Origin of the sequence: Desulforamulus aquiferis, from assembly GCF_030577015.1 — a bacterium.
In the GTDB taxonomy this organism is placed as follows: Bacteria; Bacillota; Desulfotomaculia; order Desulfotomaculales; family Desulfotomaculaceae; genus Desulfotomaculum; species Desulfotomaculum aquiferis.
The window spans coordinates 1-115343 of sequence record NZ_JARPTC010000019.1; the positions used below are offsets into that span (position 1 = coordinate 1).

The following is a 115343-nucleotide window of genomic DNA, read 5'->3' on the forward strand; positions in this document are numbered from 1 at the left end:
CGCCCTACCCCTGCCAGGTCTGCACCGGCATAGCTGCACCAGTTGCACAGAAACGCTACAATTTTAGGTTCTTGTTCGCCCATTTTCTTCCCTCCTACCTCGAAATTGGAAGTCCGAAGTTCGTTATTCGAGGTTCGATTATTTTAGCTTTTCTTACGGGTCTTTTAAGTCTTTTGGTTATTTATGGTTAAGGAGTCCGGGCGGTGCTGGGCAACGCCCGGCTCTTGGTTCATAAATTTCGAACTATGAAATTGCCTGTACCATGGACATGATTTGTTCGTTGCTGCAGCCCTTGACGTTGATGGCTCCGCAGCGGCAGGAGGAGGCGCAGGCCCCGCAGCCTTTGCATAGGGCCGGGTTTACTTCTGCTGCTGTGTTGCCCCTCTGGTCTGTTACCAGGGTGGCTGCCTTGGATGGGCATACTTCTACGCATACGCCGCAGGCTGCGCACTTGCGCTGGATTACGTAGGCTGCCTTGCCGTCGGTCTGGATGTTGGCCTTGCCCAGGGCGGTGGCTGCACGTCCTGCTGCTGCTTTCCCCTGGGCGATGTTTTCTTCCAGGTTCTTTGGTCCGTGGGCCAGGCCGCACATGAATACGCCGTCTGTTCCAAAGTCTACGGGACGCAGTTTTAGGTGGGCTTCCAGGAAGAAGCCTTCTGCGTTAACCGGCACTTTGAATAGTTTGGACAGGCCGGTGTTGTCGTTTGGCACGATGGCTGTGGCCAGTCCGATGACGTCGGCATATATTTCTACCGGTCGGTTCAGCACGTGGTCGGTAAAGGTCACTTTGGTGCCAAAGGCGGTTTCTTCTACCTCAGGCTTCTGGTCGGTGCTGTAGCGGACAAAGATTATTCCCTTCCGCCGGGCTTCGGTGTACAGGTCTTCGAAGTAGCCGTAGGTTCTGATGTCTCGGTACAGGATGAATATGTTGGCGCTGGGCTTGGCTTCTTTTATTTTTAGCGCCAGCTTCACGGCCTTGGTACAGCATATTCTGCTGCAGTAGGGGCGCTCGTTGTCTCTGCTTCCCACGCATTGGATGAATACGTAGTTGTTGGAGTTTTTAAGCTGTCCCTCTGCCAGCATGCCTTCTATTTCCAGCAGGCTGCGTACTCTGGTGTTGTGTCCGTAGAGGTATTCTTCCGGCTTGTATTCTGCAGCACCGGTGGCGATGATGGCCACGCCGTGCTTTAGTTCTTCTCCGTTACTGAGCTTGGTTTCGTAGTTGCCCATGAAGCCGTGTACGTCGGCTATTTCTACTCCGGTGTATACTTTGATCTTGTCATGGGTTGTTACTTTGTTAATTAGTTCGCCAAGATATGCTTGAATGTCTTCTCCACCCATGCCGTGGTGGATTCTCTTGGCTATGCCGCCAAGTTCCGCTGCCTTTTCTACCAGGTATACCTGGTAGCCCTGGTCTCCCAGGTTTAGGGCTGCGTTCATGCCTGCTACTCCGCCGCCGATTACCAGTGCATCGTGGTTCATGGGCAGGGTTACTGGTTGTACAGGCTCTAGAAGCGCTGCTTTTTTAACGGCCATTTTTACCAGGTCTTTGGCTTTTTCGGTGGCTGCTGCCGGTTCGTTCTGGTGTACCCAGGAGCAGTGGTCTCGGATGTTGGCCATTTCGAATAGGTGTGGGTTTAGTCCTGCTTCTTTTAGGGTCTCCTGGAACATGGGCTCGTGGGTTCTTGGGCTGCAGGAGGCCACTATGATGCGGTTTAGTCCGTTTTCTTCGATGGCTTCTTTTATCTGGGCACTGGCATCCTGGGAGCAGGCGTATAGTTTGTCGGTGGCGTATACTACTCCCGGTAGTGTCTTGGCGTATTCGGCTACTCCCGGCACGTCTACTACGCTGCCGATGTTGATGCCGCAGTGGCAGACGAATACTCCGGTCCTTACTATTTCTCCCGCTAGGTCTTTTTCTGCAGGGTATTCTTTGGTCTGGGTCAGGGTGCCTTTGGCCTCTGCCAGTTGTTTTTGTACTTCTCCTGCTGCCGCACTGGCCTGCATTACTGTTTCTGGTATGTCTCGGGGGCCGCTGAAGGCTCCGGCTACGTATACGCCGGGCTTGTTGCTGGCCACGCCGCTCAGTTTTTGTACGTCGGCAAAGTTGTACTGGTTCAGTTCTACTCCTAGTCCCTTGGCCAGCTCTACTGCTGCTTTGTTGGGCTCGAGTCCCACTGATAGTACTACCATGTCGTATTCTTCTGTTATTATGCTGCCGTCTTCTAGGGCGTAGCGGATGCTGACGTTGTCGTTTTCTCCTGGGTCTAGGCCGTAGACACGGCTGCGTACGAAGTTTACTCCATACTGGGCCTTGGACCGCTCGTAGTATTTTTCAAAGTCTTTGCCGTAGGTCCTCATGTCCATGTAGAAGATGCTGGCATTTAGGTCATAGGGTGCGTGTTCTTTGGCGATTACTGATTGTTTGATTGCGTACATACAGCATACTGACGAGCAGTAGCCGTGGTTGATTCGGCAGTTCCGGGAGCCTACGCACTGGATCCAGGCAACCTTCTTGGGCTCCTGGTGGTCGCTTGGTCTTATCAGGTGTCCCCCAAAGGGGCCTGAGGCGCTTAAAATACGCTCAAATTCCAGGGAGGTTACTACGTTTTTCAGCTCCCCGTATTTGTATAGCTCCAGTTGGGCAGGGTCAAATATTTCAAAGCCTGGTACCAGTAGTACGGAGCCCACTTCAATTTGGATCTCTTCGTCCTCCATGTGGTGGTTGATTGCCCCTGCTTGGCAGGCCTTTAGGCATTTGCCGCAGAGTTTTTCGTTGGCCAGGTTCTTAAATTTTAGGCATTTGTTGTTGTCTATGGCGTAGGCGTTGGGGAAGGCCTGGGCGTATAGCTTGTAGATGGCTTTCCTTTTCCCCAAGCCCTGGTTGAATTCGTCGTCCACTTTTACTGGACAGGCATCTGCGCAGCTGCCGCAGCCTGTACATTTGTCCGGGTCTACGAAGCGTGCTTTGCTCCGGATGGTCACTTTGAAGTTTCCTGGCTCTCCTTCTAAGCTTATTACTTCTGAGTTGGTCATGGTTTTTACGTTTAGGTGTCTCCCGCAGTCTACCAGCTTGGGAGACAGTATGCACATTGAGCAGTCGTTGGTTGGGAAGGTTTTGTCCAGCATGGGCATGGTTCCGCCTATGGCCGGCTCCTTTTCTACCATATACACATAGTAGCCGGACTCGGCCAGGTCTAATGACGCCTGTATCCCGGCTATCCCGGAGCCTACCACCAGTACGGCTCCTACCTTGTTAGGATTTATTGTCATCTCAGCATCACACCGTCCTCCTAGTCTCGCTTTCCAGATGAAACTTCATAGCCACCCAGAAGCAATAACCCCTTAAAGGGGTAATTTCCTTAATTTTTAATCAATTTTGGTTGATAAACCAGCACCTGTTCATTTTAATCCAAGGGAAAGAAGCCGTTGACTACTTCACCTCCATGAAATATTTAGTGTGGTTTTGTAAGTAAAATTAATAGAGTCCTTGTACATATAATAACAAGGTTGCACAAAACAACCTATAGTTAACTAATTAAATAAAAAATAACTTGCATTGTGGACTTATCCTGACAAAACTAGATTGCCGAAATATATTTTGATATCCCCCATTAATAATTCATAATCGGACAATGTCGCCTCTAAGACAGTGCCAGCGTAACGAAGATACTATTTATGGTGTAAATCCGAGGCTAGGGTCCTTAGTAATATAACCAAGAAGCAAAGTTTGATGTAAGAATTAAAAGTTGAAACTCCAGTAATTACGCCCTCTTTATCCTTATGGCTAGTATAAAGCTTCTTCCAACTAGTGTCAATTCTTTTAGACTATTTTGAATTAGAGGCTTGTATTTTTTCGCTGTGACTATTTGTCTTAATTGATGGAATTTTAAATCTGTTTAATTAAGTATTAATTAAATTTTAAGTTCTAATTATTTTTTGATAATTGTACGTCCCGGTTTAAGCCCTATAGGGCTTAAACCGGGTGACTTATCTAACCTTTTTCTCCCATCCCCATCTTCCGATGGTTTTTGGTGGTCAAATTATTGGGCGGTGTTTTAAAAGGGTTGTTACTTATTTCCCTGTGGCTTGGAGCCATTTCTTTAGATACGGTTTCATCTTCCGTGGTTCCTTTAACTAATTCCCCATGTTTAGTTGCCATTTGTTCATGGGGAACACCCTCTTGCAATGTATGTTTCTTATTATGAAGCGTCACGGGAACACCTCCAAAATTATTTTTATTAGTTTTCCCGGACAGAAAATATTTATGGGACGAAAATATATTATTATTTTACACGCCCATAAGTAAAACCCGGTATTTTTAGCCAATACCGGGCGTGTTCTTAAAACAATCCCTTAGTACGTCCATATTCATCTATATCTACATGATGGGCCGCAGGCCTAGAGCCCAAGCCTGGCATTGTCCTCATGGCCCCTGCCAGGGGATATAAGAATCCAGCACCAACGGAAGCTCGTATATCCCTAATAGGGAAGATATAATTTCCCGGCCGCCCCTTCATACCGGGGTCATGGCTAATGGAAAGGTGAGTCTTCGCCATACAAATAGGGAGTCTACCAAGTCCCAGTTCCTCAAATTGCTTAATTTTTCGTTCGGCCAAGGGTTCATAAATTACACCATCTGCATTATATACCTTCTTAGCCAAGGTTTCTATTTTCTCTTTTATGCCAATATTGTCAGGGTATAAAAGCTGAAAATCACTTGGCTTTTCGCAGGCAGCAACAACCGCCTCTGCCAGTTCAACCGCCCCTTCCCCACCGTCGGCCCAAACTGTGATGGGATAAGCCCCCAATGCACCGGCTTCCATGGCCTTTTCACGTACTAAAGCAACCTCTGGGTCCGTATCAGGGGTAAATCTATTAATGGACACAACTACAGGTACACCATAATAGCTTGCTACCTTAATATGATGCACCAGGTTGGCACATCCCCTTTCCAGGGCAGGTAGATTTTCCTTGGTAAGCTCTTCCGGCAGTGGTCTGCCTGCCACCACGTTGCCTAATCCCCCATGCATCTTGAGGGCTCTTATGGTACAAGTAATCACGACACAGCTTGGGCGCAAACCAGACTGCCGGCATTTGATGTCCATGAATTTCTCCATACCCAAATCAGAGCCAAAGCCTGATTCTGTTACTACATAGTCTGCCAATCTAAGGGCTATCTTGTCCCCCAGTACGGAACTTTGTCCGTGGGCTATATTGGCAAAGGGTCCAGCATGCATGATGCAGGCTTGTCCCTCCAATGTCTGCACCAAGTTAGGCTTTATTGCCTCCTTCATAATTACAGTCATGGCTCCCGCTGCCTTAAGATCCTCAGCTGTAACAGGCTTGCCATCATAGGTGTAAGCTACCACTATTTTGCCCAATCTCAAGCGAAGATCCTGGAGGCTGTCGGCTAGGGCTAAGATAGCCATAACCTCAGAGGCGACCGCCATATCAAAACCAGTCTGTCGGGGATATCCGTTTTCCTTTCCTCCCAAGCCGATCACAATATCCCTAAGGGCCCGATCGTTGGTATCAAGTACACGGTTCCACATTACAGTCATGGGATCAATGTTTAAAGGATTACCTAACAGTATAGAGGTATCGATCATGGCAGCCAGCAGGTTATTGGCCGCCTCCACCGCATGAATATCCCCGGTGAAATGAATATTGATATCCTCCATAGGAACCACCTGGGAGTATCCACCTCCGGCAGCACCACCCTTAATTCCAAAAACAGGTCCCATTGATGGCTGCCTAAGGGTAGTTATAACCTTCTTGCCGATCTTACCCAGTCCCTGGGTAAGGCCTATGGTGGTGACTGTCTTTCCTTCACCAAGGGGCGTGGGAGTAATGGCGGTGATATCTATTAACTTGCCCATGGGATGGTCTTTAAATTTGCGCAAGACATCCAAATTAATCTTAGCTTTGTATTTGCCATAAAGATCAATATCATCTTCCCCCAAGCCGATCTTCGCAGCAATTTCTGTAATTGGCGTCATTTTATGGGCCTGGGCAATTTCTAAATCACTGGGAACAACTTTCATGAACATAAACACTCCGTTCTTAGCAATTTTTTTATTTACCCGTCAACTTTCCCTCAGCCCTCTTCAAGAATTTTTCAAGGACTATAATAAATCTCTCGTGAATACCTGAGCCAATTGATCCTGCTTCGTCCATTGCATCGACTTTAAATACTAATCTTTTCCCGTCAATTTCAACAAGTTCGGCCTTTGCTGAAACAGCCATACCCACCGGAGTAGCTGCAGTATGCTTGACATTTACCAGGGTTCCAACTGTGGTCTGTCCTTCAGGCAATACTTTATCCGCCAACTCCAAGGCTGCCTTCTCCATTAATCCGATCATGGCTGGTGTAGCAAATACCCTTACTCCACCGCTGCCATAGGCTATTGCTGTATTTGTGTCATTAACTGTTGCCTTTACTTCCTGGGTCATACCAATTTCCAACATGGGACACCCCCTTTAGGTGGTATTATTTTCAATTTCATACAAATGATACTATTTTATGTTTAAAAAGAAAAATCCCCAGCTTTTCACTGGAGAATTTCCATTGCATGCTACTCGTAAATCCAGGTATCTATGGCCCTACCGTATTCAACCAATTCCTCCGGCTTGAAGAAAATTGCTATCTCACGGTTTGCACTTTCCACAGAGTCGGAGCCATGGATTACGTTACGTCCAACATCAACACCGTAGGTTCCTCTAATGGTGCCAGGTATTGCCTTTAAGGGATTGGTAGCTCCCATCATTTCACGGGCGGTAACTACAACATCTTTTCCCTCAACAACCATGGCAACCACAGGACCGGAGGTTATAAAGTCAACTAATCCTGTGAAAAAGGGTTTACCAGCATGCTCACCATAATGCTTTTCAGCAGTTTCCCGGGCAATTTGCATCATCTTTAAGCCCACTATTTTGTAACCTCTTTGCTCAAAGCGGCTTATGATTTGCCCAACCAGCCCCCTTTGAACACCATCGGGCTTAACCATTAGATATGTACGTTCCACCCTTTTCTCCTCCCACCTTAAAGAATCCTCTTTTCTCTAATATCTTTTATTTTTAGCTATTTGGCTTTTCTAGACCTGCATCCTTCATTAACTCTGCAAAGGCTTCGGCTTCAATGGTTTCCTTTTCCATTAGGGTCTGGGCAATCAAATCCAGGGTCTCCCTGTGCTTGGTAAGCAGTTCCCTGGCATTTTCATAAGCTCTGTCAATGGTCTTTCTAACTTCCTGGTCAATGGCATAGGCCACTTCTTCGGAGTAATTCTTGTCCCTGCCAATATCTCTCCCCAGGAAGGGGCTATCCTGCTTATGTCCTAGGGTAAGGGGGCCCAAGGCGTCACTCATGCCATACTCCATGATCATCCGGCGTACAATACTTGTTGCCCTTTCCAGGTCATTTTGTGCACCAGTGCTTATTTCTTTGAGCACCACATCTTCAGCCACCCTGCCACCCAGCAGCATGACAACCTGATCAAGGAGCATGGATTTGGTCATGTAATATCTGTCTTCTTTGGGTAGGAGCAGTGTATAGCCGCCTGCTCGTCCTCGAGGAATTATTGAAACCTTATGTACATGGTCAGTGTTTGGCAATAAATAGCCCACTAAAGCATGACCAGCCTCATGGTAGGACACCAAACGTTTTTCCTTTTCAGAAATAACTTTACTTTTCTTCTCTGGTCCGGCAATTACCCTTTCAATGGAATTCTCCAGCTCAGACATACCTATTTTCTTTTTGCCGTACCTGGCTGCCAGCAGGGCTGCTTCATTCATCAAATTGGATAAATCCGCACCGGTAAAGCCTGGTGTGCGGCGAGCCAATACCTCCATGTTAATATTATCCTCAAGAGGCTTACCCTTGGCATGCACCTTTAAAATTTCTTCCCTGCCTTTTACATCCGGGGCATCTACGACAACCTGGCGGTCAAAACGACCTGGGCGCAAAAGAGCTGGGTCTAAAATGTCCGGACGGTTTGTAGCTGCAATGATTATAATCCCTTCGTTGGGATTAAACCCATCCATTTCAACCAGTAGTTGGTTTAAGGTTTGTTCCCGCTCATCATGGCCACCGCCCAAACCTGCACCACGCTGCCGACCTACAGCATCAATTTCATCTATAAATACTATACAGGGGGCATTCTTTTTAGCCTGTTCAAACAAATCACGTACCCTTGAAGCACCCACACCTACAAACATTTCCACAAAATCAGAACCTGAGATGGTAAAAAAGGGAACGTCCGCCTCACCTGCAACCGCTCTGGCCAGCAGAGTTTTACCTGTACCCGGGGGGCCAAAAAACAGCACCCCTTTGGGGATCTTAGCGCCTATTTCATTATACTTTTTAGGAGTTTTGAGGAAGTCTACAATTTCTGTTAGTTCTTCCTTTACCTCATCTGCACCGGCCACATCTTCAAAGGTGACCTTTTTCTTTTCATCGGTATGTAGCTTCGCTCTGCTTTTCCCAAAGGACATAACACGATTGCCACCTCCCTGGGTCTGCTGCATGAGGAAAAAGAACAACAATACGAAAAGCAAGATAGGCAGCATGGTAGTTAGGAGTCCCGCCCACCAGGAAGGCTCCGGCGGTGGACTCTGATTAAACTGTACGTTTCTATCCCTAAGCAGGGGGATAAGGGTTTCATCTAAAATTGGTCCATTTGTCTGAAAATCCCGACCGTCCTTAAGTTTGCCCGTAATAAGGTTGGTGGACTTATCAGTAATCATTTCTACATTTTGGACTCTGTTCTGCTCTAAAGCAGTTATAAATTCATCGTAACGTAAAGGAACAACAGTTGTCTTCTTGTCCCCTGTGAACTGAATCAAAAAAATGATAACCAAAACAATTAACAGGTAAATACTAAGGTTTTTAAGAACCTTATTCAAAAAAGCCACTCCTCCCTGCAAAAGACCAAAAGTCCCAAGATAATGAATATTTTACCACAACAGCTATTGCTTATCAATTTACATATTACTACTATTCCCATTTTCCAAATTTAGTAGAATTACTTTTTTACTTTCGGGGCTAATTTCTATGCCCTCAGCAGTTCTAAAACCTGCCACCCATACAATCCGCCCGGTAGTCTGTTCAACCACAATTGGTATACGACCTCTTATGTGTTTGGGTATCTTACGATCAATTAAAAATTTCTTTAATTTAACCCTTCTGCCGAAACCAAAGGGTACAAATATATCTCCGTCCTGCCTCGCCCTAACAATCAACGGAAGTTTCACTTTATGGTAATCAATGGCGGCCATATTAGGGGGGAATTGCTCCGGTTTAAAATTTAGCTCTTCCCTTTGCAAAAGTCTGCAGTCTATTCTGGCACCTGTGTCAGGTATACTTAACTCCCCTGGTATGGGAAGTTGGTATTCGTACCTATATTTTTCGTCTCCCTGATAATGGCTCCCCATATGCAGCGTGTCATAGCTTAGCCAGGCCTTGATGCCCCGTGGCAATTCTATTACCTTTTCCTCCCCTGAACCCCTTAAGCGGTTAAGAATATTTTCCACCTGTTCGAAGCTTAAATCATTTTTTTCCCCCACCAGGGCACCCCAACAATTTCTAATTACTCTCCGGGCCAAGGATGTAGGTTGTAGGGACAGTTTTTGGCGGTGGATAGCAATATGGGTTTTCTCCTTGGACACCAACACTTCTTTAAAGGCCTTAGAGGCTTCCGCTTCCAGATATTCTTCGTCACTTCTGGCCAGTTCGGCTAACCTAACCAAAAGGGGAACCAATCCTGGAGAGTAATCCTTCTCTAAAAGGGGGATTAGCTCGGCACGGATTTTGTTGCGGCGATATACTTTTTTAAAATTTGAGCTATCTAATCTATAGGAAAGCCCATTATCCTTACAGTACTGTTCAATCTCCGCCCGCCGAACAGTTAACAATGGCCTCATGTACAGTTTGTCCCTAAAGGGCAGAATCCCTGCTAGGCCATTTGTACCAGTTCCCCTAAATATATTAAGCAAAACCGACTCAGCCTGGTCATCCGCATGATGACCCAGGGCCAATCTTTCGGCCCCTAGCTTGGTAAGAACCCTATTAAAGAAGTCATAGCGGACCTCCCTAGCGGCAACCTGAGAAGATAACCCCTTTTCCCGGGCATAATCAGGCACATTCCTCTCTTCTATTGTGCAGGGGACTCCTAAACTAGAAGAAACCTGTTCAACAAAGGAAGCATCTCCCTTGGCTTCATCGCCCCTAAACATATGATTTAGGTGAGCAACATGCAAAGATATCCCTAACTCATCTTTTAATTGAGATAAAATATGAAGCAGCGCTATAGAATCCGGTCCCCCGGAAACACCAACAATCACTAACTGGCCCGGCTCTATCATCCTGTGCCGTGCAAGTTCGTGACGTACCTTCTCCAACACCCCCATGTTTAATTCCCCTTAATTACCAATAATTATGTAATAACTTTCAACAACCCAACCCTGATTTCCTTCAACTTAAAGAACATTACTGCAAAGTTTCCGCTGAGTTTTCCAGTTTATTAATGTCCCCCGGCGCTAACTATTATATCCTGTGGACAAAACCATAAAACATTTTCAGAAAAATAAAAGCCCGCTGAACGGGCTTATCAGACTGTTGAAAAAGATACACCTGGGTTTTAATAATCCCGAACAGCGACATTCGGAGCAGTGGAAACAGCGCTTCGCGAAGCTGAGGATGCGAAAATGGGTGCCCGGACATGGACGTCCGGGCAAGCCTGAGGTAAACACGATGTTTACTCGAAGGCGGCCCATTTTCGCCCGAAGCAAGGGATTAGCGCTGTCCACTGCGGAGAAAGGAGTCGTGAGGGATTATTAAAACCCGAATATAGGTAGTTTCTCGACAATCTGAAAAGCCCGCTGAACGGGCTTAGCTTTAATTTACTGTTTTTCCTAACCTGGCAGTGATGACAGTCATATCGTCCGGGATGCTGCCCCCAGCAACTTTCTGGGCCAGGGCCAGGATAGCCTCTGCTAGATCCTGGGCAGGCAGCATGCCAACATCCCTAAGCACATCAGACATCCATTGCTCTTTTTCCATCTGACCATTGTATGCATCAAGAATACCGTCACTGACCATGACCAACAGGTCTCCTTCTTCTAGAATTTTATTTACCGAGGCGAATTGAATGTTATCTACCACTCCCACAGGTAGGGAATTGGTTTTAATTAGACTTACTCTCTTCCCCCTAATTAAGAAACTGGGAACAGCTCCTATTTTCAGAAATGTTCCATTGCCTGTGTATAAATCTATTACCGATAAATCTATGGATGAGAAAGACTCTTCCGTTGGCCTTAGCATCATTATAGAATTAACTGTTTTCACGGCCAGATCCTGTCCAAAACCCGATTCCAGCAAATGCTCCAGCAGGGACACAACGGTACTGCTCTCCTTTGCTGCCCTAGGTCCTGTTCCCATGCCATCTGATAAAAGAAGGGCCATCCTTCCCTCCTTCAGGTGAAGAACTGAGTAGCTGTCCCCTGATATATGGTTGCCATCCTTCCCTATTCTGGCCATCCCGAGATCAAGGTTATACTTTAGGGCAGGGTATAGCTTGAAAAAGCACTTATCTTCCCCTTCTTTATGCTGACAGTTGGTGCTGGCTACGTTAAAGGCCTTACCTACAACCTTTGACACAACAGGCGCTATGGTAAACCTACATTCCATTTGACCCCTGCAGGCTTGCTTAATCACCCCTACCTCCATAAGACCATCTTCCTTATGCAGGGTATACAAATCATGTATAGGTATCCCAATTTTGTCAAATTGATATTTTAATGTTTGATCAATTTCTCCTTCTAATTCAACATCCAGTTCCAATTCACTGGACATGCCCTCCATAATCTGGGAAACACCCTTAAGCTGTTCAGACACCAGCTCCCTACTTTCCAACAATCGCTGCTGCCAATAACGATTGACCTTGTAAGTTTCATAGAGGCAGGTAATGGTGATGGACATTTCCTTTAATCTGGCACATCTTTTCTTTAGATCCTCGGTTAAATCATCAATATCTACTTTGCCTTGGAGCTCAGCGATAGAAAGCATGTCCAACATATTTTGGCAGGTTCGGTAATAATCCCTCTCCCAGCAGGTACGGTATAGGGCGCAACCCTGGCAAACCTTCTTGCTGACCTCTGCAAAAAGCTGCTGAAGTCCCTGTTCCTCTTGGGACTGCTGCACCGTTGAAGAGACCTGTTCAAAGCTGCGTGATAACTCTGAGAATACCGAAGACCAACTTCTAATACGATCCACAGTGAGTTCCCTTAGCCTTGTATCCTGAATAGTAGCAGCCGGTTCAGCATCAGTGGATTGTTTTGGGATTAATCCCTTAATTTTATCTTGTAACGATGCCGGAATTAGCAGAAATACAGCCGTTGCTAAGGCTGTCTCCAGGAGCACTCCGTGGATATCATTAAAATTTGACATATAAATGGTTAAAATTATATTGCCCATCAGAAATCCCACTGCCACAGCCAGCTTGCCAAAGGATCTTACCGAACCAGCTAGGAAGCCTGCAAAGGAATAGGCTCCAATTATAACCGGGGCAACCACAAAGGCTAATCCCGGGATAACTCCCACCACGGCCCCAGTGGCGGCCCCCACTCCAGCTCCACCAACTAAAGCACCCAGAAGGATAACCAGGCGACTAACCACACCTCTCAGGGTTACTAACTCATTGCCTAGACCTCCGGTTCCGGCAATTACCCCTGCCAGAAGAACTAAAAAACAGAAAACCGTTTCACCTGGCAAAGTTCTACCAGAAGTGCCCCGGGCAAAGGGAGCCAAAGATTGCAGAAAGACAAAGGTTAAGATTGAGGCAAAAACGGACTCAAAACCAACGGTTATATAGGGATAAAGGGCTGCCCCCTGAATGCTGACTAAAACTGTTTTAATCGTCATGGTAGCTGCACCAACGATTCCGGGAATCACTAACCATGGTCGATTTATTTGTGGCTTTAAATTGAGCATAATGAGAAAAACAGTTACTACCACCAGTGCCGAGCTCCAGGCATTGGCACCCTCCATCACGGTAAACAAACCCGCCACAACAGCCACAGGAACAAAAAGAAGGGGGCCAAAGCTCCAGGCTACCGCGGCTGCAAAAGCTGCCCCAAACGGCGTCAGCTCTCCTAGAAGTATGGCTCTTCCTAAAAAGAAAGCCGCTATATAAAGAACAACCTTCTCCTTTGCCAGGGCCTGTCCAACCCAGGCCAGGGAAAATTTTCTGTTTCGCGGCTCTGCCTTCTTTTTACCCATGAAAGTATTTTGACGGGGTGTTTTGCTTTTCTTTAAGTTCTGTCCAGTTCTATGATAGGTATAAATATCAACACGTTCAAACAACAGACCCACCCCTTATACTCGCACTTTATAAACATTATAGTATAAGGGGTGGGAAATACTTGTCATTATTGGTAGGTTATTCCAGTTTTTGTTTCGACATATCTTGATATAATTTCAACACCAGGCCATGCAGAATATCTGATTCGGAAACAGTTATTTCCCCCAAACTTAAGCCTTCAAGCACTTTTCGGATGATATTTACTCCTGCTAGAATAATGTCGGCCCTCTGGGGCTGTAAGCCAATAATTTTTTTTCTTCCTTCCTGTCCCGCATCCAAAAGCATATAATATATCCTATTGATTTCTACCGTTGATAAAATATAACCATGGACAAGTTTAGGTTGATACTGTTTATTTCCAAGGGAAATTGCTGCCAGGGTCGTGGCCGTACCTCCCACCGCAACCATTGATAGCTTTTTTTCTTGCTGACGGATAATGTGCAAGTATGATGACAGTAATTCTCCGATTTCTTTTTCGGAATATCCCCCTTCAGTCATTCTAACGGCCCCTACCGGAAGACTAACATAATTGATACCCTTATGATCCGGCCAGATTATTTCTGTACTGCCACCTCCAACATCCAGGACCAGGGTAGCGTCTGCCGACAACGGCACACCAGATAAAACTCCTTGATAGCTTGCCCTGGCCTCTTCCTCCCCTGATAACACTCGGAGATCTAAGCCTGTCCGGTTTTTAACTAAATTAATAAAAACCTCCTTATTAGCAGCATCCCTTACGGCACTGGTTGCACCAACAATTATTTTCTGAGCATTATAAGTTTTGATTTCATTTATAAAGTCTTCAATGGCAGAAACAGTACGCTCCATTGCATTTTCTAACAATAGACCGGATGTAATGCCCTGGCCCAGGCGAGTGGTAATTAAACCCGACTTGACGAGAGTTAAAGAATCATCCTTTATTTCTGCCACAAGGAACCTTGTAGAATTTGAACCAACATCTATGCTTGCAAGTCGCATATTCCATCTCCCTTCACAAATTAAAATAAGCATTCCCTTTAACGGGAATGCTTAATAACCGATATGTTTAAAACTTGGAGCCTCCACGGCCCCCCCTTTTAGAATCGGTTTGCCTTTTAAGGTCTGATAACCTTTCGTCACTATCTTTCATAAACCTAGCCAGTTTGTCTTCAAAGGATGGTTGAAACTTTGGCTTACGGGGAGCCCTTGGTGCAGGGGCTGAAGATGGATTGGCCTGTTTTAGGGACAGTCCAATTTTCCCCTTTGGGTCCACAGCAATAATTTTAACCTTTACCTTATCATTGACCTTTAAAAACTCATTGATATCCTTGACATAAACTTCGGCTACTTCCGAAATGTGCACTAAACCGGTCTGGCCTCCCGGCAATTCAACAAATGCACCAAAATTGGTAATCCCTGTTACAACACCTTCTACGATACTACCTTGTTCCAACGACATCTACCTACATGTGCCTCCTTAATGGCAAACCACATTAATTAATAAAATTATATGGTACTAACATAAGAAGTGTCAATATTATGAGCAAAATCAATCATAGATGTTCTTATCTCTTACATTAAAAACTTCCTCGGGACGAACAGTCTCCCCCTCCCCAGAGGGGTCCTGGGTAGGCACGATAAGGGTCTCTCCCGGTTTTACTAATCCTAACTGCTCCCTGGCAACCTGCTCCACATAAGAGTCGGACTTTATTCTTTTAAGTTCTTCCCTTAAAGCGGCATTTTTATGTTTAAGCTCCTCCACCTGGGATTGGATAGTTTCAACATTATTTTGCATCGCTTGAAGACGCCCAATTTGACTGCTGATAGAGAAGGCAATATAGGCAACCATAGCTATTAAGAAAACAATAACCAGCCTGAAACCGATTTGCTTTCTGGGAGGTTTGTTGTTCTCAGATTTATTTTCACGGTGCAGTTTCAATTCGGCAACCTTTCCCTTGCCTGTGGATATCATTCGCCCAGTTCCTCCTCTTCCTCGGGGCCGAATAGACCCAGGTTTTGCCCTGGTATAACAATTACTACCTGATACCCTTTGGATCTTGCCCGGTTAAACAGGGTAGCCACGGAGCTCGGACTAAGTTTTAACTTTGCTGCTATGCGCTCACTGGAATAACCCATTTCCTTTAGGGTTACTACTTGGCGTTCACGGAAGCTAAGTTTTTCTGCCCCTCTAATTTCTACCTGCACCTGTTCAACCCCCGACTGAACAACGTTTTTCATGAATCCGTGAATAATATATTACAATATTACTACAAAATTACTACAAGTCCTAGATTTTTCCTGCTGATTTTTTAAAAACAATATAAAAACATTCCGCTAAAAAGGTCAAATATAGTTCAAATACAGCCAGATATAAACATGTCCTCCCCAATTGCGATTAAATAACAAGAAAACTTGCTTCCGCCAGGCCTTTGTTGCCCTTGTGCATCTCGATATTATTTCCAAAAAAAATAGGACCACCGGCCCATTATTTATCATCCTTATACTCAAAGATTGGAAATATATTTGCCAATTTCCTCCTTATACCCTTTCTCCCTCGCTTAATTGGTTGACCAATCAGTTTATTAAGAATAAACTTTATCCCCCACCAGGTCTTATTAAAAACCAATCCTAGAATTCCCAAAGGGATGGCCACTGAGAGATAGACCAAGCGGAAGGGCAAGCAAATTATCTTCCAAACAATGCTAACCATTTGAATTAATATTTGCCATAGCCGATTAATTAACCTAAAGACAAGCTGTAGCAGTCTAGTGGCATTTTTGCTTAAAAGATTCAAATAGATCAGTGCTCCGATGACTAAGCCCAATAAGACATATAGCCTTACCTCACCCCAATTGCCCGCCAACAATAGAGCAAACACTACCGCCGTAAGGATTAGCCAAAAAAGGATATCCCCCAGGGCCGTGCCTACTCTCTTAAGCCTTAAATTTCCCCTGGTTACTTTGTAAAGGTCATAGCAGAACCCTGAAACAACACCAATTAAAATAGTTAAAGCAAAATAGTAAAATTGATCAAGCAAAGGAACCAAGTAGGTGCACCACCCTTGTACTCATTTATTTTAGTAACCTGTTAATAAGTCCCTTGCCCCTCGCTCTGGCTCCCTTAGCGGATTTACCTTCTACATATTCTAAGCCATTGATAATGCCTTCAACTACTAAGTTCCCATCATCTAAATTCAGATGGGTAATATGCATCCCTTCACCTTTAAGCTGTAAAAACCCCATATTAGTGTCCAGGGTTATTTCCTGCTCGTCAAAACTACCTACGTGCTGGACCCCCTGCAGCATTAATTTTTTTCTTCCATCAATGCTCAAAATGTGCTTTCCATAATCTTCCATAGTACCCCTCCGTTCAAAACCGGGCTTCGACCACAATAAAATATATGTACATTGTCCTAAGGGTATTCCATAATCAGATTTTGTAACAAAATAAAAAGGTGGCATTAGCCACCTTAGTGTGTCGAGAAACTACCTATATTCGGGTTTTAATAATCCCTTGCTTCGGGCGAAAATGGGCCGCCTTCGAGTAAACATCGTGTTTACCTCAGGCTTGCCCGGACGTCCATGTCCGGGCACCCATTTTCGCATCCTCAGCTTCGTGAAGCGCTGTTTCCACTGCTCCGAATGTCGCTGTTCGGGATTATTAAAACCCAGTTGTATCTTTTTCAACAGGCTGAGGTGGCATTAGCCACCTAATCGTAGAGTTTTTCTATCTGTACATTTGTGAAATAGAAGCTAGCTATTTCTTCTGGGGATTGTCCCTCTTCAGCCCTATTTTTAGCTCCCCACTGGGACAAACCAACCCCATGTCCATAGCCCTTGCCCGTTAGTACAAGGTTACCTCCCTGTACTGAAACATTGGTCAAAAACATCGAGCGTATCTCTGTACTACCTGCCGCCAGTCTAAAGGCTGGTCCTCCTACGCTGGTATTGTTAATGCGTAGTTTTACGGTACGGCCCGATGGGCCTTTCTCCTCAATACTGGCTGAGGTAATGGGTCCTGGATCACTTCCGCCTACGCTTCTAACCGCCTCTCTGACTTTGGCACCCGGAATTGTGGCAGTCCATTGGGCAATTTCCGGTAATGTATTTTTTATTGAGTATGGATCGTCGGCGTTTTCCTTTATATATGGAGTTGGAGTTTTAAAGTACGCTAGTCCTTCAGCGGCACTGGCAGTTTTCCCTCCATTGCTTGCCGAAAACCAGGCCTTAATATACTGCCCATTGTGGGTGATAACTTCACCCCTGGTCTTTTTAACTGCATTTATCACATTATCATTAATACGGGATGGATCATAGGCCTGGGATTCCTCAACGCTGGTGGATACATCTGTGCCATGCAGTTGTCTTACTCTACCAGATTCTATGTTTTCCATGGTAAAGGTACGGGCAAGGATTGCTTGGGCCGCCAGGGCATTTACCGGCCAGGTCGGTTCCATCTCGGCTGCTACTACGCCAGCTAAGTATTCTTCCAGTTTAATTTGTTTCTTCTCTCCAGTTTCATTAACAAATAGTGATATGGTGGGTTCTTCGTCCATGCGGTTTGGACTTGGCACAACTTCCGGCCTTCTCTCCGGCCCTAATCGGGCACAGGCAGTTATGGCAACAACAAACATCAATAGTAAAATAAAGAAACTATAACTGCGATAATTTTTCAATCCATGTCCCTCCGTTTACGTTATTTGCAGTTATTTTCTTCATCTTTGTACAAAAATATAAGCTTAAAATAATTAAAGGTACTTCATCATCGAAGTACCTTTAATTTTACTGCGCTATAATTTTATAAAGGCTGGCTGCTTCCTTGGCAGGCATTGTTTCCTTTATTTCCAATATTTCAAAAATTAGCTTCCTTGTACCGAAGTTAAGCTCTACCCGGTCACCGGGTTTAACTTCTAGGCCAGCTTTGGCTGCCCTTCCATTAACCATAACATTACCGGTATCACAAACTTCCTTCGCTAACGTCCTTCTCTTTATGACCCTGGAAACTTTAAGAAACTTATCCAGTCTCAAATGCCTGACCTCCGCTATACTACTATTCTACAGGCAAATTGGCAACTGCATCCTTTAGGACCTTTCCAGGCTTGAACACGGGCACCCTGGTAGCAGGTATTTGGATTGCTTCACCGGTTTGTGGGTTGCGTCCTTCACGGGCCTTGCGAGGCTTAGACTCAAAGGTACCGAAGCCCACTAATTGGATCTTGTCCCCCTTTGCCATTGCTTCTTCAATACTTGAAAGAATAGCAGAGACGGCTTTTTCAGCATCTTTCTTGGTTAACTCAGTTTTTTCTGCCACGGCAGAGATAAGTTCAGCTTTGTTCAAAATAAGGACCCTCCTCGATAATCAGAGTAATTATTTGCTAATTCGCTATGGTATTGGGTTTTCCTTCCTTCAGGGTAATATTTCCCGAAAAAAAGTGTTTAATTTACTAAAACGGGTGCAGTTTGCACTAAGCTTTTATTTTTTTTGCCTCTTCCCACCACTTATCCATTTGTTCCAAACTTAAATCCTTGAGTTTCTCACCTGAGTGACTTGCTTGCTTTTCAATGTAATTAAACCTTTTAATAAATTTGTCTGTTGTATTAGATAATGCCCCCTCTGCCTCTACACCGAGAAGTCTGGTTAGGTTTACTACCGCAAAGAGCAAGTCTCCCAGTTCTTCAGCCAGAGCTTTTTTATCATCAGCTTTAATGGCCTGGATCACTTCCCTGATTTCTTCTTCAACTTTGTCCATTGCCCCACGGTAATCAGGCCAGTCAAATCCTACCCTCGCAGCCTTTGCTTGTATTTTTTCGGCACGCAACAACCCCGGTAGTATCCTGGGTATGCCGGCCAAAATAGAACCGGCTTGGCTATCTCCCTTTTCCTGTTCTTTAATTTTATCCCAGTTTAGCAATACCTCTGAACTATTATTAACACTGGTGGTTCCAAAGACATGTGGGTGTCTCCTTATCATTTTTTCGGTGATTGAGTCAACCACATCATTAATGCCGAATTTTTTGTTTTCGTCTGCTATTTGAGCATGGAAAACTATTTGTAGTAATAAGTCTCCCAATTCTTCACATATTTTATACATTTGCCCTTCGTCAATTGCATCAATTACCTCATAGGTTTCCTCTATTAAGTATTGCTTGAGGGTTTCATGGGTCTGTTCCCTATCCCAGGGACAGCCATTTTCTGCCCTCAAAGCCGCCATTACTTCAACTAAGGGATCTAAGGGGAAAGAGCATTCGTACGTAACATCTACCCCCGCACTGGCATGTGCTTCAAAGCCATAGTCTCCCCTTACCTCTTCATAGGCTTTTAAAGGCTCGATATATAAACTGGTAAGGTGGTCTATCCATTCAATCCTATCCAACTCAAATAGCGGCACTTGCAGAGTCTTTTCTTCTCCAGGAACCCCGGCTGCCCTAACCACAGTTATTGGATGTTCGTCTGGATAGTACTCCATAAGAGTTAGCTTTGTTTCCCCGGCAGTTATACGGTCATAAATCTGAGTAATAATGGTTGCTACCTTTGGTTCGGGCTTTTGTTGCTCAAAATTAAGGGCATCAATTATATATAAGCCCTTGCAGGGATCAATGCCCAGGGTTGCACATAGGGCATCTAAAAAGCTCATGGCAGGAATCACCTTTGTTTTAACTCCCTGTTCTGCCGATGCCTTTAGCAATAAAGAAACCGATTCCTCTGCCACCATAGGGTGACCTGGAACTGCATAAATAACAGTCCCCTGCTCTGCAGCTTTAATTATTTCCTTAACAATACATGCATAAACTTTTTCAAAGGTTTCTAATTCCTGATAAAGATAATCCATAGTACTAAAATTTACACCTTGTTGTTCCAACCACTTAACGGTTGGGTGAATGGATGTACGCAGATAAACCGGGTGCCCGGAATTTAGATAACTCCAAACCTCAAAGGGCAGCATACCAGGGTTGCCAGGTCCTAAACCTACAATTACGATAGACTTGTCCATATTTACCTCCTATATCTAGAAACAATTAGGCAGACCTCTCTGGTATCCTGCCAAAAAGTACAAAAAAAAGGGCCTGTTAGGCCCGTTGTTTATTACTGTTCCATTTGTTTGGCTAAAAAGCCAGCTGCAGTTTCGGCCAGCTTTAGTTCCATTTCTCCCATTTTTATATCTGGATCTTTGGAGGCCAGGATAACAGCGCCAATTGGATCTCCTTCGGAAATAATAGGTGCAATAACTTCCGAGGAGTATTTGCAATCACCATCCTCAGTAATTCCGCATTCCTTACAATGAGGATCATTACCGGGATTATTGATTACAACCGCCTTGCGGTCTTCCATAACTTTTTCAACATTTGGGCCGATGGGTTTATTTATAAATTCTTTTTTCGGTGCCCCTGCTACAGCAATTATTGTATCTCTGTCAGCTATACATGCGATGTGACCTAGGGCTTCATATAGTGAATCGGCATACTCCTTAGCAAAGTCGCCCAATTCGCCGATAGGTGAGTATTTCTTTAGGATTACTTCACCTTCCCTATCTACAAAGATCTCAAGGGGGTCTCCTTCACGAATCCTCAAGGTCCTTCTTATCTCTTTTGGGATAACTACTCGACCTAAATCGTCAATGCGACGAACAATACCCGTTGCTTTCATAAGAGTTTCCTTCCCTCCTTTTTCTGCATAATCTACGCGGATTAACTTTCACTGATAGTATATAACGGCAGGGAAGGTGTTATTCATTATTTTCCAACATGGACAATTTATTTTCGGCTTTTGGTTTTTAGACTATTTTTTTGCCGAATCCCCTGTTTCTGGGGCTAATTTATTATCTATCTTAGCTTCTTTCTCAATATCATCCATGAATTGGGAAAATTTAACTTGTTGATTTTCTGATTCAAGTTGACTTGCAATGCTTTCCTTCACTTCATCTAGTGATCTCTGGGTAGCTGGTTTAATATCTTCTAACTTAATAAGATGATAGCCATATTGGCTTTTTACAGGTTCTTTAGTTATTTCCCCGGGTTTCAGGGCAGCAGCAGCTTCTTCAAAGGCAGGATCTGTTGTCCCAGCACCCTTTTCAATGGTATAAGCCCCGCCATTTTCCCTGGTACCTAAGTCATCAGATTTTTCCCTGGCAACAGCTGCAAAATCCCGCCCCTTCTGGGTAACCTCTGCCAGGGCAAGCTTAGCAGCCTGAAGTGCCTCCTCATCAGTACGCTTTGGAATATCAGGTACTGAGCCATCAACTGCAAAAAGCATATGCTTCACTTCCAGCTTTTCCCTGGTTCCAAACATATCCTTATGCTGCTCATAATACTCATTTATTTCAGCTTCATTGGGCTTGGCCACATCTGCAGTAACCTTATTAAATAAATTTTGGTAAGTAAGTCTAAACTCGATATCCTCCCTAACATCCTCCTCAGTCCACTTGGCTTCCTGAAGTGCCTTTTTAAATTCTTCTTCACTGCCAAAGCTTTCCTTGATTTCGGCTAGGTTTTTATCAACTTCTTCCTTAGAAGCAGTTAAATTCTGTTTCTCAGCTTCCTGCATCAACAGGGTCATGGCAATTAATTCATCCAATACCCCTTTTTCAACCTGATCCTTTAAGGCCTTATTTTCCTTACTAGTTAAATCTAATCCCTGTTGTTTGTACCCTTCTATGGTCAGATTGACCCGTTTGTCCAACTCTTGCCTGGTAATCTCCGTACCATTTACACTTGCCACAACATTTACTTTGTTATTAGCACAGCCTGCTAAAAAAAGCACAAGACTTGCAAAGATTACAAGGCCCAGACGCAATTTATACACTGTGAAACCTCCTTAAACCATGATATGGCCATTATACAACTATCCTCAGGGGCGGGCAAGTTATTTTAGCCTGCCTAAAAAGCTGGATAATTGTTCTAGCTTTCTGAGTTCAACTGGACCCTTGTCCCGGGTTGCCAATCTAATTTCAAAACCTTCAGCTGATGTATGAAACTTAACATTTTGTTTGTACTTCTCACTAATGGCCACTAACTTCTCACCGTCCAAGGGTGAATCTGCGGCAAAAAGTATCCGATAAAAGCTTTGAGTGCGCCCAATGGACCTAATACGCAGCTGTGAGCCCTGGATTTTTAAAGAGGTAACCATTGACAAAGAACGGACACTCTCGGGTAAATCCCCAAAGCGATCCACCAGTTCTTCTTCAAGATCTCCTATTTCTGATAGCTCCCTCATGGCTGCCAGCCTGCGATATAATTCCACCTTTTGGTTGGTATCAGAAACATAGGCCTCAGGAATATAGGCTTCTACAGGAAGTTCAATGGCTGTGTCGATATACTGCTCAACCTTTTCACCCCTGGCCTCTTGCACAGCCTCTTCAAGTAGCTGACAGTAAAGATCGAAACCTACCTCCGCTATGTGTCCATGCTGTTCTGCACCGAGTATATTGCCTGCTCCCCTTATCTCTAAATCCCTCATGGCTATCTTAAAGCCAGATCCAAACTCAGTAAACTCCCTGATGGCGGACAATCGGCGTTCGCTTACTTCAGTCAGAACCTTATCCCTTCTAAATATAAAATAGGCATAGGCTAAGCGATTGGTACGTCCAACCCTACCCCTTAATTGATACAATTGGGACAGGCCAAAATGGTCCGCATCCTTTACAATTAATGTGTTTACGTTTGATATATCAAGTCCTGTCTCAACAATGGTGGTACAAACCAGCACATCATAGGACCCGTCCATAAATTCCAGCATTATTTGTTCTAATTCATCTTCCTTCATCTGTCCATGGGCTACACCTATCTTGGCATCAGGAACCAGATCTTGCAGCCATCCGGCTACCCTGTCAAGATCCATAACCCTATTATGGACAAAATAAACCTGACCACCCCTATTTAATTCCCGGCGAATGGCCTCACGAATTAAGGTGGGATCTTCTTCTAAAACATAGGTTTGAACTGGGAACCTCTCCTCGGGAGGGGTCTCAAGGAGGCTTGTGTCCCTCACCCCTACCAGGGACATGTGCAGGGTTCTGGGTATAGGAGTTGCAGTTAAGGTTAGGACATCCACATTCTTTTTAAGCCTCTTCAGACGCTCCTTATGACTTACACCAAAACGCTGCTCTTCATCAACAACCAGCAGTCCTAAATCTTTAAAAATTATATCGTCCTGTACCAGACGATGAGTTCCTATAACTATGTCAACCTCCCTTGTGGCGAGCCCAGCAAGAATTTGGCGCTGTTCTTTAGGAGTCCTAAACCTGGAAAGCATCTCCACCTTAACAGGATAATTGGCGAACCTTTCCCTGAAGGTATTATAATGCTGCTGTGCCAGTATCGTGGTTGGTACCAATACCGCTACCTGCTTATTGTCCATTACCGCTTTAAAGGCTGACCTAAGGGCTACTTCTGTTTTGCCGTAGCCCACATCTCCACATAACAGGCGGTCCATGGGTCTGGTTTTTTCCATATCACGCTTTACTTCTGCTATGGCCCTAACTTGATCAGGGGTTTCGTCATAGGGAAAAAGACCTTCAAACTCCAATTGCCAAGGCATATCCGCAGAAAAAGCATAGCCCTTTACCGTTTGCCGGGATGCATATAGCTCCAGCAATTCCTTGGCCATATCCCTTACTGCTTCTCTAACCTTAGCCTTGGCCTTAGCCCACTCTGTGCCTCCTAATCTGGATAGCTTCGGATGGTCTGCCTCTGCTCCCAGGTACTTTTGCAGCATACCAACCTGATCAGTGGGTACATATAGCTTATCTTCCCCGGAATATTTGAGCTGAAGATAATCCTTTTGGAGTCCTCCAATATCAAGGGTCACCATCCCTTGATAACGGCCGATACCATGATTAACATGAACCACATAATCTCCTACTTTTAAATCAGCCAGTGGTTCCATTTTGGCATCAGGTCTAGCCCTAAGTTTTCTGGTCTTCTTTCTTTGCCCGAAAATCTCCGAATCGGTAATTACCACCAGGCGGCCAGATATAAGTTCAAAGCCATTGGCCAGCTGGCCCACAGTGATAACTACATTGCCTTCCCTAACCTCATTATCCAGCTGCTTTACATAAAAGGCATCTATTTTAGCATCCTTAAGGAGCTTAAGTAGATTGGCTGCCCTTTCCGGGGAAGACACCAGCAATACTATAGCATAACCTCTTTTTTTCCAATGACGAATTTCGTCAGCCAGTACCTCCGAATGTCCCAAAAAGCTGTGCATCGCCTTGGCTGGAAAGTTGACAACATTTTGCGCCTTTACAAACTGTGGGTTGCGAGGTAAAAATGAACAATAAATTCCCTGCTTTAGCTCCATTTGGGCCAGAAGTTTTGGCAAATCTAAATAGGTATTAAATTGACCAGGTAAAACCTTACCTTTTCCCAGCAGGTCTGTATAGGTTTCGTTTCTTTCCTTTAGGATATTGTCTGCCACTTCTTTTAGCCGTATAGGGTCATCTATCAGCAGTAGGGGATCTTGCTCAAAATAATCCAGTAGGGTTACCGTTTCCGGATAAAAATAGTTATGCAATCTTTCCATTCCATCAAAGGCATTCCTGCTGCGTATTTGCTCCAGCAGCATGGCTCCCTGTGCTGTTAATTGGTGTACTGCGTCAACAGAGCCTGAACGCTGCAGCTTTTTTAACTGGTTCTTATATTCGGCCTCAAAGTTTTCTTCGCAGCGCCGCCAGGCCTCATCATTGATAATTAATTCTTTACAGGGTGCTATTACTAATTTGTTAAGCTTATCAAGGGATCGCTGGGTGACAACATCAAAGTTGCGTATGGAATCTACCTCGTCATCAAAAAATTCAATACGCGCGGGATAAACGGACGTCATGGGGTAAATGTCAAAGATACCACCCCTTATTGAAAACTGGCCAGGCCCTTCTACCATATCAACACGCTCAAAGCCCATATCAATAAGATTATGACGAAGAAGCTCCAGTTCCACCCTTTGACCAATGTTAAACTCCACCCGGGCCTTACGAAATACCTCGAGGGGTGTAAGCCTTCTCAAGAGGGCCTCCACAGAGGAAACCACAACTATTGGCTCATTATTTATCAGTTTCTCTAAAATGCTAAGGCGCTGGGATAATACCTCATTACTATGGGCTAATACCTGATAGGGCAGCATCTGCCAAACCGGAAAATATTTAACCTCCAGGTGAGGCAGCAGAGAAGCTAAATCATCAGCCAGGGTGCCAGCTTCGGTTTCACCCGGTGTAATAGCTAAAACTGCTTTGCCGGTGTGTGATAGTCCAGCAAATAGGTAGCTTCGCTGGGACCCAGACAGCCCGAAAACTAATTGCTGTGTAAAGCCCCGTTTCAGACCCTGAAGAATGTTTTGATATTCTATTGTAGGTTCTAAAGGACGCAGTAATCCCTTCATTTGTTCTCCTAGTTAATAAGTTTAATAAAAGCCCTGGGCGATAAATCATATTAGATAATTTTATACTATTTTGGATTAATTTGTTAGGTTGTTTTATGTAAACTAGTTCAGCCTGGTAAAAGATAGGGGGGTATCCCTTTCTTCATACCAGGCGTTTTGTATTATGTAAACTCTCCCGAATAAGGCTCGCTACATTATATCCCAGCTTTTTGTACTCAGTCAAGCCGGGATCGGTTGCGATTGCTGTAATATATTATCCCCCAATTCCAAGCTGCATGAATAAGATAAGTGATTAAAACAGCCCACAGGAAACCCCTTCTCATATAGACCCAAGAGGCTATTAATCCAAATAGACTGTGCCCGGCCAGGGCAGCCCATCCGGCACTCAATCCCCGGATCCCTCGTCTTCTAATCTCCACAACTGCCTCAACAAGACCAAAGGCCAGGTGTGTCCACACTATAGCTGCACCTAAGCCTATGGCCACCCCTGTTTTGGCGATTTCTTCTATTGCCGGTGTGACAAAGCTAATGCCCCGGTCCCCCAACTTATTTATAACTAAACTATTAAAGAACCAGGTTATCCCGGCAGCGAGAAAAGCTGCCGTCAGTATTAAAAATATGTGTGGTAATGGAATAATATTCGGCATCTCGTCTTCTTTGCTAAATTCAGCCCTCTTCCTATGACATTTCAGAGCCTTCGCCAGGTGCTTCTTTGTTCTCCGTCCTAGCTTTTTCCTCAGGCTTTTCTTTACCAACCTTATTATACTTATTCATGGCTGAATTTACGCCCTCAAGGACCCATATCTTAACCGCCGCCACTGCGGCAGTTAATGCTGGAGCAATTGTCTCAGCCTCCTGGCCAGAGATCTTTCCAAGAACATGGTTAACAGCGCCATGGGCCGGTCTCCCTATACCAACCCGGATGCGGGCAAAATCCTGGGTTCCAATTAATTCAATAATAGACTTAAGTCCCTTTTGTCCCCCGGCGCTTCCATTTCCACGAATCCTAAGGCGCCCGGGAGTTAGATCCATGTCATCGGTAATAACAAGAATATCCTGAGGGTTCAGCTTGTACCAACTCATCAAGGAAGCTACTGACTGACCACTCAGGTTCATGTAGGTTTGGGGTTTTGCCAGGATAACTTTCTCCCGCCCAATGACACCCTGTCCCACCAGAGCCTTGTGTTGGTTCTTTTTTACTTCCGTATCTAACTCTCCGGCCAGGGCATCAATTACCATAAAGCCTATATTATGTCTGGTCTGAGCATACTCTGAGCCAGGGTTCCCCAAACCAATAATTAATTTCATTAGCCATTACCTCCTTTACCGAAGGTATTGTACCCTAGTAAAGGTTTTGAAGCAATAGATATTATTATTCTTTCTCTTCACCCTTAGCCTTTGCCTCTTGAATCGGTTCAGGCTCAACCTCAGGTTGACCGGCTGGTTCGGGTGCCTTAGCAGTTGCAACTCCCACCACTGTAGTATGCGGGTGATCTAAAATTTTCACACCGTCAGGTGTATTAATATCGCTGACAGATAAGGCATCACCAATTTCCATTTCACTTACTTCAATTTTAAGGGCATCAGGAATTTGACTAGGCAGACACTCAATCTCTGCACTTCGCATATCATGTTGAAGAATTCCGCCATGGGTTACTCCCTTTGGCACACCAACAAGTTGAATTGGCACCACAGTTTTAATTTTAGTGTTTTCCATTACTTGCTGGAAATCAACATGCTTAATACCACGGTGCAGGTGATCCATTTGCAGGCTCTTAACCATAACAGTCTGCTTGCTTCCATTAACGTCCATGTTTATTAGAGTATTGCGACCAGTAACCGATCCTAAAATCTGTTTGAGTTCTTTAGCATCAACACTAATAGCCATGGTACCCATTTGCTTCCCATAGACTACCCCCGGAATGGCTCCACTTTCTCTAATTTCCTTTAAACTGGACTTGGTTCTGTCTTCTCGAACGTTGGCATTTAACATTGCCTCTGCCATTTAGCACTACCCCCTAATTAGTAAAAGAAAAATATATCTTTTTCTATTATTCCCTTTTACTGGTCATATCAAACAATATTAAAGCATAAAGATTATTAGAAAGAGTAGCTAATGTCATTTTATGATAGGTTAAAGGGGGCCTTTTTATTATGCGCAAGAGCAAAAAATTCATTGGCATGCCTATAATAAGCCTTGCCGAGGGCCAGCAAATAGGAACAGTTAAGGGCCTTGTGGTTGACCCGATCCAACAAAAAGTTGCCGCCTTGATAATAGAGCAAAAGGGTTGGTTTAGGGATCAAAAATTTGCACCCTATACTAAAGTGCGCAGTGTTGGTAATGATGCAATCACCCTAGATCAAAGTTCCATGGTTGAAAAAGGGGCCAGCCTGCCGGAAATATTAAGCCTCTATAAGGAGAAAATATCCATTATCGGGTGCAGGGCCCTGGCTGAAAATGGCTCACAGTTAGGCCAAGTTGAGGAGTTTTTTATCGAAGAATCTTCCGGAAACATTGTTGGCCTTGAACTATCAGGTAATTTTATCAATAGTCTAATTATGGGCAAGTCCTTCTTGGATATCAGTTTTATCAAAACCCTGGGCAAGGAACTGGTGGTAACTTCAAACGATGCAATGGATAACATGGTTAAGGTTGATGGCGGCTTACAGGAAACCGTAAAGCAGCTAAAGGATAGCACCAGTCACATTTGGGAAAACACTGTCCAAAAGACCAAGGAGTTAGGGACAAAGACTAAGGAGTTAAGCAGTAAAACAAAGGATGAGCTAGAAAATAAATCCAAGGAGTTAACGGTATTAACAAAGGATTTAAGCGATAGTTTAACTCGTCAGTTGGATAAGGTTAGGGGTAAAAAGGACTCCTCTGAAACGGAGGATGTTAGCAGTGAAACCCAGGAAACAGCCCGTTCCTTTGCACCCGAAGAGGATCGAGTACAGATTGCTGACCTTCCATCGGATTTACAGTTAACCAGAAACCAGGAGCCAGAAGAAGTTGAAAAAAACTTGGAAGAAGTAGCTAATACAAATGAACTTAACCAGAGTCAGGAAAAAGAAAGTGCTGACTTAGACCGCTCCTTCTATCCCACTGAGGATTCTGTAGATGTTGCTAACCTTCCTGCAGAAATTCAACTGACAAGAAATGAAGAACCGGAAGAAAAAGAGGAAGTAAGTGAAAACCAGGATAAAAAATAATATTATACAACTAACCCATGCAAAGCTATGCATGGGTTAGTTGCTCTATTCCATTAAATTGATAAAGCAAAAATTAATACAATACTAAAACCGGCCATAATCAGTGAGGCTACCAGTCCCACAATAAAGGGCTTAATTCCAACATTCTTCATATCATCAAAGCTGGTTAACAAACCAACTCCAGCCATAGCCGTTACAATTAAAAACTTTGATAATATTTGTGCCCTGCTTAAAAAGTCTGCCCACATTTCACTGTTGAGCCAAATGGTGTCACCAAAGGTACGAATCCCGGCCATGGCCAGGAAGCCAACTACAAACCAAGGAAAGATTTTCAGGTAGTTAACCCTTTGCCCGGCAGCACCTGCAACATTCCTTTGCTTGTTTGCATAGATGACACCAAGAATCAGAACAATTGGTGCCAGTAAAACCGTGCGGGTTAATTTAACAACCGTAGCAATTTGTCCGGCGGGATCGCTATAGGCAAAACCTGCAGCAACCACCTGGGCTGTCTCATGAACAGCTACTCCCGCCCATGTTCCAAACTGCATATCAGTAAGCACCAGCATTTTACCAATTAAGGGATATAGAAAGATTGCCAATACTCCAAAGATCGTGATGGTGGCAACCGAAAAGCTAACCTCTTCATCCTTGGCATTTATAGCGGGAGAGGCAGCTACTATGGCAGTAGTGCCGCAAATGGCTGTACCAATGCCAATAAGTGTGGCAAGCTTATCAGGCAGACCCAGCTTTCTCCCAAAGATGTAAGTCAAGGATATGGCAAAAGCAACGCAAATGATGATAATTGTCAGGGCTTTCAAGCCGGTTGTTACAACTGCAATAAAGCTCAATCCCAACCCCAAAAGAAAAATTGCTGCTTTAAGCACACTTTGCATGGCGAAACTTATACCAGGTTGAAAAGCTTTATTAACTCCCACTGTGTTTTTCACCAACATACCCAAGATAATGGCAACAATAACTCCGCTAATGGGCTTTTGTCCGCCAATGATGATGCTTTTGTGAATAAACTCAGATAGATAAGCGATGATAAAGGCTAAAATCATTCCCGGTGCAATACTCTGTCTAATATTCAACTCTAGTTTCATAATATTTAATCCCTTCCATAACCATGATGTCTTGTCTAACATAAAGTCTAATTGGTTAGGATACTAAAGTAAAATACGCAATTTTTATTAACCCTATAAGGATTTGCTTATACCTAAAGCATTTATGAGAAAAATAAAAAGCAGGTGAACTGTCACCTGCCTGGATAACTATCCGCGTATTGGCCTATAAGCTCTGCCCCCCAAATTGAGGCCATGAGGGTTTTAGCCGTATCATTGTCCGGCTCGGCCTTTATTACAAGCTCAAGAAATTCTAATGCCTGTTTGGGCTGATTTCTTTTAATGGCATTGTTTACAACTTCATGAAGATAACCTTGCCGCTCATAATAGGATAAACTTTGAAATTTATTTACCCAATTGGTTAGCTGCATACTTGCATTGCTCGACAACTCAATCTTTCTTACAGATTTATAGCCAAAAAATATACTTAATACCGCTATTGCAATCCAAAAGTACCCCAGGGGTTGATCAAAAAACAAAAGTTTTACAACAACTGCAAGGCTTAGAAACCATAGTAAAGTACTTGCCAGCTGCTTCATCCAGACACCCCCTTGTGAAATGCCTCCCTTTCATTATATATTAAAAGCATCCTTCCAACAATCTTTGTACAGGGTTAACAGGTGGTTATTTAACCCATATATTCATATCCTCAAACCGGCCGCCTATATGGCAATTGTTGATTAAACGCCCCCTAAAAGTGTAGCCCAGTTTGTATAAAGCCCGATTAACCCCGGGAATCCCCGCCCGACATAGGCTGTATAAACATTTAAACTTACGTTTCAACATCTCTCTTTCCAGTCCCCTCATAATAACCGTTATCAGGCCCAAGCCCCTGGCCTCAGGGTGGGTGGCCAAATCTGTAATTTCAGCATTTTGATTAATAAAGTCCATTTCCGCTGAGCCTGCACTGACTGGCATGTCATTGTGAAAAACAGCCAGAAAGTAAGCCTGAGACTTCATGGTCTCTAAGATATAGTCTGGGTTTAATAGTGGACTGGGGTAGGAGACAAACACCTTTCTATACAGATTTACCAGGCTATTTACATCATCTTCCCGAACTTCCCGTAAATTATACCCGGCTGGCAATGCCCGGTCGCTCTTTCCTGCTTCCATGTCGCCAGTTACTTCCCTCAATATAACATCCTCTTCCTTTAGATATGAGCTTTGTGCCCTGTTAGGATCAAGGAAATAAGAATAGCAATAGGCATCCTTTCCTTGAAAAAATTTTGGTATTGCTCCTTCCAATAAAAAACCCGCCCTTTCTAACCCCAAAAAACCTTCTTGCCTAGAGTTAAAAATTATTTTGCTAAGGTCTTTTTGCTGAGCAATTTTCTTAATTCTTTCAGCCATTTCAAAATAGTCCCCGGCCTGGCAGGATAACACCTTTAGCCTATTATTAGTATAGTCCAATCCTACTTCTACTTGAAAATCATCCTCGATTAACTTTCTTCTGTCGAAAGATGTAACCTGACAAATCCCTTGTTGCTCCTTCAAGCTATCACACCCCTATTTACAGTTGCCAAAACTCTTTGACCTGCGAGCCCTTACATTCCCAACCGGCACTAGGCTAAGTTTTTTCCCACCGAGAAGCTTTTCCAGTCCAATAGGGTCCTTATCCTTTAGTCGAGGACACTCCTGACAATTGTCGCAGGGATCCTCTTTATGAAGGGGTTCAGTATAGGCAGAAATAACTCCCTCATAATTTCTCAAGATCACTTTATGATCCGACTGGGAGATTAAATATTGAGGCATTACAGGAATTTTACCTCCCCCACCAGGGGCATCAATAACATAGGTCGGTACCGCCAAACCAGAGGTGTGCCCCCTAAGGACCTCAATTATTTCTATTCCCTTAGCTACTGATGTGCGAAAATGCTCAATTCCCGTCGAAAGATCACATTGATAGATATAATAGGGCCGTATCCGGTTCTCCAATAGCCGGTGCATTAAATCTTTAATAATATAGGGGCAGTCATTAACACCCCTCAGAAGAACCGTCTGGTTACCTAGAGGAATGCCGGCATCAGCTAACATGGCGCAGGCTTTTTTAGCCTCTGGGGTCAATTCCTTCGGGTGGTTAAAGTGGGTGTTTAACCAAACCGGATGATATTTTTTGATAAGCTCGCATAACTCGGGTGTAATCCGCTGGGGCATAACAACCGGCGTACGTGTCCCTATACGAATTATTTCCACGTGAGGAATCTCCCGAAGGCGTTGCAGTATCATCTCCAACCGTTCATTGGGAATACACAAACTATCTCCACCAGAAAGTATAACATCCCTGATTATGGAATGTTTCCTGATATAGTCAAGGGCCCTTTCAATATCTTCCAGTGGTCTGTTTTGATCATGGGTCCCTGCAAATCTTCTTCTGGTACAGTGTCTGCAATACATGGAACACTGGTCGGTGACCAGCAGCAAAACCCGATCAGGGTACCGATGGGTCAACCCAGGAACCGGGGAGTCCACATCCTCATGCAGTGGGTCCTCCAGGTCATAATCCCCATCCTGCAATTCCAGGGACACAGGGACAGCTTGCCTTCGGATAGGATCCTCAGGGTCCTCTGGGTCCATTAAGGCAGCGTAGTAGGGTGTAATGGCCATTCGTAGGGTTCCGAGGGAGCGGCTAATCCCTTCTTTTTCCTCTTCAGAAAGGGGAATTATCTCATTCAGCTCTTCCAGGCTGGTGATTCGATTTGCCAATTGCCATTTCCAATTATTCCAGTCATTTTTACAAACAGTCTTCCACTTAGGTATTTCCTGGTAATGTCTAACCAAAGCTACACCTCCAAGATTGGATCTGCCAGCCACCTTCGTCAAATCTTAATCATTTACCAAGGAAAAATCACAGACAAAATTATTTCTCGTACAATGTGATTGAAGAAAACTAATAAATTCCTCAACGACAGAAGTTTTAAGCTGTCCTTTATGATTAATCATGTAAAATTTCCGTTGAAGATAGATATCTTTAACCTGCAGCGGCACTAATGTCCCAAGCCTTACTTCCTTTGCAATTGCCCACCGAGAGATTATAGTAATTCCAAAGCCTGCTTCTACAGCTTCTTTGACCGCTTCAGTACTTCCTAACTCCATTACAATATTGTTTGGCTCAAGATAAAAACCTTCTTCAGCTAACCTTTCCTCAGCTATTTTCCTTGTTCCAGATCCCTTTTCCCTTAACACCAGGGGTAAGGTTAATAGTTCCTGAACAGAAATGGATTGTTTATGGGCTAACGGGTGTCTGGAAGATATGGCAACTATAAGTTCATCATTTAAAAATGGCCTGACATTTAAATCTTCATTTTGCACAAAGTTTTCTACCAATCCCAGGTCCACTTCATGCTTCAAAACAAGGTTCACAATGTGGTCTGTATTGGTGATTTGCAGCACGGCTTTAACCTGGGGATATTCTTTATGAAACGCTCCTAAAATCTTAGGAATAACATACTCTCCTAGGGTAAAGCTAGCCCCCAGGGCCAGGGGACCTTGTACACTGCCAACAAATTTTGAAATATCTTTATGGGCTTGATCGATCAAAGATAATATATTATCCACATAGTGATACAAAATACGACCGGTCTCTGTGATCGTAACCTGCTGTTTATCGCGGTGAAACAATCTAGTACCGAAATGATTCTCCAGTGTTTTAATTTGTAAACTAACAGCAGGTTGAGAAATAAAAAGTGCTTGTGCAGCACCGGAGAAGCTTTTTTTATCTGCCACCATTTTAAAAACTTGAAATTGATAGAGTCCCACGTAGACCTCCAAAAATTTTGCTATATACCAAAACTAATTTTAACATTATATTTATCAATAGTCTGAGTAATATTAGTATATTCCTCCTCTGGGTGGAGATTTATGCATCCTAGAAATACATAAATGGGATGCCGTTGCACCCCATTTATTATCATTCATCAAAATGCTTAAGTCTCAATTTTTCTTCCTTTGTGAGGTTTCTTGAAGTGCTGATAACTATGGATAATCCCTTGCTCCACGAATGCCTTCGAAGCTCTTCCGTTACTTTAAAGCCATCTGCTCCGGGCATAGTTATGTCCAATATGATTATATCTGGTTTATATTTTAGGGCTAAATCAATTCCCTGATATCCATCCTCGGCAGTGAGCACCTGGGCCTTAGATTTTAAGACAGTGACCGCGAAGCCTCTCACCGAAAATTCATCATCCACGACCAGGATAGTAGGCTTATATTTATTTATTCTTGTAAACCCTTCTGCCAACTCAATAAGGGAATCTTTATTTAGGGGCTTAGGAAGGTAACTTACAGATATTTCCCCGGCTATAATGGAGTCCTGGCTTAATACCATTGTATCCCATTTTTGGCTTTTTTGATAGAAAGGCCTTCCTTCTTCACTTAGTGGAAGTGTCAAAGTAAAGGTGGCACCTTTCCCGATTTGACTTTCAACCTCTATTGTTCCTCCCATTAGCAACAGTAGCTTTTTTGTAATTGCCAGGCCCAAGCCAGTGCCTCCCTGGGCGGTATTGGGTGCCTGCTTGAATTCCTCAAAAATATCTTCATGAAATTCTGGAGCAATGCCTACTCCGGTATCACTAATAAATATTTGCAGTTGATCATTACTCGGTCTGGCACCAATGGTAATAGTCCCACCTGTAGGTGTAAATTTAACGGAGTTAGTCAATAGATTTAGATAGATTTGTTTTAATCTATCATGATCAGCTGCAATATAATATTTATCTTCATCAAGATGGTTATTTAATATCAATTCTTTTTTAATAATGTCAGAGCTAACCATTGTAAGTGTCTCTTTTAAAGCAAGGGCAGGATCTACCTCTTTAATGTTTAAGCTTAACTGACCGGTCTCAATTTTTGAAAAATCGAGTAAATCATTTATAAGGCCCAGCATGTGCTCACCACTTTTATTGATCTCTTTTAGATACTTCTCTTGTGATGCATTAATATTCCCAACAACTTTATCCATAAGTACGTCAGAAAAACCAATGACTGCATTTAAAGGGGCCCTTAGTTCATGGGATAAAGCGGCAAAAAATTTAGTCTTTCTGATACCTTGTTCCTGAATTTCATCATTTTTAACCTGTAATTCCTCGGTAATTGCTTGCATTTCTTCTGACTGTGCTTGTAGTTCCTCAGTTTGCGCCCTTAACTCTTCTGTTTGAGCCTGAAGCTCTTCACCTTGGGCATTTAGCTCCTCATTCTGCTGGGCCAGTTGCTCGTTCATTTCCTGCAAACGATTTGATAGTTCACAGGCTTTCTGGTAAGATAGGGCGTGGTTAAGTGCTATGCCTGTTAATGTTCCAATTACACCAAGTTCCTCGATTATTTCCGATGGAACATTCTCGAGGGAGGCTAGGCTAATAACGCCTAGTACTTCCTGTCCATATATGATCGGAACTTGAATAATAACTCTAGGAATGAGGGTCCCACCTGACCAGTCAACCGTGTATATTGTATCTGCCGGCACATCCGTTAATACCTGTAACTCCCGGCTAGTCACCGCTAAGCCTTCCAACCCTTCCCCTATATTAATTTTTTCCCTTTGATTAATCAAATTGCTGCCAGGACAATATAAAGCCTTTAATAACAAAGTTCCTTCCTGGTGATTAGCCAAGTATATAGCCCCTACTTTAAATTGAAAGCATTGGCAAAGGGTTTGCAGTCCATTGTTAAGCAACGCCTTGGTGTCTAAGGTGGAAACAAGGGTATGTAAGACCTGATGCCTACTGCTCCTTAATTTAAATCGCTGACCTAAATCACTTGCCATCTTATTTAAAACTGACCCCAGTTGCCCTATTTCATCCTTGTTTTCTACATTAATTCTTTTGTTAAAATCCCCCTGTGCCACATCTGCTGCCACATCGGCCATTATAGCCATGGGTTTTAGTGATCTGTTAATTAAAAAATAAAGGATTGCCAATATCATAATACCAGTAATGGAGATTAGAGCCATGGAATAATACATACTTTTTTGTAGTGAAGCTAAAATCTCAGCGGATTCCTGCCGAATAATGATTCCCCACTGTACTTTAGGAATATATCGGTAAACAGCGATTATATCCGAACCGTTATAGCCTTTGCCATACCAGATGCCGCTTTCCCCCTCACTTACCCTCTTGGCAGGCTCACTATCAATCTTATAATTAAGGGCGGATCCCGGCTGATTGCGCAATTCAGTTATGGTGGTTCTATCCTGTTTGATAAGCATTACTTCCCCTGTCCTACCAAGGTTCATTCTACTTTCTAACATTGGTTTTAAGACAGCGTCTATATCAAGCCTAAAAACCAGGACACCTAAATAAGCTTCATTATCAATGCTGTTATTAGTATCCTTTATCGGCACCGAGAAGGCGATGCTAGGTTTTTGAGTCTTATATGAAAGATAAGCATTTTCAATATAAATTTCTCCCGATTCCAGGGGTTTAGTTATTATTTCATCCCTTGGGCGAAAGGCTTCCTTTCGTTGCCAATCAGTGGAAACAAGTATTTTCCCCTGCCCAGTTACAAAGTAAATCTCATCATAAATGCCATATTGCTGAAGCATTTGGTTCCAATAATTAACCAGCTTTATTTCAGCCGCTGCCGAATTTTCCGACTCAGAAATAATGTCTTGAATGGCACAGTTAACCTGGGGGTTGACAGACATCATTTTAATGTTATTTACCCGCTCTGTTATCCAGCGATTAGTATCATTTTCCAAAATATCGGCTATTAAAGAAAAATTATTATCTATTCTCTCGTTGTTAATCTTTAGCTCGTAATAGTAAATAATACTAAGGGAACCAAATCCCAAAATTATTAGGGACAGCATTACCAAGGCTAAAAGTTTAAGCCTTAGGCTATCCCTTATGAAGGAGGGCATTAATGGCGTTAAAATACTTTTGAATCTTTTTAACATAACCTACCCACCCCTTCCTTAAACTATCTTTCTATCGGTAGAATGACCGAAAATGTCGTACCTTGACCTTCCTGGCTTTGAACATCAATTCTCCCCTTATGCTTGTCCACTATAGAAAAACAAATGCTCAAGCCAAGACCTGTTCCTTCTGCCTTTGTAGTATAAAAGGGTACCCCTATGGACTTAATCTTTTCTTGTGGTATACCGCAACCAGTATCCTTAATGTCTAAGCACACTTCACCCTTTGCAGGAAGAAAGGTTGTTTCTACCGTGAGGTTACCTCCTTCATCCATTGCCTCCATGGCATTTTGACAAAGGTTAAGTATTACTTGCTTTATTTGGGCTGAGTCCATTAAAACTGAGGGAGTATTTTTATCTAGTTTGACTATGCAATTATGTTTTTTGATGAGGGCTAAAGATTCTATAATTGGGTACATTTGCTTAACTAATTCATTAATGTTCATTAAATTTCTTTCCAGTGATTTTGGTTTAGCTAACTGTAAAAAGTCTTGGATAACCTGATTCATCCTGGTTGTTTCATTATCTATAATATCTACATACACCTTTATTCCAGGGTCTGAAGTTCTTGCGAGAAGCTGTACAAAACCCTTTATGACTGTTAAGGGATTTTTTATCTCATGGGCCATACCTGCTGCCATTTGCCCCACAATGGCTAACCTCTCACGATCCCTAAGCATCTCTTCCTTATGGCGCAGCTCAGTTATATCCTCTAAGGTAGCAACCGCTCCAATACCGCTACCATGGTGGTCATAAATAATGTCGGTGTTCACAATAATTGTTTTTACTATATGGCCTATATTAAATTTAATCTCTTGCATCCGAACACTTCTTTGATTTTCCAGGGTACTTCTAAGGATTCTATATTTTTCAAACTCTGGAAAGGCATAATAGAAGTTTTGACCTACTACAATCTCTCGATCCTTTTCTAAAAATTCTATAAATTTTTGATTTATAATTCTTATATTTAGACTATTATCAACAGCCACCACCCCGGCTGACATACACTGAAGAATTGAATCCGCACTAACTTGAAGCTTTTCATAGGCATTCTTCAGGGCCTCTATACTCTTATTGTGATTTATTATTTTGTTTTTCATAGATAGGGCTTTTTCTACTATTTTGCTTAAATTATTAAATTTAAGGGGCTTCTTAATATAATCAAAGGCCCCCAGTTTAAGGGCCATAGCGGCAGTCTCCTCGCTACCAAATGCAGTCATAATAACTACAATGGTGCTTCCAAAATGGACCTTCATGTTTCTTAAAAAATCAATGCCATTCTCCCCAGGCATTCTCACATCTAAGAGTACTAGATCAGGCTTCTCTTTCTTTAAGATTAACCAGGCATCGCTAGTGTTCCCCGCACAAAATACCTGAAAACCATCTGCTTCTAAATATAGTTTTACTGTCTCCAGATGCAGTACGGAATCATCGACAACTAAAACCTTCCCCCAACTTGTTCTATTAGTATCAGGTGGATTGCACATCTTTCTTTGCAATTCAATATCGACCTTTGTCATATTTTCCTCCTCCACCCCATTGTTGTAAGAATCGTCCTATACTTAAAGCCCTAGAAGAAGACATGTTATGTGATATTATGTGATTTTATACAATATTTCGTATAGCTGAATTATACAACCTACCATAACGGTTTTCTATAAAGTTTATTGTCGTATTTACATGAAAAAAGGCTGTGCCTAAGCACAGCCTTCCTATCAGATATACTATTTTTACCTTTATTTTAAGATGCCAAAGGGTTTACCCATAGGTAATATTGTTCTTCCCAGATGGGCATTTAAAACTACCGCCGCAGAACCATAAAAGCCTACCATGGCAATAAATAATTCTGACCATGCGGCCAACTGGTGAAAAAAGTGAGCCCCAATACCCAGGGTACTTAGTGATAAGCCAATGAACAACAAATCAATCAATACAAAAATAATGAATAAGACCTTATTAGTTTCCATGGCTCCTACTGTCATAAACAGTGAAAAGATAAGATATCCTACAAAGGCAAAGCCTAATTGATGCAAATCAGCCGTTGCAGCGGCCTTTTCTCCAAAAACACCCAGATTCACTAACCAGGTCATAGAAACTGCCATCCAAAAAAATGCATATCCCCCAAAGGCAGTTGCACCAAAAATATTATCCTTCTTAAAATCTAAAATGCATGCCATCAGTTGGGCAAATGCCCCTAGAAAAATAGCCCAGGGTAGCACAAGGGCCACCCCCTCGGTCCAACCAAGCTTCTGGGTAGAAGCCACCAGGGTAACCATAGCCAGTCCAAATAGTCCTAGTGCAGATGGGTCAGCGGTAACATGTTTTACGTTTGTTACATTTGTTGCTGCCATTTTATGCCTCCATCTAATATTGTAGTTGGGATAACCAATCATGATTATATCAGAGTAACTTGTTCGGATTATTATGAATATGACAAAATAAAATAAAATTTGCGCCTTTAAAACTCTGTAGTATACTTTTTAAGTAACCCATAAAATTACTGGCCCGGAGCCTTATTAGGAGATGATTAAAATAAAAGCTATTGATTTGCGGAGTGATACAGTTACTTTGCCAACAAATGAAATGCGGGCTGCCATGGCCTCCGCCCCGGTTGGGGATGATGTATACGGCGAGGATCCTACCGTGCGAGAACTGGAGAAAAAAGCTGCTGCTTTAATGGGAAAGGAATCTGCTCTTTTTGTTCCCTCAGGAACCATGGGTAACCAAATTGCGGTGCTGGTTCATACCAAACGAGGCGAAGAGGTTATTTTAGATAGCGAAGCGCATATTTATTACTATGAAGCCGGTGGGCCGGCATTGCTTGCAGGTGTCCAGCTTAACCCGGTGAAAGGACTATTAACTCCCCAAGGCCCTGAAATCCTTAAAGAAACCCTTAAACCGGAAGATATCCATTTCCCCAAAACTTCACTGGTTTGCTTAGAAAACACCTTCAATCGGGGGGGAGGAACGGTTTTAGCCCCGGCTACCATGGAAGAGCTATATGGGATATGCCATAGGCAAGATCTTAAAGTTCACCTAGATGGTGCCAGGATTTTTAATGCCGCCATTAGCCTTAATATCAATGTTAAAGAGCTTACTTGTTGCTGCGATTCCGTTATGTTCTGCCTATCAAAGGGTTTGTCAGCCCCGGTAGGCTCACTTCTGGCAGGAACCTCAGAATTTATTGACGCTGCCCGCAAGTATCGCAAGATTTTAGGTGGAGGGATGCGTCAAGCCGGTGTTTTAGCTGCTGCGGGCTTAATAGCCCTTCAGTCAGTGGATAGATTAAAAGAAGACCACGCTAACGCCCTTCGCCTGGCTACAGGCCTTTCCTCTATACCTGGCATAAGTATTGACTTGCAAAGGGTCCAGACAAATATAATTGTAGTAAAAGTTGAGGGGAAAATATCTGCCTCTGTATTGGTGGACAAGCTGTCCGTTCAACATATAAAGTGTGCAACCTTTGGACCAGGCATCATCAGAATGGTCACCCACAAGGATGTCTCCTCCCAAGACATAGACTTCGTAATATCAACAACCAAAGACCTGCTAAACTGAGTCAATTCCAAAAGCAAAGGCTCAACAATCAGGTACACACCTGACAGTTGAGCCTTTGTTTCATCTTTGTTCGCAAAAGTGAGTCTGAGAACCATCCCTGACTCAGGTTATGTTTTAGAACTCTTTGAGCATGGCGGCTACTGCGGAGGCGTGATGATCTTCTTCTCGGGCCATACGTTCAAAAATAAAATTCTTATCTGGCTGTTCTTTGAAAATGTCTGCCATTTGACGGTACATTTTGGCTGCTGCCCCTTCCCGTTGAATGGCAATTTGCAATACTTCTTTTGGTAACATTTCAGCACTAAGCTGTCCTGCTTCCTCAAAGCCGTCAAAGTAGACCTGTTCGTTAATGGGGTCGCCGGACTTTAGCCAAATCAAATATTCCAAATGATCCTTTTCATCCTGGGAAAGCTTCTTCAGAATTTTTACCGTTTCGGGATTTTGGGACTTACCTGCCATCTCCTTGTAAAATATAAAGCTGCTCTCCTCGGATTTAATAGCCACATCAAGGATATCGTTAATAGTTAACTCCATGACCTGTTCCTCCTTATATAGTTCCCATGTAACTATATTGTAGAAAACTTTTTAAATTTTAGCCATGACAAAAGTATTGCATTTATCTTTCTTTAAAAATTTATTATCTCCTAGCCCATTTTCATCTTGTGGGCTGAGTACTGCATGATATACCCACAGGACTCGCAGAGGATAATCACTACAGGTAAACCCCGTTCTTGATTAACTTCGTATGTACCATCATCTTTTCTAATCAGCTCATTAAGGGCAAAGATTTGCGGTTCCTGATTAAGGGATTCCTCCGACATAATCATGACCATTTCTTTCTGACATTGAGAACACACTGGCTTATTAATAATAAACACCCGCCTTTAGTTAAATTAACTTCATTTTACACTAGTTGGCTTTAATTAATAAGGTGTTTTTACATAGGCACCAGCTTTATCTGACCCCAGGCTGCCAGTTTTTCACCCTTTATGGCTATAGCACCTACTACCCCGGTCACCGATGCGGCAAAATCCACAGCCCTTTGCACATCCTCTTCCGATTGAACCAAATTGCCTGCCGCGGTGGCTACAGCATCTGCCAAGGGCGTAGAGGGAGATAAAATAATGATAGCATCGGAATTGCCAAGGCTCAAAGAGTGGCCCACGGTACCCGACGAAGTACAAATCCCCAGGGGTGTTTGCCAACTTTTAATCTCTACGGCTATTTTATTGGTAAAGGGGGAGGAACCTGCAAATACACCAACCTTCCTGGTACTGGTGCTGCGCATAAATATATCTCCCCCGTTCTCAACAATAACATCCCTGGTTCTCTTAGCAAGGGCTTTTCCTACATACTGGGCAAAGGCACCGGCAACTGCAGCCATGGGCCCTACCCCTGCTGCTCTGGCTGCTTCGGCCATCTCAATAGCCAGTTTCGGAGCTCCCTCCAACATTTCGTGAGGCTTTAGAGTCTTTTTAAACTGGGGATCCCGCTGAATGTAATCTTCCAGGTACTTTCTCTGTTCCTGTACTAACACTTCGATCCAAGAAACAAGTTCTGGACTAAAGCGGTCTCTCCGAACACCAATATCCAAATCCGTTTCCTGAATGCTAACTTGGAAATGCACCAAATCAGCCTGCTTGTGCAGGTTACGATAGGTTCGCTGGATATATTCCAATTAGATCCTTACCTCCATTGCCCTTAATGGGCAAACCTTTAAACAATGTAGGCAGACAACACACTTATCACCATTGAATTTCACTTCCATTGAGGGACGCTCCATAAAGAGGGCCCCAGCAGGGCAGTGAACCGTGCAGGCCCCACAACTGGTACACCTATCATTGTTGCGAACTACTTCCTGATTTAAGGGGTGTACCGTAATTCCCTGATTGCGAAGGTATTCAATACCTTCCTCATATCTTTCCCCGTCCAGGTCTAAAACCATGGTTCCTTCCAGGTGAGGATTTATCTTTGCCTTTACTATATTAACCACTAAGTCATAATCTTTAACCAAGTGATATATTATTGGACGATCTGAAGTTGTAGAACTAAAACGCAGTACAATTTTATGCGGTGCCATATCAATCCGCTCCCTTCTTTATCTTATATCCAGAGGTTTAGCTGTTAGGCCTGCTGATGGTCCGGGTAGTAATTGTACAGGCTCTCCCAATTGGAAATCTCCCTTTTGAATCCAGGTTTTCAGGAGACCGGCAATTTCCCTAGCCTTTGGATAACTGGAAAGGGGTGCAGTGGCCACTTCCTTGCCTTCAACAGTTATTTTACCTGACTTAAGCTGTGCATAACTTACCAGTCCCAGGTTACCACCCACCCGGTTGGGATAATTTTCGCTGTAATCTACCACCGGAGCGTGCAGTTCCTCATCAGAAAGGGCAGCAAATTTTAAAATTTCTTCATTTAGAATCGGTATCGGAATACCTAAACCAACTGTCAGTGTTGCTCCATAACCCTGGAAACTGGTACCCCTGAGCCATTGGGCTTTCATTTGCTTAAGATCACCCATTACAGAAAGGGTTCCGCCGGCTGAACCAACTATATTTCCCTCACTGTCTTTGAGCCATCCAGGGAAATGCTGGGTACCATTCCAAACCACATAGCCAACTCCACCGCCTAGAAATATTCTTGTTCCGATGCCAATGGTAGCAAAGTTGGGATCCTTCATTAGGGGACTTAATTGCCCTGAAGTTGAGTAGGTGGCATTCCCCAACCGTGGCTTCAATGTCCCCATATAGGTATGGATGGTTTTATCACTCAGGTTTACAGCACAGTTATAGTTTTGGTAAGCATTTCTTGGATTGAATAGGATGGCCTCATTAATCTGATCCAAAGTAATGGTGGTTTCAATCTCCTTGCGGGGATAGCAATCGGTCCCATAGGAAAGGGCCTCTAGCTTAACCTCCTTACCGCTTACCAAATCTTCAATTACATGGCCTCCACCATAACGAAACTCCCCTGGGTAATTACTGTTGGTGGGATCATCCTCGGGAACCTCAGTAACCCCCATGTAAGCATCTACTGCAGCAATACCCGTATAAGCAGGAACATTGTTCAGCCAAACTTTCTGCATCCTAATACGGGGATTGGAATGACCAAAGTTTAAAAACGCACCCGAGGAACACATTGGACCAAAGGTACCGGTGGTAACTACATCCACCTGGGCGGCAGTTTTGGCCAGCCCTTGCTCCCGGACTTTTTCAATTACCTCTTCAGCAGTTACAACAACCGCCTTGCCCTCTTTAATTCGGGCATTAATTTCAGCATAGGTACGTTCCACACCCATTTATATTTCCTCCTTCGTGCTCCCTTGCCCGTGTACAAAATAAACCTCTTCTTTACACAGAAGAGGTTTAACGATTTTATCGCTGCACACCTCTTATCTGTCAGAAGATATACTTCTGCAGGAATTAGCACCTGTCCGGAAAATCACCGGATGGTTGCTGGGTTTCATAGGGCCAGTCCCTCCACCTCTCGGGATAAGAGCACATTATTAAATTAAGTAATTTAAAGTTTACCAACCAACCAATTCACTGTCAACAGGTTTTTTTATGGAATAATTTACCCCAAGCCAAGTGTCAGCTTCATTAATAATCCTTGACTATCATGAATTAAAGTCCCTGTATACATCTTCTGAATCTATCACACCCTAAATAAAATAACGAAACAGGGGGTGATTTAATTTGAGCAACCATCATGAAGAGGATCTCAGACCTGATTTATTAGAAACCGGAGCCTTCGATGGCAATTATCAAGGCGAGGATAGTGAAGAGCTAAACACCATCTTTTACCATTATTGGTCTAGGTGACGGGTTTGTTGAAAAAGATACAATTGGGTTTTAATAATCCCGAACAGCGACATTCGAAGCAGTGGAAACAGCGCTTCGCGAAGCTGAGGATGCGAAAATGGGTGAGCGGACATGGACGTCCGCGAAAGCCTGAGGTAAACACGATGTTTACTCGAAGGCGGCCCATTTTCGCCCGAAGTGAGGGATTATTAAAACCCGAATATAGGTAGTTTTTCGACAATCTGCAAAACCCGCCACCCCCTTTGGGGTGACGGGTTTTGCTTGCCTTATGAGAAAAGCTTGCTTACAGAAAGGTCTTCATGGATACGAATAATGGCTTCTCCCAGCAGCGGAGCCACTGAGAGCACTTTAATTTTATCAATCATCTTTTCCGGTGGCAAAGGAATGGTATTGGTAATAACAACCTCTTTAATAACAGATTCCTCTAACCTTTGGATGGCTGGCCCTGACAGCACAGCATGGGTACAGCAAACATAGATTTCTTTGGCTCCACGCTCCATCAGAGCGGCAGCTCCCTTAGTTATGGTTCCGGCCGTGTCAATGATATCATCAATCATAATTACTGACTTTCCTTTGATGCTGCCAATAATGTTGGTAACCTCAGCCACGTTAGGCTCTGGGCGACGTTTATCAATGATCGCCAGGGGAGCTCCAATCCTTTCGGCCAAATCCCTGGCTCGAGTCACCCCTCCAATGTCGGGAGAAACCACTACTACATCCTTTTTCATGGTTTGATGAAAATACTCAGCTAAGATGGGAACTCCCGGCAGGTGATCCACTGGAATATCAAAAAATCCCTGTATCTGTCCCGCATGAAGGTCCATGGTTATCATTCTCCGGCAGCCACTGGCGGTAATAATATTTGCCACCATCTTGGCGGTAATCGGTGCCCTGGCTCTGGTTTTCCTATCCTGTCTAGCATATCCATAATAGGGCATAACAGCGGTAATCCGTCGAGCAGAAGCCCTGCGTAATGCATCCACCATGATTAATAGTTCCATTAAATGCTCGTTTACAGGGGTTGAAGTTGGCTGGACTATAAAGGCGTCAGCACCCCTTACACTTTCATCAACCTCGGCTCTTATCTCCCCATCACTAAACCTGGAAATCCTGGAAGCACCCATGGTAACCCCAAGGTACTGGCATATTTCCTGGGCTAGTTCAGGGTTTGCGTTACCTGCGAATATTTTCAATCGTTTGCTACCGGAAGACATTGATTAACCTCCAAACTTTGGGAAAATCCCTTTATTTACGTCTTTTTACCCATTCTGCTACATTGGTCTGTCTTTCCCTGGCTACACCCAGTGCACCCTCTGGAACATCCTTGGTAATGGTTGAGCCGGCAGCTATTACCGAGCCTTTACCCACCTTAACAGGAGCCACCAGGTTGGTATTACTGCCTATAAAGGCGCCATCCTCAAGTATGGTTTTAAACTTGTTCTTGCCATCATAATTACAGGTGATTGTTCCCGCGCCAACATTTACCCTTTCACCGATGGTGGCATCACCCACATAACTCAGGTGAGGTATCTTACTGCCACTGCCGATGGTTGACTTCTTAATCTCAACAAAATCACCAATTTTGGCATTATCACCAATAAGGGTTCCCGGGCGAATATAAGCGTAGGGACCTACCACAGTACCATCCCCCATGCTGCTTTCGGAAACTACGGAATATTGGATATCCACATTATTACCAATAACACAATCAGTAATTTTACTGCCGGGACCAATGGAACAGCCGCTACCTATCCTGGTTTTCCCTAAAAGAAAAGTCATGGGCTGAATAATAGTATCCCTACCCACCACCACTCCTTGGTCTATATAGGTATTACCTGGGTCAACAACGGTAACCCCATGGGCCATGAGATCTTCCAAAACTCTCCGACGCAGCACCTGCTCTGCCCTTGACAGTTGAATACGATCATTTATGCCCTGAACCTCCTGGGCATCTTCCATGGTCACTGCCTGAACTATAAGCCCTTTACTAACAAATATTTGTATAACATCCGTTAGATAGTACTCTCCCTGGGCGTTGGCAGGAGTTATTTGGCTAAGGGCCTCAAACAACCCCTCAATTTTAAAACAATATACACCGGTATTAATTTCCTCCACCAGAAGTTCCTCGGGTGCTGCGTCCTTCTGCTCTACAATCTTAGAAACAGCACCGTTTTCCCTTCGGATAACACGACCATATCCAGCGGGATTATCCATTTTTGCCGTTAGAAGAGTTGCAGCCGCACCGGTATCTTTGTGATATTGAGCTAATTTTTTAAGGGTACCTTCACGCAGCAAAGGTGTATCACCACAGACCACCAGCAAATGCCCCTGGGTTTCAAGGTATTCTCCCTTTGCTTGCATTAGGGCATGTGCTGTGCCAAGTTGTTCTTCCTGCAATACCACCTTGGCCCTATCCCCTACAAAGTCTATTACCTGTTCAAATCCAAAGCCAGCCACCACTACGGCTTTTGTAACTCCAGCATTAGCCACTGTATCCATTACATGACCTAACATGGGTTTTCCACAGATTTGATGTAATACCTTTGGTAAATCAGACTTCATTCTGGTACCTTTTCCTGCCGCCAGGACCACCGCCCCAAGCTCCATTTCGGTGCCCCTCCTATCTTCAACATAAACACAATTTTTAGAAAAGCCATCCTGCTTGCAAAAGTGACAAAAAAAGAAGGTTTTCTAATTTTTTATACTATAGCATATCCCCAAATACAAAAGTTTTTGCCCACAACCTTAATTTTTCCACAAAAAATTTTAATTTCCTCTTAAAAATATCAAATTACGGCAAACAAAGAATATTCAAAATTAAAATTACCCCCCATAATCAGAAACATGAGGCACACTAATGCCTCATGTTTCTGTTTTAATAATCCCAACGACATCATTAAAACCCAGCTGTATCCTCTTCAACAGCCAGATAAACCTGTACCATCAAGGGTTACAGGTTAAATAAAGAAGGGGAGCCTTGTGCTCCCCTTTTATATATTATTACCAATTGCTTAGTTAAATAGCTTCTTGATAGGCTTGTAAGACTGCGCTTTGGATAATTTCTCTAGCTGATGATGTAATTGGGTGTGCAATATCGCGAAATTCACCATCCGGGGTCTTTCTACTAGGCATTGCTACAAACAACCCATTTTGCCCTTCAACCACCTTAACGTCGTGAATCACAAAGGCATCATCCAGGGTTACTGATACGATGGCCTTCATTTTGCCTTCTTGGAGCACTTTCCGTACCCGCACATCCGTCACGTGCAAATTATTCACCACCTTCCGCTGCCACAAATTCTGTTGGGCTAGTAAATTCTGCAGCGAAAAGGAAAATCCTGCTTCTTATATTAGGTTTCTTTTAGTTTTCTCATGTTTTTTTTTTAACTATTTCAAAAAATCTAACGTATAGCCCTCGTTTTGTAACAATTCGACAATTTCTTCTATATGTCGATGATTTCTGGTCTCTAAAGTGATATCAACTTCCGCCTGCTTTAATGGCACGTTAGGTTTGATTCGATCGTGAACTATAGAAATTACGTTTGCCCCTGAAGCAGCCAACACAGACAGTAGTCTTTGAAGGGACCCAGGCTTATCGGTGACAATGGTCCTCATTCTTAAATACCGTCCCGCCTTCACTAAGCCTCGCTCTATGATTATAGATATGACGTTGACATCAATATTGCCACCACTAAGTATAACTGCAACTTTTTTTCCTTCACACCGGCATTTATTGTGCATCAATGCAGCAATACCCACTGCTCCAGCACCTTCAACAATGAGTTTAGATCTTTCCAGAATAGTAATAATGGCCCAGGCTATTTCTTCGTCATCCACCGTAACAATGTCATCAACATACCGTCGGGCCATCTCAAAGGTTAGTTCCCCCGGTTTACGCACAGCTATCCCATCAGCGATAGTCTGGGCGGACTTCAACTCATGTATATGTCCTAAACGACAAGCCTCCAGCATACAGGGAGCATCGGAAGCCTCTACACCGATAATTCTAACCTCGGGTTTTAGTGCTTTAATGGCACAGGCTAAGCCGGAAATAAGTCCTCCCCCACCAATGGGAACCAAAACAGTATCCAAATCAGGTAAATCTTCTAACAGTTCCAAACCTACGGTGCCTTGACCCGCAATAACCAAAGGATCATTAAAGGCATGAACAAATACGGCCCCAGTTTCCCGCTGAATTTTCTGAGCCTCGGCAAAGGCCTGGTCGTAATCTTGCCCCGCCAACACTACTTTAGCCCCATAGGACCTGGTGGCCTCTACTTTAGTAATTGGTGCTCCCTCCGGCATAACTATGGTGGCCTGAATACCAGCTTTACTGGATGCGTAGGCTACCCCCTGGGCATGGTTACCAGCGGAAGCAGCAACTACTCCCCTTACTAGCTCCTTTTCAGAGGTGGCTATTTTGTTATATGCACCCCTGATTTTAAATGAGCCTGTTTTTTGCATGTTTTCTAATTTTAAAAATACTTCGCAGCCTGCCATCTGGCTGAAACCTTCGGCATGTTCCAGTGAGGTGTGTTTAACTATACCCCTGAGTCTTTCCCTTGCTTCATATATTTGTTCCAGCGTTACATTTATGTCAGCCACGTTCTTTGCCCCTTAGTAACCGCCTTTTATCATAGGAGGTTTGTATTTTGTTTTTTAGGCTCTGCATAAGTTATTAACAGTCATTTTTTTACTTTCCTGGACTAAAATCTGTCTAATAAGCTGCAGATCATCCGGTTTATCCACATCCATACCCAGCTCCGGGAAAGCACAGGCTACAGCCTTTCCGTCAATCCCCAGTAATCTGGAGGCCCGGTTTTGAGCTTCTGTCAATGAAAGTTGGTGTATTATTAATTTTGTTAAGGTTACCAATCCCACACGCCGAGCCAGTGACAGAGGTTTCTTTCTTAAATCAACAAGTTCCTGGCCGATGGCTAAACATCTTTCTACCTCCCTAGGATTAATTAGAAAGAGGTTTCCGGCAGTAAAGATACCCTCTTTAAATTTAATGTAAGTTCTGCGTGCCCCAGGAAACATTTTCTCCACTGACTCCCTGGTTACCAGCGGAAAGTAGATATCTGCCTGTTTATCTCCGCATAGGCTAAGAAAGCCTGTAACAACCTCCGGTGTCAAAAGGGGTATATCTCCCGTTGCTAATAAAAATCTCTCCTTCAATAGGGAGCATCCCCTATGTAGATTTTCCATCACAGTATATCCTGATTCCACCAGCATTACCCCGGGAGGTAATACAGATTTTAGCTCGGCAGGCCCAACAACAATAACTCGCCCCACCTGTCCTGAATTTTGCAAGGCATTAATAACGTAGTTTATCATTGGATTTGGTCCTATTTCAATCAATGCTTCGTAGGGTACTTTGCTGCAGGATTGTAAAGGCCCATTATTAAGACCCCCAGCTAAAACCATGGCATCAATCATTCTTTTTGTTTGCCCCCTTGAGGGAATTCAGCATACTATTCTCTGCATTATAAATATGTTCCCTAGCCAATGTCTGTGCCAATTCAACATTACGGTCGGCAATTGCATCAACAATTTGACGGTGTTCATCTACGGCATCCTTACTTCTGCCTGGTTGGGAAAGGGATACTGTCCTAACCCTTTGAATAATTTCCCTTAAATGAGTAATCATCACCATTAGCCTTTCATTGCGGCTGGCCTTATAGAGCAGATCATGAAAATCCGTATCAGTTTCAACTATGCCCTCTATATTTTGCTGGTTGGTTTGCTCCGAGTAGGCTACCAAAGATCTATCAAGTCGATCAATTTCCTCATCTGTTATTCTCTCAGCAGCAAGCCCGGCCGCCAATGCCTCAAGGGCAGCCCTCACTTCGAAAACATCTGTTACATCCTTTAGGGATATCCCAGCTACGTATGCTCCCTTGCGGGGAATCATGACCACAAAGCCTTCCAGCTCAAGTTTACGAATGGCTTCTCTAACAGGAGTTCTACTGACACCCATTTCTTCGGCAAGTTGAATTTCCATAAGCCTTTCCCCAGGTTCCAACTTACCTGCAAGAATGGCTTCCCTTAATGTTTCAAACACAATTTCCCGCAAAGGTTTGTAGGCATCTAATTTTATTGGTACCAATCTTGGCTCGCTCATCTCTCCCCATCCTCCTCAAACAACATAATGGTTTATAATTCCAGGTATCAGTAAAAATACCTTTCCACTTAAGTATTTTTCTATATCATACCCGTAACTAGCACCTGACAATCCGGTAAATCAAGGCCCTTAGCAACCTCTACCGCCGACTTCATATCAGCCGTTAGCCCGAAAATTGTAGGCCCGCTGCCAGACATCAATACCCCCTGGCATCCTGCCTTTTTAAGCTTTGTCTTAAGCTCATTTAATTCTGGCTTTATTTGAATGGTAACACTCTCAAGTACATTAACCAATTCCCCTGCAACTTGTTTAAGGTTCCCCTCCCCTAATGCCCTAACCATTGCCGAAGTGTTTGGTCTTAACCCAAGATTATCCAAACTTAAATTCTGATAAACATCCTTTGTGCTTATGCCAAATGAAGGCTTTACAAGGACTACTCCGAACCTTGGTGCAGAAGCTAAGGGACTAAGGACTTCACCAATACCCCTAGCGATTGCAGTGCCGCCAAGCAGGCAGAAGGACACATCAGCCCCTAGCTGTAGGGCCAGCCCCATTAAATCATCTCTTTGTAAGCCAAGGTTCCATAGCTGGTTGAGACCCAGCATTGTAGCCGCAGCATCGGTGGAACCCCCGGCCAATCCTGCAGCCACAGGTATTTTTTTGTTCAAAGAAATTGTTGCTCCGAGTTCAGTGCCTGAGAATTCCCTCAAGAGATGAGCTGCCTTAAGTACCAGATTATCTGCTCCCTCCGGCACTGGTAGTCCGGTTACCATTAAGGTAATATCCTTCTGGGCAATATTAAAATTCAGAGTATCATGCAACTCTATACTCTGCATTATCATCTCTACCTCATGATATCCATCGGGTCGTCGGGCTAACACATCCAAGGTGAGGTTTATTTTTGCATGAGCCCGCAGGGTCACTGACATGATGATTCCTCCCTCAAAAATAGTATAACCTCTATTTCCCCAAATTTTGCAAAATACCTTTTTTACTAGTGGTGAGCTACAAAATCTGTACATAGAATAAACTAAGCCCTTTGGAAGGAGGAAACCTATGTCTAAGATAAATTTTTATCGGGCAGGCATGGAACTGGTAATTGATCCTGCCAGCAGGCAACTGAGTGTATATATGGGGGGGCAATTATCAAAAGCCTACCCCATTGCCGTTGGTAAGCCCTCAACCCCCACACCGGCCGGTAATTATAAGGTCATTAATAAGGTGATCAACCCTGGAGGAGTTTTAGGCAGCCGCTGGATGGGGTTAAACATACCCGGGGGTAATTATGGCATCCACGGCACAAACAACCCCGCATCAATTGGCAATAAAGTATCCCTAGGTTGTATTCGCATGCACAACAAAAATGTTGAGGAACTATTCCCTCAGGTACCCGTAGGAACTCCCGTAGAAGTAAGATCAATCAAGGGCTATAACCAAAAGAGTGTACCAGCCAGCAATCCTAATGTAGATACCGGAACTGGTCCCCCCCTCGATCATTCTGTCTATATTGTTCAACCAGGCGACACCCTTTGGAAAATTGCGGCAAAATTCAACGTTACCCTGGATGCCATAATAGAATCTAATAATCTTACTAATCCCAATATCCTGCAGGTGGGGCAGCAGATAAATATACCTAGATAGAATCATTTCTTGAGCAGCAAGAAGGCTCCTGTAGCCATTAACAAGGTTCCGCCCACATGATACCAACTGAAAGGAATTCGCTCAACTCCAAACAACCCCAGGTGGTCGATAGCTGCTGCCGTCAAAACCTGTCCCACAATAATGGCCGTGGTAGCTGGCGCCACCCCTACTACAGGAATTGCACGTGCCACCATATAAATAATCAATACACTAAGGACACCACCAAGATAGGTATACCATGGAGCACTGGCCCATTTGCCAAGGTCGCAGGTTCCCAAATGACAGATGAATACCAATACTCCAACCACAACCGTTCCAACGGCATGAACTATAAAAGTAGTTTCCCAAAGGCCGATTATCTTGCCTAAAGCACTGTTCAGGGTTCCCTGCAGGGCCATGGTTAAGCCTGAAGTGGCAGCTATTATTAGTGCCAGTAATTTACCGTTCATAGGCCACCTCCCAAGTATGTCAATCAGAATAAAAAAAGCAAAAGGGGAAGCAGAGGGACGTTCTTTTGCTTCCTGCTCCTCTGCTTCTACTAACCATATTTAGCCTATATAATACACCCTTACACTAAAATATCATGCCCCAGAGTTCTAAGTGTCCCCCTTAGGAAATCAAGGTGAATGGCCCCTGGATCAAAGTCAATAGAAACGGTGCTCTCCTCTAGATTAACCATTACCTTGTCCACTCCATCGATCTGGGATAGGTAGGTTTCTATTTCCTCCTTGTCATGGATACCCCCTTGTAACCCGCCTACTTTAAAAGTTTTTGTCATGTTTTGGTGATTTTTAATACGTGGGTCGCTCAATTCTATCACCTCCCCTTCATCTATTTTCTGCCACAGCAGGGAGCATTATACCCCTAAGAAAGGCAACAAGAAAGGTACGCTTAATCAGTATCATTAAGCGTACCTTAATTATGAAGAATTTATTTATACTGACCCAATGGGCCAGGTGTTGTTATAAAAAGTCTCCTTGTATTGCTGTATCTACCCGGGTTATCCCCGCGCCGGTCATTGACTTAGCCGGCCATTTCTGCGCTTTAGCTCCTGATAATAACCTCCGACGCAGTACATCAATCCCTTCTCCGGGGTACCTAGCCCTAAGGAGTGCAGCGGCACCGCTAACATGGGCCGCAGCCATGGAGCTACCGCTTAAACTGACATAAGAGCCCCATTTATAAGAGGAAATAATGCTGCTCCCCGGGGCCAGCAGGTCAACCTCCGGCCCACTGCTGCTATAACTAGCCAATCTACCCCTACTGTCCACTGCAGCTATGCAAAGTGTTTCGTCAAAAACTGCAGGATAATCAACAGTACCAGGTTCACCATCATTTCCGGCGGCGGCTACTATCAAGAGCCCGTGCTCATGCGCCGTCCGAACTGCTTCTTCAAACGCCCGGCTATATTTGTCTGTGCCGAAACTCATATTGACTACGTCAATTCTGTTATATAAGCACCATTGTAAGGCCTCAATTGCTCCCAGAATCGTTCCGTTGCCAATCTCATCTAGTACCTTAACCGAGTAAAGCCATGCTTCCGGTGCCACACCTATAACTCCACTGTCACTATCTTCAGAGGCAATGATCCCGGCAATGTGAGTTCCATGGCCGTTATCATCCTGGAAAGATGCACCCCGCTTAATCAGGTTTATCCCGCCCTTAAGATTAGTCCTTAAATCGGGATGTTCCCCGTCTATTCCAGAGTCAACAACCGCAACCCTTACTCCCCTACCCCTGGTTTCTTGCCAGCAAATATCAGCTCCAATATAGTGGACTCCCCAGGGTATTAGTTGTTCATTCTCCCACCAGGTCAGCTTATTTTTTTGGTGTAACCATGGCAGCAATTTTATTTTAATATTTTCTTCAATTGCCAAAACCCCACCGGTAGCCATTATTTCCGCATCCGAAACTTCTCCTGGCACCATACAAAATACACCGTTGATATTAGGCAGGGTTCGGACTTCCTGCGCTCCCATCCAGTTAATTAGCCCGAAATGGGGCGGGGTCAGTTCGCCACGGTGGAGGCGAGTCTTAAATAATATAATTCTTTCCCTTGACTTGGTTTCGACCATAGCCTCATCCCTCCGACCCCTTAAAAGAACTATTCTTCCAGCTTCTCATCCTGCTTCGCTTTAACGACTTCATTATTTTCGCCAAATAGCCCCTGGAGAAGGCCCCCCAGTGGACTAAGCACCGCAGCTAAATCAACAGGTTCCTTAGTTTGATTTGCTGATCTGGTTGAGCTTTGAGCTTCACCACTTTTAACCGTTGTTGAAATCGAGTCTAACATCACCCCGAGGCTTCCAGCTACAATATCCATAATCCTACCTGTGACCTTTACTCCTTTAATCACCTTACGCACGGTATCTTCCACAGATAAGTCTCTGCTCTGAACTTCTTCCTGAATAGAAAGTTTCTCTACAAGTTTATTAAGTTTTGCCAGTCTCCTATCCAGTTGTTCCTCAGCCTCTCTCTGAAGCTCAACCTTTGCCATAATCTCAACAAGCTTATCCATGTTTCCCAGCACACCGGAAACCTGGTCCAGTTCACTTCCTCTTTGTTCATAGATGTTTTCCACCCTTGAGACCAGCTGCTCTAGGTTGCTGGCGAGCCGGTTGCTGGATTTTTTGGCCACCTTAATCAACTCCTTACCCTAACTTACACCAGCTCAATTTGATCCTTGGATGAAAGGGCTACACAAGGGTGTAGCCCTTTCAAAGAAAAAGGATTCAAAACTTTTGTACTTACTAATTAGCAAAACGAGAAGCAGCAGCAGAAGATAGCCAGTGCCAGGAACAGATATAAGCCGAGTAGATGTAGAGGCAGTAGGCCACAGAAAACCAAAGCAATACCGATAATAAACAGGGCCAGCAATAGGCAGCAGCACAAACCTAAATTACCACCGTAACCTCCGGCAACTTTTTCCTTGATGCTTTCTAGCACGTTAGACATCAAAATTCCTCCTTATGTTAAACTCCATGAACGATTTCCCGGGACCGTTCTTACATTAAATTATGAGGAAATCATACTTTGTGTTACAGGATGTAAAGACAAATTTTTCATGTGGAAGTAAAAAAAGGACGTCCGAGCTATCGGGCCATCCTTTCAAATACAATAATTAATGCTTCTTTTGGTTATTCTAGGTCTCCTACTTGGATGTAAATACCACAAATTTAAAACAGCCCGGGCAGATTAGATAGATTAAGTCCCGTAATTTTAGAAACTTCCTCCTTTGCTTTTTCCTTACTATTTGACTGGGCAGCGTTATAAGCCTCTATTATCATCTGACCCAGTTCTATAGAATCTATTTGGCCAACAAGATCCGGATTAAATCGTACTGCCAGTATATTTTGCTGCCCATTCATGATTACTTTTACTACTCCTTTTCCACCGTTCCCCTCAACGGTGAGACTTTTTAGTGTTTCCTGTAAACCTTGCATTTGCCCTATTATTTTGGACATATTTCCAAGCAAGCGTCTCACCCCCTATTTTGGAACATGTTTATATAGTTGCCAATATTAATTCCTGTTAATTTAGCTACCTCTTCCTGCACTTTGTTTCTAGTTTCCTGCTGACTAATTCTGAGACTTTCCACAACAAGATCTTCTAATTGGGTAATATCACCTTTGATCAAATCCGGGTTGATTTTAATTCCTTGAAGCTGCTGGGAACCATCCATTAGAACACTTACAGCTCCATCTCCCACTGATATTTCCACACTTATTCCTTTTAGGGATTCTTGCATGTTTTGCACCTGGGATAATATACCACCTAAGTTTCCAAACACCTTGTTCATAACCTCCTTATTGGAAGATGTAATTTAGCCCAGTCTAGGATCCCACTTAAGGATTCCCCTGGGACCCGGAAACTCTTTCCTTGGTATTTCCCTAACGGGTTTGCTTTTCTCTTCCGGCTGGGGAGCAACTTCCTCCTTTTTCGGAACCTCTTTATTCTTTGGTGGTTCCGGTTGACGCATATGTCCGGGACCCATCATATTAGCCAGCACTCCCACTAGGGCGGCGGGGTTAATTCCCCCTGCTCCCTGTCCCCCTCCCAGCATTCCGGCTAAGGCTGCCAGCAGGGCGGGGTCAATACCACCTTTTACCGGCTCCCCCTGTCCTTGACCCCTCTGGTGAGGGCCACCAATCATTCCAGCCAGTGCAGCTAAAAGCCCGGGGTCTATATAACCCATTCCTGGCACGGGATTTTGTGTTGCTGCAGGCGTTGGGTCAGGTACAGTACCCCCTAGCATGCCGGCTATTTGGCCAGCCAATTCTCCGGTTCCCCTGACCTTTTGGTCATCTGGAAGAATTTTGTTCATGCAGTTGACAATTCCTAACAGATTCATCAAGGCTAAAAGTATCATCGTATTATTTTGGTCTGCACCATTAATTGCCTGAAAATTTAACAGCTTTAGCAATGATTCGTGCAGGCCTTGGGACAATAATTCCCCCTGTTCCTGGTGCTTCGTTTCATCCCTTGAATTAAGCCTTTCTTCTTCCTTACTATTCTCCACCCCGGTCCCCCCTTTGGTAAAACGCTAACACTATAGTATATGTATGCAGCCAGTCATGGTGCTCCTTAATAAAGTTTATTAGCCTGGTATAAATAGGAAGTCGCCCGAAAACGGACGACTTCCCATAATACCTTTAAATAACTAGGCGCGCACCACCAATGTGGCATCATCAATTAAAACATAGCCTACATTTGCATCACTATTTGGAGTAAACGTAATCTGTACATACCCAGAGGCAGCCCCCTCAGGAGCAGGACTGGATAACAAGCATCTCTGTACCCAGTTTCCTGGAGTTAGCTCCTCATCCTGAATAAGAACTACTCCGGTAGAATTAATAATTCTACCTACATCATCAATAAATACCACCCTGGCCTCAACTGTATAATCAACCGTTGCTCCTAACAGGGGAATTACTTCCTGAATATAGAAGCAAAATTCATATCTTAGGCCGGGTCGGATAGCTCCCGGTGGAATTTGCTGTACCAGGGAAGCAACGTTAGCCGGATTAGCAAAGGGGGCAGTTGGATCCTGTGGATTAACCGGAGGTCCGCCTAATCCCACTGAGTAGGTTCCATTGGTTCTGCCGGGCTGACCAACAACGTAGTTGCTTCCCCCCCACACTGCCAGCACATTTCCTGCAAAGGCCTCAAAGCCAGTATTGGATAACACTTGTTGACCAATTAAATCATCGGGCGGAGAGCAAGTCTGAATAAATACCTGCTGATCCTCGGTTATCTTTAAGATAAAGGTAATATTGGCAATCTGCTGTACCCGGCTGGCCTTTAACATCTCAAAGCTTAGGTCAACATCCACATCACGGAAGTCGATATCAATATTTTGGGGAGCACCTACCACTAAAGGCGGCCTTAACTCTACACTTTTTCTAAATGGCACATCCTCGCCCACGTGGCGTACGTCATCATCCCTATCAACATAATAGACTTGTTTGTGCAGTGTTCCGGTTACATTAATTCTGCGTATCTCAGATGGGCTCACGCAATTTTTATCACCAAAATGAACTGTCGCCTTCTTGCTGGGGCAAGGTCCTGTTCCTACCCCTCCCACCATTGTCGGACTAAAGACTGGCTCAGCCTCCAGATCCCTCACTACCACATCGATATGGTCTACTTTTTTGGCTTGCTCAGGAAGACAAAGTACATTATCCACCATTACTGAGGAAGGTACATCGGCTATGACGATGGGTAGTTTAACCAGAACGCACTCACCTGTAAAGGCTACCGGAAATAAACCGTTAGGCATGTTTTTACCTCCTTTTAAAGTAATTTATATTTAACCCTTGGCTACGCAAGGAATTCTAATAACATCTCCTACATTCAAGGAATCAGGATCAGTAATTTGTGGATTAACAGCCAAGATGGCCTGAACAGTGGTCCCAAAGCGCTGGGCTAACCTGGCCAAAGTATCACCCCTGGCAATGGTATAATTAAAGGTGGTACCTGGCACACAAACTTCCGGCTCCACTGTTGGAGTAGGAGTTGGTTCAGGAGTGGGCTCAGGTAATATTACCTCGGTAACAACTTGTCGTCTAACAGTCTCAGTTACCCTGGCACAAACTTCTAAGACAGCCTCTAATACCAAATCGCAGCTATCCATCTTAGCATTAGTCCACTCTACATTTACAACAATCTCTACACTGTCGTCGGGACGGGCACCAGGAACATCAATAAATGTCTTAAAGGAAACTTTTCTATGGATCATATGAACTGCTTGATCTTTCTTTAATGCAACATATAGCACCTGGAACTCTACAGTTCCCCGGACCAGTACTTTGTCATTAATTACATTCTTATCCTTAATGGTGATATCACGGATAATTACTTCCTTAACCTTGTCAATATCTGGCTTCTCTGCAGGAGGTTCTTGGGCATCCCTGACAACTACCTGCTTGCAAGCTTCCCCTACAAGGCTTTCAACATCCAAGGTGGCAGTCTTAACAGTTTCGGCACCTATAACCTCTGTAATTACATTGACCTCGCGATCCTCAACCACCCGGGCCCTCACCTTGAGAACGATGGTAACAGATATATTGCAAGCATCTGTATCCGATACATCCGCATCACAAGTTTCGACCATAACGTCAACATAGACGTCCATATCCTGCTCTGCACCTGGGATTTCAATGAATGTATTAAATTTGAAGGTCTGGCTCAAGGTGTGAACTGTCTGGTCATCCTTGAGTGCCGTGTAAACGCATTCCATATCCACTTCGCCATCAATAATTACTTTGTTCCTAATTATTTTAGCGTTGGTTATTTCCACATCACACATGCACTTGTGAACCTTCTCAATATCGGGTTTATCCCTGGGTAGTTCAAATTCCTGGTCGATAAGTACCTGCTTTGTCCGGGAACCAACAACATGCTCCAAAGTCATAACTTCAGATTCACACTCAAAACCTTCTGGACATTCCACCAAGGCGTCAACTTCAACTTCCTCAGTTACCCTTACAGTAACCATTATTACCGCAGCAACATCCCAATCATCGGCACATTTGGGGTCTCTGGTCAGGCTCACATCCTCTACTACAATGTCAACTTCAACTTCCATGCCCGGTCTGGCACCTGGAACATCAACAAAGTCGGTAAAGTCTAGTTCCTCATGAAAGGTGTGAACAGACTGATCCTTCTTAAAGGCCTCGTACATAACTTCCAGCTTTAAAACGCCCTCAACAACTACCTTGTTGGGAATTATGTTTACTTTTTTAAGCCTTCCTACTGCATAGGTTGAAAGGACCCTGTCAACCTCTGGCTTAGCTTCTGGTACAGAGATAGTACCACGCACTATGGTCTGCTCAGTATTTTCAGCGACTACCTCTTGCACCCTGAGCTTCTCTGTTCTCAGCGGCATGGTTGTGGCTCTTTCATAGGTGCGTGATTTGCGGTACCGCGACTTAGACAGTTTCTTCATGGCCATTTATCGTAGCCTCCTTTCAGAATATCTCCTTAATATATATATTGGATTGGCTGGAGAAATGTGCTGAAAATGTGGTCAATCCTTAAGAAAAAGCAAAAAAACAGGAGGAAATATATCCTCCTGCTACCTTATTGTGGTAATTCTTTTCATTTTCCTATTGCTTGCTTGTCTATCCTTGTTATCTAGTCCTTTATATCTCGTTACCTACGGGCAAACATTTGTACCCAGATATAACCATAGCCATTGTAACTTTGGGTAATCCCTACACCCAGTTCATTAAAGTTGGCGTTTAGAATATTGGCCCTGTGTCCAGGGCTGTTCATCCAATCCTTCATCACCTGCTCAGCGGTCCTCTGTCCCATGGCGATATTTTCACCTGCAGCAGTATAGCTTATCCCATATTTTCTCATCATATCAAAGGGTGAGCCATAAGTAGGAGATGTATGGGAAAAGTATTTCTTCTGCAGCATGTCCTGGGCTTTTAGCTGTGCAACCTGGGTTAAATCCTGTTTAGCCACCACGGGCTTTAATCCTTGCTTTGCCCTTTCTACATTCACCAAATCTACCACCTGCTTCTGAAGATCCGTCATAAAAGACTCAGAGGGGGCTGGCTGGGGCGCTGGCTCTGGTGTTGGTGTTGGTGTTGGTGTTGGTGTTGGTGTTGGCTGTGGAGTTGGCTTAGGCGCTGGTTGAGGCGCCGGCTGTACCTGGACATTTTTCTTGGCAGCTAGAAGCTGTACGCATAGCAAACCATTTTTAGTATCAGTAATAACTAACCCTATGCTGTTATACTTGCTATTTAATAGGGACTGACTTGCATACTTTGCTAGTTGCTTATCAACAAGGGTTTTTACGTCTGCGCCGCTAACCATTGTTTGTCCAAGGGAGCTATAGCCACCGTTTACTGCAATCTGATATAGCATAGATTGCCCAGGAATTTGACCAGTTGACTGATAAGATTTTAAATTTTTAGCAGCTTGGGCAGATAAATTAGCATCATAAACTAATGCCGGAAGACCTGCTTTGGTTCTGGCCTGGTTAATTTGCTCTACCATTTTGAGTTCGTCTCCTGCAGCGGCCTGGGCAGGCTGAGGGGACATTAGAGGCAACAGAATTGCCAGCAGGAACAAGGTAGCCAAAAACATAGGTGCTTTTCTTAACCGATAATACATTCTTTTCTCTCCTTTTTGCCTCCGGAGTTAGCTGACGGGTTCGGGCAAGGATAACCCTACTTTTGAAAAAGATTCACCCCAGAATCGGTTCCTCCGTACCCAGTTGTCTAGGATTCGGCTTGTTATTAGCTATACCGGTAAATTCCGGTTAAATAGCCTGTCCTTACTATACACAAAAAATGGGTTATCTTACAAAACCCGTAATCCCTGTAAATATTTTATTATGTATGCTGAATAAGGTTATTGTCGAAATTTCTGGTTTTTTACTCACTATTAAACACCTATACCATACATTACCATGAAACAAAAACCCCGGGCTCAACGTCCCGGGGTTTAAGCATATTTTATAGGTCTATGTTTAATTTGTCCAGTACTGTTTTTATGTGGTTAAAAACTGTAACCTTATCTGAACCGGCAAAGAGAAGACCTACTGCTTTATTGCCCTCTGTGAGCACCAGGGAACCACTGTCTCCCCCCTGGGATTTCATATCTGTAATCACCTGGTCAGAAAAATGGGCTGAGTTTTCATCATCAAGTTTAACGTCCAGGGTGACTGCCACAGCCGTTACCTTCCCCCTGGTGATACCGGTCGTGCGGCCACTTTTAACCACCGGCATTCCCGGTTTTGCCTCAGCAATTCCGTTAACTGGCCCCAGTCCAAGGATCTCCTCGGTAATTAAATCCGGACTCATGGGGCGGGCAACGGCGCAATCCACAATATTAGCTGGGCCGCCCCGTTTAAAAAACTTTAAATCATAGCTGGGTCTGATGGCATGCACAAATACATTAGCCAACCTGGCTGCTCCGTTAGCTATGGGACAAGTGGCAGGGGCTTCCCCCTTTTGCATAGGTATATATCGAACCAGTGTTGCTATGCGGTTATCCTTAGTTCCCCCGTCATACTCTCCAGGTTGAAAAACTGGATCTCCTATTGCGGCTCTCCCATCATTTCCACTGGAAGCATTAGCCAGGATATGGTTGTTTGATAAAATTAGTTTTTCCCCATTATTCCTATCCCTTACAACTGCTCCAAAGGTCCCGGCACTAACCCGATAATGGCCAATACTGAGTCCCGGCTGAGCCGGCCTGCTTACTTTCTTTCTATCCACATCCAGCAGCCTTACCTCGCCAATTTCAATAACATCTGTTTCCAGTCCATTAATTTTAAATGGCACTTGCTGCTCCCTGGAAAGGTTTTCCATGGGCTCTTTCTTTTTGACAAAAACAATAATTGCCGGCTGCTCAGTACGGGTCATTCCCACCTGCTTGTGACCGACTCCCACTCCAACCACATTCCTCATGCTTAATAATTTCCACCTGGCACGGTCCAGGGTTTTGATAAACTTATCCATAAAGGAAATCCCTCCCTAAAAAATCCTAGACCATCTTATGCTGGACTTTTAGGAAGGGCTACCCTTTTAAAATTCTGTTTTCGGCACACCAAGACGGTGTTTACCCCTTGTTTCCACTCCTCCTATACCATCAAAACCAGTGATGGTACTGGAAATAATCTCCCTAATGGCAATGGGATCGTGGATTGAGGTATAGGCAATTTTCTCAACAACAAATACTGGGTCGAAGGCATGAATCAAAACCCTTTTAGGCGAACTAGCAAAATTGGCCCCGGAGCTTAATATTGCCTCATAGCAGGATTGGCAGGCCCCTGCAAATATCACCAGGTCATCCCTGCTCTTTTCGAAGGATCTAGCAATTTTTACTGACTCAATAAAATATTTAGTGTTATGATAATTTTCTATGTCTGTGAAGTCCTTGACTCCTTTTTTTAATCCATCATGCCCGGTAAGTACTAAAATATCGGGGTAGTGCTTTTCTAGTAACTCTTGAACTCTTTTAGGTTGTTCCTTTTCGCTTATTGCATAGCCATAGGCTGGTATGGAGAGATTGCGATAGGTGGTCATGCAGAGCTCCAAGTAATCCTTATCTCCATCTAGGTGAAGTACACTACCGGGCACATCAAAACCCTCGACATTATCACCCTTTTTATCTTCCTTTTTATCTGCCGAGCGCCCCATCATACAATTGCCGTCTGTACATCTTTTTAGCCTCAGTGCTCTTTCCTCAATTCTTCTCCTCATTACCCTATCCATAACTTCAGCATTTTTCCTTAAAGTATTGGTCCAGTAGCTTGCTATCTCTTTAGCATCAATTTTTTCCAGATCATCCACAAGGGCACTGGCATAAAGGCGAATATCAAGCCCCTTGAGATTAGCATACACCTTCCCGTCGTCTCCCCGGAAAACACTCAATACCTTAAAAAACAAATCTCTGCTATATGATTTTCGGGCGACTATATCTCCCTCTTTGATTACAGACAACTATATTCCCCCCTCCCCTAATTTACTTCATCCTATGAATAAGAAGGATTAGTTGTGATTGTTCGTTCAGGGAGGGTTGGATTTTATCAAACTGACTTGTATGCATCATGATTTTTTGATATGATTTTTTTAAAGTGTTCTGCGAAATGGGGGAATTAAAATGTCCAAAGTGGAAAAAGCTGTCTCCTGCTTTGAGCAGGGCTTTCTTTGTTCCCAAGCGGTTTTATCTACCTTCAGTACTGATTTGGGCCTGGACAAAGAAACTGCCCTGAAGGTCTCAGGTGCCTTCGGGGGAGGAATGGCCAGAATGGGAGAGGTCTGTGGAGCGGTAACCGGTGCCTACATGGTCATTGGTCTTAAGTATTCTAGCACAAGGGCTGAAGATAGTGGTTTCAGGGAAAAGACCTACCAACTGGTCAAGCTTTTCAATGATGACTTTAGCTCAAGAAACGGCTCTATTAAATGCAAGGAGCTACTTGGCTGTGATATAAGCACTTCCGAAGGCCTCCAAAGGGCCAGAGATCAAAAATTATTCTCCTCTGTCTGTCCAAATCTGATCCGGGATGCAGCAAATCTTTTGGAGAAAATTCTTTAGAATACAAACGCCACCTGCAATGGTGGCGTTAAACTTTATCTAATAATTTCGGCTACCCCAGGTTTTATCTAATCTAATTCTTATTTAGTATACCTATCCGCAACACTGGAAGCAGCAAAGGAATCAGGCTTTATCTTAGCCTGAAAGCCGCTCCCGGTAACCATCCCCACAACCTCACGAATGAGGTCCTTGGTCTCTCCCTGGTGCCCAACATCAATATGTATCTCTACATTAAACTCTTCCATACCTGTTCTGGCCAGATAATCAGTAATCCTAGCCCCCAGTTCCAAACTCATGGTAGTTTCATAGAAAATCTTTTGACGCAGGCTAATGATTTTACGTTGGCTCAGTTTTCGATAAAAAAACCGGGCCCCCTTTCCCCTTCGGTGGACGATTACTGCCGTAACAAAGCAGGTTTCCCGTCTTACCTGGGAGTCTGTTCCCACCACAATTTTGTAAGATGAGCAGGGAAGTCCCTTGATATAATTTAAGATATCCTCCATCATCTCTTCAAAATTCATTTTCCCCTTTGATGGGCTAGTAAAATCCATATGTGGGCCTCCATGGGCAGTATTCGTTGCGGGTTTAGCCCCTTATGCTCATTTCAAATGTATTAGCCAGTGCAGCAAACTCATCCAACGAAAGGGTCTCACCACGTCTGGTTGGATTTATACCCGTTTCAACCAGCACCTCACTCCATGTTTCCTTACTTGCTAAGCCAGAACCCGTTAATGAATTTATCAGGGTCTTCCTCCTCTGTCCAAAGGCAGCCCTAACAACCTTAAAAAAGGTTTCCTCACTTATCAGGGTAACCGGGGGAACCTTCCTCCGGGTCAAGCGAATTACCGCTGAATCCACCTCCGGGGCCGGGAAGAAAACGGTCTTAGGGACCCTGATAACCACCTCTGGAACGGTGTAGTATTGCACAGCCACACTGAGACTACCATAATCCTTTCCTCCAGGTGAAGCCTGCAGCCTTTCGGCAACCTCCCTTTGCATCATAACCACCAGTATATCCAGATTAAAACCTCCGGTTAGCATATGCATAAGAATTGGTGTAGTTATGTAGTAAGGCAAATTTGCCACCAGTTTATAGGCCTTTCCTTCGGGACCAAATTGTTTGTCAGTTCGGTCAGCGGCCAATTGATCAAAGTTAATTTTCAAGGCATCTCCATGAACCACCTCAGCATTTGGTAAGTGTCCTAAGGTCTCGTCCAAAATGGGGAGTAGATTTTGATCAATCTCCACTGCTAAAACCTTCCCGGCTGATTGGGCAATTCTCCTGGTCAAAACCCCCAGACCCGGTCCAATCTCAAATACCAGATCCTTCTGGGTTAAATGGGCAGCATCAACAATTTTATCTATGATATTAGCATCCAGTAAGAAGTTCTGACCTAAAGCCTTACGTACCTTGAAGCCGTGGCTATTAATGATCTGCCTCACAACAGCGGGCGAAGTTAGTTCACGCAATTATTTACCGTTCCTTCCATACATTTTATACTTATATTATACCCGCTATGTCTAAAAAGCCCCTTTAAAATTCTGTTAGGCCATTAATAATTTTCTGATAAAGCTTAGGATTCTTTCATAGCCTTCCTAAGGGCTGCAACTTTGGCCTGTATATCTGAGTTGCCGACTATCTCCGAGACCAGAGCCATACACCTTGCCCCCTTTCGGGCAACCTCTCCAATATTATGCTCCTTGATACCCCCAATGGCAACAAAGGGTAAATCAATTTTATTAGCCACATATTCTAAATACTCTAATCCCACAGGTGCACATACATCCTTCTTAGTGCCAGTAGGGTATATCGGCCCTACCCCAATGTAGTCCACAGCTTTGCTTTTCTGTGCTTCCATGGCCTGCTCCGGAGAGTGGGTGGAAAGGCCAATTAGCATTTCACTGCCCACTAACTCCCTAACCTTTTCTGGTGGCAGATCCTCTTGCCCTACATGCACTCCATCGGCACCTACGATCATAGCCAGATCAATATCGTCATTTACTATAAAGGTCACACCTGCCTGTGCAGTAAGTTCCCTTATCTTCATGCACTCATGGTATTTTTCCCGGGCCTTTTTATCCTTTTCCCTGTACTGGATTACAGTTATTCCCGCTGCGATCATTTGCTTTACTATTTCAACGTTGCTGCGACCTAAAGATAATTCCTCGGCTGTAATCCCGTAGATATCAGCCTGCAATAATTGAGCTAGGTCCCTTTTGACAGTCATTCTAATCACACCCTTTAGTTCTTTTTCCCAGGAAATAGCTAAGTACTACATCGGCCTGTTTAGCTGCTGCCAAGACCACACCCGGGGCAACCGGGGGACTGTTTTCATCCACTTCTGTAACAAGGTCCCCCACCACAAAAAAATCATCTTTGATTCTATGGGTTTTTATTTGATCCCTTTGGCCCCAACCGGCTAACCCAGAAGCTGCCACCACAAGTTTGCCGCCTCCCAGGTAAGTCTCTACAACTAACCGCTTATATACAGGGCTATCTAACGCCTCAATTACTGCATCACAATCAATAAAAAATTGTGCCACATTGGCAGGTTCAATTTTATTTTCAAATAACTTTATTTCTAGGTCAGGGTTAATATCTAATAAGTTCTTCTTCAGAGCTTCAACCTTTGATTGACCTACCTGACTCATAAAGAAAAATTGTCTGTTTAAATTGCTCATTTCAATTTTGTCAAAATCTACAAGGGTTAGTTTCCTAAAACCACAGCGAACCAGCATTTGGGCACAGTTGGAACCAAGTCCCCCGGCCCCGGCAATACCTATTCTTTTACTCTGTATCAGGGCTAGTCCTTCTTCGCCAAAAAACTTTGTTAAAGCTATCTCCAGCTGTCCCATTATCGGCCCCCTAGATTATTTGCCAATCTTTAAGAACAGGCTGGTAGCCCTGCTCATAAAGCATTTTAATCATGGCCCCCACATCCCTGGGGTCAGAGATATCAAATTGATTAGTGGACGCTTCAGAGTTTGCCCTCCCACCCACAGAGGTACAGGAGCCGGCAGACATTTTAGTTATGCCTAATCTTAACAGATGATCCCTTAAGGAGGCGGATTCCCTGGTGGAAAGGGTAATTCCTCCCCTGGGCATAAAAAGGCGGTAGGCCAAAATATATTGCACCAGGTTTTTATCGGTAACTATAACCCTTGGCTCTAGACCACCCACATGGGGTCTCATCCTAGGGGTAGATAGACTCACCTCTACGGCAGTAAATTTATTTTGCAGATAGTTGGCGTGCAGGCCGGTGAAGAAGGCCTCCTGTCGCCAATCATTGAGTCCCAGCAAGGCCCCAACATTGACCGTCCTAATCCCTGCCCGGCAGGCCCTTTCAGGAGCATTCAGCCTGTAATGGTAATCCCTCTTGGGTCCGGCGGGATGCAGCTCCTTGTAAACCCCTTGGTCATATACCTCCTGGTAAATAGTTAATCCATCAATCCCTGAAGATATTAACTCCTCATATTCTTCCTCTTCCAAGGGATATATCTCAATACCTATTGATGAAAAATACTTTTTCAATATTTCCACACAGGACTTGATATATGCTACAGGGGAGTGCTTCCTGGATTCACCGGTGAGAATTAGTATATGCTTTAATCCTGTGGCTGCTATAGCCCTTGCCTCTGCTTCCACTTCCTCAAGGGAAAGGCTGGCCCTCTTAATGTGGTTTTGAAGTGCAAAACCACAGTAAAGGCAGCTGTTAACACAATAATTAGCTAAATATATAGGAGTATAAAGCAAAATTGACCTACCAAAGTGCTGAATAGTTAATCGATGTGCCCGCCAGGCCATTTCTTCTAGGTGTGCTTCCGCAGCAGGTGAAAGGAGTGCCAGGTAATCTAACTCTGAGAGGCGCCCCTTATTTATTATTCTCTTAATACTTTGACCGGAAAGGCTTTTAAAATAGCCCTGGTAATCAAATTCCTTATACTCTTGTATCCTTTGAGAATAGCTCAATGGCCTTTCCTCCTTTACCCGCCGGATTTCTTAAGTATGCAAAAAGCCAGTTAAGGGTGATGAGGCACTGGCATACTCAGAGGTGGCCCCAGGTCCTGCCAAAAAGGCCGCCCGCCCTGCCTCCACCGCTAGCCCAAAGGCCCGGGCCATAATTATCGGCTCCCTGGCTGTGGCCACGGCAGTATTAACCAGCACCGCTGCCGCACCCATCTCCATTGCCTCGGCAGCCTCAGAAGGTCGTCCTATCCCCGCATCTACAATTATGGGTAGGGATATTTCTTCAATTAATATCCGTATCAACTCACTTGTTTTCAGTCCTCGGTTACTACCAATTGGCGCTCCAAGGGGCATAACAGCAGCCGCTCCAACCTTTTCCAGCTCCTTAGCCACCATTAAATCCGGGCTCATATAGGGAAATACCTGAAAACCCTCTGCTGCCAAAACCTCGGTAGCCTTTATGGTTTCATAGTTATCGGGCAAAAGATAACGGTTATCGGAAATTACTTCAATTTTTACCCAATCTCCACAACCTGCGGCCCTGCCCAAACGGGCAATCCTAATGGCTTCCTGGGCATTCCTGGCTCCCGAGGTATTAGGCATCAGGACTACATCCTTGGGTATATACTTTAAAATGTTCTCTTCCTCAAAATCTGTGTCCACACGTCTGATGGCCACCGTTAATACCTGGGAGCCTGAGGCTTCCATTATCTGAGGGATTACCCTGTTAGATGGGTATTTGCCTGTCCCCAAAAAGAGCCGGCTGTCTATCTCTTTACCACCCACTGAAAATGTATCCTTCACGTCCCTAGCCCCCTCCCACAAATCTTAAAATTTCTAGCTGATCATTTTCCTTCAACAAAATACTGCTCCAGCGTTCTCGCTTAACCACTTGTAAATTATGCTCCACAATTATCGTGTCCGGTCTTAATCCTCTTTGCTCAATTAAATTCTCTATACTCATTCCCTCAGCTAGGATGAGTTCTTTTCCATTTAGAACAATATTCATCTGCACTCCTCCCTTTGCAGCCATGCAATAATGTCCCGGAAGGTATCATATGGTTTAAAGCTTATATCATTTTTAATACAGTAATCCTTGAGCTTTCCCTTGGCAAAAACCAGTTCACAATGGGAGGCAGGGCAAAAATCTGACATGCCATCGCCAATGTAAACCCTCTTTATCCCAGGGTGGGATAATCTCTTTAATAGCTCAGTCTTACAGGTCCCACATCTACCGCAGCGATTATTAAAATAAGGAAATTCAGCCAAGAATTCATCTATATAATTAAGTGTATTGGAGTAGAAGGGCATCTCCAACTTTTTCTTTTCTAAGACTCCCTTAATGATCATGTCATAACCATCACTTAGCACTGTTACTGAAAAATCATTAGCTTTGCATAGACCTAGAAAGGTAGCAAAATACGGGTCCACTTCTACATCCTTTACTAGAACCTTAATGGCATCCCTGGCTAGGTTCATTTCTTTGAAAAGAAGTCTGGAACATTCAGGGGTGGAAATCTGCTTCCTTTCCCATAGATCGTTAATTTGTTGTAATTTGGGGTTGTTATTACCCTCAATCAACATGTCACAGGTATCCTTAACGGTGATTGTTCCGTCAAAATCCACAAAAAAGATATATTTCAAAAAAATTTCCCCTAGTATTTTTTTACTGGCAAAACTAGCAGGATTCAGTCTCTTTACCCAAATACTCTGCAACTACCTTCATGGCGCAAAAATCACCACACATGGAGCAAGCTTCATGGTTTTCGGGATTGCGTTCCTTCCTTATCCTGGCAGCCTTCTTAGGATCCAGGGCTAACTCAATTTGTTTCTCCCAATCTAGATTTTTCCTGGCCCTGGCCATTTCATTATCCCACTCCATGGCTCCCGGTATGCCCTTCACCAAATCTGCCGCATGGGCAGCCAGTCGGGAAGCCATAATCCCTTCCCTGACATCATCCATATTGGGTAATCCCAGGTGTTCCGCGGGAGTTACATAGCAGAGGAAGTCTGCCCCGGCTGCTGCTGCCACAGTGCCTCCAATGGCGGCAGTTATATGATCATAACCTGGTGCTACATCCGTAACCAGGGGACCAAGCACATAGAAGGGGGCCCCTTTGCAAAGGGTTTTTTGGATTTGTATATTGGCAGCTATTTGGTCTAAGGGTACATGGCCGGGGCCTTCCACCATGGCCTGAACCCCTTTAGCCCTGGCCCTGTCCACCAATTCACCTAAAACAATGAGCTCTTGAATCTGGGATCTGTCGGTGGCATCTGCTAAACACCCTGGCCGCAAGCCATCCCCCAGGCTTAGGGTTACATCGTATTTTAAGCAAATATCCAGCAGCCTGTCATACTGTTCATACAATGGATTTTCCAGACCATGATGGAGCATCCACCCGGTCAAAAAGGAACCTCCCCGGCTCACTATGTCGGTAATACGGGTCTGTTGCTTCAATCTTCCAAGGACTTCTAAAGTTACGCCACAGTGAACTGTGATAAAGTCCACCCCATCAGCACAATGCCTCTCCACCACTTCAAACAAATCTTCCCCGGACATACTAATCATACTGCCACGCTTTTCCCGGTTTTCTAAAAAGGCCTGATAAATAGGTACTGTTCCAACGGCTATGGTGCTTTCCTCAATAATCCTCTTACGACCCTTGTCGATTTCTCCGCCGGTACTTAGATCCATCACCGCATGGGCACCGGCCTCCAGGACTACTTGAAGTTTATCTAATTCCCTTTCTATATCGGGAAAACTGGTAGAAGTGCCGATATTGGCATTTACCTTGGTGCTTAGACCCTTTCCAAAGCCAATTGGATCTAAGCTTTTATGATTGATATTGGCGGGTATGACGATGGTTCCTGCGGCAACTCCCTCCCTAACAAACTCGGGGCTTACCTTTTCCTTCTCGGCTACCCGGCGCATGGCGGGAGTGATTTCTCCCCGTCTGGCTGCTAATAATTGTGTCATATAAATTCCTCCAGTCATTAATCTAATAATCCTGCCTTTTCATAAAGCTCATGAAAATGATTGGTTGGCCCTACTCCCCGCCCTATGGGAAAGGAATGGGCAATGGCTCTATGGATATATTTTTTCGCTCCCTCAATGGCCTCAGTCATGGTTAATCCCCTGGCCAGGTAAGCTGCTATGGCTGATGAAAAAGTGCACCCGGTTCCGTGGGTATTGGTGGTTGCCACCCTCTCGCCGGAAAACTGCAAGAATTGTTTACCGTCATAGAGCACATCTATTGCCGGGCCTTCCATGTGCCCTCCCTTGACGATTACATTCTTGGCCCCCTTGTTATAAATCTCCACCGCAGCCCCCTTCATATCTTCCAGAGTGGTGATTGTACCCCCAACAATAACCTCAGCCTCGGGAATATTTGGAGTTACTACTGTGGCCAGGGGAAACAGCACCTTTACCAAAGTCTCACAGGCCTCGGGTCTTAGCAGGTTGCACCTGCTTTTAGATACCATAACCGGATCTATCACAATATTTACCGCCCTATGCCTGGCTAAGCAATTGCCGATGGTGGTAATGATTTCTGCACTGGAGACCATCCCCACCTTAACTGCATGAACTTTAATATCCTCAAAAATGCAATTTATTTGAGCCGCAACCATTTCAGGGTCCATTTCCCGAACCATCACTACACCTGTTGTATTTTGAGCAGTGACGGCAGTAATAACACTCATTCCATATGTACCAAGGGCACTAAAGGTTTTCAAGTCTGCCTGTATCCCTGCACCACCACAGGAATCAGATCCGGCCACTGTTAATACATGCTTCATGCTTCCCCTCCGTTGGTGTTTTTTAGGAAAAATAAAAAGGCGTCCTCTAAAAAAATAAAGAACACCAAAATAACGCTTACTCTACCTCCCTGCGCTGGTATTATCCAGATCAGGTAATAAGGGTCAGGTCTTAACCTTTCTCAGCAGAATCGCTCCCCTGGTGTTAATTATTAATTTATTCTCTACTATTTTACCACCTAATCAGGAAAAAAGAAACTTCTCTAGTCTAGCCCAGTTGTTTTAATATTTCCCGACAGAAGGCCGGTAAATCATCAGGTACCCTGGATGTGATTAAATTGCCGTCAACAACCACTTCCTGGTTTATGTACTCTGCTCCCGCGTTAACTAGGTCGTCCTTGATCATTATGCAGGCCGTAGCCTTTTTGCCCTTCAACACTCCAGCCGAAGCAAGTACCCAGCCGGCATGACAGATCGAGGCCACAACCTTGCCGGAGCTTAACATCTCCTGCACTATTCTGAGCATGTTTTTGTCAATGCGCATTTTATCAGGAGCAAAGCCACCTGGAATGATTACCGCTGCATAATCTTCCGTTTTAACCTGCTCAGAGGAAATATCTGCCTTAGCAGGCATGCCAAACTTACTATTAAATACCTCAGTCCTGCCCGTTCCTACAATAACAACTTCAAAACCTGCTTCCTGCATCCTATAGTAGGGATACCAGAATTCCAAATCATTGTATAGATCCTCAACAAATAAGGCAACCTTATTGCCCATTACTCATCACCTCACATTTTATACTAATAAACAGTAGTACCCCATGGCAAATTGAAACATACACCTCTCCTTCAGTAATTTCATTACTTACGGCATAGGGCTTCCCTAACTCTAGGGCTGAATTCTGAAGGGGCCACCTAAGTCCCCTGGAAGTAATCCCCTTCACCATTGAAGTAAGGGGTAGCAGTGAAACTATATCACCTGGATGCCCTTTATAGGTTGCCGGGGCTTTAGGTGTAATCACTGTTATGAAATGGCTATCAGAGATTATCTTAACCTCTAGTCCTTTTAGGGCCAAGGGAACCAACAAATGAATAGCTGCCAGTGTATGATCCAATCTATCCCCTGTGCAGCCAAGAAAGGTAAGGGATGTTGCTCCTTGGCTTATCCCCTGGGCAATGGCTAATTCCGTGTCCATTTGATCCTTATCCCTGGGATACCTCATAATCTGGGCTCCCTTTAACTCTAACTGTTCCAATATTTTTGGACTTGCTGAATCCATATCTCCGATTACCAATTGTGGAATTATCCCCAATCCCGGTGTATGGTTAACTCCACCGTCCGCGCAGATAATAATTTCCTTTCCGGTAAAGAGATACTTATACTGTTGGTAGTCCTTTATCTCCCCATTGGCCAATATAATGCAATTCATTTACACACCTCAAAATCCTGGATTTATTTATCCCAGGGTACTGATAAAATATCATGAACAAACCCTTAAATCAAGTAAAGTAAAAAAAATAGGGGCATCCCCCTAATCCAAGACATATACCTTAGTTTTTCTTACTCCCCAGTTTACCGCTTGCTCATTGGTCTCATAGAACAAATCAATACGATTGCCTTTTATTGAGCCTCCTGTGTCTAAGGCCGTGGCCTTACCATAACCTTCAATATATAACCTGGTGCCTAGGGGAATCACCTTTGGGTCCACTGCCGCCACTCCAGGGGCCGGTGGTATACCGGTGGCAGTGTTATATCCGGTATAAGTATAGGCAGTTGCTAACATATCTTTAGCCTCAGAGAACCTTAGGGTTTGTCCACCCCTGCTAATGGTGTCTTGGGTTCCGTAGTGGATTAGGCCATTCTCCGCACCAGTTATAGTTTCCCTAGCTACACAGGTTCGTGAAACCTCTTCACCATCCTCATAACGAATTTGCCAGGTTTGCTGCTCCAAGCCTTCTTTGCCATTCCTTATATTTTGGGTGATCCCCTTAGCAAGATTAGGGTTTGCTACTCGATTCACCGAAAAGGCAATGGGGGCTTCCAGATGCTCGGTTTTTATATCAACTCTGGTTACTTTAATAGCCATATCCCTCGTAATCAGAGCGGATAATGCAGGATTAACCAGATCATTCCTGTTTAGATTGATACCTAGCTCATCTAATACTTGCCGGACATCTTTACCCTTTGTCTTAGTATTCATGGTTTTTCCGTCAACCGAAACTGTCACCGGCTTTTGTCCCAAAATAGTTTCTAGGACATAGCCGGATGCATTGGTGGTAATATTTAATCTTTCGGACCACCAGGCATAGCCAAAAACTGCTGTTACCATAATTAATAAAATAAAAACTCCCACAAAGCCAGCCAATGCTGCCCTTTTGCCTGATTGCTTTCTTTTTGTAACAGCTATTTCCCCCTGCTTGGGACGCGGGGGCCATTCCACCGGACACCAATCCATTATATTTACCTCCTTACATTCATAGCTGTCAGGTAATTACATTTATGTATTTCCATTACTTATTTATTCTCCCATAAGATTAATCTGTCCTCCCCAAAAATTCAGTCAAATTCTTCCTACAAACAACAGACGGCGGCATAATATTTGCCACCGTCACCCTTTATTTTTATACTTTTATTCCATAATATGAACCTTTACCGTACGTCTACCCCAGGAAATAGCCTCTTGCTGTGTTTCAAAGAAAACGTCGATACGGTTACCCTTTATGTCGCCACCTGTATCCATAGCCACCGCAGGACCATAGTTTTCGACAAAAAGTTTTGTTCCAAGGGGAATAACCCTAGGATCGACGGAAACAACTCCTTTGTAAGGTGTAACGCCGGTAGCAGTTCGATAGCCGGTATGGGTATAGGCAGTGGAGCCCGCTGTGATTACCTTCTCTACCTGACCCTCCATACTTTCTGGTAGTGTTGTTCGTACCTGGCTGCGGGATACTGTTACTGCGGGGCCCATAGCAACTATCATGGGCTGAGGCTCCCGGATAATTTCCCGGCCCACTTCCTCCCTTTTAACCTCTTGGCCATCCTGATATGTGGCCAAATAATGACTTCTGCTAACTCCACATTTCCCGTACTGAACTACCTGTTGCTGGCCTGGTATAAGCTTTCGGTCGGTTTTTCTTTCCAGCTTAAATTCAATCAGTTGGTCTGAATAAATCCCCTCTTGAACAACTCTCTTGACAATAATTTCTTGCTCGTTGACTACAGGGGTATCCAATGGCGGGTAAACAATATCAGCTCCCCTTAGGGTTACCTTGGCCTTATTCAAAGCATCTCCTACACTTCCCCCAAATTGCATTACGGGATATTTTCGGTTATCTGCCTGAATAACAATATGTTTTCCCCAAACCATACAGCTGGCTATAAAGGAAAAACTAACCACAAGCAATCCTAAAAGGATCCGGTAAGCTGAGTCTTTGGAAATTGTACTCCCCCCCTCGAAATAGTTATTGAAGTAACCTAATATACTATATTCGGTAGCGAGGTAAAAAATTCCAAATTGTTATGTCAATACCATCTGGATAATATAACCAACCCATAACAACGCTAGGACTAGCTTCATTTAGACAACTTTTGAATATACTATACCACCCGGTCAACCGGATCATAGCCCGGGCTTGACCACAAACTATTAGAAGGAGGTATTGGCATATGCCAAACGGCAACTTTTGCCAGTTGGTTAAACTACATGTAGTAGTTGGCGAACAAGTGGCTTCCCTTACGGTGGAAAACGTGACTTGCCCGGATGAGCAGGTGAAAAAGGTAGACCATATCGATGTGGTGGTACGTGATTTAGAGGCATCCCCGGTATTTACCAGTCCAATGGCCGGCGAATCAATTGGCCCTATGGACACAGTGCATTTTTACGATCCCACCTATACCCGTCCATCCCTGCTCAGGAGGATTGTTGTAACCGGAACCATCCACAAGCAGGTATATTATGTTAATAAACATGATGATGTAAGACATATGCCCGAAGATATTCCCTTTACCCGGACCATTAATTTCACTCCTCCTATCCCGGTTTTAAATCCCAACAATGTAGAAATCGACTTCCGCAACGTAGATATCGACCTGTCAGCGGATTTAATGGGTAGAAATAAAATTCGCCAGATAGCCACAGTTTCTTTCCTGTTGAAGGTAATGGAGACCCGCCAGATCTGGGCAGTAATTTGCACCCCGCCCGATCCCGACAATGGCCCTGTGCTTGGTATTGAAGAGGAAACCTTTGAGGAGTGGATTGGTGATTGCCCGGCCTTTTGGGATTGCATAAATGTTTCCCCCAGCCCTGACGGTAGAACAGGTCTAGCCGCAGCCCTTGGCACCTGCACCACTTTACCGGCCAGCTTGGTCAGAACAGTTCCCGGCATTGTGGCCGGAACCACCTATGAGTTGGGCTTCTGGGCAAGGTCCATCAAGGTCTCCGCCCAGGTCTGTGAATTCACACTGGTTGCCCAACAGATGTTCCTGGACGCAGCTGGAAATGTCCTAACCACCGCTGAACAAACAATAACATCTAACCAATTAAATGATACTTACCGCCAGTTTAGATTTACCGGCACCGCTCCAGAGGGCACTAACTCTGTCATGATCAGCTTTGTATTCACACCCCAGCCTTGGAACGGCTGCTCCGCTTTGATTGATGATGTCACTTACGGTCCGGTGCTCTAGACTATTAGGTAAGGGTTCCAAATTTTATATCTAGTCTTAAAAGGGCAGTGCTTATGGGCCTGTGATAACTAATAGGTTGAAATATTTGAGGTCCTGTACTTAAGTACAGGACCCCTTGGCATTACCTTTAAATTTAGCATTTGGATATTATAGCATGGCAGTTTAGGCTATAGAATAGCTATTGCTCTGGCTGGTGCTCCGTCCGCATGTTTGGTTTTGATAGGTAAACAGCAAAAAGTTAATTTTACTCCTATCAATTCTTGTAGATTGGTTAGATTTTCAATTACCAGCACATCATTCCCCAGTAGTATCCTATGGATTGGTAAGGTAAGTGTGTCTTTTACAGCGTCCACAGAAATAGCATCTATGCAGACACCCTTTAGCCCTAAGGAAACCAGCCATTTGGCAGCCTCGGCAGTTAGAACGGGAAAGTCCTTGAAATATTCCTCAGTCCCCCAGTGTTGATCCCAGCCGGTATATAATATGACAAATCTTACCTGTTGCAATTCTGCACGCAACGGAGTAAGGTGGGCAAGGCTTATTTCCTTTGACCGTGACACATCAATTACCATGGCGGGGCCTAAAAAATACTCGGTGCCAAATAAGTCCAAGGTTTTCCCCCCACTGATAATATGGGCCGGACTATCAATATGGGTTCCCGTATGGGAGTATAAGTTTAATTCTGTTTCAACAAAGCCTTCTTGCTCCAAACTACAAATGGGTTTGAACTCCGGCGGCTTCGTACCGGGGTAAACCGGCATGTTTGGTAAAATTAGATGGGTTAAGTCAATACTTCTCAAATGCTACCCTTCTCCCTAGTACTCAATACCCTTTTGGGCAGGAATATTTTCTTTATATGGATGTTTTATTTCCTTCATTTCCGTAACTAAATCGGCAAGAGCTATTATTTCAGAAGGGGCATCCCTGCCGGTGAGAACTAGGTGGAGTTCCTCAGGCTTATTTTTTATCAGATTGACCACCTGGTCTAATTCCACCAAACCGTATTTTAATGCATATAATATTTCATCCAATATAAGGATATGAAAACCTTCTGCCATGGTTTGCATGGCCTGTTTAATGGCTTCTTTAGCCTTTTCCTTTTGTTTGTTAACTGCTGCCGGATCATTAAAATTAATGAAACCTAGCCCTAGGGGTCTAATCTCTATACCCCGGTTCAATTTCTCTGCCGCCAGATGTTCCCCACAAATCTGCCCTTTAATAAATTGCAGCACCAGGACCTTCATTTCGTGACCCCAGGCCCGCAGGGCCAAACCAAGGGCGGCAGTGGTTTTCCCTTTACCGTTGCCGGTAAAAACAATTACTAATCCTCTCTCTTTACCCACCATTACCCCTCCGTCCTTATTGGGTCTAAACCGGAAAGTTTAAAGAGTCTAATGGTGTTGGCTGCTGTTAATGCCGCCACTTCCTCAGTTTCCATATCCCTTAATTTTGCAATATGTTCGGCCACAAGGCTAACATAGGCAGGCTCATTTCTCTTACCCCTATGGGGAACCGGGGTCAGGTAAGGACAATCTGTCTCAACCAGAAGCCTATCAATGGGAACTTTCACCGCTATATCCTTTAATTTACCGGCATTGGCAAAGGTGACAGGGCCGGCCAGGGAAATGTAAAGCCCCATTTTAATACAATCCCTGGCCACCTCCCAACTGGCAGAAAAGCAATGCATAACGCCCCCTCCAGTGTAAGGGGCATACTTGCCGAGAAGCTGCATAATATCTCCGTGGGCATCTCGGTTGTGCACTATAAAGGGCAGACCAGTTTTTTTAGCGAGTTCTAACTGCTGCTCAAAAATTCGCTGTTGCACGTCCCTGGGAGATAGATCGTAATAGTAATCAAGTCCAATTTCCCCAATGGCCACAACCCTTGGGTGCTCTATCATTTGTGCTAACTCTTCCAGGTAATTTTCCGGTACATCCTTAGCGTCATGGGGATGAACTCCTACCGCCGCAAAAATAAAAGGGTATTGTTCTGCCAGGGTAATGGATCTACGGGAAGATTCTAAATCATAGCCTACATTGACTACCGCAGTAAGCTGGTCCCGGCACCTGGCCAGCACCTCTTCCCGATCTTCATTAAACCTTTCATTATCCAAGTGGACGTGGGAATCTATAAGCAAATTAAAGCACCCCTTCACTTTGCGTGCCTATTCTTGTTCCAGGCTCTTTAAATCAATTCTCGGGAAAAGCACCTCTCCCCGTTTTACAGTGGTTCCAGCTGGCAAACTGGCCCAGCGCAGGCTTTCCCAGCTTTGCAGTTCAGACTTATCAGCAATGCCCAACTGGGGCCACACTCTACCTGGCAAATTAGGCATAAAGGGGCTGGCCATAATGGTAGTGAAGCGAATAACCTCAGCAACATTGTACAAAACGGTGTTTAACCTTTCATGTTGTTCCCCTTTAGCCAGGGACCAGGGAGCAGTTTCTTCCAAATATTTGTTAGCCCGACCTACAACCTGCCAGATGGTGGCCAGAGCGTTAGCCAGGTCACACTTTGACATATACTCCTCTACTTTAGCCGGTGCGCTTACAGCAAGGTCAATGAGTTCAGCGTCTGGTCCTTCCGGTGCACCCGGGGACTGCAGTACCCCCCCTTGATATTTTTCCATCATGGTGGCGGACCGGGACAAAAGATTCCCATAGTCATTGGCTAAATCCATGTTAACCCGTTTAACCAGGGCTTCTTCAGAATATATCCCATCTGCCCCCAGGGGTAGCTCCCTAAGCAAAAAATACCGAACGGCATCCACACCGTATTTATCTGCTAATACGTGGGGATCTACCACATTCCCTTTAGATTTTGACATTTTACCGCTGTCCAGCATCCACCAGCCATGGCCAATGACTTTCTTAGGCAGAGGTAAATCCAAGGCCATCAGCATAATGGGCCAGATAATTGTATGGAATCGAACGATGTCCTTGCCTACCAGGTGGATATCAGCCGGCCAAAACTTTTTATAAAGGCTGTCGTCCCCTTGCCCATAGCCAAGGGCAGATATATAGTTTGTCAGGGCGTCTACCCAAACATAAACCACATGTTTAGGGTCAAAGGGTACTTTAATTCCCCAATCGAAGGTTGTTCTAGAAACACATAGATCCTCTAACCCTTGCTTCACAAAACTAATCATCTCATTGCGCCTTGAGGTGGGCTGAATGAACTCGGGATTTTCCTCGATAAACTTCATCCATCTGTCTGCGTAATTTGACTGACGGAAAAAATAACTCTCCTCCCGAACTTTTTCTACGTCCCTCTGGCAGTCAGGGCATTTTCCTTCGGCCAGCTGATATTCGGTAAAAAAGGTTTCACAGGGAGTACAGTACCAGCCTTCATACTCGGCTTTATAAATATCTCCTTGCTCATAAAGCTGTTGAAATATTTTCTGTACTACAATACGGTGACGTTCATCGGTGGTGCGAATAAAGTCATCGTAACTTACGTCCAGTCTTTCCCACAGCCTTTTAAAACCATCTACAATTTTATCCACATATTCTTTGGGTGTTTGGTTGTTTGCCTGGGCTGCCCTCTCAATTTTTTGACCATGCTCGTCTGACCCAGTTAAAAACCAAACATCATAACCTGTCAGGCGCTTGTAACGGGCCATGGAATCCGAGGCAACGGTGGAATAGGCGTGGCCAATATGCAGATTATCACTTGGATAGTAAATTGGGGTTGTAATATAAAAACTTGGCTTTTGCATCAAAACACTCATCCTTTCTAAGTTGCAATTCTATTCAAGAACAAAAATAAAAACCCCACCCCCTCTAAAATACAGGGGCGGGGTATCTTTTCCGCGGTACCACCCTGATTCACTGCAGCCTCACGGCAACAGCCTCAGTCAGTGCATATAGCTGCACTAATTACGCTTTAACGGTGCAAACCGTCCGGCCCTAATGGGTTTTTTACCTTCGAACCGGAAGCTCCTGGACCATGTTCAAGGGAATTCCCTGCGGGGCTTCCACCTTATCCCCACTCTCTGTTAGGTTATCTCCACTTTACTCTTCCCGTCATTGCCTATATCCTATTATATTAAATTATATTGTTTTTCAACAACGATTTTAACTAACATTGATTTACCTGTCAAGGGTTCCCCATTATGGTAAATTTTATTCCATTTTTCGTAAAAAATAAAAGTAAAATATTGACTGTTTCGGTTATCACTGGTATGATTAACTGTAGTAAAATCTGGTTTCTTGTCGAATGTCATTCAGGGAGGGGAAGCGGTTTGAAATCCACAGGTATTGTTCGAAAGGTGGACGAGCTGGGTCGGGTGGTTATCCCCATTGAGTTGCGTCGTACATTGGGCATAGATGAGAAGGACGCCCTAGAAATTTACGTCGACAACGAAAAGATCATTTTGCGCAAGTATGAGCCCGCCTGTGTGTTCTGCGGGAACGCATCGGACGTGCAGCATTACAAAGGCAAAATGGTTTGTCGCCAGTGCGCAATTGCCATGGGCGAAAGTGTAAAAGAAGAAAAGGTTGTTTAACAGAAAGGCGCGTATGTTCGCGCCTTTCATATTTTCCAAATACTATCCTTTGTTATGAATGTGACTATATACATCCCTCTTGGGAACACCCCTCAGTTTGGCAACCTCTTTGATTGCTTCCTTTAAGCTAACCCCTCGTTCCTCTATTTGCTGAACATGTTCCTCCAGGGAAAGTTCATTCCATTGCTCCCGAGCCTCATCTGCCTGTTCCTCTTTGCTGCCCTCCAGTATAAGGGTTATCTCACCCCTTGGGTGCTTCTGTTTATAATAATCCAGTAATTCTGATAAGCTGCCTCTCTTAAATTCTTCATGAACCTTTGTCAATTCCCTGGCTACAGCACATTGCCTATCTCCAAACTCCTTATATGCATCTTCCAGGGTGTCTGTTAATCTATGGGGAGATTCATAAAAAATGATGGTTCTTTTCTCATTTTTTAGTGACTGAAGCTGCTTTCGCCTTGCCTTCTTTTGATTTGAGAGAAATCCCTCGAAGGCAAACCTGTGCGTGGGTAAGCCTGATGCCACGAGGGCAGCCAAACCTGCCGAGGGTCCCGGCAGGGGGATTACTTCTATATCCTTATCCAACGCCTGCCTAACCAGCTCTGCTCCTGGATCTGAAATGCCAGGTAAACCGGCATCGGAAACCAACGCAATACTTTGGCCCTGCTGTAGCCGTTCAATAATTTGCTGTCCCTTAGATTCGCTGCTGTGGGAATGATAGCTTGTTAGAGGTGTGTGAATATCAAAATGACTCAGCAGCTTTCTAGTATGTCTGGTATCCTCTGCGGCAATACAGTCCACCTCTTTAAGGATTCGCAATACCCTCAAGGTAATATCTTCAAGATTGCCTATAGGTGTTGCACATAGGTAGAGAATTCCTGAACCATTAGCTCTGATCATGTTGTTCCCCTCTGCTCATTAGGGCAAAGCAAAACAGACATTCCCCTTCCCTTCCTTTGCCAAAGTAAAGGTTGCATATATGAAAACCCTTATCATATAACTCCCAAAGGTTACGGGCACCTGGCTTTCTTTCTGTTTTGGTCTCCTGTTCGTCACCCAGATACATAGCTGCTATCTCTCGCCTCAGTCGGGCATTCTCATCTTCCAATTCCTTTACATCTTGCTTTAATCGGTCTACTTCATCACAAATTTGACGAAGTGCCTGTTCCAGGCGGTTAATTCTGCCGGGCAGGGCAACCACAGTTACATTCACCTCGTCCTTGCTTTATTTTTAACTCACTCAAAGGATATTCCCTTACAGCCTTACTTTCCTGAAGCTCAACACTGACAGTGTTTCTAAAAATGTTGATACCAACTATTTTACCATCGCCTTCTGGAGCTTTCACCTGGGTTCCTATATCTGGATATCCACTTTTAGCTTCTTCATAAACATCATTTTCATATTTTAAACAACACATTAAACGACCACAAATACCGGATATTTTAGTCGGATTTAAAGATAGATTCTGTTCCTTAGCCATACGAATGGAAACAGGAGCAAAATCCGCAAGCCAGGAGGCACAGCACAATTCCCTGCCACAGCATCCCAGTCCACCAATCATTTTAGCCTCATCACGTACTCCAATCTGGCGCAGCTCAATACGTGTTCTAAAGATGGCGGCTAAATCCTTCACCAGTTCCCTGAAGTCTATACGACCGTCAGCAGTAAAGTAAAAAATAATTTTATTGCCGTCAAAAGTTTGCTCAACACTAATAAGCTTCATAGGCAATGCATGGGCAGCAATCTTTTCTACTGCCACCTGAAAGGCGGTTTTTTCCTTTTCTCTGTTCGCCTCCACCTGCTGGTGATCCTCCGGGGTGGCTTTCCTCAGAACCTGCTTCAGGGGGGCAACCACTTCTTCATCGGGAACATCTTTGGCAGCTACCACCACCTCACCGAATTCAACCCCCCGGGTAGTTTCCACAACCACATGGTCACCCTTCTCCAATACAATCTCCCCCGGGTCAAAGTAATAAACTTTACCCGCTGTTTTAAATCTTATTCCCACAACTCTAACTGGCATTAAATAATCCTCCGTAGGACTGTATTTTCAACATCAAGACCTCTAATGTCAGGCGAGGGTTGGCATTTGCCAATATTTTTTCCCTTGCCTCCTTGATTTCTTCCACAATAGACATTAATTTGGCTGGGCCATACCTTAAAGAATGTTCGGCCAGTTCTTCAACCATGTCTTGATTAATTAGCATTTTTTTATCCGATGTATAATTATAGACTAACATATCCCTAAACAACAACATCATTATCTCTAAACTATCCCCTGCATTATTCCCATCGGTGGCTAGCTCTTCAGCCAAGACTAAGGCCCGGCTATTACCCATGCTGGGTAGTTCACCTACTATTTGCCATATTTTCAGACGTATTTGATTACCTTCCTCATTGCTGGCCAGCTTTAGGGCCCTTTCTACACTGCCCCCTGCCATGGGGGCAAATTCTGCAGCCTTGTCAGGTTCTATGGCAAAGCTATTAGCCAAAATATGGGCAACCTCTCCGCTGCTTAGGGCATGAAATTGAAAGGTCAGGCAGCGAGAAAGAACTGTTGTCAGCAGCAAATTGGGATGGTTACTCAGCAATATGAACAGAGTCTGCCCCACAGGTTCCTCAAGGGTTTTTAAAAAACAGTTGGCCGCCTCCTGGGTCATGGCATCGGCCTTCTCAATTATAAATACTTGCCTGGGTGCCTGGTAAGGCCTGTACTGTACCTGCTTTAACAACTCTCTTATCTGCTCAATTTTTAATGTTACCCCGGTTGGTTGTATTAGATGCAGATCCGGGTGATTGCCCGCCTCCGTCTGGCGGCATGACCGACATTCACCACACAAATCACCATCCCTGGGATCTTCGCAAAGTAAGACCCGGGCAAAGGCACCGGCCACAGTTTTTTTGCCAACACCAGGGGGCCCGGCAAAAAGATAGGCATGGGCCAGCTTATCCCGCTTAATAGAGTTCCTAAGGGTCTGTAATATCTCCTTGTGTCCAATTATATCCATTAATTTAGACACTTAACAATCCACCTACCGCTGCAGTTATTTCTCCATGCAAAACATCCACAGGATCTCTGGCATTAAGGATTAGGTAATTATTACTTTTTTTGCTTAACTCAATGTATCCCGCCCGAACCTTCCTATGAAAGTCAAGGGCCTCACTTTCCAAACGATCCGCCGGTCTGGACTTCCTTGATCGGGCTAGTCCCTCTTCTGGTGCTAAATCAAGCAATATGGTCAAATCAGGTTTTAAATCTCCCGTTCCCAATCGGTTAATGTTAACTAAAAAATCTAACTCCATGCCGCGACCATAACCCTGATAAGCTAAACTTGAATCAATATACCGATCACATAAAACAATCGTGCCCAGCTCCAATTTTGGACGAATTATCTGGGCTACCAGTTGAGCCCTGGCAGCGGCATAAAGCAGCGCCTCTGTTCTCTCACGCATTTCGGAAAAGTCCGGATCAAGAAGTATTTCCCTGATCTTCTCACCAACACGGGTACCTCCTGGTTCCCTGGTGGTATAGGTTTCAATACCACTGCTCTGAAAGTATTTATTTAAAAGGTCCAATTGGGTACTTTTCCCTGAACCGTCCACCCCTTCAAAGACGACGAAAATTCCCTTTTGCATATTTCCTCCTTAACCACCTAGATTATGACAGTAAGGGTTTTGAGACTAGTGTCTGAGGGTCCCTGTAAGTGAAAGCTATGCTCCCTCACTTCCCGTAGATACTCAAGCACAGACCCTGTAATCCGTTCACCCGGACATAATACCGGTATCCCGGGAGGATATACTGCTATGGTTTCTGCACTAATCATACCTAAACATTTTTCTATGGTCACTTTTTTCCTGCCCCTAAGCCAGGCCTCCCTGGGACTTAAATCTACATTAGGCTCAGGAATTTTGATGATTTTGTGAGTAGTCTCATAATTTCCACCCTCTAGGGCTAGTCCCTTGATACCAACTACCAATCGTCTACAGTCCTCGTTGGTTGTACCTAATGATATCACAGCTACAACACTATTGTGATCAGCCATTTCCACCACTACACCTTTTTGAAACAGTCTCTCCCCCACCTGATAACCTGTCAAGCCTGTTATTGATATGGTTAATCTTGTTGGGTCCAGATATCTGGCCCCAGCCTTCTCCAGGTGTTCCCTAGCAAGAATCCTGACTCCTTTAATATTTAACAATCTATCGCGGCACCATTTGGACCGTAAGAAAGCTTGCTCCCATATCTCCCTGCCCGATAACGCCATTTGCCTGCGAGCCAAGTCCAGGGAAGCCATAAGCAGATAGGATGGGCTGGTGCTTTGCAGCATACGCAGGGCGTCAGCCACCCGGTCATAACAAATTAACCGGCCCTTAAGATGTAGTATTGAAGATTGCGTAAGGGAACCGCCCATTTTATGGGTGCTTTGCACCACCGCGGTGGCGCCGGAACCTAAAGCATCCGGTGGAAAACCAGGATAAAATCTTAAGTGTGAACCGTGGGCTTCATCAACCAGTAAAGGCACACCCTTCTTTTGGCAAAGCTCCGCCAGCGGAACCAAATCACCGGCAACTCCGTAATAGGTTGGATTAATGGCCAACACTGCCTTAATTGCCGCATGTTTTTCCATCAAACCCTTAATATTGCTTACGTCCGGTCCAGCTAGGCAATTAAAATTCTCAATTATGCCTGGCTGGTAATATATAGGGTAAGCACCGGACATTACTAGGCCAGACAATACCGAACGATGAGCATTACGGGGCACAATAATTTTATCTCCTGGGCCACAGCCGGCTAATATTAGCGCCATAATACCAACGCTTGTCCCATTAACTAAAAAAAAGCTTCTATCTGCCTGGTAAAGCTCCGCCGCTAATTGCTGAGCCTCCGCTATTGATCCCTGGGGATTATGCAAATCATCTGTACCGGGTAATTCCGTTACATCCAATGCAAAAATATCAGAGCCAGACAGCTTTCTTAAATCAGAGGAAATTCCCCGTCCCCCTCTGTGCCCGGGTACATGAAATTGTGCCCTGCCTGCTGCTTTATTTTTTACCAGGGCATCCCACAGGGGTGCATGTTTCTGACCCAATCTTCACACCCACCTGCCAGCTTTGTTTTTAACCAGGTAACCTTAGAATAAAACAATAAAATTATACAGATTGTCGGAAAACTACCTATATTCGGGTTTTAATAAAACCCAGTTATATCTTTTTCAACAGGCTGAAATTATCTTAACAATTAATTTTATCACATACAAAATTTAGCTGCCAATTTAGTTATTATTTTATTTTCCATTTGTTTGTCCTAATAGCTTAATACATCTAGGGAAAAATAGAATTATCGACAAAGGTCAGCAAATCTGCCGGAGAATTTAATAATAGACCATGACTAAAATATATGTTCTGAAAGGAGTAAAAATATGGCTAAGCCCAAGGCTCCGGAAATAGATGAAAAGGCCCTGTCAAAAAAATACCGTACCAGTGTAACCCGCCTAATTAGGGCGTGGAAAAGCGGTCAGAGCGATGTGGAAATTGCAACACAAACAGGAATTGATCTGACAACTTTACGACAAATAAAAACTGATATTGAATTGGCCCATAGAAGAATTAGATTAGAAAAAAAGAAAGAGGCCCTTGCCCATAGTCACGCCTCTTTGCAACACCAAATTTTTTTAAGACCCCTGCTGTAAACCTCGTAATCAGGATCATCACAGGTTAGGTTTACGATCCTCTTCTCACAACCTGAACATATTATACTACCAAGAATGACTACGGCCGCACCATATTGGTGCGGCCGTAGCTTCTCCCCGCACAAAATACACTCAACCTTTTGCTTCATAAAAACAAACCTCCCATTTAGGTGACTTTATAAAAGATTCTTCCCTCTCTAGGTTGTTTTAAGACTAATTCTATAATCTAATGTATGATCCTGCCGAAGATTTTGTGTTTTAGGCTTCCTTCAAAAGATGTCGGCCTTGAATATATTTCTTTATATAAAGGAGTATTAACAGTAACATCGGAAAAATTACACCCAGGATAACACTAACGGGAAAATAGAGATATATTAAAAAATTTTTAACTGCTTGTAAGTCTGGAAATAACCATTGGGCCATAGCAAAACTCATCAGCCCAACTGGCAGGAGCAATATTTTGTAGTTTTTTATCCCTAGAGCTTGTGAACAACTGAGGGTGGCTGCGTAGTAGTAAAGGGATATCCGGCCGAAGCTTCCTCCTAACCATAGAAATACCGCTAAGGATTGAAAGTTAACCATTAGAACACTAAATTTAAACTCTGCAAAGGTGGGATAGTCCATTCTGGCCGCAGCCGTTTCTCCAAACATAGCAATGGGGCCGGTTAAGGGTCCAATGAATAGTAACCCAATAACGAGTACAGCCGTAAGGTGAGTTTTATATAGTGTCGTTCCCTTTTTCAAAAATGGCTGAAGCATTCCGACAACAACCAGCTCCCCCAGCAAACCCACTAAAGGTAAAGCTCCCTGGATGACAGGACTTATTCCCCGTTCTAAAAAGGGAAGAATAAGTTGATAATCTTTATCTGGAGTTGTGAAAGCCCAGGCCAAAATTCCCGCGGTAATAAGGAAAGGTAATAATATCGCGTTTGCCCTGGCCAAATTTTGCAAGCCTGCAGCAGCTGTATAAACACAAGCCGCTAAAAAAAATAATCCCAGCACCCAGGAAGGGGTTTGAGGAAAAAAAACCGTCCCCATGAAGGACATTAATCCCCGCAGAGTAATTGCTACGGTGGTTATAAAAAAAAGTGTCATGGTAAGTCCAACGAACCCACCTAATATATTGCCGAATAACTGGCTGCTTATTTGTATCATTGATTTCTCAGGGGCAATGGTTCCAAGCCCTATTAAGGACCAGGCTAAAATAAACCCGACAGCAATAGCTATAACCCAGCTTAGCCAAGAATCCCTCCCCGCCTGATCAAACACTAGGGGAACTATCAAAAGATGTCCCATCACTGTCACTGACCCAATAATCAATAATCTAAGCTGCCCTCCTGAAAGCTTCCCCGATTTCAAAGATACCTCTCCTTTTTCCTAGCCACCTATTTACATTATTGCCTTGCAACAGCGATCAAATCCAAATATTATTCCATTTGGTGTTATATGTGAATTAACCTACATTATTTTTGCATGGACAGAAAATACTACCTACTAGTTTCTTGTCGCCTCCGATATTGGCAGAAAGGAGCCCTTTGGGTGGGAGTTTTTAAAAAATTAAAATACATCTTTGGTCAGAATGCAAAAAAACCGGAATCAAATAAAAAAAGTTCTTCCAATGGCCTTGAATTGAATCATGTTTATACCAGCGAGGAGCTTAAAGCGATGCAGGTTGATATATCCCTAAAGGCAAACCTTGATCGAGTTACCGATATGCTAGGGCATAACGTTGATTTAGTTACACGAAATTTTTTGCTGGGTGAAACTGAAGCTTTTCAAGCTGTAGTGTTTTATTTAGACAATATGATTAACCCCAGTATTCTTGATAGTGAAATAATGAAACCTCTGTTGGAGCACAGGTATCAAGATAATTCCGGTCCGAAATTGTTGAAATTACTACTTTCCGGCGGACTTATTTCAAGGGCCCAGATCTCAGAGGCGGATAACTTTCAGGATATCATCAGCTACTTGCTTAGGGGAGAAGTTGTACTTTTTATCGAAGGTTATTCCCGGGCCTTTGTTATTTATTGCAAGGGATATAAGCTTAGAAGCGTATCAGATCCCACCATCGAAAATGCCGTTCGAGGACCACGGGATGCCTTTATAGAGGGCCTGACAGTAAATATTAGTCTTATCAGGCGAAGATTAGTGACCCCTAACCTAGTGGTAGAAAACAAAAAAATCGGTCGAATCAGCAGTACAAACGTGGCAGTTGTATATTTGAAGGGCATAGCACCAAAACAACTGCTGGACGAAGTACGATACAGGCTTGATGGCATAGATATTGATGCGGTCCTTGAAAGCAGTTATATTGAACATTTAATCCAGGATCATCCCTACTCCCCCTTCCCCCAAATAGGTATTACTGAAAGACCTGATCGGGCTGTGGGAGGCCTTCTTGAGGGCCGGGTGGCTATTATTATTGATAACAGTCCCTTTGTTTTAATCCTGCCAGGAGAGCTAACTTCCCTCCTTGACTCTCCAGAGGACTACTATAATAGGTTTTATTACGCCACCGCCGTTAGGTGGCTCAGATACATCTCTTTTTTTGTAGCTTTAATTCTGCCGGCCCTCTATATTGCCATAACCAATTACCACCAAGAAATGATCCCAACTACCCTCTTTATCAGTATTGCTGCCGCAAGACAAGGGGTTCCTTTCCCTGCCTTTCTGGAAGCATTACTGATGGAGATAGCCTTTGAAGTCCTTCGGGAGGCAGTCAGTATTGCCGGTGCATTAGTAATCGGTCAGGCAGCAGTTCAGGCCAACATCGTATCACCATTAATGATTATAGTTGTTGCCTTCACCGGGATTGCCACCTTTACAGTACCCCAGTATAACCTGGGCATTACTATCCGGCTGCTTCGCTTCCCATTAATGGTTGCAGCCGCCTTTTTAGGGCTTTTCGGAGTAATGACTGCAATATTAGTCCTATTACTTCACCCGTGTTCCCTTAGGAGTTTCGGTGTCCCCTATCTTAGCCCGGTGGCCCCTGCTAATATAAGGGACCTCTTCAATGACACCCTAGTTATGGCGCCACTCTGGAGTAAAGATAAACGTCCAAATAAACTGGTTAAGAGCAATATCCAGCGCCAAGGGCCTAACCAACGTCCTGAACCATCTAAGAAGTAAGAGGTAGAAAGGAGTATCCCTTTGCGAATTTATTCCCTGCGCCTGCTATTTATCATCATATTTAGCCTTCTTTTTACGGGCTGTTGGGACATTAGGCAGCCCGAGGAAGCCGGTATTGTTATAGGCATGGGTTTAGATCGAGAAAATGATGGAACCATTGTTGTCATTGCCCAAACAGTACGGCCACAGCAACCCGGGGCTGGTGGTGTCGAAGGTGGTGGTGGGCAGGATCCTAAACCCTTTCACAACTGGTATGCCACAGGTGAAACAGTCTTTGATGCTGTGAGAAATTTGTCCCTATTGTCGCCAAACATGATGTTTTTTGCCCACAACCAGGTCTATATTTTTTCTGAGCGTTTGGCCCGGGGCGGCGTTTTAGAAGTGCTGGATTTTTTAGAAAGGGACCCTGAGATAAAACAAAGTGGCTGGGTAGTGATTGCCCGTGGGGAGTTAAATGATGTAATGCAGTCCAGCGAATTTGGCCAGCAGGCACCGGCTCAAATGCTGTCAGATATCTTATCTTTGCATCCCCGTAATACCAAGTATGCCCCTTCAACACTGGCAGACTTTTTACAGGCCCTTAACACTCCTAATGCCGGTGCCTATGCAGCAGGAGTCACATACTTTAAGGGTGTGATGAAGGACCAGGAGGAAATGTCTCGGACTACCGCAGAGGCCCGGCGTCCTTACGAATTAAGGGTTTCGGAAACTGCTATCTTCAAAGAGGATAAGCTGGTTGGCTGGTTTAACCCCATGGAAGGAAAAGGTTTATTGTGGATTAGAGGTGAACTTCAGCAGGGCATAATTGTTTTTCCCTTTGAAGGGAAAACCTTATCCTATGAAGTATTTGGCTCCTCTGCCAAGGTAAAGCCTCTGGTCAAAGACGGTCGTTTGGTGATGAGCATAGAAATTAAAGCTAGGGGTAATTTAGGGGAAGCATCACCCGGTATATATGCCCTTGATGAACAACGGCTTAAAGAAATGGAAAAATCACTTGGGCAAGCCATAACTGAACAAATTAACGCTACCGTTAATAAAGCCCAGGAATTAAACTCTGATGTCTTGGGCTTTGGGGGTGCCGTTCATCGAAAATTTCCTCAACAATGGAACAAGGAACTAGGTGCACAATGGAATGATATTTTCAGCAATCTTGAGGTTGAAGTACTAGTCCGGGCTGAAATAAAAGGGTTGGGATTAATAACAACCTCAGTAAATCCTAGATCCAAACAATAACTGGCGGTGGTTAATTTGATTCTTACTTTTTTACTTGTTACTTTAGCCTTTGGTCTAATCATTTTTCTAGAGGCTCCAAGTTTAATCTCTAAAAAAAAGTGGCGTGAACTGGGGGCTTTTACGGTATTGCTGGTTCCGGCTATAATTTATGGCTATGGGCTGATTTTTGATCTTAAATTACCAAACCCCAGCAGATTTATAGAATCCCTTTTTCAGCCCCTGGCAACGATGCTAGGTCCAGTATTAGGTGCCGGACTGTAATAATTCTATTGAGGAGAAAGTACTTGGATAAGCAATATATATCTGCCCAACAATGCATGTTCTTAATCATAGGCTTCTTGGTGGGGACAGCCATCATACTAGTCCCCTCAGCAGCAATAGGGCTTGCAAAGCAGGATGCCTGGCTGGCCCCCCTTTTAGCTATTGTTCCTGGCCTGCTATTGCTATCCATACTATTGGCCCTTAACAATATGTACCCAGGTCAATCCCTGGTACAGTACAGTGAATCTATAATGGGTTGGCCTGGGAAAATATTAAGCCTTATTATTATTTGGTTCTCCTTTCACCTGGCCGCCCTGGTCCTTAGAAATTTGGGTAATTTTGTTAACCTTGTCCTTCTTTATGAAACTCCTTTGCCCCTAATACACGTTTTAATTGTTGCTGTCACCATTTATGGTATAAGGCTGGGAATAGAAACCATAGCTAGAGCCCTAAGCTTTCTCCTGACCGTGTCATTTATATTCTTTTTATTAATTCAGGCCTACTCCATGGCCCATGTTGACTTGGAAAATCTGCTTCCCTTTCTTGGTCAGGGCTTCTTACCTGTTATTTCCGCAACCTTGCAGATGTCCGCCTTTCCAGTTGGGGAGTTAGTAATATTTAGCCTGATTTTCTTTCATATTAAACCCTCCCCCAAAACCGGCCGTTTCCTTACCGGGGGACTCTTGATCAGTTTATTTATATTATTTATGGCCATCGAGCGGATTATTTCCTTTATGGGGCCTGACATGGCTTCCCGGCAGCTTTATGGCATCATGGGAACAATCGGCGGGATTCGTGGGGGTAACCTTTTTGAGACAATGGTGGCTATTAATTGGTATGCTTTCACCATTACTAAGTTTCTAGTTTGTTACTATGCTTTTATGATTGGCTTGGCCCATTGGTTCAAACTTCCCGATTATCGACCCCTTATATTGCCTGCCGGCGCCCTTATAACTGTATTTTCATTGTTTTTGTATGAAAATGCCTTGCATGAAATTTATTTTGCCGCCCGAATCTTTACTGTCTATGCAGTTCCAATCGAATATGGCATACCTCTTATGCTGTTAATAGTTGCTGTAATAAAAAAAGGCCTGGAGCAGAAGGGCTAATATCTACCTTTCACTGACTCACTTCTCAGCCTGTTGAAAAAGATACAATTGGGTTTTAATAATCCCGAACAGCGACATTCGAAGCAGTGGAAACAGCGCTTCGCGAAGCTGAGGATGCGAAAATGGGTGAGCGGACATGGACGTCCGCGAAAGCCTGAGGTAAACACGATGTTTACTCGAAGGCGGCCCATTTTCGCCCGAAGCAAGCGATTAGCGCTGTCCACTGCGGAGATAGGAGTCGTGAGGGATTATTAAAACCCGAATATAGGTAGTTTCTCGACAATTTGAGAAGTGAGTCAGTTCAAGAACTGACTCACTTCTGTTTACTAAGCTTCTGCAACTTTTTTCTTTCTATCTACCCGGATGGCTGTATCTGGACAAACCATTTGGCAGATGCCACAGGCGATGCACTCGTCGTTGGCTTCTACCGCGGGGGTTCCATATACACCCAGTACCTTAGACCAGGCAATACATTTCTTGGGGCATTTTTGAATGCATAGTCCACAGCCTTTGCATAGGCCGGGGAAAAGGGTCCAATCACCCTTTGTAAGCTCTAGGGTACGACCTTTAAATTCCACTGTTTTCCCCCCTATTTCATCAGTTCCATGCCGCGGTCAATGGCCTTAAAGTTTAACTCCCGCAGCTTGGGATTTTGCTCAAATTTATAGCCCAATTTCTTTTCAATAGCCTTCTTGGCGCCTTCTGCACTAATAACGTTGGTGGCTGCAATAACGGCACCCATAATCAGTATGTTAAATACCCGGGGGTGTAATTCATTTTTAGAGATTTCCAGGGCAGGAATAGCTAATACTTTCTTAGCTTCTCCTTCCTTGGGCAGTGCATCCTCTACCCCTTCAATGCTTGAGTCATACACATAAACGGTTTCAGGACTTACATACTGCTTGCAGCGATATACAGATCTGTCGCTAAGGGCAATTAGAATGTCTGCTGTGTCAAATTTAGGTGCACCGATAGGTTCGTCAGCTATTTGCAGATAAGCAATTGATACACCACCGCGCTGCTCCACACCAAAGTTTGGAATGTAAAGGGCCTCACGACCTTCATCATTGGCCGCGGCAGCAAGGATCTCAGCTACGGACTGAACACCCTGGCCACCTTCACCGGCGAGACAGATTTTAGTAGCTTTAGGCATTCTGCTGAGCCTCCTTTTTGGCCTCAAAGGGGTTTTTCTTTTCCCCGACCTTGAAGTACTGGGGCATTTGCTTTTCTACAAATTCCCAGGTCTTCTCTGCGTTGGTTCGCCAGTTGGTGGGGCAGGTGGCCAGAGCCTCAACAAAGGAAAAGCCGTTGCCTTCCATCTGGTTTTGCAGGGACTTTTTAATATAGCTCTTTAGCTGCTTGAGGTTAGCCATGGATCCCCTGGCAACGTATGCTCCATCTCCAGTGATGGCTGAAATCATCTCAGGTCCCTGGGTTGGCATACCTGTGGCTTCCGCATCACGACCATAGGGAGCAGTTTCTACCTTTTGTCCGGGCATGGTGCAGGGTGACATTTGGCCACCTGTCATGGCATATACAGTGTTATTTACCAGCAATACTGTTACTTTTTCGTTACGGGCGGCTGCGTTCACAATACCGCCAACACCGATGGCGTAACCACCGCCGTCACCCATATAAGCAATACAGATAAGATCCGGGTTAGCCCGCTTGATACCGGTCATAACGGGAGTTGTGCGGCCGTGGTGGGTTTGCACACTGTCAACATTGAAAAAGTCCCAAGACAGCAGAGAACAGCCGATATCACAGCCGAAAACCACTCTGTCTTGAATGCCCAGTTCATCAATAACCTCACCCAGGCATTTTAATACAAGTCCGTGGCCGCAGCCGGGACAAAATTTATGGGGTTTAGACTCTACACGCCAGGATTTTGGCATGGTAGGTTGTGGAGAAACAGACATGTTGGAACCTCCCTCCTTATATCAAAAAGTTTAGAGCACCTCTTTAACTTTTGCTACAATTTGCTCTGTGGTTATACCTAGACCTGGTCTGAAGTAAGGAACAATTTCTGCAGTACAGCCGTAGATGGCATCTTTGACCAGCTTGGCTAACTGTCCCTCAGCGGATTCAGCAATGAGCAGTTTGCGGTTGCCGGTGGCTATTGCCTTTAGCTGCTCAGCCGGGAAGGGACGGAGGGTAATGGGGCGGAAGTAGCCTACCTTAAGACCTTCGGCCCTTAGTTCTTTTACGGCATCACGAACTCCCCGGAATACAACACCGTGCCCAATAACAATAACATCGGCATCATCGGTGGCTTCCTGGTCGTACTCAATTATTTCAGGAGCCATTTTGTTAAAGTCTGCAAAATGCTGCTGCAGTACTTCAAAAAGTTCTTCTTCTGTGTTATAGGTGTTTCTGTAAAGACCTGGCTCACGATCTACTCCAGGGGTGCCTGGCTTGCCTACATAGGCTTCAGGGGCAACATATTCAACACCCTTTTCATCTGGATCGTAGAGAGTTACGGATTCACGCATTTTGGCCTGGTATCCGTCGCCCAATACAAAGGTAGGGAAACGATATTTCCAGGCTACATTAAAGGCTTTAATGGTGTAGTCGAACAATTCTTGGTGATTAGAAGTGGAATATACAATACGCATTCCTTCCCCGTTGCCACCATAGGTGGTAAGGGTAACTTCCTGTTGGGAGTAGATAACTGTGGCGGTGGATGGGCCGCCCCTTTGTTGAATAATAGTTACAGTGGGGAGCCTCATAGCTTCAGCCATTGACATGGGTTCCTGCATTAGGGTATTGCCAGGACCTGCAGTGGCGGTAAAGGCCTTAAGGCCAGCTAGAACACCTCCAACAGTGGTGAATCCCGCAGACAGTTCATCCTCGGTCTGTAAAAATCTGCGGTTGAACTTTGGTGCCTGGCGAGTCCAATAGTGCATAATCTCGTTTTGCGGGGTAATGGGGTAGCCGTACATGATTTCAGCCTTTGCTGCCAGGGCTGCCCAGGCAACCACCTCGTTACCAGTCATAAAGGCCCGCTTTTCTCCGGTAATCGGTTTCTCGGACATGAGAGTACCACACCTCCTAAAATAATAAGTATCAGGGTGACTAAAAATCTGACTCTTGTATGATGGTCTGGTTGTCCTACCAAAAAGTAGCTGGCATATACCGTTTTAATGGTCTAACCGGGTGGCCCATACAATCAAAATCCCCCAGTTGTTGTGCTACCTTCTCCTCTGCAGTGGTGGCCACCACAGGAACACCCAGAATGCTGGATACCTCACTTATCATCCGGGATCCTTCCTGAACAATTTCAGGTGTTGTTTCGTCCCCCAGATGTGTATTATTAATAATCCCATGAAGGGGGCCCAAATCCCTTAAATATTCAATGATTTCGCTGATGGTAGAAGTCATTGGTCTCTTTGTGTTTAAAACCACAAGCATCCTTAGCTCAGGGGTTTGGTCCACCCCCTCAATTAAGTTTAGGGTTTTTGCACCTTCAATGCCATAGCCAATATCTAAAATAACGTCTCCATCACGATATAATGCCCATCTAGCTTCTGCTTTAATAATATTTCCCGCTTCGCCTAATCCTACTGTATCCTTTGTTTCCCAGGCGATAACTGTTAGACCTGTGGCTTCAAGCTGCCGTTTTATTGGCCTTAGGGTATAACAGGGCTCAACTATATCAAGGTCTACCAAATTCACCTGCCTGTCTTGACTGTTTAATTCTAAGGCCCTATTTACAGCAACTTCACTTTTGCCGCTGGCATATTCGCCGATATAAGCTTCGACAATTCTTGTTGAGATGGTTCTTCCACCTCCATTTTTTGTTTAGTTTATCCATTTCAGAATATTTCTAAAAGGTCTACAAAAAGCAAGAACCGGGACATTTTTGAATATCCCGCGCTCTTTTACCAGTATAATAGGTATTTTTTTTTAAGTCAACAATTTGTTAGGCAATTTAACATGCCTTTCCAACCAGCCAGTTCAATTTTTCGACTACTGGCTAAGCTGTCGAAAAGAGTCATTTAACCGTTTAAGCTGAATATTTGTTCTTTGGGCCAGCTGCAAAATATTTGCGTTCAAAGGTTTAAAGCACCATGTAGTTAACCAGTACTAGAAGAATAACACCCGGCACTTGCAACAGCCCGGCAGTCAGAAGGGTTATTGGGTTTATGGCTATATGCAAACCCAGTCCCCCACAAAGCACATTGACAAGGACCAGCAAAACAGCACCTACCACCAGGGAAATACCAAGCTTACCAATTAGCACAAGGGGGCGAGCAAAAATGGTCCCAAAAAGATAAAGACCCAAAAGCCCCAGCAGACTTAATAAAACAGTTTTCCATTCCATAACTGTCCCTCCCCACAAAATAAGACTCTATAATGGGGTGTGTTAAAATACCCCCTATATATATAGGGGGTATGGACAAACATTATTACTGTTATGGTAAATTTTTACTGAACGCTAGCCAAATTCGCCTCGACCTTCCAGCGCTCTATTTAGAGTCATTGCATCAGCATATTCAAGATCTGAGCCAACAGGAATGCCGTGGGCTATCCTGGTAACCTTGATACCTAAGGGCTTAACTAACCTGGCCAAGTATAGGGCGGTAGTTTCACCCTCTACATCGGAATTGGCCGCCAGTATTACCTCTTCTATCTGCTCCTTATGCAACCGGCCAATTAATTCCTTTACAGTAAGGTTCTCCGGCCCAATACCTTCCATGGGTGATATAGCCCCATGCAGTACATGATATAAACCCCTGTAACCCCTGGCCTTTTCCATGGCAATAACATCCCTTGGTTCCTCCACCACGCACAACAATTTACCATTGCGTGTGGTGTCCTGGCAGATATAACAGGGGTCCTCATCCGTAAGATTACAGCACCTAGAGCACCGCTTTACAGATTGACGTACCTCTACCAAAGCTTTAGCCAATCCCTGGGCCATTTCAGGAGGGGCATTTAGCACATAAAAGGCCAACCTTTGGGCTGTTTTTGCCCCAATACCTGGGAGCTTGGCAAACTCATCCACCAGCCTGGCCACCGGCCCCGAGTAGTAAAGCATTTCATATCTCCTTTAATGAAATGTATCTTTTAGAAAAGTCCTGGAATATTTAGTCCCCCTGTTAACTTACCCATTTCCTTTGACACCATTTCTTGGGACTGGCGAAGGGCCTCATTAACAGCGGCAAGAATTAAATCCTGCAGCATTTCAACATCATCGGGATCTACGGCTTCAGGTTTAATTGCTATACTTACTATTTCTTGTTTACCATTGGCCACTACCTTTATTACACCACCACCAGCAGTGCTTTCAACTGTGCGATTGGCTAATTCTTCCTGCATTTTTGCCATATCGGCTTGCATCTTCTGTACTTGCTTCATCATTTTATTCATGTTTCCACCCATCATAGTAAAAAGTTCCCCCTTTTTATGTTCAAGCCCGGTTTAATTTTGGCCCGGGTCATCTTCCAGCACCACAATTTCTTTACCAAAAATCCTTACGGCTTCAGAATAGATAGGGTCATTCTCAGGATTTTTAGTTTTCGATGTCTTTTTTCCCTGGACACAGCGCACCTCCCATTGTTCCCCAAACTGCTTACCCAGTAGCCATTCCAGGTACTTTCTAGACTCGGGTTTATCAACTGTTCTAAACTCAAATTCCTCTTCAAAATAGAAGGTGACTACATTGTCCACCACATCCATTGATGGTTGCCCTTTGTTCAGTATTGTCCAAAGCTGCATTTTTCTACCTTCTTTAATACCCTTTAATAGGCTATCCCATGCCTTAGTAATTTTTTCAGCAGACCCTTGGCCACCTTGCCTCTCTAATTTTTTATCTGCTGCGTTTGTTCTAGGAGCCGGTTGTTCGGTCACAAGATTTCCTTCAATAGAAGGAACCCCTTGATTTATATTTTGCTTTTTCGTATTAGTTTCGCTGGGCAGCTGCTCAGTAATAGTTCTATCCAGCACTACACCCAGCTCAATCTTGCGCTCCAGTTCAGCAACTCTTCTGGCAAGGGACTCGGGCGAAGCATTAAGTTCAGGTCTCGACCCCTTGATTATAGCCATTTCAAGTATCAGGGTAGGTTGAGAGCTCCATTTCATTTCCTGTTCGGCCTGAACTAATATTTGCAGCAAATTATACAGTGACTCATTATCATTTATTCTATTGTGGGTCTCAATATTCTCTATTAAGGTACTTCTTAAAAAGTTCGTCATCTCCCGGGCAAAAAGACGCAAATCCTTTCCCCTGTCACTGATTTCCCCAATAAGTTCCAGTGCCTCTCCAGTCTGACCGCCCGCCAGATATTTAGTCATGCTCACTAAGATATCCTGCTGCACTGTGCCCAATATGCTGTGGATATCAGCGGCTTTGACTATATCTTCCGAGAAAGCCGCTGCTTGATCCAGTAGGCTTAAAGCATCCCTTAAACCGCCTTCCGCCGCCTTTGCTATTAATTGCAGGGCTTCTTCCTCCACACCTATACCAGTGCCATCAGTAACTTCCTTCAGCCTCTCGATAATTTCTTCCTGCTTAATACGTCGGAAGTCAAAGCGCTGACAGCGGGATAGGATTGTCACCGGTACTTTATGGGCTTCAGTGGTGGCAAGGACAAAGGTTACATGGGCGGGTGGTTCCTCCAGGGTTTTTAGCAAGGCATTAAAGGCCTGGTCGGTAAGCATATGAACTTCATCAATTATATATACTTTATTCCTTCCTGCGGCAGGAGTGAATTTGACCTTCTCCCTCAGGTCGCGTATTTCATCAATACCTCTATTGGAAGCTGCGTCTATTTCTATTACATCCACTGAAGAACCTTCATTAACACCGCGGCAATTATCACACTGATTACAGGGTTCTGTTAGGTCTCCACCTGTACAGTTCATGGCCTTGGCCAGTACTTTGGCGGTAGTGGTTTTTCCGGTTCCCCTGGGACCACAGAACAAATAGGCATGGGCCACTCTACCATTAGCCAATGCGTTTTGCAGAGTTTTGCTTATATGCTGCTGCCCAACTATGTCTCTAAAATTTTGTGGACGCCAGGTTCTATATAAGGCCTTGTAAGTCAAAACAATACACCTCATTGTTATTCTTCCATATTGTTTCGCCCTTTAATACCTATTTCCTTTTTGGGAGGTATTTCCAATTTAAATTTTCAACAGGAAATTTCCTTAGGACAATCGAAGTAATGACAAAAGGCCTGCAGGAGGGACAAAATCCTTCCAGCATGCATGCCTATCAAGTAATGCTAATTTCCTAAATTTGGAGGTTTGTCCCTTGAACGGTGCAGAAAAAGCTGTCCCTAAAAATTTTCGTACAAAGGTGTTGTTACTACTTTCTTCCGGTCACTTGGTTACGGATTTGGCTTCCGGCGGTCTGCCGGTGTTGCTCCCCATAATCCAGGCCTCCCTTAACCTCTCCTACAGTGCCGCCGGGGTAATTTCTCTAGTTTTTAACGTAAGTTCCTCCGTGATCCAACCCTTGCTGGGCTACCTGAGTGATCGTGTTAAAAGCCGCTGGCTTTTACCCGTTGGCTGCATATTATCAACTGCCGGCCTGGCCCTGGCCGGTGTTATTTCCGGCTACTGGCTAATCCTAGCCGCAGTTTTGCTCAGTGGTCTTGGTTCTGCCGCATACCACCCTGAGGCCTCTAAGGTTAGTCGTTTAGCCAGCGGTTCCCGTCCCGCCACAGGCTTATCTATCTTCATGATTGGTGGAGCCTTAGGGGCAGCCCTAGGCTCCCTCATTATGGCCCAAATAGTAGTTCATATTGGCGGTCACGCCAGCTTCTATTTTATTTTTCCTGGTCTTTTGATGGGTATCTTATTTTTTATTTTCAGAGATAAATTACCCGATGAACCCCGGACAATAATAAAGGGAACAGAGGCCATAACCACTCATGTACCAAAGCAGGTTATGTTTTCTCTCTCAGTACTTTTACTAGTGGTAATTTTCCGTTCCTGGATACAATCCGGACTAACCCATTTCATGCCGATGTATTTTGTTAACTACCTTGGGAAAAGCCCTTCTTACGCTGGTTCCCTCCTGGTTGCCTTCATGCTGGCAGGAGCAATTGGCACAATCTTCGGTGGACCCCTGGCAGATCGCCTGGGGCGAAAGACTACCCTGGTTGGTTCAACAGCCTTGCTGATACCACTTTTGCTTTTATTTAAGTTCAGTGACGGACTATGGTCACTTATCATTTTATTTATTATTGGAATGGTGATGGTTTCTACCATGGCAACCACCGTGGTCATGGGGCAAGAATTACTACCCCATAGGGTTGGAGTTGCCTCTGGCCTAATGACAGGTTTTGCCATCGGCATGGGTGGTGTAGGTGTGACCCTTTTAGGCGTTATAGCGGATAACTTTGGTGCTCCGGCAGCGGTCTGGACTATTACCCTATTGCCTGTGGTTACTTTTTTACTAAGTTTGTTACTACCCAAGGATAATTTGAAAGGAGCTTGATCCGTGTCTCAAAAGATCGTCGTATCTGTGGCCAGCTGCCCTGATTATCAATCACCGGAAATTTCTTCGGCAATTAAAACTACACTTGATCACCTTGGTGGACTGGCAAGGTTCGTTCAGCCAGGCCAGATTGTGGCGGTGAAACCCAACTTGATTTCTAGAAAAAAACCGGAAGATGCAGCAACTACACACCCCCTGGTGGTGGAGGCTGTTGTGCGTTTGATTCAGGAGGCAGGAGGGCAGCCCTTCATTATAGATTCCCCCGGCGGACCATCAAGCAAAGGGCTGCTAAACTCCGTGTACCGTGCCACCGGTATGTCCGGAGTTGCCGAGAGGACAGGTTGTGGCCTAGGTCTTGATACTTCTGAAGTAGTACTTAATCACCCAGGGGGAAAGGCTGCAAGACAAATTCCTATCCTTAAATCCTTAGCCGAGGCCGATGTAATCATTGGCCTGCCAAAGCTCAAAACCCACTGCATGACTCGTTATACCGGTGCAGTTAAGCTTATGTATGGTGCTATCCCGGGACTAAAAAAGGCCGAATACCACTTCAATATGCAGCGTTTGGAAACCTTTAGCCAATTGTTGATAGATATAAATACTTTGCTAAAGCCTTCGTTAACAATAATGGACGCAGTTATTGGCATGGAAGGTGACGGACCCACTGCGGGCACTCCGCGTAAGGCTGGTCTTCTGCTGACCTCCGCAAATCCCTTTGCCATGGATTATCTCTGCTCAGGGTTAATAGGCATTGACCCAAACACCCTACCCTTTATTCGACTGGCAAGGGAACAAGGACTATGTCCCGAGTCTAATCAGATAGAACTTATGGGCGGGCCATTGCCTAAGATTGCTCCTCCCTTTAAACTTCCAGGTCATAAACATGTAGACTTTGATATTCCTGGCCCCTTAAAGGGTCTGGTAGCAAAGCTTCAACCTAAACCAATATTCAGCCCCGAACTGTGCCTCGGCTGTGGAGAATGCCAACTGGCCTGTCCCGCCGACGCTATTAAAATGGTGGATGGAAAACCAGAACTAATACTGGAGTCCTGCATCCGCTGCTTCTGCTGCCAGGAACTTTGCCACCACAAGGCAGTAACAGTCCACCAGCACTGGCTAGGCAGAAAGCTGCTGAGGTAGACAACCAAATAATGCCCCGGCTTTTGAGCCGGGGCATCTCCTGTACTATCTGATAACTGAGCTTAAGAAGCAGCTTCCTCCGATAAACTCCCTGATAATTGAATTTAGTGGCACAGCATCGACGCTGAGGGGTACAAAATAATTCAAAAACGCCAACAATCTTTGGGCCTCTGAGTACTCTGGCATGTCCGGAGTAATCTCCTTAAGCACAGGCTCTACGATCTGCTTTATAACTGCCAATTCATAGGGCAGGGCCGAATTAAACATCACATCGGCACTTTCCTGGAAGGGAAATATATTCTTCTCTTCTCCCCGGCGAACCGAAGGCCATAGTCTTATAGTATCAATGGCAGACCTGCCCCGGCAGCGATAGTCCCTCATGATACGGCGCAGAATTCTAACATCTGTAGTGGGTATACGATTCTGATTATCAAGGTTTATCTGAGTTAACGCACTAACATAAATCTTAAACTTTCTTCCTTTGGGGATAGATTTGGTTAGCACGTCGTTTAACCCGTGTATTCCCTCCACAATAACTAAATCAGATGGCTCCAGGCGCAGCCTATCGCCATGATACTCTCGTTTACCTGTTTTAAAATTAAAGTAAGGCAGCTTTATTTCTTCACCCTGAATCAGCTTTATCAGATGATCGTTAAATAAAGCACTATCAATGGCATCAATACTCTCAAAATCATAGTTGCCCTCCTCATCCCGAGGAGTAAGCTCCCGATCCACAAAATAGTCATCCAGGGCAATGGCTACGGGTTTAATGCCATTAACCTGTAGCTGCACAGAGAGTCTCTGGGCAAAGGAAGTTTTACCCGAGGAGGATGGTCCCGCAATTAGCACTATCCTAATCCGATCAATATTCTCCGTTATCTGGTCAGCGATTTGCATGATCTTTTTCTCATGGAACGCCTCGGATACTCTCATTAAATTAATGATTTCTCCCATATCCCCCTTTAAAACAACCTCGTTAAGGGAGACAACATTATTTACCTTAATTATATTGGCCCATTTTTTGGCTTCAAAATGGATATTAGCTAGTTTGCCCTGCTCAACGTAGGGAGGTATTTCATTTGGTCTCTCCTTTTTAGGCAGCTCCAGGATAAATCCAGGCAGGTAGAAGCGTAATCGGAAAACCTTGAGATAGCCCGTACTTGGGGCAAGGGGGCCCAAACAAAAATCGTAATAACCACCACAACAATGAAGTATTACTTCCTCTTGGGAAAGCTGTTTTAATAGATTAATCTTTTCCACTTGCCCGGACTCTGTGAACAACCTCTCGGCATCTTCTCTGCTAACCGTCTTACGGGTGATCGGCTCATCGGCTTCGATAATATATCTCATCTGCCTCTCTATCCGACCAATATCCCTGTCCTTTAAAGGCCTATGGTAATTAATTTCCCCATAAACACCGTTGCCCAGGGTATGTTGGACAACGGCATTGCTGCCGGGCAAAATCTCTGAAATGGCTCTCATAACAAGCATTATTGCACTGCGATGATAAACTCTCATTCCTTCATCTGTGGAAGTATCCACAAATTGAACCTGGCAATCCTGCTCCAATTCTGCCCCCAGGTCCTTTAACATATTATTTACAATCGCTGCGACTACAAGGTTATTTGTTTGGACCTTTGAAATTTTCAGCAGTTCTAATACCGGTGTACCTTTGGCAACCTCAAAGATTTGATCATTGATTTGTACCTTAATTAAATTTTCCATTGTACACCCCCCAATTTAATTAGTTAGCTAATTAATTTTATTTATTATATACTAATTTCACAAAACAAGAAAGGCTCGTAAAAGATGCAAAAAGAAACTGCCTGTCGGAGACAGGCAGTCATAAATCTTTGCTTCTATAATAAGGAGACCGTGCACCAGCCGTCGAGTAATGACTTCCGAGCGATTCCATCGCAGGTTGCTCAGACCAGGCTGCCTCGCGGCACCCGCAGGGATTCCCTTAGTGCTGCTTCCGTCAGGACCTGACACGGTTCGAGAGCCTACGCTGCGCAAGACCCGGTCGTCAACGCCCCTTACGATAGCCGGACCTCACAAATCATACCCTAAGGCAGGAATTCAACCCAGCTACAGCGGATTGCTGGTACAGGGCACCGCTACCTCCCCGTCTAGCACGGTCATAGACTTAAACAAATTTATGGCGGAGAGGGCGGGATTCGAACCCGCGAATGAGTTGCCCCATTACATGATTTCCAGTCATGCGCCTTCGACCAAACTCGGCCACCTCTCCAGAAGAATTATTAAGTTTTGCTACGGACTACATATTAGATTATATTAACTTATCCCAAACAAGTCAAGAGCCAAATATAGGTTGTCCTAAAAACTGATTCTTTTCTTGCACACTCAGTTATTTTATATGTTATTAAGTTAATAGGCAAGGTGCAATACAATATTTATTTGACTAGTTTCCAAGCAAAAACCAAAATCAACCATCATTAGGTATAAATAGGAAAAATTCTACCAGGCTTTTCTTTCCAAAGATAGAATTTTCCCATTTGTTATATCAACTTTTTATACCTGTTGCCTCATATCTCCCCGTCTGTAACCTTCTTCCCTGGCCACTTGATCAAGCTCCTCGGTGGCTAAATCTTCGCAGAATAAATCAACCTCGCCGCAAACCCTTTCATCAACTGTCTTAAGGTAGCTTTTACAGTGATCACATAGATACACCCTGTACTGCTTGTTATCCTCCAATGTTAAATAGTACATTGAGGGAACGTCATCACTCTTACAGTACGGGCAACCAATGCGCTTATATCGCCATTCCGTTTCACAACGGCTGCAATATAGTTTGCGGAGACCTTCTTTACCCGACAGCTTAGACATGGTTGGCTGATCACCACAAACTGGGCAATGGGCCTGCTCCCACTCTCCAGCGGGAAGTTTGGTTAATATATGTTGGGAAAAAGTCTTTAAAGCTGGCCTAAAGGTATTAATGCTCAAAAAATCCAACAGTTCCGTTGATATCCCCAGTGTTTTGGCCCATTGATTGTTCTGACCGTCAACCCTAATTAGGGAGTTGACTAGTTCCTTCCTTTGATGAGCCTCTAATGACTCCAAGTCTTCAATATTCTTTGCTGTTGGCTGTTGGGGTCCGGTCTGCCACTTTTGGCAGGCTTTAGCCACAGCCAATAACCTTTCAAAGGCTAGTTCCCAGTTAAATTCAATGGGGGCTAGGGCCAGCACAGCCAGCCCCTTTCCCCAATCATTGATTTGCTCACGAGTAAGATTTACTTTTAACTCTAACGAATCTAGATTATCTAATTCTAACAGTTCAACATAAAAGTTAGCTAGTTTTTCCCGTTCATTTTGCAGAATTTCCATTAGAGCCAGCTCCTTTTACTCGCATTTTTTATTTAGGAAACCCTCTCGTAATGCCCGTCATGCTCCATGATATTAAAGTTTTCAGCAATGAAGCAGTAAACCAGACACCCGATGGCTACCAGGCCAATACTTACAGACCATTCCATCAGGGATGGGAAGTACCAGCCACCTAGAGACGCTGCCATGCCGGTAAACACTACATTCATACGGTTCAGAATTACCCCGGCGCTTACCAAAACACCGAAGGTAAGCAATCCTGAACGGGTAGCACTTAGACCGGTAAAGGCAATTATTATGGGAATTATAACACCAAAGATCATCTCAACCAGAAATAGATTTCCCTCAACATTGCCTAGGAACGCCATCCCTAATACGCCCCTGCTGGTAAGGTCAAAGATTTTTAGGCCAAGGTAAAGCACCATGATTACTCCAGAAATCCTTACCAATCCCCTTAGCACATCAATTGGTACCTTGTGCTTATAGGCTTTTCCTGCCAGGGCTCCTTCAAAGCAAATCATGGCAGGTCCCACAAAGAATGAGGACATCAGGAAAAACAGAGGAATCAATGTTGACCACCACAGTGGGTAAAGCTTATCAACCATAATCAGGTACAATCCGCCCAGGGAAGACTGGTGCAGAGTAGGGAAGATGATACCCACAATTAGCAGAACAGGCATGGCCTTTTTGAAGAAATCGTGGTACTTGGTACCAACTTTTTCTGTCATGATTTCGCCAAATTCCAAGACCTGAACGGTGGTATAGCAGGACACACACCAGAAAACTTCAAACAGTACCGATGCATGACCCCAGGATACAAAGGGTCTCCAGAAGTTAAACCATTGGCCGATATCCAGGAACAGTCCGGCCATAACTAAAATGTAGCCAATCAGCGAGGTTAACATGGCTGTACGTCCTATGGAGTGATATTTACCCCTGTGCAGAACGTGTACCACAATGGCGGTAAAATAACCACCGCCAGCCAAGGCAACCCCTGTCAGAACGTCAAAGCCAATCCAGAGCCCCCAGGGCCACTGGTCATTAAGATTCGTACTGGTGCCTAAGCCTGTGGCTAAGCGATAACCTGCCACAACTATACAAAGGCCGGCCAGCAGAAGCAGAATCTTGCGGGCAGGAGTCATTCTAAACCTCCAGTTATATTCCGCAATTTCCTTTAGTATTCCTTTATTTGCTGACATCTCTTTTCCCCCCAGTAAACCAATTGGTTCGTCAGATTTTTCCGCTGCTTACATGTGAACATCTTTGCCGCTTTCCCTGGCAATTTGTTCACGCCTCTTGGTATAGTGGTACATTACAGTTAGCAAGGTACCCCAGCCCACCGCAATAACTGGTGTCCATTTGAGGAAGTTGTGGGAGTATTCTGGCAGCGGCCTGGTTCCCAGGTTGGGACGGAAACCAAAGGTCTCAAAGGGCACGTCGGAAATGTAGAGCCACGCTGTGCCGCCGGCCTCATTTTCGCCAAGTACTTTCTTTAAATATTTAGGATCACTGTCAATCCTAGCATGAGCTTCTTTTAACAGTTCATCCCTTTCGCCAAACTTGAGAGCACCCGTAGGACAGGTGTCAATACAAGCCGGTGTAAGTCCGTAACCTAAACGATCATGCTTTCCCTCTAAGGGATCAAAGCAAAATTGACATTTGGCCACTAATGGAAAAACCTTATCCCATTCGTACTTTGGAACATCAAAGGGGCAAGCCAACATACAGTAACGACAACCCACACAAAGGTGAGGGTAATAGACCACTGCACCGGTTTTGGGATCCCTTTGCAGGGCCTTAGCAAAGCAAGCCGAGGCACAGGCCGGATGCTCGCAGTGCATGCACTGTTTCTTAGCCGATCTCATGGTATAATCATTTTCACCCTGTACCACCTCAATACGGACGGTGGTATAGGTGTACCCATCCATGTCTGGTGGGCTGGTTAAGCCATCTTTAAAGTCAGGATTTGAAGATGGCAGGTCATTCCACTGTTTACAGGCTACCTGACAAGCTTTGCAGCCCATACATCTGGTTATATCAACTAGTACGCCTTTCGACACTTACTACACCCCCCAATTCAACTGCTCAGTTAGTGTTTGCCCGGTTGAGCTTTCTTTATATTGCAAAGGAAAGCCTTATACTCCGGAATGCTGGTGTTCGGGTCTCCTACACTGGGTGTCAGGTCATTGGCTGAAGCACCTGTGGCATAGCCTCTGTAGCCGAAGCACCAGGGCATACCTACCACCTCAACCTCTTTTCCGTCAACCTTCAAGGGTACACAAACCCCTGAAACAGACACCTTGCAGGTAATCTCTCCACGAATACTTTCAACTACCACATCATCACCGGTCTTAACGCCTAGCTTTTGAGCGAGACCTGGTGAGATGTTTACAAACATATGAGCAGATACTTCAGCCAGGGAGGGGCAGTGACGAGTTATCGCACCGCTCTGATAGTGCTCAATTACCCTATGGGTAGTGGCAACATATGGATAGTCTTCGCTGGCAATTTCGGCCACTTTGCTGAACTCACCAAACTTGGTGGCCAACGGCATGGTTTGCTGCTTTGAAATCATGTTTTTAACTGGACTTTCAAAGGGTTCATAGTGTTCCGGCATAGGTCCATCGACAACACCCTTGATAGCAAACAAACGTCCATGACCCTCTTCAAGCATAATGAAGGGGTTGGTTCCTGTTTTTTCCGGCGGATTCTGTGTAGGTGTTCCACCTGGTTCCGGTGATGGTGTAGTGGCTCCAAAGTCTGGCACATCCGCATTAACCCACTTGCCAGCCAAAGCATCCCATTTTATCAAGGGTTTCTCTGGATTCCAGGGGTTGCCCGCCATATCCGCAGAGCAACGGTTGTAAACAATACGCCGGTTTGCCGGCCAGGAGAAGCCCCATTGCGGGAATAATCCCAAGCCTGAGGGATCCTTTTTAAGCCGGCGCATAACTGCAGGCACCTTGGCATCTTTATCCTCAGCCCAGTATCCACTGTGAATCCAGCAGCCACAGGCTGTGGTGCCATCGGCTGTAAGGGCAGCAAAACCAGGCAGAACTGCATTTGTCTCTACATTATAGCCGTTAATTTCTTTGGCCACCTGTTTAATATTTGGCTCGTCTTCACCAGGAATATCATAATCCCATACCATATTCATTATGGCGTCAGGGAATTTACCCCCAGCCTGGTATTCTGCCTTAACGGCCTTAAATATTCTATCGGCAATCCACAGATCACTCTTGGCTTCACCCGGTGGGTTAACCGCATGGTATCGCCACTGTAACCAGCGTCCACTATTGATAACGGAACCCTCTTTTTCATAGGACATAGCAGCCGGCAGCATAAATACCTCAGTTTGGATTTTAGAAGGATCTGCCTCTGGTCTATGCCAGAAACCTGCGGTTTCCGTTTCAAAAAGATCAACGGATACCAGCCACTCCAACTTGTCTAGGGCTAAGCGTTCCTGGAAGGAAGAAGGTCCCCCTACGGCGGGGTTCTGCCCCCAGGCGAAGAAACCTTTCACTATGCCTTCAGACATTTCTTTGAAAATACCCATATGGGAACGGTTTTTGCCGTCATGCTTGGGTACCCAGTCATAGGCAAAGTCATTTTCTTGTGTAGCCTTATCTCCATACCAGGCCTTTAGCATACTGACGATAAACTTGTTCCTGTTTGACCAGTAGCTGGTCTTGGGAACTTCTTTATCAAAGTAATCCTGTAAGGTTGGGTGCGAATTGGCATTAAACATCGGGTTATATCCTGGCAGCAAATGATGAAGCATAGCCATATCTGTGGAGCCCTGAACGTTGGACTCACCCCGTTGGGCATTTAAGCCACCGCCCGGTATTCCGATATTACCAAGCAATAACTGGAGAACAGAGAGTGCACGACAGTTCTGTGAACCATAGGTATGCTGGGTAATACCCATAGCATAAATCACGTTGCCCGCTTTACCTGCCTTGCCAGTAGATGCATATAATTCACAGACCTTCTTAAACATATCTTCCGGTGTACCTGTGATTTTGCAAACAGTGCTAATATCGTAGCGGCTAACGTGTTTTTTAAGAATTTGGAAGGCACAGTTTGGATCCTGCAGTGTTGGATCCTTCAAAATCTCGTCGCCATCCTTCTGATATTGCCAGCTGGATGTATCATAGCTAAATACACCGCTATTCTCCTTTAATCCGGAGAATACACCATCTTCGCACTTAAAGTCAGGGTTAACCAGGAAGCTGGCATTGGTGTAGTTAAGTACATATTCCTTTTGGTACAGTTCGTTTTCAATAATGTAATTCATTAGTCCGTTAATGAACGCAATGTCAGTACCAGGACGAAGTCGTGCAAATAAATCCGCCATACCCGCAGACTTAGTAAGTCTTGGATCAACTACAATCAACTTGGCACCCTTGTCCTTGGCCTTCATAATCCACCTCATGGTTTGCGGGTGGTTTTCAGCCGAGTTGGAACCGATCATTAAAAAGACATCACTATGGATATAATCGATAAAGTGGTTAGTCATAACACCCCGTCCGAAAGAAGCAGCCAGACCGGCTACTGTAGAGGAGTGTCAGAGACGGGCATGGTGGTCGATATTAATCATACCCCAGGCACGCCACATTTTATGAAGCAGGTAGTTTTCCTCACTATCAAGGGAAGCACTTCCCAGAGCGCCAATGGCAGTTGTCCGATTAACGGTTACTCCTTTGTCATCTCTTTCCTGGAAAGATTCATCTCTTGCTTTCTTTACACGCTTGCCAATCTCTGAAAGGGTCCACTCCCAGGTTTTTTCTTCCCACTGGGAACTACCGGGAGCCCTATAAAGGGGTTTAGTAATACGCAACCTGTTGATTTCTCGGTCGCCCTTTTTATTTATTGTGTTATAGGTATCAATAATGGCGTTGCCTTTGGAGCAAATGGATCCTTCATTAATTGGGTGATCCGGATCCCCTTCACAGAAAATAATTTTATTTGGGTTGTCATTATTAGAATAAAGAATGATTCCGCAACCGCAGCCACAGAAGGCACATACGGTAAATGTTTCCTTAACTTTTCTTATTTTGGATGGCAACTTCTCTCCAGTAAGCTTTACCTCTGCCTCTGAAGCTAAAGCCGGGCTAGCAATCAGTGATAACCCTGCTGTTCCTAATCCAATACTTTTTAAAAAATCGCGCCTGCTTATTTTCCTCATGTAATTTTAACCCCCTCGGTTTAACCGGGATTGTTTTCGGCTTGCTTTTTGTCACCTGGTTTTTAGCGGCTGTCTTTTTCTATCCTGCTAAAACCTAAACTAGTACTGACCCGTCTAAACTCGTTTTGGTAATGTCCACCACCTTTCCAAGATATTTCTCCTATCTTAAAGCAATGCCTTGCCATCCTGTTAATGTTGGTGGCGGATTTTACTTTAATGCCACCCCCCTTCAAATTAATTATATATCTTTAATTAAGATATACAGGCCTCTCCCCAAAGATATGCAATATTATGACCATTCATTTATTTAAAAGAAAAATTAAAAATGTTTGTCCGAATCTAACCAAAACTGCATTAAATATATACGCATACTTATCCGTGTACGGCTAATTTTACTCCCTACCTAGGGCCTGTGCAATATTTTGTAAATTTAGAAAATTAAAAACTTTGACCCTTAAAACCCTTTTGGCAATCATTTTTTCACGGGCATGTTTACCATTAAAACAGACTCAGCTTAAGCCTTTGGAAAGGATTGCCACATTTATAAAGTTAGAAAAGTTAATAAAAAAAATAAAATTAATTAAGTAATTTGTTGTCCTTGCTAAGCCTTCCCAGCATTCTGCGCTTATCAATAAAGAAGATGCCAAGCAATAAGTTTTATTGGCATCTTCCTTTATTTTTTTATTTTTCTAATTTGTATAACTTCAGGGGCCTGCCCACTGGACCATACTGCATGTCAACCTTTACCTTGCCGCACTTCTCCATAAAGTCGAGATACCGGCGCACGGTAACCTTTGTAAGATTTACTTCCTGCGCTATATCAGAGGCCGATAAACTAGTATGCTGATTTTTCATATAGCCAAGTATCTGTTGTAACGTTACCTCATTTAATCCTTTGGACAATTCCCCCCACTGCTCTTTATCATTTGGGGATATTTTCTTTAAACATTCATCCTTTTCCCCGGAAGACTCGCTTGCCTCATTAGAGGCTATCTGATTAATAGGTTGAGATGAGATAGCCGTCGCCTTGTCAATCTGGTGTGTAAGGGCTTGGACCCAACCACCCATTTGATTGATCGCCCTGGCTAACTCCCCAATTTCATTTTGACTCTCTATTTGAACAGGGTTATATAAAGAACAAAAGTCACCCTTAGCAAATTTTTGGGTTTCTTCCGTTAATTGTTTAAGGGGGTCAGTAATATATCTTTTCGTATAGTAGATTGTTCCAACAAATACCAGAGCAGTAAGTATAACTCCTACAATTATTAAACTAATTAAGGAATCATAAAATAGCTTGTCATAATATTTTTTAGAAATACCTACGTAGAACATACCAACTATGTTCCCTTTTTGATCATAGATAGGCTTATAGGCTGTTTGATATTTATGTCCAACAACCTCTGCCTCGCCCAGATATTCCTTCCCTTGATTTAGAACTGTTTTCGCCACCTCTTCAGAAGCCAGGGTGCCAACAGCCCGCTCACCATCATCCTTTTTTACCGTTGTTGCTATCCTATTCTTACCCAAAAATATGGTACAGGTATTGCCGGTCAAACTGCTGATATAATCTACGATTTCATTGTTGTTATTTATTAATACCTCGCCTTTAAAAAGAAGCCCATTGTCAACCCTCCATGGCCCGGGGTATTTTAAGTCAACAATTGCCTCCGAGGCAGTCATGTCACTTTTAGCTTTGGTCACAGCAGCTAATACGGCTGTGTTTTTAATCTGAACTCCTATTGCAATCATAAAGCTGACAGCAAGAATAATAATAGCAGCAACCATCAAAGTAGTAATCTGCTGCTTTAAAGATTGCATTGTAACGACCACCCCCTAGTACTTATATAATAGATATATTATTAGATATTAATTCCAAATTCCCTTTTAAATTAAGATAGTTTTATTTTAATTTTTCTAAATTATCAGACATGCCAGCGGTCCCTAACATAAAATTTGTCCTCTTTTTATACAGCAACATTCGTGCCAAGGTAACAAAAAAATCAGTTCCCATTTAAATACCTATACTAAACAGTTCTAAATTAAGCTTATGGCACTTATTGCCCTGTTCCATTGTGGTATATGTTCCTTTTTGTTGCTCCATTTTGATTCATGTCGTACAAATTTTTGGTCATATTTATATGACCACCGCTCCAGAGTAAATAGACTTTCTTACGACATTTACCTTGAAGTGACCACTGGAATTTACATTCTTTTATTAATGCTATACTTAGCATAATCGTAAATGTTGATTGATTATTCTCAGCTTCTGTACGAGATCCCCCGTTAATACATTAAAAAGAGGTTCGCTGTGCTGCGAACCTCTTAATTTTACTTGAAGTACCTTACTCCTGCTTCAAATAATTTCTGATTCTTGTTGCCGGGAATATTAATACCAACATTTTTTCCTATTCTTTCGGAGTGACCCATTTTGCCAAGAACTCTCCCGTCAGGACTGGTGATTCCCTCAATGGCGTTAAATGAACCGTTGGGGTTATATCGAATATCATTACTTGGGTTACCATCAAAACCTACATATTGTGTGGCAACCTGGCCCTTGGAAACTAACCTTTCAATTAAATCCTCCGAGGCCACAAATCTACCCTCACCATGGGAAAAGGCCACTGTGTGGGTTTCCCCCAACTCAACATTGCTGAACCATGGCGACAGGTTTGAGACCACCTTGGTCTGTGCCATACAGGAAATATGCCTGCCTATTTCGTTAAAGGTAAGGGTTGGGCATACCTCATTTATATCTACTATCTTTCCGTAGGGAACAAGTCCCAGTTTAATCAACGCCTGGAACCCATTGCAAATTCCTAGCATTAGGCCATCCCGCTGCTCAAGCAGCTTCATTACAGCTTCCTTAATCCGGGGATTTCTAAACATGGTAGCTATAAATTTACCGGAACCGTCCGGCTCGTCACCGGCGCTAAATCCACCAGGCAGCATTATTATTTGGGCCAGTTCAATTCTTTTTACCATTTCATTGACCGACTGTTCAACATCCCTTGGCGTCAGGTTCCTAATCACCATAGTATCCACCAGCCCACCGGCCTTTTCAAAGGCCCTGGCCGAATCGTACTCACAATTGGTTCCGGGAAATACGGGGATAAATATTCTAGGTTTAACCACACTTACTTGTGATTTGCCCTTTGTTCCCTGATCAAATATTTTGAGCTTCAGTTTACCACAAGCATTAGTTACAGTTTTAGTGGGGAATATTTTCTCAAGGGGCTTTTCCCAAACTTCAAATGCCTCATTTATATCGATTTCTGTATTGTTGACACTAATAACCTGGCTGTCCCGGGTATGTCCAATTAAACTATATTCCACCCCTCTAAACTCATGGTCCAGTTCCACATTTTCAGCTACCTCCAGCAGCAGGGCACCGTAATCAGGCCTAAATAGATCCGCCGGTTCAATTTCTTGTTTAAAGTCCATACCTATCTTGTTGCCAAAGCTCATCTTACTAATTGCTGCTGCTAACCCACCAACCTTCACTACCTGGGCAGCTAATATTACTCCGGCTTTTATCAACTCTGTAACCCTAACAAAGTTCTTTTCCATGGCCATAAAGTCAGGCATCTCATTCTCATCCCGCTTAAGGGGCAGTAATACCACTTTGCTGTTGTGTTGCTTAAATTCTTGTGAGACCACCCTGTTGGCATTGACAATACCAACAGCAAAGGCTACCAGGGTGGGCGGCACATGTAAATCCATATAGGTTCCAGACATGCTATCCTTACCACCAATAGCAGGTATGCCAAGCTTCTTTTGTGCGTAAAAAGCCCCCAACAAAGCACTGAAGGGCTTACCCCACTTCACCGGGTCTTTGCCAAGTTTCTCGAAATATTCTTGCAGGGTCAGGCGGGCGGAACTAAAATCACCGCCTAAAACCACTAGTTTACTAACAGCCTCAACAACCCCATAGAGGGCACCATGAAATGGACTCCATTTTGCCAACTTTGGATTATACCCGTGGGTCATAATTGTTGCAGTATCGGTCTCTCCGGATAATACCGGTATTTTGGACACCATGCCTTCAGCAGGAGTAGCCTGATACTTTCCTCCAAAGGGCATTAATACGGTTGCCGCTCCGATGGTGCTATCAAATCTTTCCACCAGACCCTTTTGACTGCAGACGTTTAAATCTTGCAAATTAGCGAGCCATGCCTCTTTTAATTGAGGTAATTTTCCTATTACTGCCCCAGGCAAAGATCTAAAATAATTTTGCTGTTCAGGGGCAGACTTAACAACCACTTTAGTTTTTTGTTTAACTCCATTGGTATCTAAGAAAGCTCTACTTAAATCCACAATATACTTGCCCCGCCAGGACATCTTTAGCCTAGGGCTTGAGGTAACTTTTGCCACCACCGTTACTTCTAAGTTTTCTTCCTGGGCAAATTTACAAAAGGCCTCTGCATCCCCTTGGCTAACTACAACGGCCATCCGCTCCTGGGATTCGGAGATAGCTAGTTCCGTACCATCTAGGCCTTCGTATTTCTTTGGTATGGCATCCAGGTCAATTTCCAAACCATCCGTGAGTTCACCTATAGCTACCGAAACCCCACCAGCCCCAAAATCATTGCACTTCTTAATCATAGTGCTTACGGTTGGGTTTCTAAATAATCTCTGAATCTTTCTTTCGGTGGGGGGGTTCCCCTTTTGCACCTCAGCGCCGCAGCTTAGCAGCGATTCTTCAGTATGCTCCTTGGAGGAACCGGTGGCACCGCCACAGCCATCGCGTCCTGTTTTGCCGCCCACCAGTATTACCAAATCACCCTCTATTGGTGCCATGCGAACTACGTTTTTTCTAGGGGCAGCACCTATGACAGCACCTATTTCCATGCGTTTGGCCACAAAGCCCTCATCATATACCTCTGCCACTTGGCCGGTGGCAAGTCCGATTTGGTTTCCGTAAGAGCTATACCCGGCCGCTGCTCCGGTAGTAATTTTACGTTGTGGAAGCTTCCCAGGAAGGGTTTCCTCCACACTGACCCTGGGATCTCCACTCCCAGTTACACGCATAGCCTGATAAACATAGACCCTTCCCGAAAGGGGATCCCTGATGGCACCTCCGAGGCAGGTAGCTGCTCCACCATAGGGTTCAATTTCCGTTGGATGGTTATGGGTTTCATTTTTGAACATAACCAGCCACTCTTCATTCTGACCATCAATGTCAACATCTACAACAATGCTGCAGGCATTTATTTCATCCGATTCATCCAGATCGGACAGCT

The 115343-nt window shown here is 44.2% G+C and carries 114 protein-coding genes, 1 tRNA gene, 1 other RNA gene, 3 riboswitches and 1 other annotated feature (1 of these 120 running past the window's edge); of the genes, 14 read left to right on the forward strand and 102 right to left on the reverse strand.

All coding sequences use genetic code 11. From position 1 onward, the window contains the following. From P6N53_RS12330 to P6N53_RS12450, 25 genes are all read right to left on the reverse strand, one after another. Nucleotides 1-83: hydrogenase iron-sulfur subunit (locus tag P6N53_RS12330; RefSeq protein WP_304543933.1), on the reverse strand; the 83-nt coding region annotated here is incomplete at its 3' end. 160 nt (nt 84-243) lie between these two features. Beyond that, complete coding sequence (locus tag P6N53_RS12335; RefSeq protein WP_304543584.1) at nt 244-3273, reverse strand: FAD-dependent oxidoreductase; 3030 nt, start codon at nt 3271-3273, stop codon at nt 244-246. Between the two features lie 721 nt (nt 3274-3994). Next, nucleotides 3995-4216 (reverse strand): hypothetical protein, encoded by a 222-nt coding sequence (locus tag P6N53_RS12340; protein ID WP_304543585.1) that lies wholly within the window; start codon nt 4214-4216, stop codon nt 3995-3997. Nucleotides 4217-4343: 127 nt separating this feature from the next. Continuing rightward, entirely contained in the window at nt 4344-6047 is a 1704-nt protein-coding gene (locus P6N53_RS12345; RefSeq protein ID WP_304543935.1) for a formate--tetrahydrofolate ligase, read from the reverse strand. A gap of 31 nt (nt 6048-6078) precedes the next feature. Further along, on the reverse strand, nt 6079-6471 hold the full coding sequence (locus tag P6N53_RS12350; protein ID WP_304543587.1) for a thioesterase family protein: 393 nt from the start codon (nt 6469-6471) through the stop codon (nt 6079-6081). Nucleotides 6472-6578: 107 nt separating this feature from the next. After that, complete coding sequence (gene ndk, locus P6N53_RS12355) at nt 6579-7028, reverse strand: nucleoside-diphosphate kinase (protein ID WP_304543589.1); 450 nt, start codon at nt 7026-7028, stop codon at nt 6579-6581. A gap of 52 nt (nt 7029-7080) precedes the next feature. Beyond that, the gene (ftsH, locus tag P6N53_RS12360; RefSeq protein WP_304543591.1) at nt 7081-8904 is read right to left on the reverse strand and encodes an ATP-dependent zinc metalloprotease FtsH; all 1824 of its coding nucleotides are present in this window, start codon (nt 8902-8904) and stop codon (nt 7081-7083) included. Between the two features lie 78 nt (nt 8905-8982). Further along, the gene (tilS, locus tag P6N53_RS12365) at nt 8983-10407 is read right to left on the reverse strand and encodes a tRNA lysidine(34) synthetase TilS (protein WP_304543594.1); all 1425 of its coding nucleotides are present in this window, start codon (nt 10405-10407) and stop codon (nt 8983-8985) included. Nucleotides 10408-10894: 487 nt separating this feature from the next. Further along, nucleotides 10895-13360: a stage II sporulation protein E gene (gene spoIIE, locus P6N53_RS12370; RefSeq protein WP_304543596.1), complete on the reverse strand. Its 2466-nt coding sequence runs from the start codon at nt 13358-13360 to the stop codon at nt 10895-10897. 76 nt (nt 13361-13436) lie between these two features. After that, complete coding sequence (locus P6N53_RS12375) at nt 13437-14336, reverse strand: Ppx/GppA phosphatase family protein (protein ID WP_304543598.1); 900 nt, start codon at nt 14334-14336, stop codon at nt 13437-13439. A 67-nt stretch (nt 14337-14403) separates the two neighbouring features. Continuing rightward, on the reverse strand, nt 14404-14796 hold the full coding sequence (locus P6N53_RS12380) for a S1 RNA-binding domain-containing protein (protein ID WP_304543600.1): 393 nt from the start codon (nt 14794-14796) through the stop codon (nt 14404-14406). A 90-nt stretch (nt 14797-14886) separates the two neighbouring features. Then, nucleotides 14887-15309, reverse strand: a complete 423-nt coding sequence (locus P6N53_RS12385) for an FtsB family cell division protein (RefSeq protein WP_304543602.1) — start codon at nt 15307-15309, stop codon at nt 14887-14889. Then, on the reverse strand, nt 15306-15542 hold the full coding sequence (locus P6N53_RS12390; RefSeq protein ID WP_304543604.1) for a helix-turn-helix transcriptional regulator: 237 nt from the start codon (nt 15540-15542) through the stop codon (nt 15306-15308). The genes P6N53_RS12385 and P6N53_RS12390 overlap by 4 nt, the downstream gene beginning before the upstream one ends. Nucleotides 15543-15822: 280 nt before the next feature. Beyond that, nucleotides 15823-16383, reverse strand: a complete 561-nt coding sequence (gene yabQ / locus P6N53_RS12395) for a spore cortex biosynthesis protein YabQ (RefSeq protein WP_304543606.1) — start codon at nt 16381-16383, stop codon at nt 15823-15825. Nucleotides 16384-16408: 25 nt separating this feature from the next. After that, nucleotides 16409-16693 (reverse strand): sporulation protein YabP, encoded by a 285-nt coding sequence (gene yabP / locus P6N53_RS12400; RefSeq protein WP_304543608.1) that lies wholly within the window; start codon nt 16691-16693, stop codon nt 16409-16411. A 353-nt stretch (nt 16694-17046) separates the two neighbouring features. Then, nucleotides 17047-17970, reverse strand: a complete 924-nt coding sequence (locus P6N53_RS12405) for a SpoIID/LytB domain-containing protein (protein ID WP_304543937.1) — start codon at nt 17968-17970, stop codon at nt 17047-17049. 148 nt (nt 17971-18118) lie between these two features. Next, on the reverse strand, nt 18119-18364 hold the full coding sequence (locus P6N53_RS12410; protein WP_304543610.1) for an RNA-binding S4 domain-containing protein: 246 nt from the start codon (nt 18362-18364) through the stop codon (nt 18119-18121). A 22-nt stretch (nt 18365-18386) separates the two neighbouring features. Continuing rightward, entirely contained in the window at nt 18387-18674 is a 288-nt protein-coding gene (gene hbs, locus P6N53_RS12415; protein WP_304543612.1) for a non-specific DNA-binding protein Hbs, read from the reverse strand. Between the two features lie 127 nt (nt 18675-18801). Further along, a complete protein-coding gene (gene yabN, locus P6N53_RS12420; protein ID WP_304543614.1) occupies nt 18802-20328 on the reverse strand; it encodes a bifunctional methyltransferase/pyrophosphohydrolase YabN in 1527 nt (508 codons plus the stop codon). 92 nt (nt 20329-20420) lie between these two features. After that, the gene (gene spoVT, locus P6N53_RS12425) at nt 20421-20981 is read right to left on the reverse strand and encodes a stage V sporulation protein T (RefSeq protein WP_304543616.1); all 561 of its coding nucleotides are present in this window, start codon (nt 20979-20981) and stop codon (nt 20421-20423) included. 132 nt (nt 20982-21113) lie between these two features. Continuing rightward, on the reverse strand, nt 21114-22136 hold the full coding sequence (locus tag P6N53_RS12430; RefSeq protein WP_304543618.1) for a SurA N-terminal domain-containing protein: 1023 nt from the start codon (nt 22134-22136) through the stop codon (nt 21114-21116). Nucleotides 22137-22196: 60 nt separating this feature from the next. After that, a complete protein-coding gene (gene mfd, locus P6N53_RS12435) occupies nt 22197-25706 on the reverse strand; it encodes a transcription-repair coupling factor (protein WP_304543620.1) in 3510 nt (1169 codons plus the stop codon). Nucleotides 25707-25921: 215 nt separating this feature from the next. Beyond that, entirely contained in the window at nt 25922-26353 is a 432-nt protein-coding gene (locus tag P6N53_RS12440; RefSeq protein ID WP_304543624.1) for a hypothetical protein, read from the reverse strand. Between the two features lie 31 nt (nt 26354-26384). Next, nucleotides 26385-27014 (reverse strand): aminoacyl-tRNA hydrolase, encoded by a 630-nt coding sequence (pth, locus tag P6N53_RS12445; RefSeq protein ID WP_304543626.1) that lies wholly within the window; start codon nt 27012-27014, stop codon nt 26385-26387. A 64-nt stretch (nt 27015-27078) separates the two neighbouring features. Further along, nucleotides 27079-27711: a 50S ribosomal protein L25 gene (locus tag P6N53_RS12450; RefSeq protein ID WP_304543628.1), complete on the reverse strand. Its 633-nt coding sequence runs from the start codon at nt 27709-27711 to the stop codon at nt 27079-27081. 149 nt (nt 27712-27860) lie between these two features. Between P6N53_RS12450 and P6N53_RS12455 the strand changes: the two genes are divergently transcribed. After that, complete coding sequence (locus P6N53_RS12455) at nt 27861-28916, forward strand: PRC-barrel domain-containing protein (RefSeq protein ID WP_304543630.1); 1056 nt, start codon at nt 27861-27863, stop codon at nt 28914-28916. 53 nt (nt 28917-28969) lie between these two features. On the opposite strand, the gene P6N53_RS12460 is transcribed toward P6N53_RS12455, so the two are convergent. From P6N53_RS12460 to P6N53_RS12495, 8 genes are all read right to left on the reverse strand, one after another. Further along, nucleotides 28970-30019 (reverse strand): YeiH family protein, encoded by a 1050-nt coding sequence (locus P6N53_RS12460; RefSeq protein WP_304543633.1) that lies wholly within the window; start codon nt 30017-30019, stop codon nt 28970-28972. A 152-nt stretch (nt 30020-30171) separates the two neighbouring features. Continuing rightward, complete coding sequence (locus P6N53_RS12465; RefSeq protein ID WP_304543634.1) at nt 30172-30576, reverse strand: hypothetical protein; 405 nt, start codon at nt 30574-30576, stop codon at nt 30172-30174. Between the two features lie 85 nt (nt 30577-30661). Beyond that, a complete protein-coding gene (gene ablB, locus P6N53_RS12470; RefSeq protein ID WP_304543636.1) occupies nt 30662-31531 on the reverse strand; it encodes a putative beta-lysine N-acetyltransferase in 870 nt (289 codons plus the stop codon). A gap of 12 nt (nt 31532-31543) precedes the next feature. Beyond that, nucleotides 31544-32815, reverse strand: coding sequence for a lysine 2,3-aminomutase (kamA, locus tag P6N53_RS12475; protein WP_304543638.1), 1272 nt, complete (start codon nt 32813-32815; stop codon nt 31544-31546). Nucleotides 32816-32860: 45 nt separating this feature from the next. Beyond that, on the reverse strand, nt 32861-33793 hold the full coding sequence (locus P6N53_RS12480; protein ID WP_304543640.1) for a selenium metabolism-associated LysR family transcriptional regulator: 933 nt from the start codon (nt 33791-33793) through the stop codon (nt 32861-32863). Between the two features lie 151 nt (nt 33794-33944). Next, complete coding sequence (locus tag P6N53_RS12485) at nt 33945-36926, reverse strand: ATP-binding protein (RefSeq protein WP_304543642.1); 2982 nt, start codon at nt 36924-36926, stop codon at nt 33945-33947. Between the two features lie 23 nt (nt 36927-36949). Beyond that, nucleotides 36950-38464 (reverse strand): hybrid sensor histidine kinase/response regulator, encoded by a 1515-nt coding sequence (locus P6N53_RS12490; RefSeq protein WP_304543644.1) that lies wholly within the window; start codon nt 38462-38464, stop codon nt 36950-36952. A gap of 216 nt (nt 38465-38680) precedes the next feature. Next, the gene (locus P6N53_RS12495) at nt 38681-39295 is read right to left on the reverse strand and encodes an acetate uptake transporter (protein WP_304543646.1); all 615 of its coding nucleotides are present in this window, start codon (nt 39293-39295) and stop codon (nt 38681-38683) included. Between the two features lie 172 nt (nt 39296-39467). Here P6N53_RS12495 and ltaE point away from each other — a divergent pair, with 172 nt between their 5' ends. Further along, entirely contained in the window at nt 39468-40502 is a 1035-nt protein-coding gene (gene ltaE, locus P6N53_RS12500) for a low-specificity L-threonine aldolase (RefSeq protein WP_304543647.1), read from the forward strand. A 114-nt stretch (nt 40503-40616) separates the two neighbouring features. On the opposite strand, the gene P6N53_RS12505 is transcribed toward ltaE, so the two are convergent. The 5 genes from P6N53_RS12505 to P6N53_RS12525 all read right to left on the reverse strand — a co-directional run bounded on the left by P6N53_RS12505 (nt 40617) and on the right by P6N53_RS12525 (nt 43800). Next, complete coding sequence (locus P6N53_RS12505; RefSeq protein ID WP_304543649.1) at nt 40617-41036, reverse strand: ferritin-like domain-containing protein; 420 nt, start codon at nt 41034-41036, stop codon at nt 40617-40619. 110 nt (nt 41037-41146) lie between these two features. Then, nucleotides 41147-41380, reverse strand: a complete 234-nt coding sequence (locus P6N53_RS12510) for a hypothetical protein (RefSeq protein WP_304543650.1) — start codon at nt 41378-41380, stop codon at nt 41147-41149. Nucleotides 41381-41439: 59 nt separating this feature from the next. Continuing rightward, entirely contained in the window at nt 41440-42180 is a 741-nt protein-coding gene (locus tag P6N53_RS12515; RefSeq protein WP_304543652.1) for a UPF0280 family protein, read from the reverse strand. Then, nucleotides 42181-42582 carry an NIL domain-containing protein gene (locus P6N53_RS12520; RefSeq protein ID WP_304543654.1) on the reverse strand — a complete coding sequence of 134 codons (402 nt, stop codon included), beginning with the start codon at nt 42580-42582 and terminating at the stop codon, nt 42181-42183. An 18-nt stretch (nt 42583-42600) separates the two neighbouring features. Beyond that, nucleotides 42601-43800, reverse strand: coding sequence for a homocysteine biosynthesis protein (locus P6N53_RS12525; protein ID WP_304543656.1), 1200 nt, complete (start codon nt 43798-43800; stop codon nt 42601-42603). Between the two features lie 90 nt (nt 43801-43890). Then, nucleotides 43891-44000, reverse strand: a riboswitch (SAM riboswitch). A gap of 197 nt (nt 44001-44197) precedes the next feature. Here P6N53_RS12525 and P6N53_RS12530 point away from each other — a divergent pair. Continuing rightward, nucleotides 44198-44323 carry a hypothetical protein gene (locus tag P6N53_RS12530; protein WP_304543658.1) on the forward strand — a complete coding sequence of 42 codons (126 nt, stop codon included), beginning with the start codon at nt 44198-44200 and terminating at the stop codon, nt 44321-44323. Nucleotides 44324-44589: 266 nt separating this feature from the next. On the opposite strand, the gene P6N53_RS12535 is transcribed toward P6N53_RS12530, so the two are convergent. The 7 genes from P6N53_RS12535 to ispE form a co-directional block, all read right to left on the reverse strand. After that, a complete protein-coding gene (locus P6N53_RS12535; protein ID WP_304543660.1) occupies nt 44590-45537 on the reverse strand; it encodes a ribose-phosphate diphosphokinase in 948 nt (315 codons plus the stop codon). A 31-nt stretch (nt 45538-45568) separates the two neighbouring features. Next, nucleotides 45569-46930, reverse strand: coding sequence for a bifunctional UDP-N-acetylglucosamine diphosphorylase/glucosamine-1-phosphate N-acetyltransferase GlmU (gene glmU / locus P6N53_RS12540; RefSeq protein WP_304543662.1), 1362 nt, complete (start codon nt 46928-46930; stop codon nt 45569-45571). A gap of 408 nt (nt 46931-47338) precedes the next feature. Next, nucleotides 47339-47593, reverse strand: coding sequence for a septation regulator SpoVG (gene spoVG / locus P6N53_RS12545; protein ID WP_013840248.1), 255 nt, complete (start codon nt 47591-47593; stop codon nt 47339-47341). Between the two features lie 117 nt (nt 47594-47710). Then, nucleotides 47711-48928: a threonine ammonia-lyase gene (gene ilvA, locus P6N53_RS12550; RefSeq protein WP_304543666.1), complete on the reverse strand. Its 1218-nt coding sequence runs from the start codon at nt 48926-48928 to the stop codon at nt 47711-47713. A gap of 54 nt (nt 48929-48982) precedes the next feature. Further along, the gene (locus P6N53_RS12555) at nt 48983-49762 is read right to left on the reverse strand and encodes an NTP transferase domain-containing protein (RefSeq protein ID WP_304543667.1); all 780 of its coding nucleotides are present in this window, start codon (nt 49760-49762) and stop codon (nt 48983-48985) included. Next, on the reverse strand, nt 49755-50447 hold the full coding sequence (locus tag P6N53_RS12560; protein ID WP_304543668.1) for a GntR family transcriptional regulator: 693 nt from the start codon (nt 50445-50447) through the stop codon (nt 49755-49757). The genes P6N53_RS12555 and P6N53_RS12560 overlap by 8 nt, the downstream gene beginning before the upstream one ends. A gap of 80 nt (nt 50448-50527) precedes the next feature. Next, the gene (gene ispE, locus P6N53_RS12565; protein ID WP_304543670.1) at nt 50528-51376 is read right to left on the reverse strand and encodes a 4-(cytidine 5'-diphospho)-2-C-methyl-D-erythritol kinase; all 849 of its coding nucleotides are present in this window, start codon (nt 51374-51376) and stop codon (nt 50528-50530) included. Nucleotides 51377-51503: 127 nt separating this feature from the next. On the opposite strand from ispE, the gene P6N53_RS12570 reads away from it, so the two are divergent. Then, nucleotides 51504-52088: a L,D-transpeptidase family protein gene (locus P6N53_RS12570; protein WP_304543671.1), complete on the forward strand. Its 585-nt coding sequence runs from the start codon at nt 51504-51506 to the stop codon at nt 52086-52088. Between the two features lie 2 nt (nt 52089-52090). Here the strand turns inward: P6N53_RS12570 and P6N53_RS12575 are convergent, their stop codons facing one another. The 13 genes from P6N53_RS12575 to yabG all read right to left on the reverse strand — a co-directional run bounded on the left by P6N53_RS12575 (nt 52091) and on the right by yabG (nt 63049). Continuing rightward, a complete protein-coding gene (locus tag P6N53_RS12575; RefSeq protein WP_304543673.1) occupies nt 52091-52537 on the reverse strand; it encodes a DMT family transporter in 447 nt (148 codons plus the stop codon). 119 nt (nt 52538-52656) lie between these two features. Further along, nucleotides 52657-52908, reverse strand: coding sequence for a heavy-metal-associated domain-containing protein (locus tag P6N53_RS12580; protein WP_304543675.1), 252 nt, complete (start codon nt 52906-52908; stop codon nt 52657-52659). A 142-nt stretch (nt 52909-53050) separates the two neighbouring features. Next, a complete protein-coding gene (locus P6N53_RS12585) occupies nt 53051-54163 on the reverse strand; it encodes a S8 family peptidase (protein WP_304543677.1) in 1113 nt (370 codons plus the stop codon). A 29-nt stretch (nt 54164-54192) separates the two neighbouring features. Next, the gene (locus P6N53_RS12590; protein ID WP_304543679.1) at nt 54193-54726 is read right to left on the reverse strand and encodes a hypothetical protein; all 534 of its coding nucleotides are present in this window, start codon (nt 54724-54726) and stop codon (nt 54193-54195) included. A 116-nt stretch (nt 54727-54842) separates the two neighbouring features. Next, nucleotides 54843-55043: a hypothetical protein gene (locus P6N53_RS12595; protein WP_304543683.1), complete on the reverse strand. Its 201-nt coding sequence runs from the start codon at nt 55041-55043 to the stop codon at nt 54843-54845. A gap of 221 nt (nt 55044-55264) precedes the next feature. After that, entirely contained in the window at nt 55265-55564 is a 300-nt protein-coding gene (locus P6N53_RS12600) for a YbaB/EbfC family nucleoid-associated protein (protein ID WP_304543685.1), read from the reverse strand. A 5-nt stretch (nt 55565-55569) separates the two neighbouring features. Beyond that, the gene (locus tag P6N53_RS12605; protein ID WP_304543687.1) at nt 55570-55887 is read right to left on the reverse strand and encodes a YbaB/EbfC family nucleoid-associated protein; all 318 of its coding nucleotides are present in this window, start codon (nt 55885-55887) and stop codon (nt 55570-55572) included. A gap of 24 nt (nt 55888-55911) precedes the next feature. Then, nucleotides 55912-56607 carry a hypothetical protein gene (locus tag P6N53_RS12610; RefSeq protein ID WP_304543688.1) on the reverse strand — a complete coding sequence of 232 codons (696 nt, stop codon included), beginning with the start codon at nt 56605-56607 and terminating at the stop codon, nt 55912-55914. A 141-nt stretch (nt 56608-56748) separates the two neighbouring features. After that, a complete protein-coding gene (locus P6N53_RS12615) occupies nt 56749-57867 on the reverse strand; it encodes an SPOCS domain-containing protein (protein ID WP_304543690.1) in 1119 nt (372 codons plus the stop codon). 30 nt (nt 57868-57897) lie between these two features. Beyond that, entirely contained in the window at nt 57898-59541 is a 1644-nt protein-coding gene (locus P6N53_RS18820; RefSeq protein ID WP_304543693.1) for a DUF3794 and LysM peptidoglycan-binding domain-containing protein, read from the reverse strand. Between the two features lie 200 nt (nt 59542-59741). Continuing rightward, nucleotides 59742-60713 carry a CAP domain-containing protein gene (locus P6N53_RS12625; RefSeq protein ID WP_304543694.1) on the reverse strand — a complete coding sequence of 324 codons (972 nt, stop codon included), beginning with the start codon at nt 60711-60713 and terminating at the stop codon, nt 59742-59744. Nucleotide 60714: 1 nt separating this feature from the next. Beyond that, nucleotides 60715-60843, reverse strand: a riboswitch (cyclic di-AMP (ydaO/yuaA leader). Between the two features lie 214 nt (nt 60844-61057). Continuing rightward, complete coding sequence (locus P6N53_RS12630) at nt 61058-62065, reverse strand: chymotrypsin family serine protease (RefSeq protein ID WP_304543696.1); 1008 nt, start codon at nt 62063-62065, stop codon at nt 61058-61060. A 66-nt stretch (nt 62066-62131) separates the two neighbouring features. Further along, the gene (yabG, locus tag P6N53_RS12635) at nt 62132-63049 is read right to left on the reverse strand and encodes a sporulation peptidase YabG (RefSeq protein WP_304543697.1); all 918 of its coding nucleotides are present in this window, start codon (nt 63047-63049) and stop codon (nt 62132-62134) included. 160 nt (nt 63050-63209) lie between these two features. Between yabG and P6N53_RS12640 the strand changes: the two genes are divergently transcribed. Continuing rightward, nucleotides 63210-63644, forward strand: coding sequence for a C-GCAxxG-C-C family protein (locus P6N53_RS12640; protein ID WP_304543699.1), 435 nt, complete (start codon nt 63210-63212; stop codon nt 63642-63644). Nucleotides 63645-63724: 80 nt separating this feature from the next. On the opposite strand, the gene P6N53_RS12645 is transcribed toward P6N53_RS12640, so the two are convergent. The 14 genes from P6N53_RS12645 to P6N53_RS12710 all read right to left on the reverse strand — a co-directional run bounded on the left by P6N53_RS12645 (nt 63725) and on the right by P6N53_RS12710 (nt 74765). Continuing rightward, on the reverse strand, nt 63725-64195 hold the full coding sequence (locus P6N53_RS12645; protein ID WP_304543700.1) for a ribonuclease H-like YkuK family protein: 471 nt from the start codon (nt 64193-64195) through the stop codon (nt 63725-63727). 34 nt (nt 64196-64229) lie between these two features. Further along, on the reverse strand, nt 64230-65114 hold the full coding sequence (gene rsmA / locus P6N53_RS12650) for a 16S rRNA (adenine(1518)-N(6)/adenine(1519)-N(6))-dimethyltransferase RsmA (protein ID WP_304543702.1): 885 nt from the start codon (nt 65112-65114) through the stop codon (nt 64230-64232). A 104-nt stretch (nt 65115-65218) separates the two neighbouring features. Next, nucleotides 65219-65872 (reverse strand): thiamine phosphate synthase, encoded by a 654-nt coding sequence (gene thiE / locus P6N53_RS12655; RefSeq protein WP_304543704.1) that lies wholly within the window; start codon nt 65870-65872, stop codon nt 65219-65221. Nucleotide 65873: 1 nt separating this feature from the next. Then, nucleotides 65874-66500 (reverse strand): sulfur carrier protein ThiS adenylyltransferase ThiF, encoded by a 627-nt coding sequence (thiF, locus tag P6N53_RS12660; RefSeq protein ID WP_304543706.1) that lies wholly within the window; start codon nt 66498-66500, stop codon nt 65874-65876. Nucleotides 66501-66510: 10 nt separating this feature from the next. Next, nucleotides 66511-67614: a 2-iminoacetate synthase ThiH gene (thiH, locus tag P6N53_RS12665; protein WP_304543708.1), complete on the reverse strand. Its 1104-nt coding sequence runs from the start codon at nt 67612-67614 to the stop codon at nt 66511-66513. Between the two features lie 30 nt (nt 67615-67644). Beyond that, a complete protein-coding gene (locus tag P6N53_RS12670; protein ID WP_304543710.1) occupies nt 67645-68415 on the reverse strand; it encodes a thiazole synthase in 771 nt (256 codons plus the stop codon). Nucleotides 68416-68419: 4 nt separating this feature from the next. Next, on the reverse strand, nt 68420-68620 hold the full coding sequence (gene thiS / locus P6N53_RS12675) for a sulfur carrier protein ThiS (protein WP_304543712.1): 201 nt from the start codon (nt 68618-68620) through the stop codon (nt 68420-68422). Further along, nucleotides 68617-69255 (reverse strand): MtnX-like HAD-IB family phosphatase, encoded by a 639-nt coding sequence (locus tag P6N53_RS12680; RefSeq protein WP_304543714.1) that lies wholly within the window; start codon nt 69253-69255, stop codon nt 68617-68619. Before P6N53_RS12680 ends, thiS begins: the two co-directional genes overlap by 4 nt. 34 nt (nt 69256-69289) lie before the next feature. Next, nucleotides 69290-70588: a phosphomethylpyrimidine synthase ThiC gene (gene thiC / locus P6N53_RS12685; RefSeq protein WP_304543716.1), complete on the reverse strand. Its 1299-nt coding sequence runs from the start codon at nt 70586-70588 to the stop codon at nt 69290-69292. A 17-nt stretch (nt 70589-70605) separates the two neighbouring features. Continuing rightward, the gene (thiD, locus tag P6N53_RS12690; RefSeq protein ID WP_304543717.1) at nt 70606-71409 is read right to left on the reverse strand and encodes a bifunctional hydroxymethylpyrimidine kinase/phosphomethylpyrimidine kinase; all 804 of its coding nucleotides are present in this window, start codon (nt 71407-71409) and stop codon (nt 70606-70608) included. 69 nt (nt 71410-71478) lie between these two features. Next, a riboswitch (TPP riboswitch) is annotated at nt 71479-71578 on the reverse strand. A gap of 57 nt (nt 71579-71635) precedes the next feature. Then, entirely contained in the window at nt 71636-72145 is a 510-nt protein-coding gene (locus P6N53_RS12695) for a type 1 glutamine amidotransferase domain-containing protein (RefSeq protein WP_304543719.1), read from the reverse strand. Then, a complete protein-coding gene (locus P6N53_RS12700; protein ID WP_304543721.1) occupies nt 72135-72797 on the reverse strand; it encodes a thiamine diphosphokinase in 663 nt (220 codons plus the stop codon). Before P6N53_RS12700 ends, P6N53_RS12695 begins: the two co-directional genes overlap by 11 nt. 102 nt (nt 72798-72899) lie before the next feature. Beyond that, nucleotides 72900-73823 (reverse strand): resuscitation-promoting factor, encoded by a 924-nt coding sequence (locus tag P6N53_RS12705; RefSeq protein ID WP_304543723.1) that lies wholly within the window; start codon nt 73821-73823, stop codon nt 72900-72902. 174 nt (nt 73824-73997) lie between these two features. Then, complete coding sequence (locus P6N53_RS12710) at nt 73998-74765, reverse strand: 3D domain-containing protein (protein ID WP_304543725.1); 768 nt, start codon at nt 74763-74765, stop codon at nt 73998-74000. Nucleotides 74766-75034: 269 nt separating this feature from the next. Here P6N53_RS12710 and P6N53_RS12715 point away from each other — a divergent pair, with 269 nt between their 5' ends. Continuing rightward, nucleotides 75035-76054 carry a hypothetical protein gene (locus tag P6N53_RS12715; RefSeq protein WP_304543727.1) on the forward strand — a complete coding sequence of 340 codons (1020 nt, stop codon included), beginning with the start codon at nt 75035-75037 and terminating at the stop codon, nt 76052-76054. A 167-nt stretch (nt 76055-76221) separates the two neighbouring features. Here the strand turns inward: P6N53_RS12715 and P6N53_RS12720 are convergent, their stop codons facing one another. The 4 genes from P6N53_RS12720 to metG are packed head-to-tail and all read right to left on the reverse strand — an operon-like array spanning nt 76222 to nt 79769. After that, complete coding sequence (locus tag P6N53_RS12720; protein WP_304543729.1) at nt 76222-76854, reverse strand: cyclase family protein; 633 nt, start codon at nt 76852-76854, stop codon at nt 76222-76224. A gap of 15 nt (nt 76855-76869) precedes the next feature. After that, the gene (cobO, locus tag P6N53_RS12725; protein ID WP_373323040.1) at nt 76870-77400 is read right to left on the reverse strand and encodes a cob(I)yrinic acid a,c-diamide adenosyltransferase; all 531 of its coding nucleotides are present in this window, start codon (nt 77398-77400) and stop codon (nt 76870-76872) included. Beyond that, entirely contained in the window at nt 77400-78191 is a 792-nt protein-coding gene (locus P6N53_RS12730) for a TatD family hydrolase (protein ID WP_304543733.1), read from the reverse strand. Before P6N53_RS12730 ends, cobO begins: the two co-directional genes overlap by 1 nt. 27 nt (nt 78192-78218) lie before the next feature. Next, nucleotides 78219-79769, reverse strand: coding sequence for a methionine--tRNA ligase (metG, locus tag P6N53_RS12735; RefSeq protein ID WP_304543735.1), 1551 nt, complete (start codon nt 79767-79769; stop codon nt 78219-78221). Nucleotides 79770-79839: 70 nt separating this feature from the next. Next, nucleotides 79840-80089 (reverse strand) — a binding site (T-box leader). 205 nt (nt 80090-80294) lie between these two features. Between metG and P6N53_RS12740 the strand changes: the two genes are divergently transcribed. Next, nucleotides 80295-80558: an AbrB/MazE/SpoVT family DNA-binding domain-containing protein gene (locus P6N53_RS12740; RefSeq protein ID WP_373323045.1), complete on the forward strand. Its 264-nt coding sequence runs from the start codon at nt 80295-80297 to the stop codon at nt 80556-80558. Nucleotides 80559-80600: 42 nt separating this feature from the next. On the opposite strand, the gene rsmI is transcribed toward P6N53_RS12740, so the two are convergent. Genes rsmI through P6N53_RS12770 form a run of 6 tightly spaced genes read right to left on the reverse strand, consistent with a single transcriptional unit; the run spans nt 80601 to nt 85649 of the window. After that, entirely contained in the window at nt 80601-81458 is an 858-nt protein-coding gene (rsmI, locus tag P6N53_RS12745) for a 16S rRNA (cytidine(1402)-2'-O)-methyltransferase (protein WP_304543737.1), read from the reverse strand. After that, complete coding sequence (locus P6N53_RS12750; RefSeq protein WP_304543739.1) at nt 81445-81771, reverse strand: initiation-control protein YabA; 327 nt, start codon at nt 81769-81771, stop codon at nt 81445-81447. Before P6N53_RS12750 ends, rsmI begins: the two co-directional genes overlap by 14 nt. After that, nucleotides 81734-82582, reverse strand: a complete 849-nt coding sequence (locus P6N53_RS12755; RefSeq protein ID WP_304543741.1) for a PSP1 domain-containing protein — start codon at nt 82580-82582, stop codon at nt 81734-81736. The genes P6N53_RS12750 and P6N53_RS12755 overlap by 38 nt, the downstream gene beginning before the upstream one ends. Next, nucleotides 82572-83579 carry a DNA polymerase III subunit delta' gene (gene holB, locus P6N53_RS12760; protein ID WP_304543743.1) on the reverse strand — a complete coding sequence of 336 codons (1008 nt, stop codon included), beginning with the start codon at nt 83577-83579 and terminating at the stop codon, nt 82572-82574. The genes P6N53_RS12755 and holB overlap by 11 nt, the downstream gene beginning before the upstream one ends. After that, entirely contained in the window at nt 83572-84195 is a 624-nt protein-coding gene (gene tmk / locus P6N53_RS12765; RefSeq protein ID WP_304543744.1) for a dTMP kinase, read from the reverse strand. Before tmk ends, holB begins: the two co-directional genes overlap by 8 nt. A 17-nt stretch (nt 84196-84212) precedes the next feature. Beyond that, a complete protein-coding gene (locus P6N53_RS12770) occupies nt 84213-85649 on the reverse strand; it encodes an aminotransferase class I/II-fold pyridoxal phosphate-dependent enzyme (RefSeq protein ID WP_304543746.1) in 1437 nt (478 codons plus the stop codon). Between the two features lie 330 nt (nt 85650-85979). Here P6N53_RS12770 and P6N53_RS12775 point away from each other — a divergent pair, with 330 nt between their 5' ends. Continuing rightward, nucleotides 85980-86249, forward strand: a complete 270-nt coding sequence (locus tag P6N53_RS12775) for a hypothetical protein (RefSeq protein ID WP_304543748.1) — start codon at nt 85980-85982, stop codon at nt 86247-86249. On the opposite strand, the gene P6N53_RS12780 is transcribed toward P6N53_RS12775, so the two are convergent. Then, a complete protein-coding gene (locus tag P6N53_RS12780; protein ID WP_304543750.1) occupies nt 86204-86398 on the reverse strand; it encodes a sigma factor G inhibitor Gin in 195 nt (64 codons plus the stop codon). The genes P6N53_RS12775 and P6N53_RS12780 overlap by 46 nt on opposite strands. Nucleotides 86399-86507: 109 nt before the next feature. Then, nucleotides 86508-87608, reverse strand: a complete 1101-nt coding sequence (locus P6N53_RS12785; protein ID WP_304543752.1) for a GerAB/ArcD/ProY family transporter — start codon at nt 87606-87608, stop codon at nt 86508-86510. A 180-nt stretch (nt 87609-87788) separates the two neighbouring features. Here P6N53_RS12785 and P6N53_RS12790 point away from each other — a divergent pair, with 180 nt between their 5' ends. From P6N53_RS12790 to P6N53_RS12805, 4 genes are read left to right on the forward strand one after another with little or no spacing between them, the layout of a single operon-like run. Beyond that, nucleotides 87789-89381: a spore germination protein gene (locus tag P6N53_RS12790; protein ID WP_304543754.1), complete on the forward strand. Its 1593-nt coding sequence runs from the start codon at nt 87789-87791 to the stop codon at nt 89379-89381. Between the two features lie 21 nt (nt 89382-89402). Then, nucleotides 89403-90614, forward strand: a complete 1212-nt coding sequence (locus tag P6N53_RS12795; protein WP_304543756.1) for a Ger(x)C family spore germination protein — start codon at nt 89403-89405, stop codon at nt 90612-90614. 15 nt (nt 90615-90629) lie between these two features. After that, nucleotides 90630-90875, forward strand: a complete 246-nt coding sequence (locus P6N53_RS12800) for a hypothetical protein (protein ID WP_373323041.1) — start codon at nt 90630-90632, stop codon at nt 90873-90875. A gap of 23 nt (nt 90876-90898) precedes the next feature. Then, the gene (locus P6N53_RS12805) at nt 90899-91984 is read left to right on the forward strand and encodes a GerAB/ArcD/ProY family transporter (protein WP_304543760.1); all 1086 of its coding nucleotides are present in this window, start codon (nt 90899-90901) and stop codon (nt 91982-91984) included. Between the two features lie 326 nt (nt 91985-92310). On the opposite strand, the gene P6N53_RS12810 is transcribed toward P6N53_RS12805, so the two are convergent. The 9 genes from P6N53_RS12810 to dnaX form a co-directional block, all read right to left on the reverse strand. Continuing rightward, nucleotides 92311-92562 (reverse strand): 4Fe-4S dicluster domain-containing protein, encoded by a 252-nt coding sequence (locus tag P6N53_RS12810; protein ID WP_304543762.1) that lies wholly within the window; start codon nt 92560-92562, stop codon nt 92311-92313. Between the two features lie 11 nt (nt 92563-92573). Continuing rightward, the gene (locus tag P6N53_RS12815) at nt 92574-93137 is read right to left on the reverse strand and encodes a 2-oxoacid:ferredoxin oxidoreductase subunit gamma family protein (protein ID WP_304543764.1); all 564 of its coding nucleotides are present in this window, start codon (nt 93135-93137) and stop codon (nt 92574-92576) included. Beyond that, nucleotides 93130-93903, reverse strand: a complete 774-nt coding sequence (locus P6N53_RS12820) for a thiamine pyrophosphate-dependent enzyme (protein ID WP_304543766.1) — start codon at nt 93901-93903, stop codon at nt 93130-93132. Before P6N53_RS12820 ends, P6N53_RS12815 begins: the two co-directional genes overlap by 8 nt. A gap of 30 nt (nt 93904-93933) precedes the next feature. Beyond that, nucleotides 93934-95019: a ferredoxin oxidoreductase gene (locus P6N53_RS12825; RefSeq protein ID WP_304543768.1), complete on the reverse strand. Its 1086-nt coding sequence runs from the start codon at nt 95017-95019 to the stop codon at nt 93934-93936. A 76-nt stretch (nt 95020-95095) separates the two neighbouring features. After that, a complete protein-coding gene (locus tag P6N53_RS12830; RefSeq protein WP_304543941.1) occupies nt 95096-95761 on the reverse strand; it encodes a hypothetical protein in 666 nt (221 codons plus the stop codon). A 283-nt stretch (nt 95762-96044) separates the two neighbouring features. Continuing rightward, entirely contained in the window at nt 96045-96308 is a 264-nt protein-coding gene (locus P6N53_RS12835) for a pro-sigmaK processing inhibitor BofA family protein (protein WP_304543770.1), read from the reverse strand. Between the two features lie 114 nt (nt 96309-96422). Continuing rightward, a complete protein-coding gene (recR, locus tag P6N53_RS12840) occupies nt 96423-97025 on the reverse strand; it encodes a recombination mediator RecR (protein ID WP_304543772.1) in 603 nt (200 codons plus the stop codon). Nucleotides 97026-97054: 29 nt separating this feature from the next. Continuing rightward, on the reverse strand, nt 97055-97372 hold the full coding sequence (locus P6N53_RS12845; RefSeq protein WP_304543775.1) for a YbaB/EbfC family nucleoid-associated protein: 318 nt from the start codon (nt 97370-97372) through the stop codon (nt 97055-97057). Nucleotides 97373-97408: 36 nt separating this feature from the next. Then, nucleotides 97409-99034 (reverse strand): DNA polymerase III subunit gamma/tau, encoded by a 1626-nt coding sequence (gene dnaX / locus P6N53_RS12850; RefSeq protein ID WP_304543777.1) that lies wholly within the window; start codon nt 99032-99034, stop codon nt 97409-97411. Nucleotides 99035-99242: 208 nt separating this feature from the next. On the opposite strand from dnaX, the gene P6N53_RS12855 reads away from it, so the two are divergent. Beyond that, nucleotides 99243-100433, forward strand: a complete 1191-nt coding sequence (locus tag P6N53_RS12855) for an MFS transporter (protein ID WP_304543779.1) — start codon at nt 99243-99245, stop codon at nt 100431-100433. Between the two features lie 3 nt (nt 100434-100436). Continuing rightward, the gene (locus P6N53_RS12860; RefSeq protein WP_304543781.1) at nt 100437-101573 is read left to right on the forward strand and encodes a DUF362 domain-containing protein; all 1137 of its coding nucleotides are present in this window, start codon (nt 100437-100439) and stop codon (nt 101571-101573) included. 45 nt (nt 101574-101618) lie between these two features. On the opposite strand, the gene P6N53_RS12865 is transcribed toward P6N53_RS12860, so the two are convergent. The 9 genes from P6N53_RS12865 to P6N53_RS12905 all read right to left on the reverse strand — a co-directional run. Then, a complete protein-coding gene (locus P6N53_RS12865) occupies nt 101619-103298 on the reverse strand; it encodes a nucleoside kinase (protein ID WP_304543783.1) in 1680 nt (559 codons plus the stop codon). 148 nt (nt 103299-103446) lie between these two features. Further along, nucleotides 103447-103711: signal recognition particle sRNA large type (gene ffs, locus P6N53_RS12870), an RNA gene on the reverse strand. Between the two features lie 21 nt (nt 103712-103732). After that, nucleotides 103733-103824 (reverse strand) — tRNA-Ser (locus P6N53_RS12875). Between the two features lie 281 nt (nt 103825-104105). After that, nucleotides 104106-104918: a formate dehydrogenase accessory protein FdhE gene (locus P6N53_RS12880; RefSeq protein ID WP_304543785.1), complete on the reverse strand. Its 813-nt coding sequence runs from the start codon at nt 104916-104918 to the stop codon at nt 104106-104108. Nucleotides 104919-104950: 32 nt separating this feature from the next. Then, nucleotides 104951-106114, reverse strand: coding sequence for an NrfD/PsrC family molybdoenzyme membrane anchor subunit (nrfD, locus tag P6N53_RS12885; RefSeq protein ID WP_304543788.1), 1164 nt, complete (start codon nt 106112-106114; stop codon nt 104951-104953). Between the two features lie 48 nt (nt 106115-106162). Further along, entirely contained in the window at nt 106163-106975 is an 813-nt protein-coding gene (locus P6N53_RS12890; RefSeq protein WP_304543789.1) for a 4Fe-4S dicluster domain-containing protein, read from the reverse strand. A 29-nt stretch (nt 106976-107004) separates the two neighbouring features. Next, on the reverse strand, nt 107005-110103 hold the full coding sequence (gene fdnG / locus P6N53_RS12895; RefSeq protein WP_304543790.1) for a formate dehydrogenase-N subunit alpha: 3099 nt from the start codon (nt 110101-110103) through the stop codon (nt 107005-107007). A 681-nt stretch (nt 110104-110784) separates the two neighbouring features. Continuing rightward, on the reverse strand, nt 110785-111921 hold the full coding sequence (locus tag P6N53_RS12900; RefSeq protein WP_304543791.1) for a cache domain-containing protein: 1137 nt from the start codon (nt 111919-111921) through the stop codon (nt 110785-110787). A gap of 510 nt (nt 111922-112431) precedes the next feature. Continuing rightward, nucleotides 112432-115343 carry the 3' portion of a phosphoribosylformylglycinamidine synthase gene (locus P6N53_RS12905; protein ID WP_373323046.1) on the reverse strand. Its footprint extends 805 nt past the window's final position, so only the last 2912 of its 3717 coding nucleotides appear in the window; the start codon falls outside the window, past its right edge; it ends in the stop codon at nt 112432-112434.

Coding starts and splice junctions, on each gene's coding strand:
- P6N53_RS12335 (WP_304543584.1), bottom strand. CDS start 3,273: ATGACAATAAATCCTAACAAGGTAGGAGCCGTACTGGTGGTAGGCTCC.
- P6N53_RS12345 (WP_304543935.1), bottom strand. CDS start 6,047: ATGAAAGTTGTTCCCAGTGATTTAGAAATTGCCCAGGCCCATAAAATG.
- P6N53_RS12350 (WP_304543587.1), bottom strand. CDS start 6,471: ATGTTGGAAATTGGTATGACCCAGGAAGTAAAGGCAACAGTTAATGAC.
- tilS (WP_304543594.1), bottom strand. CDS start 10,407: ATGGGGGTGTTGGAGAAGGTACGTCACGAACTTGCACGGCACAGGATG.
- P6N53_RS12375 (WP_304543598.1), bottom strand. CDS start 14,336: ATGCGACTTGCAAGCATAGATGTTGGTTCAAATTCTACAAGGTTCCTT.
- P6N53_RS12380 (WP_304543600.1), bottom strand. CDS start 14,796: ATGTCGTTGGAACAAGGTAGTATCGTAGAAGGTGTTGTAACAGGGATT.
- P6N53_RS12385 (WP_304543602.1), bottom strand. CDS start 15,309: ATGATATCCACAGGCAAGGGAAAGGTTGCCGAATTGAAACTGCACCGT.
- yabP (WP_304543608.1), bottom strand. CDS start 16,693: ATGGAAGATTATGGAAAGCACATTTTGAGCATTGATGGAAGAAAAAAA.
- P6N53_RS12405 (WP_304543937.1), bottom strand. CDS start 17,970: ATGTTTGTTGTTGCCATAACTGCCTGTGCCCGATTAGGGCCGGAGAGA.
- yabN (WP_304543614.1), bottom strand. CDS start 20,328: ATGGACAAGTCTATCGTAATTGTAGGTTTAGGACCTGGCAACCCTGGT.
- spoVT (WP_304543616.1), bottom strand. CDS start 20,981: ATGAAAGCAACGGGTATTGTTCGTCGCATTGACGATTTAGGTCGAGTA.
- mfd (WP_304543620.1), bottom strand. CDS start 25,706: ATGAAGGGATTACTGCGTCCTTTAGAACCTACAATAGAATATCAAAAC.
- P6N53_RS12440 (WP_304543624.1), bottom strand. CDS start 26,353: ATGCCGAATATTATTCCATTACCACACATATTTTTAATACTGACGGCA.
- pth (WP_304543626.1), bottom strand. CDS start 27,014: ATGAAATTAATTATTGGTTTGGGGAACCCTGGCTCAGAGTATGCTCAG.
- P6N53_RS12450 (WP_304543628.1), bottom strand. CDS start 27,711: ATGGCAGAGGCAATGTTAAATGCCAACGTTCGAGAAGACAGAACCAAG.
- P6N53_RS12455 (WP_304543630.1), top strand. CDS start 27,861: ATGCGCAAGAGCAAAAAATTCATTGGCATGCCTATAATAAGCCTTGCC.
- P6N53_RS12460 (WP_304543633.1), bottom strand. CDS start 30,019: ATGAAACTAGAGTTGAATATTAGACAGAGTATTGCACCGGGAATGATT.
- P6N53_RS12465 (WP_304543634.1), bottom strand. CDS start 30,576: ATGAAGCAGCTGGCAAGTACTTTACTATGGTTTCTAAGCCTTGCAGTT.
- P6N53_RS12485 (WP_304543642.1), bottom strand. CDS start 36,926: ATGTTAAAAAGATTCAAAAGTATTTTAACGCCATTAATGCCCTCCTTC.
- P6N53_RS12490 (WP_304543644.1), bottom strand. CDS start 38,464: ATGACAAAGGTCGATATTGAATTGCAAAGAAAGATGTGCAATCCACCT.
- P6N53_RS12495 (WP_304543646.1), bottom strand. CDS start 39,295: ATGGCAGCAACAAATGTAACAAACGTAAAACATGTTACCGCTGACCCA.
- ltaE (WP_304543647.1), top strand. CDS start 39,468: ATGATTAAAATAAAAGCTATTGATTTGCGGAGTGATACAGTTACTTTG.
- P6N53_RS12505 (WP_304543649.1), bottom strand. CDS start 41,036: ATGGAGTTAACTATTAACGATATCCTTGATGTGGCTATTAAATCCGAG.
- P6N53_RS12520 (WP_304543654.1), bottom strand. CDS start 42,582: ATGGCACCGCATAAAATTGTACTGCGTTTTAGTTCTACAACTTCAGAT.
- P6N53_RS12525 (WP_304543656.1), bottom strand. CDS start 43,800: ATGGGTGTGGAACGTACCTATGCTGAAATTAATGCCCGAATTAAAGAG.
- P6N53_RS12535 (WP_304543660.1), bottom strand. CDS start 45,537: ATGTCTTCCGGTAGCAAACGATTGAAAATATTCGCAGGTAACGCAAAC.
- glmU (WP_304543662.1), bottom strand. CDS start 46,930: ATGGAGCTTGGGGCGGTGGTCCTGGCGGCAGGAAAAGGTACCAGAATG.
- P6N53_RS12555 (WP_304543667.1), bottom strand. CDS start 49,762: ATGATTGATGCCATGGTTTTAGCTGGGGGTCTTAATAATGGGCCTTTA.
- P6N53_RS12560 (WP_304543668.1), bottom strand. CDS start 50,447: ATGAGCGAGCCAAGATTGGTACCAATAAAATTAGATGCCTACAAACCT.
- ispE (WP_304543670.1), bottom strand. CDS start 51,376: ATGTCAGTGACCCTGCGGGCTCATGCAAAAATAAACCTCACCTTGGAT.
- P6N53_RS12570 (WP_304543671.1), top strand. CDS start 51,504: ATGTCTAAGATAAATTTTTATCGGGCAGGCATGGAACTGGTAATTGAT.
- P6N53_RS12575 (WP_304543673.1), bottom strand. CDS start 52,537: ATGAACGGTAAATTACTGGCACTAATAATAGCTGCCACTTCAGGCTTA.
- P6N53_RS12585 (WP_304543677.1), bottom strand. CDS start 54,163: ATGGTCGAAACCAAGTCAAGGGAAAGAATTATATTATTTAAGACTCGC.
- P6N53_RS12595 (WP_304543683.1), bottom strand. CDS start 55,043: ATGTCTAACGTGCTAGAAAGCATCAAGGAAAAAGTTGCCGGAGGTTAC.
- P6N53_RS12605 (WP_304543687.1), bottom strand. CDS start 55,887: ATGAACAAGGTGTTTGGAAACTTAGGTGGTATATTATCCCAGGTGCAA.
- P6N53_RS12615 (WP_304543690.1), bottom strand. CDS start 57,867: ATGCCTAACGGTTTATTTCCGGTAGCCTTTACAGGTGAGTGCGTTCTG.
- P6N53_RS18820 (WP_304543693.1), bottom strand. CDS start 59,541: ATGGCCATGAAGAAACTGTCTAAGTCGCGGTACCGCAAATCACGCACC.
- P6N53_RS12625 (WP_304543694.1), bottom strand. CDS start 60,713: ATGTATTATCGGTTAAGAAAAGCACCTATGTTTTTGGCTACCTTGTTC.
- P6N53_RS12630 (WP_304543696.1), bottom strand. CDS start 62,065: ATGGATAAGTTTATCAAAACCCTGGACCGTGCCAGGTGGAAATTATTA.
- P6N53_RS12640 (WP_304543699.1), top strand. CDS start 63,210: ATGTCCAAAGTGGAAAAAGCTGTCTCCTGCTTTGAGCAGGGCTTTCTT.
- P6N53_RS12645 (WP_304543700.1), bottom strand. CDS start 64,195: ATGGATTTTACTAGCCCATCAAAGGGGAAAATGAATTTTGAAGAGATG.
- thiE (WP_304543704.1), bottom strand. CDS start 65,872: ATGACTGTCAAAAGGGACCTAGCTCAATTATTGCAGGCTGATATCTAC.
- thiF (WP_304543706.1), bottom strand. CDS start 66,500: ATGGGACAGCTGGAGATAGCTTTAACAAAGTTTTTTGGCGAAGAAGGA.
- thiS (WP_304543712.1), bottom strand. CDS start 68,620: ATGAATATTGTTCTAAATGGAAAAGAACTCATCCTAGCTGAGGGAATG.
- thiC (WP_304543716.1), bottom strand. CDS start 70,588: ATGACACAATTATTAGCAGCCAGACGGGGAGAAATCACTCCCGCCATG.
- thiD (WP_304543717.1), bottom strand. CDS start 71,409: ATGAAGCATGTATTAACAGTGGCCGGATCTGATTCCTGTGGTGGTGCA.
- P6N53_RS12695 (WP_304543719.1), bottom strand. CDS start 72,145: ATGGGCAATAAGGTTGCCTTATTTGTTGAGGATCTATACAATGATTTG.
- P6N53_RS12700 (WP_304543721.1), bottom strand. CDS start 72,797: ATGAATTGCATTATATTGGCCAATGGGGAGATAAAGGACTACCAACAG.
- P6N53_RS12705 (WP_304543723.1), bottom strand. CDS start 73,823: ATGGATTGGTGTCCGGTGGAATGGCCCCCGCGTCCCAAGCAGGGGGAA.
- P6N53_RS12715 (WP_304543727.1), top strand. CDS start 75,035: ATGCCAAACGGCAACTTTTGCCAGTTGGTTAAACTACATGTAGTAGTT.
- cobO (WP_373323040.1), bottom strand. CDS start 77,400: ATGGTGGGTAAAGAGAGAGGATTAGTAATTGTTTTTACCGGCAACGGT.
- metG (WP_304543735.1), bottom strand. CDS start 79,769: ATGCAAAAGCCAAGTTTTTATATTACAACCCCAATTTACTATCCAAGT.
- rsmI (WP_304543737.1), bottom strand. CDS start 81,458: ATGATCAGAGCTAATGGTTCAGGAATTCTCTACCTATGTGCAACACCT.
- P6N53_RS12755 (WP_304543741.1), bottom strand. CDS start 82,582: ATGCCAGTTAGAGTTGTGGGAATAAGATTTAAAACAGCGGGTAAAGTT.
- tmk (WP_304543744.1), bottom strand. CDS start 84,195: ATGCAAAAGGGAATTTTCGTCGTCTTTGAAGGGGTGGACGGTTCAGGG.
- P6N53_RS12775 (WP_304543748.1), top strand. CDS start 85,980: ATGGCTAAGCCCAAGGCTCCGGAAATAGATGAAAAGGCCCTGTCAAAA.
- P6N53_RS12780 (WP_304543750.1), bottom strand. CDS start 86,398: ATGAAGCAAAAGGTTGAGTGTATTTTGTGCGGGGAGAAGCTACGGCCG.
- P6N53_RS12815 (WP_304543764.1), bottom strand. CDS start 93,137: ATGCCTAAAGCTACTAAAATCTGTCTCGCCGGTGAAGGTGGCCAGGGT.
- P6N53_RS12820 (WP_304543766.1), bottom strand. CDS start 93,903: ATGTCTGTTTCTCCACAACCTACCATGCCAAAATCCTGGCGTGTAGAG.
- P6N53_RS12825 (WP_304543768.1), bottom strand. CDS start 95,019: ATGTCCGAGAAACCGATTACCGGAGAAAAGCGGGCCTTTATGACTGGT.
- P6N53_RS12835 (WP_304543770.1), bottom strand. CDS start 96,308: ATGGAATGGAAAACTGTTTTATTAAGTCTGCTGGGGCTTTTGGGTCTT.
- recR (WP_304543772.1), bottom strand. CDS start 97,025: ATGCTTTACTACTCGGGGCCGGTGGCCAGGCTGGTGGATGAGTTTGCC.
- P6N53_RS12845 (WP_304543775.1), bottom strand. CDS start 97,372: ATGATGGGTGGAAACATGAATAAAATGATGAAGCAAGTACAGAAGATG.
- P6N53_RS12865 (WP_304543783.1), bottom strand. CDS start 103,298: ATGGAAAATTTAATTAAGGTACAAATCAATGATCAAATCTTTGAGGTT.
- P6N53_RS12880 (WP_304543785.1), bottom strand. CDS start 104,918: ATGGAAATTCTGCAAAATGAACGGGAAAAACTAGCTAACTTTTATGTT.
- nrfD (WP_304543788.1), bottom strand. CDS start 106,114: ATGTCAGCAAATAAAGGAATACTAAAGGAAATTGCGGAATATAACTGG.
- P6N53_RS12900 (WP_304543791.1), bottom strand. CDS start 111,921: ATGCAATCTTTAAAGCAGCAGATTACTACTTTGATGGTTGCTGCTATT.